This is a genomic window from Pseudomonas putida (genome assembly GCF_028682635.1).
GTDB lineage: Bacteria > Pseudomonadota > Gammaproteobacteria > Pseudomonadales > Pseudomonadaceae > Aquipseudomonas > Aquipseudomonas putida_AE.
In genome coordinates this window covers 111,749-224,732 of sequence record NZ_JANHLK010000002.1, presented here as the reverse complement: position 1 = coordinate 224,732, position 112,984 = coordinate 111,749, and the positions used below count along the sequence as shown (strand labels likewise).

The window sequence follows — 112,984 nt, the reverse complement described above, 5'->3', positions numbered from 1 at the left end:
GGCCCACGTCAGGCCATTGGCGGGGTCCGTGATGACAGCAACGGTTTCGGAGCTGGCGCCGATGTCCAGGCGTCGTCGATCGTTGCAGGACTTGAGCTCCCCGTAGGCGTGGCTGACCAGTCGCTCCGCCAGGTGCATCGGCACATCAATCCCTTGCAGGTGCTTCACGGCACGACAGAACAGCACCTGGTCATCAATTACCGCATCACTTTCGTGACGGGCCAGAAATGCCTGGGCGATGGCCAACAATTGCTCGTTCAAATCCTCGTTTTCAACAATGGCGGACATGTTCATGACTCCGTCGACTCAGGCGCCGTCGGTGCAAGCGGACGCGCGGCGTGCCGCAAATCGGGCCCGGCGCAAGGCAAACGCACGGCGGGGTTGGGCATGCCACTGGGTGAAAGTTCGTGGGTCATTTCGAACTCGGCCCGCACCGACCAGCCGCAGGCTTCCGACGTGCATTGCAAGTACGCCACCCGCAGGAAAATATGACGACCCTCGCTGGTGCGGATGCGCATCCGGCTCAAGCAGTGCGGGCACACCATTTTGTAAGTACTCATACCTGGATCCCGCTGTTCGACGGGTGGTAATCAACATAATCAAACGCAATACTGCTTGATGCGATGATCGCTGCAACCCGGCATTGCCAATAACGCCCACCCGAAAGAAGAAAGTGCAAGGAATAACGGCGTAATGGGCAGGAACCAAACATGTAGGAAATCACCCTGCTACCATTAGGAAGTTTCGACATCATATTCATCTCATTCATAGTTGAAGATTGATTCCTCACAATAAAAAAGTTACTCATTGCGCATACATTAAGCACTCAAAAAGCGTGTGTCAAAAGGAAGAGGCTCAAATTGCGTAGCAAAAAATCTCAGGCTGTTTTAGCGCGACTGAAGCAAATTACCGGCACAAAAAGCGATGCCTCTTTGTCTTCGGCGTTACAAGTCAGCCCGCAGACCCTTAGTAGCTGGAAGGGTCGCGACAGTACGCCATACTCATTATGCGTAGAAATTGCACAGTCGCGCGGCATTTCACTCGACTGGTTGTTGCTGGGCGAAGGTCCAATCCTGCGTCACAGCGCTGCGGCCAATGAACTCGAACACCACCAGGAAACAGCCAATCGGGAAAATACAATTCTCGCGATGTGGCGATTGCTCGGTGAAGAAGATCGCTGCGCCATACAAAATGCCCTGGAGGAAAAACGCCGCCTGCGTGAAATGGAACTCAAACTTTCAGAGATGGCGTCTATTCTGTCGACACTTCAACAGGCGAACGAAACATGAGTACATATGTAGTTCGCAATCGGTTTAATCATGACGAGTTGATACCCGTCAGCGTCGCCCTTTGAGGCGCTCAATGATTTCCCCAAGGCCAGCGCCGTCGACCCACTGCATGATCTTGACGCTGATGGGAATAATGATCAGCGCGCAAAGAAATGCCGTTACCCCTGCCGTCAGGAAAGGCGCCAACGGCAGTGCGACAGGGGTAAAAAGATAGCCGACGCCCGCCGACAGCAACCACGAGCCGATCCGCTGCCAGGCTTTGAATTCAACGCGCGTCGTGATAACCAGCCACGCCCCCAGCGATGCACCGAACAGCGCTTCGCCATCTATCGCGGGCAATGTCGCGATGCCCAATCCCAGCAGTAGCCCACTGATACTGTTATAGGCCGAGTCAGTCAGATTCATGCACACCTCGCTCATCGACCTCGTCGATGACAATGGCGCCCGACTCGATGGCTTTGAGCAAGGCGGCATGCCGGGACCTGACAGCAAACTTGCGGCGAATACTGGCAAAGTGGAAGTTGATCGTGGTGGGCGAGCAATTCTGAATCCTGGCGATTTCCCAAGAAGTCTTGCCTTTGTAGCACCAGATCAAGGCTTGTGTTTCTTTAGTTGTCAGATGGATCGGCGTTTCATTTCTCCCGCCGTCAGGCGCTGCACCGGCAAAAGAGTCGAGCGGTAGATGCGTTGACATAAGTACTCCCTCTACGTCAGGACGCCCGTCACAGAGCGTTCGCTATTGGAGGGAGATGTTGAAGACCGGGCAGGAGCCAGACAACCGGCCGCAGTTGTACCGCCAAGCGTTACAAAAATGTGCGACGGCCAGCCTAGCCGAGCACGACCAGGCGGTTTGGCAGCTCGTTGCGCACATGGGTCACTGGAACGTGCACCTTGAGCAACTCACCGCAGGCCTCGACGCAGGCGATAAAGCCCTGCAACGTCTGGCCCTGGCGCACCTGCTGGGTGAACTGCGCGACAATCGCGTCCCAATGGCTGTTGTCCAGCCGACTGGAGATACCCTCGTCCACCAGGATTTCCACATAGCGCTCGGCTTCAGAGACGAAAATCAGGATGCCGGTGCTGCCGACCGTATGGTGCAGGTTCTGTTCGAGGAATTGCCGGCGCGCCAGGTTCGAGGCACGCCAATGGCGCACCGACCGCGGAATCAGGTGCGTGGTGATTTTCGGAATTCGCAATACCAGGCACAGCACGATGAAGGTGCTCCATTGCACCATCAGCAGGCTGTGCAAGGTCAGCCAGCCCGTCAGGTAATGCACGATCCCCGGCAGCACCAGTGCCAGCAGACTGGCCCAGAGCAGCGGGATGTACACATAGTCGTCGGCGCGGGCCGCGAGCACGGTGACCAGCTCCGCGTCGGTGTCGCGCTCGACCCGGGCAATCGCCTCGGCGACCTTGCGTTGTTCGTGTTCAGTCAGTAATGCCATCTGTTGAATGCCTGCTCGCTAATGTATTTATTTCCGTGTCATCACCAGCCACCCGACGAACCGCCGCCACCGAAACTGCCCCCTCCGCCGCTGAACCCGCCCCCACCGCCACCGCCGAAACCACCGCCACCAAAACCGCCACCGGAACCACCGGAGCCGCCACGACCGGCAGGAAGGATACCGAGCATCTGGCAAACGAATACTGTCAGGATGAACAACAACACCAGAAACACGAACAACCCCGGATGCCGCGAGACGAAATCGTCACCCGGATCGCCGCTGGACTCATAGACCGTCGAGGGCTCGTCCAGGGGATTGCCACCCAGCACCACCAGCATCGCCGCCACTCCGTCGCTGATGCCCTTGCTGAAATTACCCGCCTTGAACGCCGGGGTGATGACCTGGTTGATGATCACCGAGCTCTGGGCGTCGGTCAGGCGATCTTCCAGGCCGTAGCCGACTTCGATGCGCAGTTTGCGCTCATCACGGGCAACAATCAGCAGCGCGCCGTTGTTCTTGTCTTTCTGGCCAATGCCCCAGTAGCGGCCCAGTTGATAGCCGAAATCGGCGATATCGGTGCCCTGCAAGTTTGCCAGCGTGACCACCACCAACTGCTCGCCGGTGGTCTTTTCATGGGCCTGCAACTGTTGAACCAGCTGCTCGCGCACCGCTGGCTCGATCATCTGGGCGTTATCCACCACCCGCCCGGTCAGCTCCGGGAACTTCAATTGGGCCTGGACGGCCAGGGCAAACAGCCACAGCAACAACACCAGACCGATCTTCAACGCTCGCATTGGCAACCTCGCACGTCCTTGCAGGAGCTGCCGAAGGCTGCGATCTTTTGATCTTGATCTTTTCGAAACCGCTGAAAAACAAAGTCAAAAGATCGCAGCCTTCGGCAGCTCCTACAGGGTATCTACCCGCCATCAGGATTCAGAATTTGACCTCGGGTGGTTTCTCCGACCCCGGCGTGGCCTCGAAGGTCGCGCGTTCCGGCAGATTGCTGTACATCACGCTGTGCCACAGGCGACCGGGGAAGGTGCGGATCTCGGTGTTGTATTTCTGCACCGCCAGGATGAAGTCGCGTCGGGCCACGCTGATCCGATTCTCGGTGCCTTCAAGCTGCGATTGCAGGGCCAGGAAGTTCTGGTTGGCCTTGAGGTCCGGATAACGCTCGGACACCACCATCAGGCGGCTCAAGGCACCGCTGAGCTGATCCTGGGCCTGCTGGTACTGCTTGAGCTTTTCCGGGTTGTCGAGCGTGGAGGCGTCGACCTGGATCGAGGTGGCCTTGGCCCTGGCTTCGATCACGGCCGTCAGGGTGTCCTTTTCATGCGCGGCATAGCCCTTGACGGTTTCCACCAGGTTGGGAATCAGGTCGGCACGGCGCTGATACTGGTTCTGCACCTGGCCCCAGGCAGCCTTGGCCTGTTCATCGAGGGTCGGGATGTTGTTGATGCCGCAGGCCGTCAGCAACGTGGCCAACACGAGCAACGTGGCCACTTGCAGGCTCGACCGGTAGGACTGTCGTACATTCATCGCGGTGATGCTCCGTTCACATTTCATGGAAAAAACAACCGGCGACCCTCTCGGCCGGCTCTTCGGGCATAATCGGCGCGGCACTGGATTGCGTCGGGGCAAATGGGCTAAAAGATGCCCTGCAGAAAAACCGCTTCCGGTGTTCGACTGCCGTTTTCGGCCGTCGCTTTTTGAGTCAGCACCCGAACAACAATAGTCGCTCCCTAAATTTTGGCTGGCCGGCGTGTACATCGCCGCTTGGGCCCTTGAGAAAACTATTCATGAAGAAGCTGTGTTTGCTGGGCCTGTTCGTCAGCCTGGCCAGTCAAAACGTACTGGCCGCCACGACGCCCGCACCCCTGGAAAACAAGGACGCCTTCGTCAGCAACCTGATGAAGCAAATGACCCTCGATGAAAAAATCGGCCAGTTGCGCCTGATCAGCATCGGCCCGGAAATGCCGCGCGAAATGATCCGCAAGGAAATCGCGGCGGGCAACATCGGCGGTACGTTCAACTCGATCACCCGCCCGGAAAACCGTCCGATGCAGGACGCGGCCATGCGCAGCCGCCTGAAGATCCCGATGTTCTTCGCCTACGACGTGATCCACGGCCACCGCACCATTTTCCCGATCCCGCTGGCGCTGGCGTCGAGCTGGGACATGGACGCCATCGGCCTGTCCGGGCGCATTGCCGCCAAGGAAGCCGCGGCTGACAGCCTCGATATCACCTTCGCGCCCATGGTCGACATCTCCCGCGATCCGCGCTGGGGTCGTACGTCCGAAGGCTTTGGCGAAGACACCTACCTGGTGTCACGCATTGCCGGCGTAATGGTCAAGGCGTTCCAGGGTACTGGCGCCAACGCCGCCGACAGCATCATGGCCAGCGTCAAGCATTTCGCCCTGTATGGCGCGGTCGAGGGCGGTCGCGACTACAACGTGGTCGACATGAGCCCGGTCAAGATGTACCAGGACTACCTGCCGCCGTACCGCGCCGCGATTGATGCCGGCGCGGGTGGGGTGATGGTCGCGCTGAACTCGATCAACGGCGTGCCGGCCACGGCCAACACCTGGCTGATGAACGACCTGTTGCGCAAGGAATGGGGCTTCAAGGGCCTGGCGGTCAGTGACCACGGAGCGATTTTCGAGCTGATCAAGCACGGTGTCGCCCGCGATGGCCGTGAAGCGGCGAAGCTGGCGATCAAGGCCGGCATCCACATGAGCATGAACGACACCCTGTACGGCAAGGAACTGCCAGGGCTGCTCAAAGCCGGCGAGATCCAGCAGAGCGACATCGACAACGCCGTGCGTGCGGTACTGGACGCCAAGTACGACATGGGCCTGTTCAAGGACCCGTACCTGCGCATCGGCAAGGCCGAGGATGACCCGGTCGACACCTACGCCGACAGCCGCCTGCACCGTGCCGAGGCCCGCGATGTGGCGCGCCGCAGCCTGGTGTTGCTGAAAAACCAGGGCGAAACCCTGCCGCTGAAGAAAACCGCGAAAATCGCCCTGGTTGGCCCGCTGGCCAAAGCGCCAATCGACATGATGGGCAGCTGGGCCGCCGCCGGTCGCCCGGCGCAATCGGTGACCCTGTTCGATGGCATGACCAACGCTCTGGGCGCACAGTCGACGCTGATCTACGCCCGTGGCGCCAACATCACCAGCGACCCGAAGATCCTCGGTTACCTGAACTTCCTCAACTTCGACGCCCCGGAAGTGGTGGATGACCCGCGTCCGGCGAACGTGCTGATCGACGAAGCGGTGAAAGCTGCCAAGGATGCCGACGTGGTGGTGGCCGCCGTGGGCGAGTCCCGCGGCATGTCCCACGAATCGTCCAGCCGTACCGACCTGAACATCCCGGAAAACCAGCGCGAGCTGATCCGTGCCCTTAAAGCCACCGGCAAACCGTTGGTACTGGTGCTGATGAACGGCCGTCCGTTGTCGATTCTCGAGGAGAAGGAACAGGCCGACGCGATCCTGGAAACCTGGTTCAGCGGCACCGAAGGTGGCAACGCCATTGCCGACGTGCTGTTCGGCGACTACAACCCGTCGGGCAAACTGCCGATCACCATCCCGCGCTCGGTGGGCCAGATTCCGACCTACTACAACCACCTGACCATCGGCCGGCCGTTCACCCCGGGCAAACCGGGCAACTACACCTCGCAGTACTTCGATGACACCACCGGCCCGCTGTACCCGTTTGGTTATGGCCTGAGCTACACCGATTTCAGCCTGGGCGACATGGCGCTGTCGTCGACCACACTGAACAAGACCGGCAAGCTCGACGCCAGCATCACGGTGAAAAACACCGGCAAGCGCGACGGCGAGACCGTGGTGCAGTTGTACATCCAGGACGAGACCGGCTCGATGATCCGCCCGATCAAGGAGCTGAAGAACTTCCAGAAGATCATGCTCAATGCCGGCGAACAGAAAGTCGTGCACTTCACCATCACCGAAGACGACCTGAAGTTCTACAACACACAGCTCAAGTACGTGGCGGAGCCGGGCAAGTTCAACGTGCAGATCGGCCTGGATTCCCAGGATGTGACGCAGCAGAGCTTTGAACTGCTGTAACTCCGCGATCCTCTGTAGGAGCTGGCTTGCCAGCGAAGAGGCCATAACATTCAACATCTTGGTTGGATGTTATACCGCCTTCGCTGGCAAGCCAGCTCCTACAGGGGTCTTTGGTGTAGCGACTAGCCCCGTCGATCCAGCAGATTGACCACCAACCGATCCACCCACCCCCACACTCGCTGCTTGACCCGCTTCCACAGCGGGCGGCGCTGCCATGCCTCCAGGCTGACTTCCTGGCTCAGAGAGAAGTCCTTTTCGAAACTCGCCACCACGTCACGGGTCAATCCAGCGTCCAATGCTTCAAGGTTGGCCTCCAGATTGAATCGCAAATTCCAGTGGTCGAAATTGCACGAACCAATGCTCACCCAGTCATCGATCAGGACCATTTTCAGGTGCAGGAAACACGGCTGGTATTCGAAAATCTTCACCCCTGACTTGAGCAGTCGCGGGTAGTAGCGATGCCCGGCGTAACGCACCGACGGGTGATCGGTGCGCGGGCCGGTCAACAGCAGCCGCACATCGACGCCGCGGGAGGCTGCGCGGCGCAGTGAGCGACGGACTTTCCAGGTCGGCAGGAAATACGGCGTGGCCAGCCAGATGCGTTTCTGGCCGCTGTTCAATGCACGAATCAGCGATTGCAGGATGTCCCGGTGCTGGCGGGCGTCGGCATAGGCGACGCGGCCCATGCCCTCACCCGTGGACGGCACGCGGGGCAGGCGCGGCAGGCCGAAGTGCGAAGCCGGGCGCCAGGCGCGGCGATGGCGGTTGGCGATCCATTGGCGGTCGAACAGCAACTGCCAGTCAAGCACCAGCGGGCCGGTGATTTCCACCATCACTTCGTGCCACTCGCTGACGTCTTCGTTGGGCGTCCAGAATTCATCGGTCACACCGGTGCCACCGACCACCGCCAGGCTCTGGTCCACCAGCAGCAGCTTGCGGTGATCGCGGTAGAAATTGCCGACCCAGCGCCGCCAGCTCAGGCGATTGTAGAAGCGCAGCTCGACGCCGGCGGCCGTGAGGCGCTGGCGCAGGGTCAGGGTAAAGGCGAGGCTGCCGTAATCATCGAACAGGCAACGCACCCGCACACCGCGCTCGGCGGCCTGGACCAGCGCCTGGACCATGGCCTCGGCGCAGGCGCCCGCCTCCACCAGATACAGTTCCAGCTCGACCTGTTCTTCGGCGCGGGCGATCGCCACCAGCATGCGCGGGAAGAATTGCGGGCCGTCGACCAGCAACTGGAAACTATTGCCTTCACGCCAGGGAAAGATCGGGCCGGCCATGTCAACGCGCCGTGAAGATCAGCACCGCACCCACCGGCACCGACAGGCTGATGGCCGACAGGCCGGCGACCTTGCGCAACGCTTCCAGGCCAGGCGCCAGGTCGAAATCTTCGGCATTGACCACCACCGGCTCCAGAGTCACCACCTGGAAACGCCGGTCATCGAGACGGGTGGCCAGCAGTTCGGCGTTGTAGGTGTGTTGCTTGCCGTGCAGGTCGACGGTCAGCGGCAGGCGCAATTCCAGTTGTGCGCCTGGCGCGAGGTCGTTGATCGGGCGCAGGTCGATTTGCGTGGTGATCAGGGCTTCGGGAAATTTCTCGATCTCGAACAGCTCCTTGCGCATGCGTTCATCGCGCAAGGGAATGCCGCTGTTGACCGATTCCAGCTCGACCTCCACTTCGGCTTTTCCGCCGGGATCGACTTTGCCGTGCAACACCAGGAAGCGCTGCACTTCGGACACATTGGCGTTTTTGGTGCTGACGAACGACAGCCGCGAGGATTCGCCGTCCAGGTACCAATTGGCCTGGGCCGACAACGAAGCGCCGGCCAACAACAGGCAGGCGAGGGTTTTGCAGACAGACCGCTGGAACATAAACACTCGGGGGGCAGATAAACCTGTGCTGAACCTTAACTGGCCCCGCCGCTATTGCAAACCCACGATCAAAAGATCGCAGCCTGCGGCAGCTCCTACAGGATCGCATTCGCACCCGGATCCTGTAGGAGCTGCCGCAGGCTGCGATCTTTTTGGGCCTTACGCCATTGCCTGCTGCACATTGCCAATGGTCGCGGCGAGGCTGTTCAGGTGCAGGCTCAGCACCCGTTCCACCGGCGCCTGATCCATCGGCCAGTGCAACGCCATGCTGCCGACCAGCCGGCCATCGGTGTGAATCGGCAAGGCCACCGCACGGATCAGGAAGGGTAACCGCACCGGGTATTCCCAGTAGCCCTCGGTGCGCTGACCGAAACCTTGATGCAACGCCTGTTCGGTGGCGCTGAACAGCGATTCGTCGCAGAGGCGCTCACGCTCGGCCAGGCGTTCCACTTCATGGCTTTGCAGCTCACCCAGGCAGGCCCGGCCCATGGCCGAATGGAACAGACTGGCGTGCTGGCCGACGATCTGGCAATTGTTCGGATAACGCTTGCGCAACACCTGCGGGATCGCACTTTCCATCACCTCCACCCGTTCGCCATCGAAGCACGACAGGTCCGCCACCAGCCCGGTGCGTTCGCTCAACTCCAGCAGCAGCGGCGCGGCGTTTTCCACCAGGCGCCGCTTGAAGCGCTGCCGGCTGTCACCAAACAGGCGCTTGGCGCACAGGCGGTAACGCCGGTCGCTCAAGCCGCGATAGATCCAGCCTTGCTCCTGCAAGGTCAGCAACATGCGCGACACCGTGGCCTTGGGCAGACAGGTGAGGTAGTGCAACTCCTCCAGGCCCAACGCCTGATGCTCACCCAGCAACTCGACGATCGCCAGGGCGCGCTCGACCGAACGTACGCTGCCGGTTTCTGCCTTGCTGTCCATGTGTCCGATCTCCTTGGGCGCTAATGGATGATCGATTCTTGCAGCAAGATGTGGGCCTGCCCACCGGTTTCACGCACTTTGCAGACAGCCGGGCGGCCGGCGCTTGACCCACTGGGTCAGTTGCTCGTGGGCATAAGCCAGTTGCAGCACCGCACGATCGGCCTGGGCCGGGCCAATGATTTGCAGGCCCATCGGCAGCCCGGCTGGATTGAAACCCACCGGCACGTTCATGCTCGGCAAACCGGCCAGGGTCGGTCCGATCACCACTTCCATCCAGCGGTGATAAGTGTCCATGCTTTGCCCGCCAACGACACGCGGCCAAGGGGTTTGTGCATCAAAAGGGAACACTTGGGCAGTGGGCAGCAGCAGGAAATCGTAACGTTCGAACAAATCGTTCAAGGCGCGATACCACTCGCTGCGACTGACCGAGGCCTGATAGACATCCGCCGCCGTCAGGCGCAGGCCACCCTCGATTTCCCATTGGGCTTCGGGTTTGAGCTGCTCGCGTTTGTGCGGATCGGCATACAGGCTACCGAGGCCGCCCTGCACCAGCCAGTGACGGTGCACCAGCCAGGCCTGCCACAGGCGCTCCATGGAAAAATCCGGCTGGCAGGCTTCGACCTTGCAACCCAGGGCCGTGAAGTCCTGCAGCGCCGCCTCGCACAGGCTCATCACGCCCGGGTCCATCGGCAGGTAGCCGTTGTAGTCGCCCAGCCAACCTACGCGCACCTCGCTGAAATCCTGGGCCAGCGACTGATGGAAAATCTCCGGATCCTGGGTCAGCGACAACGGCGCGCGCGAATCGTACCCGGCCTGGGTGCCAAGTAACCGCGCAACATCGGTGACGGTGCGACCCATCGGCCCTTCGGTGGCCAGTTGCTGGACAAACACCTCGGGCTGCGGGCCGTGGGGCACGCGGCCCTGGGACGGGCGAAAACCGAACACGTTGTTGAACGCCGCCGGGTTGCGCAGCGAGCCCATCATGTCACTGCCGTCGGCCACCGGCAGCATGCGTAACGCCAGCGCCACCGCCGCCCCGCCGCTGCTGCCGCCGGCGACCAGTGCCGGATCGTAGGCATTGGTGGTGGTGCCGAACACGCTGTTGTAGGTCTGCGAGCCGAGGCCGAATTCCGGCACGTTGCTCTTGCCGATGATGATCGCGCCGCAGTCACGCACCCGCGCCACGCTGATGGCGTCATGCTGCGGCACTTGCTCGGCGAACAGCGGCGAGCCCATGGTCGTGCGCAAACCGGCGGTGGCCGCCAGGTCCTTAACCGCTTGCGGCATGCCGTGCATCCAGCCCCGGGACTGGCCCTGGTCCAGTTGCCGGTCGCAGGTGTCGGCCTCTGCCAGCAGCTCCTCGGCCGGTCGCAGCGACACCAGCGCATTGACCTGCGGATTGAAACGTTCGATCTGCGCCAGATACGCCTGCATCACTTCACGGCAGGACACCTGCCGCCCGTGGATCGCCCGGGACAATGCATCGGCGTCCATTTCAACAATCGGATTCATGCTCAAGGTTTCACCCCAAGGTTAAGTGCTACGGATTTCTTCGCCCGTGGTGCTTCCTGCATGCAGTAAGTGCCCAATAGCGTCAGCACGCAAGCGAACAACACGTAGAAGGATGGCGCCACCGGCGTGGCCAGGACCTTGCTCAGCCAGGTCACGATCAGCGGGGCAAAACCGCCGAACACCATGACCGCGACGTTATAGGCCACCGACACCCCGGTGGAGCGCACTTCAATCGGAAACTGTTCGGCAAGCGCCGTCGGTGCCGGGCCGAAAAACCCGCCGATCGCCGTGCACAGCAACAGTTGCATCACCAGCAAGCGCTCCACCGAGGGCGCCGCCGCGACCCACACGTACAGCGGATAGACCATCAGGAAAAACGCGAGGGTGAAGGCCATCAGCACCGGGCGACGGCCGAGGCGATCCGACAAGGCGCCGGACAGCGGGATCACCACGGTCATCACCGCCACCGCGAGCATCTGCACCAGCAGCACCTGGTCCAGCGGCAGGCCGAGGTTCTTGTGGGCGAAAGTCGGCATGTTCACCAGCACCACGTAGAACGACACCGTCGCACCACAGGCCAGGCCCATCGACACCAGAATGGCGCGGCGATGTTCGCGGATCACTTGCAGCAAACCCGGGCTTTCGCCCTTGGCCTGCTTGCGCGCTTCGAGGAATTCTTCCGGTTCCTCCATGTGCTTGCGAATCCACAGGCCGACCGGGCCGATCAACAGGCCGATCATGAAGGGAATCCGCCATCCCCAGCTATCCAGGGCCTCGGGGGTCAACAGATGGGTGAACAGCGCCACCATGCCCGCCCCGGAAAACACCGCCAGGCATTGCCCGACCAATTGCCACGAGCCGTACAGACCCTTGCGGTGCGCCGGCGCGCTTTCCACCAGGAACGCCGTGGCGCTGGCGTATTCACCACCGGTGGCGAAGCCCTGGAGCATCCGCGCGACCACGATCAACAGCGGCGCACCCATGCCGATGGCGGCGTAGTTCGGCGCGAAGGCGATCAGTGCGATCGAAACGGTCATCAGGCGGATGATCATCTGCATCGCAGCCTTGCGGCCTTTGCGGTCCGAATACATGCCCAGCAGAATACCGCCCACCGGGCGCATGAAGAAACCGACGCCGAAGGTCGCCAGGGCCATCAGCAGTGAGGCGTACTCGTCTTCGGAAGGGAAAAATTGCCGGGCGATGATGCTCGCCAGAAAGCCGTAGACAATGAAGTCATACCATTCCAGCGCATTGCCGATAACGGCCGCGACCACTTGCCGGGTGCGCGAAACACCGGTGCTCGAAGTGTGCATGGGGAACTCTCCAGAAACCTGTTGGGTAATGCCGGGCGCGACATGACGCGCCCGGTCCAGCGGCAGTAGAAAGTGAAAGGCTCAGGCCGGCTTGAGCCAGCTCTCGGCCAGCGCGCCCCAATACGCCGCGCCGGTCAGCAGGATGTCGTCGTTGAAGTCGTAGGCGGGGTTGTGCACCATCGGCCGCGACACACCGTTGCCGATGAACAGGTAGGCGCCGGGGCAGCGTTGCAGCATCCAGGCGAAGTCTTCGCTGCCCATCAGCTTGGGCGTGTTGCCGTCCACCGCGTCGGCACCGATCAGCTCTACGCCGACTTGCCGGGCGAACTCGGTTTCGGCGGCGTGGTTGACCAGCACCGGGTAAGCCGGACGGTGTTCGATGGTCGAACTGCAACCAAAACTTTGGGCCTGGGATTCGATGATCGCGCGCACCCGCTCGAGGGTCTGCTCACGCACCTGGGCATTCAATGCACGCAGGCTCAGGCGCAGGATCGCCTGCTGAGGGATGACGTTGGCGGCCTCCCCGGCCTGCAATGCACCGACCGTCACCACCGCTGCCTGTTGCGCATCGATGTTGCGCGCAACCACCGTTTGCAGGGCCATCACTACGCTGGCCGCCGCCACCAATGGATCGACCGACAGGTGCGGCATCGAGCCGTGACCGCCGACACCTTCAATCGTGACGTTGAGCAAATCCTGGGAAGCCATCATCGGCCCTTCGCGAAAGCCCAGGTGCCCCGCCGGCAGGCCCGGCATGTTGTGCATGCCGAACAGTGCGTCGCAGGGAAAACGTTCGAGCAAGCCATCGGCGAGCATCGCTTCGGCGCCGCCCTGGCCTTCTTCGGCCGGCTGGAAAATCAGGGTCAGGGTGCCGTCGAACTGGCGAGTCGCCGCCAGGTAACGGGCCGCGCCCAACAACATTGTGGTGTGGCCATCGTGCCCGCAGGCGTGCATGCAGCCCTGATGCCGGCTGCTGTAAGCGGCGCCGGTATTCTCGATGATCGGCAGCGCGTCCATGTCCGCGCGCAAGCCAAGTTTGCGCGGGCTGTCGCCATTGCGCAGCACACCGACGACCCCGGTCTTGCCGATGCCCGTGTGCACCTCGTAGCCCCATTCCGAGAGGGATCTGGCCACCAGCGCCGAGGTGCGGTTTTCCTCGAAGCCGAGTTCCGGGTGGGCGTGGATGTCCTGGCGGGTGGCGTGCAGGTCGCTGGCGACGTCGTTGAGCCAGGCAAGAATGTGTTGATGTCGGGTCATGACGATTTCCTCGGGCCGGGTGTATTCCCGTTCTTTTTGTTCGTTATGATTTCGCGACGTTTAAAAAGGCAGGTCGCGCTCACCGCCAGATAACCGCGAGTCGCGCGCGAGGACAATCGAATGTGGTTCCACCAGATGGAACCTGCAGGTCAGGGGTTCAGGCGACAGCCCTGGTGCTCGCCGATCCACACGGCCATATTGCTGCGCCCCATCCCGCTGACCGTGATGCGCTTGCTGACCGCGTCATCGGTAAAGCCGCTGAATGGCAGCCATTGCTTGACGTAGCCACGGCAATACCCGGCGTCGTTGTTCATCACGTAGCGGCACGAACAGTATTCCTTGGCGGTGTAGGCGCTGATGATGTCCGGGAAGGCCCATAGCGCCACCCGCTCCTGCCAGACCCAGCCAAGCAAGGCGAGCAGCAGGATCAACAACAATGAACTGATCGGTCGGCGCCTCATGAAACCGCTCATGGTTTCACCGTCCCGGCAAACGCCTTCAGCGCGAGCTTGAGCAATTCGTTGTGCTGGTAGAGGCCATCGCGGTCATCGCCATAACGCACGATCACCAGGTTTTCCCCGGGAATCACATACAGCGCCTGCCCCCAATGGCCTAGGGCGGCGAAGGTGTCGGCGGGCGCATCGGGCCAGGGTCGGGCAACCCCGGCCGCGGCACGATTGAGCCACCAGTGGCCGCCGGGCACTGCATCATCCTGGTTGGCGCGATAGCCCGCGAAGGGTTCGCGATTGAATGCCACCCAGTCTTTGGGCAGCAGTTGTTTATCGCCCCAGCGACCGTCCCGCGCCATCAACAGTCCGATGCGGGCCAGGTCCCGAGCGGTGAGGTAGGCATAGGACGAGGCGACGAAGGTGCCCGCGGCGTCGGTTTCCCAGATCGCTCGGCGAATGCCCAGGGGTTCGAACAGCGCGGTCCACGGATAGTCCGCGTAGCGCTGCGCACCGACGATGGCTTTCAGCGCGGCGGACAGCAGGTTGGTGTCGCCACTGGAATAACGAAACGCCTGCCCCGGTGCGGCGTAGCTGCCGTGATCGGCGGTGAAGGCGGCCATATCGCGGTGACCTCGGGTGTAGAGCATGGCCACCACTGAGGAGTTGAGCGGTGCGTATTCGTAATCTTCCTGCCAGTCGAGACCCGAGGCCCAGTGCAGCAGGTCGGCCAGGGTCAGGTCCGGGTGTTTTTGCAGTGGCGGATAGAATTTGGCCACCTTGTCCTGCAGCTTGAACCGGCCTTCGCCATACGCCACGCCGAGGACGGTGGCCATCAGGCTTTTGCTGATGGACCAGGTTAGATGCGGTGTCTGGGCAGTGGTCGGGCCGGCGTAGCGCTCGTAGATCAACTGGCCGTCGCGGATGACGAGCAAGGCGTCGGTGCGGATGCCTTGATGGGTGGTGTCGTCGCGGGGTGGGAAGGCGTAGTTTTCCAGGGCCTGGAGTGCTGGCCCGGTGACGGTCGGGCCGGGCGACCATTGTTCGGCGGGCCAGTTTTCAGCGCGGGCCGTCAGGCTGAGCAGCAGCATGAAGATCAGGGACAAGCCTTTGAACATGGCATGGGCTCGTGGGGATGAACTGCTGAGCCTAGTAGAGGTTGATGACAGTTCCGGGATTGGTGTTGTTAATGCGGCCGCCTTCGCGAGCAAGCCCGCTCCCACAGGGGACGCATTTCAAAATGTGGGAGCGGGCTTGCTCGCGAAGGGGCCGGTCAATTCACTGAAAATTCACGAGTGCCTTAGCCAATCGCTTGCCCCGCGCTTCAGCCGCCAGTTCCATCACCCCCTGATCCCGCTGCCACATGGCCGCCCACTCCGGCGGCCCCTCGGCCAGCGCTTCATTGATCTCACCCTTGAGCCCCTCGAACTGCGCAAACAACCCACCGAGCAATACATGCCCCGCCGGACTGACGGGGGGATGTCGACTGACCTCCGCACACCCGGCCAGCAGCGCCAGCAAGCGCAATTGCAAGGCCTGCGGCCAGTCACAGTCCTGACCGACGCCGTACAGCCAGGCGGTCATGGCACTCAATACATAGATGTCTTCCAGGGTTCGGAACGGCTTGACGTAGGCATCCCAGCCATCCCCCGCCAGCAGTTCGCACAGTGCGTTATCGAGAATCAGGCGGCCATGGCTGATGTCCGGCATCAACGGGATCGGCGGCAGTTTCTCCACCCGCACGCCCGGCTCATCGGGGTAGGCCACCGCCAGGCTCAGGCGCGGCGTTTCGCCGGGCTGTTCGCTGCGCGCGGCAATCAGCAGCCAGTCGGCGGCATCGCCTGCGGTGACGAAATCCTTGCGCCCGCTCAAGCGCAAATCGTGCAGGCGGGTCTGCATGTCAGCCACCCGCAGGCTGCGTTGCTCGGTGGCGCACAACGCACCAAGGCTCGGCGGCGCGCTTGGCCAGAGCATGCGCAACGCCGCCTGATAACCCACCAGGAACGCCAGCCCCGGCGTCGCCATCATGCGTGCGCCGACCACGGCCAGTTCAAACGGAGTGACGTGGCCCAGCTGCTGCAACAACGTGGCGAACCCTTCGCCCAGATCCGGGTTGGCGGGCAGGCGAGCGTGGCGGTTCAACAGGGTTTGCCAGGGCATAAGAGGCTCCTTGTGGGCTGTCATACAAGCATCACCAAAGCTTAATGGCGATGACACCGGGGCTACATAGCCTGACTTTGCACAACACGGCTGGATAAAGAAAGTCGATTCGCTGTAACCCAAAGACGGGTGAGCAGCCCGCACGGAGATTCGTCATGACTCAGATCGCCCGCATCAGCGACACCGGCAACGAACGCCGCCTGCAAGCCGAACGCCTGGTGGGCGAAGAGGCTTTGCAGCAAGCCCAGGCCCTGCGCTTCAACGTGTTCAGCGGCGAATTCAACGCCAAGCTCAAAGGCGCGGAACTGGGTCTGGACATGGACGACTACGATGTTCACTGCACCCACATCGGCGTGCGCGACCTGAACACCGGGCGCCTGGTGGCGACCACCCGCCTGCTCGACCACACCGCCGCCAGCAGCCTGGGCAAGTTCTACAGCGAAGAAGAATTCAGCCTGCACGGCCTGGTCCATCTGCAAGGCCCGATCCTGGAAATCGGCCGCACCTGCGTCGACCCGGCCTACCGCAACGGCGGCACCATCGCCGTGCTCTGGGGTGAGCTGGCCGAAGTCTTGAACCAGGGTGGCTACAGCTACCTGATGGGTTGCGCGAGCATTCCAATGCAGGACGGCGGGATCCAGGCCCATGCGATCATGCAGCGCCTGCGCGAACGCTACCTGTGCACCGAACACCTGCGCGCCGAACCGAAAAAGCCGTTGCCGACCCTGGATATTCCCTCCAACGTGATCGCCGAAATGCCGCCGCTGCTCAAGGCCTACATGCGCCTGGGCGCGAAGATCTGCGGCGAGCCGTGCTGGGACGAAGATTTCCAGGTGGCCGATGTGTTCATCCTGCTCAAGCGCGACGAACTCTGCCCGCGTTACGCCAAACACTTCAAGGCGGCCGTGTAATGAGTCGCTTGCGCGTGTACGCGCGAATCGCACGGGTGTTGCTGGTGGTCGGGCTCGGCTTGAGCATGGCCAGCGTGTTCGGCGTGTTCGAGCGACTGGGGCTGGCCCACTCGATGGAACGCCGCCAGCGCTGGTCGCGGTTTTTCATGGCGCGCCTGGGCAACGCCCTGCCCTTCGATGTGACGGTTCACGGCAAGCTGCCGCAAGTGCCGATGCTGTGGGTCAGCAATCACGTGTCCTGGACCGATATACCGCTGCTGGGCATGCTCACGCCGCTGTCATTCCTGTCCAAGGCCGAAGTGCGCACCTGGCCCGTCGCCGGCTGGCTGGCAGCCAAGGCCGGCAGCCTGTTCATCCGCCGTGGTTCGGGCGACAGCCAGTTGATCCGCAAACAGATGACCCGCCACCTGGCGCACGCCCACCCGCTGCTGATGTTCCCCGAGGGCACCACCACGGACGGTCGCTCGCTGCGCACCTTCCACGGTCGCTTGCTGTCAGCCGCCATCGACTCCGAAGTGGCGCTGCAACCGGTGGCGATTCGTTATGTGCGCAACGGCGAGCCCGACACCCTGGCGCCGTTCATTGGCGACGATGATCTGTTGTCGCACTTGATGCGCCTGTTTGCCAATGACCGGGGCGGTGTGGAAATTCACCTGCTCAAGCCGATTGCCTGCGAAGGTCGCGAGCGTGCGGCACTGGCGTTCGAAGCCCAGCAGGCGGTGCAGAAGGCGTTGTTTGGGGCCATACCGGAGAAACAGCAAGCCCCAATACGCCCCGCTATCGCGGCCTGACCCATTTCCCCTGTGGGAGCGGGCTTGCTCGCGAATGCGGATTCTCCTTCACCATTGATGTTGACTGACATACCGCATTCGCGAGCAAGCCCGCTCCCACCCTAGATCTGCGTTGCCTGGGCGAAATCCTGAAGGTGCGGATAGAACAACCGGAAATCCTCGCTCAACGGCTCATACAGCACCCGCAGTTCCTGCATCGCAGCCGCCAGCTCTTCCGGCCGGGTCAGGCGCCGCGAAATCCCCCGCAACACCTGCTCCAACACTTCAAATTCCTGATACGAGCCCAACCAGTCGTTGGCCACCATGTGCGGTGCGATTTTCGCCAGGCGTTCCGGTAGTTGCGCTTGTGTGGACAGCACCCGGTACACGTCCGAAGTGAACAACTCCAGCGGCCGGTCGGCATACAGCGCCCAGTCCCGGGCCAGGCAATGGTCGAAAAACACGTCGAGCACGATGCCGGCATAGCGCCGACGCGTCAGGGAAAACCGCGACAACGCGGTATCCACCAGCGGATGGCGATCGGTGAAAACGTCGATGCTGCGATGCAGCTGGATGGCCGCTTCGATCTCCGGGTCGAACTGCCCTTGCAGCCGCCCTTTGACGAAATCGCCATACAGGCTGCCGAGCAATTGACCAGGACGCTGGCCACCGAGGTGAAGATGTGCGAGATAGTTCATGGGCGCAGCTTAACATTGCGCCTGTGTCTCTACACCCAACATATCGTTATAACCCGATATACCGATTTATTCGGTCGTCAGACCGAAATCATATTGGTATATCGCGAAATAACGATTTAAAGTTCGCTTCATCGCGATATAGCGTTTTACACATCACGAGCCCCCAACCATGAACCTTGAACTCGACGAAATAATAAAAGCCCTGGCGCACCCGGTACGGCGAGAAATCCTGCACTGGCTCAAAAATCCGGACGTCGAATTTCCAGACCAGTCCCACAGCAACGAGCACGGCGTTTGCGCCGGGCAGATCGATCAACGTTGCGGTTTGTCGCAGTCCACGGTGTCCGCGCACCTGGCCACCCTGCAACGCGCCGGCCTGATCAGCAGCCGCAAAGTCGGCCAGTGGCATTTCTTTAAACGCAATGAGGAAACCATTCAGGAGTTCCTCAAAGTCTTCAGCAAAGAGCTCTGACCCTTTACGTCAGCCAGCCGAAAAGGAATTATCCAATGCCCCTCTCGCTACTCATATTGGCCTTGAGCGCCTTCGCCATCGGCACCACCGAGTTCGTCATCATGGGCTTGCTGCCCGACGTGGCTGCCGACCTCGGTGTGTCGATCCCCGGCGCCGGCTGGCTGGTGACCGGGTACGCCCTGGGCGTGGCCATCGGTGCGCCGTTCATGGCACTGGCCACCGCCCGGCTGCCGCGCAAGGCCGCCCTGGTCGCGTTGATGGGCATCTTCATTATCGGCAACCTGCTCTGCGCAGTGGCCAGCGACTACAACGTGCTGATGTTTGCCCGCGTGGTCACCGCGCTGTGCCACGGTGCGTTCTTCGGTATCGGCTCGGTCGTGGCGGCGGGACTGGTGCCGGCCAACAAGCGCGCATCGGCCGTGGCCTTGATGTTCACCGGCCTGACCCTGGCCAACGTACTGGGCGTGCCGCTGGGCACCGCGCTCGGTCAGCAGGCCGGCTGGCGTTCGACCTTCTGGGCAGTGACCGTGATCGGCGTGATCGCGATGATCGGCCTGATCCGCTTCCTGCCGGCCAAGCGCGATGAAGAGAAACTCGACATGCGCGCCGAATTGCGCGCTCTCAAAGGCGCCGGCATCTGGCTGTCGCTGAGCATGACTGCACTGTTCGCCGCGTCGGTGTTCACCCTGTTTACCTACGTCGCGCCGCTGTTGGGCGAAGTCACCGGCGTCTCGCCCCGTGGCGTGACCTGGACCCTGATGCTGATCGGCCTGGGCCTGACGGTGGGCAACATCATCGGCGGCAAGCTGGCGGACAAAGGCCTGGCCGCGACGCTGATCGGCGTCTTCGTCGCCATGGCCGTGGTCTCCACCGTGCTGACCTGGACCAGCGTCGCGCTGATCCCCACCGAAATCACCCTGTTCCTCTGGGCCACCGCATGTTTTGCCGCCGTACCCGCCCTGCAAGTCAACGTGGTGGCCTACGGCAAGGCCGCGCCGAACCTGGTCTCGACCCTGAACATCGGCGCCTTCAACGTCGGCAACGCCCTCGGCGCCTGGGTCGGCGGCAGCGTCATCGCTCACGGGTTCGGCCTGACCAGCGTGCCCCTCGCGGCAGCCGTACTGGCGGTGCTCGCCCTGCTGGTCACCCTGATCACTTTCCGTCAGAGCGGTAATCCCGAACTGGCCCCCGCTACCAACTGATACCTCACGAGGGATGCAATAAATGACTACTATTTTCGATCCGATCAAACTGGGCGACCTCGAGTTGGCCAACCGCATCATCATGGCCCCGCTGACCCGTTGCCGCGCCGATGAAGGCCGCGTACCGAATGCCCTGATGGCCGAGTACTACGTACAACGCGCCTCCGCCGGCCTGATCCTCAGCGAGGCCACTTCGGTCACGCCGATGGGCGTCGGCTACCCGGACACCCCGGGTATCTGGTCCAACGACCAGGTGCGTGGCTGGGCCAACGTGACCAAGGCGATCCACGGCGCGGGCGGCAAGATCTTCCTGCAACTGTGGCACGTGGGTCGTGTATCGCACCCATCGTACCTGGGTGGTGAAGCACCGGTCGCTCCGAGCGCCATCCAGCCCAAGGGTCATGTCAGCCTGGTTCGTCCACTGGCCGACTACCCGACCCCGCGCGCCCTGGAAATCGAGGAAATCGCCGACATCGTCGACGCCTACCGCACCGGTGCCGAGAACGCCAAGGCCGCCGGTTTCGACGGCGTGGAAATCCACGGCGCCAACGGTTACCTGCTCGACCAGTTCCTGCAAAGCAGCACCAACCAGCGTACCGACAACTATGGTGGTTCCGTGGAAAACCGTGCTCGCCTGTTGCTGGAAGTGACCGACGCCGCGATCGAAGTCTGGGGCGCCGGCCGTGTCGGTGTGCACCTGGCACCGCGCGCCGACTCCCATGACATGGGCGATGACAACCTGGCAGAAACCTTCACCTACGTCGCTCGCGAACTGGGCAAGCGTGGCATCGCATTCATCTGCTCGCGCGAGAAAGAAGGCGCCGACAGCCTCGGCCCGCAGATCAAGGAAGCCTTTGGCGGCCCGTACATCATCAACGAACGCTTCACCAAGGACAGTGCCAACCAATGGTTGGCCAGCGGCAAAGCCGATGCCGTCGCCTTCGGCGTACCGTTCATTGCCAACCCGGACCTGCCGGCGCGCTTGAAAGCGGATGCGCCACTGAATGACGCGCGTCCTGAGCTGTTCTATGCCAAGGGCCCGGTCGGCTACATCGACTACCCAACACTGTAAGCGTTACCGTTAACACGCAATAGCCTCGACTTGAAAGAGCCGAGGTTTTTTTGTTTAGGCATTTGATTATCGCCACCGGCAATAAACCATTACACCAATACCAAACAGCTTAATCGCACCCCTGCTATTATCTACAACTACCAACTACCAAAAAGGGGTAATATCATGGACGATAAAGAAAACAATCAAGAAAACAGCAACGAAGACATTAAAGATGTAACCTTTGAACAGAACTTTCTTAAAGACATGACCCGCGCCATGCTGCCCGCCTATTTGCAGCACCTGGTCAGTTTTGCCGAAGATAGAGCAGACATAGATAACGCCATAGACAAACAGAAAACCGTGGAGGAATTCGACGAATTCATCCGCAAAGGTAAGCGGGACGAGGAACAGGCCTGGCGCTCCATCAGTAACGATGAGTCTCCCAACAGCGTGACTGTCTACATCTTCAATGCCACCGCAAAAACGTTCAGCCTCACCACAACAAGCTCGTATAACGGCGCTCCCCCCAGTGAGGCTTGTGTCCTCGAACCCTGGGACTGCGCGTCAATCATACTGCGCAGCGAGCCACCCACTAAAAAAAACCCTAACATCAAAGTCAATCATGACCTCTCTTTTGAAAGTGGCAAATTTGCATTCCAATTCAATACATCGCTGAGTTTGAAAGGTGATGGTCCTTTTGTCCTCAAGGTTACATTCACTCCCCACATTCAACATACTGTGCGATCTATTGGTAAGGAACAATTGAAGTGCACCTCCAGTATCACCAGAAGCCTGTCAAAGGAACCCTACAGCTACAGCGTCGTGATCAGGCTGGGTTAACAGCTTTAGGCATTTGATTTTCGCCACCAGCAACAATCCATTACACCAATAAAATACACCTTAATCGCACCCCTGTTATTATCTATAAATACCAACCACCGAAAATAGGTAATATCATGGACGATAAAGAAAACAATCAAGAAAACAGCAACGAAGACATTAAAGATGTAACCTTTGAACAGAACTTCCTTAAAGACATGACCCGCGCCATGCTGCCCGCCTATTTGCAGCACCTGGTCAGTTTTGCCGAAGATAGAGCAGACATAGATAACGCCATAGACAAACAGAAAACCGTGGAGGAATTCGACGAATTCATCCGCGAAGGTAAGCGTGACGAGGAACAGGCCTGGCGCTCCATCAGTAACGTTCAGTCTCCCAACAGCGTTATCTTCTACATCTTCAATGCCACCGCAAAAACGTTCAGCCTCACCACATCAAGCTGGGATAACGGCATTCACCCCAACGAGAAATATGACCTTGAACCCTGGGACTACTTGTCATTCATACTGCGCAGTGAGCCACCTAGAATAGGTACCAGAAAATTTCGTGAAATCAAAGTCAATCATGACTTCTCTTATGAAAGTGGCAAACTTGCATTCCAATTCACGACATCGCTGAGTGTGAGCCTTTCCACTACTGGACTCACTCCCCACCTTAAACATACTGTTCGATCTATTGGTAAGGAAAAATTGAAGTGCACCTCCAGCATCACCAGAAGAATACCAAAGAGCCCTTATAGCTACATCGTCGTGATCAGGGTGGGTTAACAGCACCTGAACAGAACACGCAAGCGCTTGATAGCAGGCGCTTGCCCTGTACTTCGTTGACGCAGTTCCCGCTTTCCATCGATCAGCCTGCGAATCAAGCTCCCTCCCGGCGACAACACAAATTTCCTACAAAATACGTAGTTCATTGACTGTGAACCGGTCGAGCATCCGTATATAAAAGCACCCCATACCGCAAGTCGCGTGAAGAAAGGTTCATCTGGCGCTGCATCGATTGACACGGCTGCAGTCAATTACGCATCTTGCTTCATTTGCGCAAGCTGGGGCTGAAGCGCAACAGGTCCAGCCCGGTATCGACCCAACGCTCAGCCTCGCTGTGCAATTGAAAGCTGTCGGGGGCCAGCAGCCACTGGTACAGGATGCCATCGATGTAGGCATGCAGGCTGATGGCCGCGCGAGCCGTGTCGAGGTTTTCCGGCAGTTGCCCGCGATTCACGGCGTTACTCAGGGCCAGGCCGATCCGTACATTGCAGTCCAGGCTGGCCGCCACACGCTGCTGGCGCAAGTCGCACATTTCATCGGTGAACTCGCACTTATGAAACAGAATTTCGTTGATGCGTCGGGTTTTCGGGTCCAGCGCAATTTGATGAAACAAATGAATCAACAGCTTGCGCATGCAGCCCAGGGGGTCGGGTTCGTCCGGGCTTTCGCTGGCCTTGGCCATTTCATCCAGGGGCTCATGCAGGGTGTCGAGCATGGCCTGTACCAGGTCCGCCTTGTTGCTGAAATGCCAGTAGATCGCCCCGCGGGTAACGCCGGCCAGGGTCGCGATGTCCGCCAGGGTCGTGCGCGCCACGCCCCGCTCGAAAAAGGCTTTCTCGGCCGCTTCGAGTATCTGGCTGCGGGTTTCTTGGGCTTCCTCTTTGGTACGACGGACCATGGCAGTACAACCTCAATCAGGATGCTTCAGCGATGTCTGGATATCAGCTGAATAAAAGCGGGGCGAGAGCTCTTGGGTATCGTCCCCGGGCTTACGATTTGAACCTTTCCAGGACGTTTGTAACGACCTGGATACACGGCCAGGGCCTTTACAAACAGCCGTGAATGTAAGTATATTCCTTAGCATGCTACTTATCCACCCGGACCCCACTTTTTAACCTTCCATCTTTTCTTGTGCGTTTTTTTTCGCGCCTGACCCGAGGATTTTCATGCAATTCAAGCCAGCTGTTACCGCTCTGGTCGCCGCCGTCGCCCTGGCATCGCTGCTCAGCGGATGCAAAAAGGAAGAAGCTCCACCGGCCGCACCACCGCCTCAGGTCGGCGTCGTTACCCTGCAAGCGCAAACGTTTACGCTCACCTCGGAATTGCCGGGGCGCACCAGCGCGTTCCGCATTGCCGAGGTTCGTCCACAGGTCAACGGCATCATTCTCAAGCGCCTGTTCAAGGAAGGCAGTGACGTCAAGGCCGGCCAGCAGCTCTATCAGATCGATCCATCGGTCTATGAGGCGACCCTGAAAAGCGCCGAAGCCAACCTGCGTTCGACCAAGTCGATTTCCGATCGCTACCAGCAACTGGTCAACGAACAGGCCGTAAGCCGCCAGGAATACGACACCGCCGTGGCCAACCGCCTGCAATCGGAAGCTTCGTTGCAATCGGCGCAGATCAACGTGCGCTACACCAAGGTCTACGCGCCGCTGACCGGCCGCATCGGTCGTTCCACGGTGACCGAGGGCGCGCTGGTCAGCAACGCGCAGACCGAAGCGATGGCCGTGATCCAGCAACTGGACCCGATCTACGTCGATGTGACGCAATCTTCGGTCGAACTGCTGCAACTTCGGCGCGAACTGGAAAGCGGTCGCCTGCAGAAGGCCGGTGACAACGCCGCCAAGGTCAAGCTGACCCTCGAGGACGGCAGCGAATACAAACTGGACGGTAAACTGGAGTTCTCCGAAGTCTCGGTCGACCAGACCACCGGTTCCGTGACCCTGCGTGCCGTGTTCCCGAACCCTGATCACACCCTGCTGCCGGGCATGTTCGTGCACGCACAGTTGCAGGCTGGTGTGAACAGCGCGGCGATCCTGGCCCCGCAACAAGGCGTGACCCGCGACCTCAAGGGCAGTCCGACCGCACTGGTCGTCGGCCCTGACAACAAGGTTGAACTGCGTCAGCTCAAGGCCAGCCGCACCGTCGGTAACCAATGGTTGATCGAAGACGGTCTGAAAGCCGGCGATCGCCTGATCACCGAAGGCCTGCAATTCGTCAAGCCAGGCATCGAAGTCAAGGCCACTGACGCCACTAACGTAGGCGCCAAGAACCCGGCCCCCGCCAAGCCAGCTGAGCAGGCTGCCAGCGGCAAAGGGGAGTAACTCATGTCCAGATTTTTCATCGACCGTCCGATTTTTGCCTGGGTAATAGCCCTGGTGATCATGCTGGTCGGGGCACTGTCGATCCTCAAGCTGCCGATCAACCAGTACCCGAGCATTGCACCGCCGGCCATCGCCATTTCCGTGACCTACCCGGGCGCTTCCGCGCAAACCGTGCAGGACACCGTGGTCCAGGTGATCGAGCAACAGCTCAACGGTATCGACAACCTGCGTTATGTGTCTTCGGAAAGTAACTCCGACGGCACCATGACCATTACCGCGACCTTCGAGCAAGGCACCAACTCCGATACCGCGCAGGTCCAGGTCCAGAACAAGCTGAACCTGGCCACCCCGCTGTTGCCGCAGGAAGTGCAGCAACAAGGTATCCGCGTGACCAAGGCAGTGAAGAACTTCCTGCTGGTGATCGGCGTGGTGTCCCGTGACGGCAGCATGACCAAGGACGACCTGTCCAACTACATCGTGTCGAACATGCAGGACCCGATCTCGCGGACCGCCGGCGTCGGCGACTTCCAGGTGTTCGGTTCGCAGTACGCCATGCGTATCTGGCTCGACCCGGCCAAGTTGAACAACTTCAATCTGACCCCGGTCGACGTCAAGACCGCCATCGCCGCGCAGAACGTCCAGGTGTCCTCCGGCCAGCTCGGCGGCCTGCCCGCCCTGCCCGGCACCCAGTTGAACGCGACGATCATCGGCAAGACGCGCCTGCAGACCGCCGAGCAATTCAACAAGATCCTGCTCAAGGTCAACAAGGACGGTTCCCAGGTTCGCCTGAAAGATGTCGCCGAAGTCGGCCTGGGTGGCGAGAACTACAGCATCAACGCCCAGTTCAACGGCGCCCCGGCGTCCGGTCTGGCCGTGAAGCTGGCCACTGGCGCCAACGCCCTGGATACCGCCAAGGCCCTGCGCACGACCATCGACAGCCTCAAGCCGTTCTTCCCTGAAGGGATGGAAGTGGTGTTCCCGTACGACACCACGCCGGTGGTGACCGAATCGATCAAGGGCGTGGTACACACCCTGGTCGAAGCGGTTGCGCTGGTGTTCCTGGTGATGTTCCTGTTCCTGCAGAACTTCCGTGCCACCATCATCACCACGATGACGGTTCCGGTGGTATTGCTCGGGACATTCGGCATCCTCGCGGCGGCCGGTTTCAGCATCAACACCCTGACCATGTTCGGCATGGTGCTGGCCATCGGCTTGCTGGTGGACGACGCCATCGTCGTGGTGGAAAACGTCGAACGGGTGATGAGCGAAGAAGGCCTGTCGCCCAAGGAAGCGACCAAGAAGTCCATGGGGCAGATCCAGGGAGCATTGGTCGGTATCGCCCTGGTGCTGTCGGCGGTATTGCTGCCGATGGCGTTCTTCAGCGGTTCCACCGGTGTGATCTACAAGCAGTTCTCGATCACCATCGTCTCGGCCATGGCCCTGTCGGTACTGGTTGCCCTGATCTTCACCCCGGCGCTCTGCGCCACCATGCTCAAGCCGATTTCGAAAGGCGAGCATCACACCCCGAAACGCGGCTTCTTCGGCTGGTTCAACCGCAACTTCGACCGTGGTGTCAGTAGCTACGAGCGTGGCGTGGGCAACATGCTCACGCACAAGGCGCCGTACCTGCTGGCCTACCTGATCATCGTCGTCGGCATGATCTGGCTGTTCACCCGCATTCCAACGGCGTTCCTGCCGGAAGAGGACCAGGGCGTACTGTTCGCCCAGGTACAGACCCCAGCCGGTTCGACCGCCCAGCGCACCCAGGTGGTCGTGGACGAAATGCGTGAATTCCTGCTGCGTCCGGGCAAGGATGGCGGTGAAGGCGATGCGGTTAACTCGGTGTTTACCGTGACCGGCTTCAACTTCGCCGGCCGCGGCCAGAGCTCGGGCATGGCGTTCATCATGCTGCGCCCATGGGAAGATCGAAACGCCGACAACAGCGTGTTCAAGGTCGCGGCCCGTGCCCAACAGCACTTCTTCACCTTCCGCGACGCCATGGTGTTTGCCTTCGCCCCGCCAGCGGTACTGGAGTTGGGTAACGCCACCGGTTTCGACGTGTTCCTGCAGGACCGCGCCGGTATCGGTCACGACAAGTTGATGGAAGCCCGTAACCAGTTCCTCGGCATGGCGGCGCAAAGCAAGATCCTGACCCAGGTGCGTCCTAACGGCCTGAACGACGAACCGCAATTCCAACTGGAAATCGACGACGAGAAGGCCAGCGCCCTGGGCATTACCATCGCCGACATCAACAACACCCTGTCGATCGCCCTGGGCAGTAGCTACGTCAACGACTTCATCGACCGTGGTCGGGTGAAGAAGGTTTACGTGCAAGGCCAGCCGGGTTCACGCATGAGCCCTGAAGACCTGAACAAGTGGTACGTGCGCAACAGCGTCGGCACCATGGTTCCGTTCTCGGCGTTCGCCAAGGGTGAGTGGATCTATGGTTCACCAAAACTGGCCCGCTACAACGGCGTAGAAGCGATGGAAATCCTCGGCGCCCCGGCTCCGGGTTATTCCACCGGTGAAGCCATGGCCGAAGTTGAAGCCCTTGCCGCCAAACTGCCGAAGGGTGTCGGTATTTCCTGGACCGGCCTGTCCTACGAGGAACGGCTGTCCGGCTCGCAAGCGCCGGCGCTGTACGCCCTGTCGTTGCTGATGGTGTTCCTGTGCCTGGCGGCGCTGTATGAGAGCTGGTCGATTCCGATCGCGGTGATGCTGGTCGTTCCGCTGGGGATCATCGGTGCGCTGATGGCCACCAGCCTGCGTGGTTTGTCCAACGACGTGTACTTCCAGGTGGGCCTGTTGACGACCATCGGCCTGGCGGCGAAAAACGCCATCCTGATCGTCGAATTCGCCAAGGAACTGCACGAACAAGGGCGCAGCCTGCGTGAGGCGGCCATCGAAGCCTGCCGCATGCGTCTGCGACCGATCATCATGACCTCCCTCGCCTTCGTGCTCGGCGTGGTACCCCTGGCGATCTCCACGGGCGCAGGTTCCGGTAGCCAGCATGCCATCGGCACCGGCGTGATTGGCGGTATGATCACGGCAACCGTTCTGGCGATCTTCTGGGTCCCACTGTTCTTCGTCACCGTGTCGGCCATGGGTCAGCGTAAAAACGTCGACCAGGAAGACGCTACTGAAACTCCTAAAGAGGCTGGCCAATGAGCAAGTCGCTACTCTCCCTGGCAGTCGCCGCCTTCGTGCTAAGTGGCTGCTCGCTGATACCTGACTATCAGCGGCCGGACGCTCCGGTGGCAGGTCAATACCCGCAGGGCCCGGCATACTCGCCGGCCCAGGCACCGGCGCAGGCCGCTGCCGAGCAGGGCTGGAGGCAGTTTTTCCATGACCCGGCGCTGCAGCAGCTGATTCAGGTATCCCTGGAAAACAACCGCGACCTGCGTGTCGCGGCCCTGAACATCGATGCCTTTGCGGCTCAATACCGCATCTCGCGCGCCGATCTGTTCCCGGCCGTTTCGGCCAACGGTAGCGGCAGCCGTCAGCGCCTGCCGGCTGACGCTTCTCAGACCGGTGAAGCGGGCATCAGCAGTTCCTACTCGGCCACGGTCGGCATCAGTGCCTACGAGCTCGACATGTTCGGGCGGATCCGCAGCCTGAACGAAGAAGCGCTGCAGCAGTACTTCGCCACCGAAGAAGGCCGCCGCAGCACGCAGATCAGCCTGGTGGCCAGTGTGGCCAACGCCTACCTGACCTGGCAGGCCGACAAGGAACTGCTCAAGCTGACCCAGGACACCCTGGCGGCGTTCGAGGAGAGCTACAAGCTCACCGCCCGCAGCAACGAAGTGGGGGTCGCTTCGGCACTGGACCTGGCGCAGTCGCGCACCTCGGTGGAAAACGCCCGGGCGCAACTGGCCAAGTACACCCGTCAGGTCGCCCAGGATGAAAACAGCCTGGTGCTGCTGCTCGGCACCGGCATCCCGGCCAACCTGCAGGCGGCCAAACCACTGGCGGACGATCTGTTGGCCGAAGTACCGCCTGGCCTGCCGTCGGACCTGCTGCAGCGTCGTCCGGACATCCTGCAGGCCGAGTACAACCTCAAGGCCGCCAACGCCAACATTGGCGCGGCGCGGGCGGCGTTCTTCCCGAGCATCAGCCTGACGGCCAACGCCGGCACCCTGAGCCCGGACCTGTCCGGCCTGTTCAAGGGTGGCTCGGGCACCTGGCTGTTCCAGCCGCAGATCAACCTGCCGATCTTCAACGCCGGCAGCCTGCGCGCCAGCCTGGATTACTCGAAAATCCAGAAAGACATTGGCGTGGCGAACTACGAGAAGTCTATCCAGACGGCCTTCCAGGAAGTCGCCGATGGCCTGGCCGCGCGCCAGACCTACGTCCAGCAGTTGCAGGCACAGCAGGACTTCGTCAATGCCAACCAGGACTACTACCGTCTGGCCGAGCGTCGTTACCGCATCGGTGTCGACAGCAACCTGACCTTCCTCGATGCCCAGCGTCAGCTGTTCAGTGCCCAACAGGCACTGATCACCGACCGCCTGGCGCAGCTGGTCAGCCAGGTCAACCTGTACAAGGCCCTGGGTGGTGGCTGGAACGAACAGACGGCGAAGAACGAGCCGTTGAAGGAAGAAGCGCCGAAGTTGAAGTTGTTCTGATGGTGCTGTGAAAAAACATGAAGCCCACCTTTTGGTGGGCTTTTTGTTGGTTGCAGGAAAGTATGCGTTGTCAGATCCGGCCCCTTCGCGAGCAAGCCCGCTCCCACATTCGATCGTATTCTTCCTGGAGGAACCCGGTTGAATGTGGGAGCGGGCTTGCTCGCGAAGGGGCCAGTATCGACAACACAAATCTCACCGCCAATCTTACGTTCGATAATCGCCCAAAACCTGCTTTCACAGATTGAACCACCTAGTACATTCACATCACCATTCGATCCACAAAACCAATAACAACAGGTTCGATACGATGCCCCCGCGCCCTACCCTCTCCGGCTGATCCGCCCCGCTTGTCCCGATCTCGCATGCACGTCTGCAACCCCAGGTTGCGGCATCACCCTGTTTCATCCCCAAGAATTAGAGAGACCCGAGCCCATGCCTTCTCCCGCGCATTACTTCGTTCCCAGCCTGATTGCCATCGCCCTGGCGAGCGCAGCCCTGCCCGCCCAGGCCGAAGAGTCGGGGTTTGTCGAAGGAGCCAAGGTCAACCTGAACCTGCGCAACTTCTACATCAACCGCAACTTCACCAACCCGACCAAGACCCAGGGCAAGGCCGAAGAGTGGACACAAAGCTTCATTCTCGACGCCAGGTCCGGGTATACCCAGGGCATCGTCGGCTTCGGCATGGATGTGCTGGGCCTGTATTCGGTGAAACTCGATGGCGGCAAAGGCACCGGCGGTACCCAACTGCTGCCGCTGGACAGTGACGGCCGCCCGGCCGACAACTTCGGGCGCACCAACGTGGCGTTCAAGGCCAAGCTGTCGCAGACCGAAGCGAAGGTGGGCGAATGGATGCCGGTGCTGCCGATCCTGCGTTCGGATGACGGCCGCTCGCTGCCGCAGACCTTCCGTGGCGGCCAGATCACCTCGAAGGAATTCGACGGCCTGACGCTGTACGGCGGCCAGTTCCGCCAGAACAGCCCGCGCGACGACAGCAGCATGAGCGACATGTCGATGACCGGCAAAGCCGCATTCACCTCCGACCGCTTCAACTTCCAGGGCGGCGAGTACCTGTTCAACGAGAAACGCACCCAGATCGCTGTGTGGAACGCCGAACTCAAGGACATCTACAGCCAGCAATTCATCAACCTGACCCACAGCCAACCGCTCGGCGCCTGGACCCTGGGTGCCAATCTCGGCTTCTTCTACGGCAAGGATGACGGCAGCGCCCGGGCCGGCGAGTTGGACAACAAGACGATGTACGGGCTGCTTTCGGCCAAGTACGGTGGCAACACCTTTTACGTCGGCCTGCAGAAACTCACCGGCGACAGCCCGTGGATGCGCGTCAACGGCACCAGCGGCGGAACCCTGGCCAACGACAGCTACAACTCCAGCTACGACAACGCCCGGGAAAAATCCTGGCAGGTGCGCCACGACTACAACTTCGTCGCCCTTGGCGTGCCGGGGTTGACCCTGATGAACCGCTACATCAGCGGCGACAACGTGCACACGGGGACGATCACCGATGGCAAGGAATGGGGGCGTGAAAGTGAACTGGGCTACACCGTGCAAAGCGGTGCGCTGAAAGACCTGAACGTGAAATGGCGCAACTCGACCATGCGCCGCGACTACAGCAACAATGAGTTCGATGAAAACCGTGTGATCGTCAGCTATCCAATCAGCCTGTTGTAAACACAAAACAAATGTGGGAGCGGGCTTGCTCGCGAAAGCGGGCGGTCAGCCAGAAATGATGTCGACTGAAACACCGCATTCGCGAGCAAGCCCGCTCCCACACTAGATCTTCGGTATGTTCAAAATCTACGGTACATTCACTCCCGCGATTCAGTCCCCAACTCATCCCACACCGACTCGGCCAGGTGGAACGTCGCGTTGGCGGCGGGAATGCCGCAGTAGATCGCGCTCTGCATGATCACTTCCTTGATCTCGCCACGGCTCACGCCGTTGTTGGCGGCGGCGCGCAGGTGCAGTTTGAGTTCACCCTCGCGGTTCATGCCGATCAGCATGGCGATGGTGATCAGGCTGCGGGTGTGGCGCGGCAGGCCCGGACGGGTCCAGATGTCACCCCAGGCGTGGCGGGTGATCATTTCCTGGAACTCCGAGTTGAACTCGGTCAGGGTGGTCAGGCTGCGGTCGACATGGGCGTCGCCCAGTACCGCGCGACGGACATTCATGCCCTCGTCGTAACGTTGCTTCTCGTCCACAACAATCCCCTTCAATGAGCCAACAAGAACGCCAGTACCCGCTCGCTGAACGCAGCGCCGGCCTGGACGTTGGACAAGTGCGCGGCGTAGAACTCGGCGTACTCGGCGCCCTGCACGTGCTCCTGGATGAAGTGTCCACCGGAGGGCGGCGTCACTGCATCTTCAGTCCCGGCAACCACCAACAGCGGTGCCTTGATCGAAGACAATTGATCGCGGAAGTCGGCATCACGCACCGCTGCGCAGTTGGCCGCGTAACCTTCAGGCGAAGTGGCCGCCAGCATGTCGGTGATCTGCTTGGCCGCGGCCGGATTGGCCGCTGAGAAATCCGGGGTGAACCAGCGCGCAATCGACGCATCGCGCAGGGCGACCATCGCGGCCTGGCCATCGCGCAGCACGGTTTCGATGCGTGGGTTCCACACCGACGGATCGCCGATTTTCGCCGCGGTGTTGCACACCACCAGTTTGTTCAGGCGCTCGCCGGCATTGATGCCCAGCCACTGGCCGATCAGCCCGCCCATGGACAGTCCACAGAAATGCGCGCGCTCGATGTGCAGCGCATCCAGCAGCGCCAGTACGTCGCGGCCCAGTTGCTCGATGCTGTACGGTCCCGGCGTCACCAAGGACTTGCCATGGCCGCGGGTGTCGAAACGCAGCACGCGAAAATGCTCGCTGAACGCCGCAATTTGCGCGTCCCACATGTGCAGGTCAGTACCCAGCGAGTTGGACAGCACCAGCACCGGCGCATCGACCGGTCCGTCGAGTTGCGGCCCTTGAATTTGGTAGTGCAGTTCGCCATCGGCGAGTTGTACGAAAGCCACAGCAGTCTCCTTCACGCAGTCAATGCAGAATGTTCAGCCACCGCTCGCTCGACCCAGGTACGGGCCTGACCGAGGTAGTGGCCGGGGTCCAGCAGATGATCGAGTTCAGCCGCAGACAGCTCGGCGGTAACTTGCGGTTCGTCGCCGAGTACCGCGCGCAGATGACGTTGCTCGGCCACGGCACGTTTGCAGCATTGCTCCAACAGGTGATGCGCAGTGTCGCGGCCGACCCGTTGCGCAAGGACGATGCTCACCGCTTCGGCGAGCACCAGGCCCTGGGTCAGGTCGAGGTTGCGCGCCATGCGGGCGGCGTCCACTTCCAGCCCACCGGTCACCAGCAGCGCCTGCTTGAGGCTGCCGGACACCAGGCAGCAAATCTCCGGCAGGGTTTCCCACTCGGCGTGCCACAGCCCCAGGCTGCGCTCGTGCTCCTGGGGCATCGCGCTGAACAAGGTCGACAGCAGGCCTGGTACGCGCGTCGCCGCGCCAATCAGCACGGCCGCGCCGACGGGATTGCGTTTGTGCGGCATGGTCGAGGAGCCGCCCTTGCCCGGCGCCGAAGGCTCGAACACCTCGGCGGCTTCGGTCTGCATCAACAGACTGATGTCGCGACCGAGTTTACCCAGGCTGCCGGCGATCAGTCCGAGCACCGAGCCAAACTCCACCAGGCGATCGCGCTGGGTGTGCCAGGGCTGGTCGGGCAGCGTCAGTTGCAGCTCTTCGGCCAACGCCTGGGCAATCGGCATCGCCTGCTCGCCGAGGGCCGCGAGGGTCCCGGAAGCGCCGCCGAATTGCAGCACCAGCAGACGTGGCTTGAGTTCCAGCAGACGCTGGCGACTGCGGGTCACCGCCCCCAGCCAACCGGCGATTTTCATGCCCAGGGTCACCGGCGTCGCGTGCTGCAACCAGGTGCGCCCGGCTAGTGGCGTGGCCACATGACGTTGGGCCTGGGTAGCGAGAGTCTGGCCCAGTTGCGCCAGATCGCTGTCGATCAATTCCAGCGCCCGGCGCAATTGCAGCACCAGGCCGCTGTCCATCACGTCCTGACTGGTAGCGCCCAGATGCACGTAGCGCTCGGCTTCGGCATCGCTCGCCGCGATCTGCTTGCCCAGCGCCTTGACCAACGGAATCGCAGAATTACCCGCCGTGGCAATCGCCTCGCCCAGGGCCGCAAAATCGTAATGCCCGGCCTGGCAGGCCGCTTCGATCGGCGCCACCGCCGTGTGCGGAATCAGGCCAACCCGCGCTTCGGCACGGGCCAGGGCCGCTTCGAAATCGAGCATGGCCTGGACCCGGCCCTGATCGCAGAACACTTCACGCATGTCGCGGGCAGTGAAATAGGCATCGAACAATTGATTGCCCGGTCGCTCGTTCATAAACAATCCCTGCAGGCGCGGGCCGCTCGGGCCCGCGGGAATGGATCAAAGGTCGTGATGCAGATACTTGGCTTGCTTGGGCAGGCGCAGGCTGAACAGGAAAGCGATTGCCATCATCACCGTCACGTACCAGTAGAAGGAGTTTTCCATCCCGACCGCTTTAAGGCTCAAGGCAACATACTCCGCCGAACCGCCGAAGATCGCATTCGCCACCGCGTACGCCAGGCCGACGCCCAGTGCGCGCACTTCGGGCGGGAACATTTCGGCCTTTACCAGGCCGCTGATCGAGGTGTAGAAACTGACGATCGCCAGTGCCACGGTAATCAGCACAAAGGCCAGGAACGGACTGGTGACGCTTTTCAGGCTCAGCAGGATCGGCACGGTGCACAAAGTACCCAAGGCGCCGAACCACAGCATCGAGTTACGTCGGCCGATCTTGTCGGCGAGCATGCCGAAGAACGGCTGCATGCACATATAAAGGAACAGTGCGCCGGTCATGATGTAACTGGCGGTCTTGGCGTGCATGCCGGCGGTGTTCACCAGGTATTTCTGCATGTACGTGGTGAAGGTGTAGAAAATCAGCGAGCCACCGGCGGTGTAGCCGAGCACCGTGATGAACGCGGCTTTATGGTCGCGGAACAGCGCGCGGATGCTGCCGGCGTCCTTGTTTTCGCGCATTTCCTTGCTAGTGGTTTCTTTCAGCGAACGGCGCAGATAAAGCGAAACCAGCGCCGCCATCGCACCGACCACGAACGGAATCCGCCAGCCGTAGGCACGCAATTCATCCTCACTGAGGAACTGCTGCAGGACCACCACCAGCGACACCGCCAGCAACTGCCCGCCGATCAGCGTGACGTACTGGAACGAGGCGAAAAAACCGCGCTGGCCCTTGAGGGCGACTTCGCTCATGTAGGTGGCGGTGGTGCCATATTCGCCACCCACCGACAGGCCCTGGAGCAAGCGCGCGAACAACAGCATGATCGGCGCCCAGACGCCGATGTCCTTGTAGGTCGGCAGGCAGGCGATGAGCAACGATCCGAAGCACATCATCAGAATCGAGATCAGCATCGAATTCTTGCGGCCGTGTTTGTCCGCGACACGGCCGAAGATCCAGCCGCCAATCGGGCGCATCAGGAACCCGGCGGCAAATACGCCCGCGGTGTTGACCAACTGCACGGTGGGGTTGTCGGAGGGGAAAAAGGCAGGCGCGAAGTAGATCGCACAGAAGGCATAGACGTAGAAGTCGAACCATTCGACGAGGTTGCCGGACGAAGCGCCGACAATGGCGAAGATCCGCTTGTTGCGTTCTTCGCCGGTGTACAGAGGTTCTGTAGCGGTGATCGATGTCATTGTTTTTTACTCAATGGGGACTGTGAGAGTCTAGACATACTTTGCAACAGCCCCGTTCCACAAATGCATCAACCCCCTGTAGGAGCTGGCTTGCCAGCGATGGACGCAAGAGCGACACGGTAAACCAATGGATACGCGTCATCGTTAACGACCATCGCTGGCAAGCCAGCTCCTACAGGGGATGCGGTGTTCACTTAATAATCGAAGAACACCGTCTCGGCGTCGGTGCCCTGCAGAACAACGTTCCACTGGTACACACCCGACGCATCCTGCTTCGCCAGCAAGGTGCCGCGACGTTCTGCCGGCACGCATTCGAGCAACGGATCCGCCACGTTAGCCGGCTCGCCATCGAAGTAGATCCGCGTCAGCAAGTGCTTCACCAGGCCACGGGCAAACACCAGCACCACCAGATGCGGTGCCTGGGTCGTGCCCTTGAGGCCTTCGACCGTGCCCGGCTTGATGGTGGTGAAACGGAAGCGCCCTTCGGCATCCACCGGCACCCGGCCAAAGCCTTCGAAGTTCGGGTCCAGGGGTTTGTCCTGCTCGTCTTCGGGGTGGTCGTATTTGCCGGCGGCGTTGGCCTGCCAGACTTCCAGCATCGCGTCGTTGACGACATCGCCGTTGCCATCGACCACCTGCCCGGTGATCGCCACGCGCTCGCCCAGGGTTTGCTCGACAGTCAGGTCTTCGCGGTTCAGCCAGGTCAGTCCGATGTGGTAGTACGGCCCGACGGTGTGGGACGTGGTCGCATTCAGCGTCATCTTATTTCTCCATCGGCGTGGCGTCGCGGCCGCGCAAGACGATGTCCCAGCGATAACCGAGGGCATAGGAAGGGATGGTTTTTTCCAGATCGAACGAGGCGATCAAACGCTCTTTGGCGCGGGTATCGGGCACGCAGTTGTAGATCGGGTCGTACGCCAGCAGCGGGTCGCCCGGGAAATACATCTGGGTGACCAGGCGCGTCAGGATGCTCGGCCCGAACAGCGAGAAATGGATGTGCGCCGGGCGCCAGGCGTTGTGGTGGTTACCCCACGGATACGCGCCGGGCTTGATGGTCTGGAACTGGTACCAGCCATCGGCGTCGGTCACGGTGCGGCCGGTGCCGGTGAAGTTCGGGTCCAACGGCGCGTCGTGCAGGTCACGGGCATGGTTGTAGCGACCGGCGGCGTTGGCCTGCCAGATCTCCACCAGGATCCCCGGCACCGGCAGACCGTTCTCATCCAGCACACGGCCGTGAATGATGATGCGTTCGCCCTGTGGTTCGCCTTCATGCTGGGCAGTCAGGTCGTTATCCTTCTCATTGACGCGCTCGGCACCAATGGTCGGACCGGTGATTTCCGACAACGAATGCGGCAAGAACACCAATGGCTTGGACGGCGAGCGCAGGTTGGTGGATTGGTAGGTCGGATGCAGGTACTCAGGCTGAGTGCCTTCCTGCGGGCGACGGTAACCAGGCTTGTCAGTCATGAAGCTTTCCTCGATTTCTTGTTAGTGGCAGAGCGCGTCAGACGCGCTCGATCGCCAAGGCCAGACCCTGGCCGACACCGACGCACATGGTCGCCAGGCCTTTCTTGCCACCGGTTTTTTCCAGCTGATGCAATGCGGTCAGTACCAGGCGCGCACCGCTCATGCCCAGCGGATGGCCCAAGGCAATGGCGCCACCATTGGGGTTGACCTGGGCCGCGTCGTCGGCGATTCCCAGTTCACGCAGTACCGCCAGGCCCTGGCTGGCGAAGGCTTCGTTGAGTTCGATCACGTCGAAATCGCTGACGGCCACACCCAGGCGTTCAATCAGTTTACGCACGGCGGGCACCGGGCCGATGCCCATCACCCGTGGCGCAACACCGGCGCTGGCCATGCCCAGCACTTTGGCGCGGGCGGTCAGGCCGTGTTTTTTCACCGCTTCGGCCGAAGCCAGGATCAAGGCGGCGGCACCGTCGTTGACGCCCGAAGCGTTGCCGGCGGTGACGGTTTTGTCCGGCCCGTTGACCGGCTTGAGTTTGGTCAGGGCTTCCAGGGTGGTGTCGGCGCGCGGATGTTCGTCCTGGCTGACCACGGTTTCACCCTTCTTGCGGGCAATGCGCACTTCGACGATTTCTTCGGCGAAGAAGCCCGCGGCTTGCGCGGCGGCGGTGCGTTGCTGGCTGCGCAAGGCGAACGCGTCCTGATCGGCGCGGGACACCTGGTAATCGTCGGCGACGTTGTCGGCGGTTTGCGGCATCGCATCCACACCGTACTGGGCTTTCATCAACGGGTTGATGAAGCGCCAGCCGATGGTGGTGTCTTCCAGCTTCATGTTGCGCGAGAACGCGGCATCAGCCTTGCCCATCACGAATGGCGCGCGGGACATCGACTCGACGCCACCGGCAATCGCCAGCTCCATTTCGCCACTGGCGATGGCGCGGAACGCGGTGCCGATGGCGTCCATGCCCGAAGCGCACAGGCGATTGAGGGTCACGCCCGGAATGGTTTCCGGCAGCCCCGCCAGCAGCAGCGCCATGCGCGCCACGTTGCGGTTGTCCTCACCGGCCTGGTTGGCGCAGCCGAGGAACACTTCGTCCACCGCCGTCCAGTCCACCGAAGGGTTGCGCTCCATCAGCGCCTTGATCGGCACCGCGGCCAGGTCGTCGGCGCGAACTGCCGACAGGCCGCCGCCGAAACGGCCGATGGGGGTGCGAATCGCGTCGCAGATATAAACTTCACGCATCATGCTTCTCCGGGCTTCGAGATCACGCAGAGCGAGCTCCCGTTTGTTATTTCGACGTAGTAAAAAAGGCGCCGATGCGCAGCGCCGCAATGGTTAAAGATTAAGCCCATGGCACAGGCCAAACAATTCGATAATCGACTGAGTGTTCGTTTATCGAACACATTGTTGTCTGGCTATCGTTTTGTCGCCTGCAAAAGATCGCAGCCTGCGGCAGCTCCTACAAAGGCATGATCAGGTGGCATCTGCATGACTGACCAACCCCTTGATCAGCACCGCCGCCGTTGCCAATGCCGCCGGAATCACCAATGCCGTCAGCACCTGCTCGAAATTCCAGCCCAGCCCCAACAGCGTCGCGCCCATCCATGCACCGAGGATCGCGCCGAAGCGGCCAATCCCGAGCATCCACGAAACCCCGGTGGCTCGCCCTTGAGTCGGATAAAACCGCGCGGCCAGCGACGGCATCGCCGATTGCGCGCCGTTGACACACATACCGGCCACCAGCACCAGGGTCGCCAGGATTGTGATGTTGCCCAGGCTCTGCCCTACCGCGTAGGCAAATACCCCGGCCAGCAGGTAGAAAATGCCGATGACCTTGTGCGGATTGAAGCGGTCCATAGCCCAGCCTACGCCCACCGCGCTCAACACCCCGCCGAACTGGAACAGCGCGCCGATGAACGCGGCCTGCTCCATGCTCGCGCCACTGTCGCGCATCAGCGTCGGCAGCCAACTGGTCAGCAGGTAGACGATCACCAGGCCCATGAAGTAGGTCAGCCACAACAGCAAGGTGCCGACGCTGTAGGTCCCGGAGAAGATCACCGCAAATACGTTGCGCGCCTTCACGGTTTTCTGTTCCGGCACGCTGAAGCTCGAGGCCTGGCCCACCACCGTCGGGTCGATGGGTGCCAGGGTCTTGCGTACCTTGTCGGTGCCGCGATTACGCACCACGAGGAAACGCGCCGACTCCGGCAGCCAGACCAGCAATACGACAGCGAGGATCAACGGCAGGATCCCGCCGATCAGCAGCAGACTGTGCCAGCCGAAGGCCGGAATCAGCTTCGCCGAAATGAATCCACCCCCGGCCATGCCCAGGTTGAAGCCGCAGAACATGCTGGTCACCAGCAGGGACTTCTTGCGCTCCGGGGTGTATTCCGACAGCAGCGTGGTTGCGTTCGGCATGCCCGCGCCCAAGCCGAGACCGGTCAGGAAACGCAACACCAGCAACTGGTCGACGTTGGTACTGTAAGCCGAAGCCAGGCTGAAGGCACCGAACAGCAGCACCGCCCCGACCAGAACGACCTTGCGCCCAAAGCGGTCAGCCAGCGGACCGGAACCCAGTGCGCCGAAGACCATGCCGATCAGCGCCGCACTCATCACCGGGCCGAGGCTGGCCCGGTCGATGCCCCAATCCTGGGACAGCGCGGGCGCGATGAAGCCCATGGCCGCGGTATCGAGGCCATCGAGGAAGACAATCAGGAAACACAGGATCACCACGCGCCACTGATAGCGCGAAATGGGTTGGGCATTGATGAAGGACTGCACGTCGAGGCAGTTACCTACAGCAGACTGGGGCTGGTTCATTATTTTTTTCCACGCAAAACGCAGTCGAACAGGTGCCAGCCTTTAACAGGGCTGTCACGGTAAAGGGGGGGTCAGGATCAGGCGATCGGGTTCCGGCACAAAAACCGGGGAGAACGGCGACAGTCGGGGAATGTGCGCATGGGGTGCCTCTTCTCATTATTATGGGGTCGTCGTCCGGTTCCGGATCGAGATCGACAGCGCCGGATGACGCTGCCGCGACATTAATGAGCCAAGGGAAAGAGCGTCAATTCGCCAGACGCGAGTCTGTGCGATTATCGAACAGCTTAGGTAAACAGCTGGGTGCTGAGGTCGCGGCTGGCACTCAACAAGCCGGGCAGGAAACGTTGTTCAAGCTCGCTGCGGCTGACCCGCCCGGCGTGGGTACTGACGTTGAGCGCCGCGACCACCTGGCCGGAAGCGTCGTACACCGGCACCGCGATCGAACGCAGCCCCTGCTCCAGTTCCTGGTCGACGATGCACCACCCTTGTTGTCGCACCTCCTGCAGGCATTCGAGCAATGCCTCGGGGGTATGGAGGGTTCGACTGGTCTTGGCTTGCAGGTCGGCGTGGTCGAGATACTCGTGCAATGACGTGTCATCGAGGGCGGCGAGCAGGATCCTGCCCATCGACGTGCAATAGGCCGGCAAGCGCCCACCCACCGACAGGTCGACCGATATCAGGCGCTGGGTGGTGGCCGAGCGGGCGATGTACAAGATGTCATCGCCTTCAAGCGTGGCCATGTTGCAGGCCTCGTGGAGTTGCTCGCTCATGCGGTCCAGGTACGGCTGTGCAGAAACCGCCAGCGGCGTCGAGGACACATAGGCGTGGCCCAGGGTCAGCACTTTGGGCAGCAGCGAATAGGTGCGGCCATCGGTGGTGGCGTAACCGAGCTTGATCAACGTATGCAGGCAACGGCGCACGGCGGCGCGGGGAATTTCCGTCCGGTGGCTGATCTGGGCAATGGTCAGGTGCCGCTTGCGCTCCTGGAACGCCTGCACCACGGCCAGTCCACGCGCCAGCGAGGTCATGAAGTCCGGGTCGCCGGTCAGGGCCTGGATCCGCTTGGCGGGGGAAGCAACGATCGGCGGTGCCACCGAAGCGAAGGAGTTGCGCAGTTGATCGTTCATACTAGGTCCTTTTCCCAGACGGATCGTCGATCCATTACAGGCGACTGGCTGTAGGGTACACAAGCCCGGCCCGACAAGATTGGGCGATTATCGAACCATCGATCGATAATCGCAATCCATGTTTTTTTGCGCGGGCGCATCTGCCGACTTCAAGGCGCAATGTAATGGTCTTAAGTTGTGCGACTTAATGGCGCCAAAAAGGCATCGCCGTACAATGGCATCATCCAGTGCCCAAGTTGCCACTAACGGGTTATGGGTAGAAAACAATCACACATCAAGATCCACTTTTAACTCTATCGTGATAGTGTTCTGTCAATCGCTCGCTATAATGTAATTCAGTAGCCAATCGGTTTTTTATTAGCCGATCCCGCTACCGGTGGCGCGATGTTCCATCGCCGCTCTCCTCAGCAAGCCCATGACGCCGACTGCATCCGCATCGCGCCAACGCGCTCGCTGAAACAGGAACTGATGCTACGTCAGCTATATATCTCTGGTGCCGTGGCCGCCTGCAACATGGAAGTAATGAGCACACTGTCGCAAAAATGATGCCTGTAAGGGCTTTTTGCTTTTGACGAGTGCGGTCAATACATCGAGTGCAGCGCGTTTCACCAGAATTCACCTCAACTCAATCAGGTAGCACCGTGACAAAAGACGAACTGCGCGCGGAACTTGAGCGCCAGGAACAACGTTACAAGGAAGTTTACGGCGGGGAAGTCACCACCTACGCCGCCCAGCCCGAACCGGAACGCAAGCCATGGCGCAAACGCGCCACCGTTCAGGATCAGGTTTTCAAGCAGGAACTGGAAAAAATGGAAAAGGAACTGAAAGCCGAGGAGCCGTGACGTCCTGGGCTTTTAATACCTGCCGGGGTCTGCATTGCATCCGTTAAAAGCGGGATGTACTGATGTTGCCTTTTTGCGCCCGCCACGAGCGGGCAGCGGCCGCCTTGCCGACCTGATAAGGCTGAAGGCTCGTATCTGACACTATTTTCAGAAATTTCATACAAGCGCGCGCAAGGTCCCTCCAGGCGTGGCGAACCCCTGTGCCTGCGGGCTTTCCAAAGAAATTCAAGTACTTGCAAGACCCGCAAAAGCGCAGGAAATTCAGGCCCCAAAGCAAAATAATTCGTTGAAGAATGTTACCGATGAGCAGCAAGTGCATCGATTTCCAGTCTTTTCTGGCATAATCGCGCCCCCTTATGACCGGGTCAGAAAACCTTCATGATCGATTTATTCAGCGGACTGGATGCTTGGGTGCTTGTGAGCCTCCTGCTCGCCCTGACTTTTGTCCTCGCCTTCGAGTTCATCAACGGATTTCATGACACCGCTAACGCGGTAGCCACTGTTATCTACACCAAAGCCATGCCGCCTCATCTGGCGGTGTTCTTTTCCGGTGTGTTCAACTTCCTCGGCGTTTTGCTGGGCGGCGTTGGCGTGGCGTATGCCATTGTCCACCTGCTGCCGGTGGAGCTGCTGATCAATGTGAACACCGGTCACGGACTGGCCATGGTGTTCTCGTTGCTCGCCGCAGCCATCGCCTGGAACCTGGGCACCTGGTACTTCGGTATCCCTGCCTCCAGCTCCCATACGCTGATCGGTTCGATCCTCGGCGTAGGCCTGGCCAACGCCCTGATCAACGATATTGCGTTGGCCGATGGCGTGAACTGGCAGAAGGCGATTGATATCGGTATGTCGCTGGTGTTCTCGCCAATGGCAGGCTTCCTGATCGCTGCGCTGATTCTGATCGGTCTGAAATGGTGGCGCCCGCTGTCGAAGATGCACAAGACGCCGGAGCAGCGTCGCAAGATCGACGACAAGAAACACCCGCCATTCTGGAACCGCCTGGTGCTGGTGATCTCGGCCATGGCCGTGAGCTTCGTGCACGGTTCCAACGATGGTCAGAAAGGTATCGGCCTGATCATGCTGGTGCTGATCGGCATCGTGCCGGCGCAGTTCGTACTTGATCTGAACAGCACCACCTACCAGATCGAACGTACCCGCGACGCCACCTTGCACCTGAACCAGTTCTACCAGCGCAACGCCGAAACCCTGGGCGAATTCCTGGCCCTGGGCAAAAGCGTCGAAGGCGATCTGCCGGAGAAATTCCGCTGCAACCCGCAACAGACCGAACCGACCATCAATGCCCTGCTTGGCACCCTCAAGGGTGTAGCCGACTACCACTCGCTGCCGCCGGAAAGCCGCATCGAAGTGCGTCGCTACCTGCTCTGCCTGGACGACACGGCGAAGAAAGTCAGCAAACTGCCAACCCTGGCCCCGCGGGAAAAGGCTGACCTGGACAAGCTGCGCAAGGACCTGACCACGACCACTGAATACGCTCCGTTCTGGGTGATCCTGGCGGTCGCCCTGGCCCTGGGCCTGGGCACCATGGTCGGCTGGAAACGCGTGGTACTGACCATCGGCGAGAAGATCGGCAAGCAAGGCATGACCTATTCCCAGGGCATGTCGGCGCAGATCACCACCGCGAGCCTGATCGGCATGGCCAACATCTTCAGCCTGCCGGTGTCCACCACCCACGTCCTGTCCTCGGGCGTTGCCGGTACCATGGTCGCCAACAAAAGCGGCCTGCAAGGCGGCACCGTCAAGACCATCCTGCTGGCCTGGGTCCTGACCCTGCCAGCCACCGTGGCGCTGTCGGCCGGCTTATTCTGGCTGGCGTCGAAGGCACTCGGCAGCTGACAGGCAACCGAACTGAGAAAGGCGCGCTCCGTGAGGACCGCGCCTTTTTTTATTACCTGAATATTCCAGACACCGTCATTCCCCCTGTGGGAGCGGGCTTGCTCGCGAATGCGGAATGTCAGGCGATATTTGTATCGACTGATACTACGCATTCGCGAGCAAGCCCGCTCCCACAGGGTTGTGTATGGTCAGACACGTTTGCGCAGGCAAAAAAAAGGGCAACCGAAGTTGCCCAAAATGCCTTGCGTGCTCATTGCATCCAGAAAGACCTACGGCTCTTTGCGCTTGTGCGAGTCTTTCCAGATAAAAAATCCGAACCCTGCAAAAAATACAACCATGAGGCTGACGGTCAGCACTCCGGCGATCACCACGTTATCGAAAAACATGACGCGTCTCCTGCAGTTGCCCTGTTGCGATGGGGCCAAGGTAACCAATCGGGCAGGAGAAAATATTGACCGGGATCAATGTTGCCCGGGACCGGGCCTGGAAGGCGGGGGAAAACTGACCTGCATCAATCGATGCAGGAAGACTCAACGCTTTTTCGGTTTGTTCTTCGGCTTTTTCTTCGCCTTGCCCAATGGCATGGCCTGCTCGAACGCCTGGCGCACTTCGTTCAGGCGCTTGTCGTTAAGGTCATGGACACGCTTGGCGCGTTCGGCATTCAGGTCGATCAGCTTGTCGTCTTGGCTCATGGTGTCAGTGCATCGCTTGGCAGGAATGTGCCAATAATGCGGTCTGGCGACGGCGCTGACCAGTCACGGGCTCAAATCTCGATATCGACCCACAGGCCCTGACGAGGCTGGTCTTCCATCAACGGAGCCACCGGCACGGTGTTGTCGGCATTGAGTTCGTCACCCGGGATCGCCAGGTGCGCTTCGGGGTCCTCGTCGGCTTCACGGCGGCGGCGTTGCTGCTCCTGCTTGCGCCGCTGTTCTTCGCGCAGCAGCAGCGCGGCCTCTTCCGGATCGCGGTTTTGCAGGTCGATGGTGCTGTCGCTGGCGCTTTCCTGCACCGGCACGACGGGCGCGATGTCCGGGCGCGGGCGAACCGGGTCGTGCTGGGAAGTGATCGGCACGGCACTCAAGGGGAGCATCGGTGGCAGCATATTTATCAGTCTCCTGTCAGCAGGCTGTCGGCCGCTGTGACGGCGACTTGAGCCATCGGTCGCAAACTGTGAGTCGATTGGCACGGTGGGAACGTTCGCAGGCTACGATTTCTTCAGCCTGGCAAGATCAAAAGATCGCAGCCCAAGGCAGTTCCCACACAGGTAATCCTTTGGTCTGGAGACCTGATTCCGTTAAGATAGCCCGCTTTTTCAAGGTGGGAGTCAGGCAGCATGGCGCAGCAGTATCAACCGGGGCAACGCTGGATCAGTGACAGCGAAGCGGAGCTGGGTTTGGGCACCGTTCTGGCACAGGACGGCCGCTTGCTGACCGTGCTCTACCCGGCCACTGGCGACACTCGCCAGTACGCGCTACGGAATGCGCCCCTCACCCGTGTGCGGTTTTCGCCGGGTGACACCATCACTCACTTCGAAGGCTGGAAACTGACCGTACGCGAAGTCGACGACGTCGATGGCCTGCTGGTCTATCACGGCCTCGACGCGCAGAACGAAGTGGTCACCCTGCCGGAAACCCAACTGTCGAACTTCATCCAGTTCCGTCTCGCCAGCGACCGTCTGTTCGCCGGGCAGATCGACCCCCTGGCCTGGTTCGCCCTGCGTTATCACACTCTCGAACACACCAGCCGCCAACTGCAGTCGTCGCTGTGGGGCCTGGGTGGCGTGCGTGCGCAACCGATCGCGCACCAGCTGCACATCGCCCGCGAAGTGGCCGACCGCATTGCGCCTCGGGTTCTGCTGGCCGACGAAGTGGGCCTGGGCAAAACCATCGAAGCCGGTCTGGTGATCCATCGCCAACTGCTTTCGGGCCGCGCCAATCGCGTGCTGATCCTGGTGCCGGAAAACCTCCAGCACCAGTGGCTGGTAGAAATGCGCCGACGCTTCAACCTGCAGGTCGCGCTGTTCGACGAAGAACGCTTCATCGAAAGCGATGCCTCCAACCCGTTCGAAGACACCCAGCTCGCGCTGGTGGCCTTGGAATGGCTGGTGGATGACGAGAAAGCCCAGGATGCGCTGTTCGCGGCCGGCTGGGACCTGCTGGTGGTCGACGAAGCCCACCACCTGGTGTGGCACGAAGACCAGGTCAGCCCGGAATACTCGCTGGTCGAGCAGCTGGCTGAAACCATCCCGGGCGTCTTGCTGTTGACCGCCACCCCGGAACAGCTGGGCCAGGACAGTCACTTCGCGCGTCTGCGCCTGCTCGACCCGAACCGCTTCCATGACCTGGCTGCCTTCCGCGCCGAGAGCGAAAACTATCGCCCGGTGGCCGAGGCCGTTCAGGAGCTGCTGGAAAAAGGTCGCCTGTCGCCGCAAGCCCATGAAACCATTCACGGCTTCCTCGGCAACGAAGGCGAAGCCTTGCTGACCGCCGTCAACGATGGCGACACCGAAGCCAGCGCCCGCCTGGTGCGCGAACTGCTGGACCGCCACGGCACCGGCCGCGTGCTGTTCCGTAATACCCGGGCCGCGGTCCAGGGGTTCCCGGAGCGCAAACTGCATCCTTACCCGCTACCGTGCCCGGACGAATACCTCGAACTGCCGCTGGGCGATCACGCCGAGCTGTACCCGGAAGTCAGCTTCCAGGCCCAGCCGGACGCCAATGAAGAAGAGCGCTGGTGGAAATTCGACCCGCGCGTCGAGTGGCTGATCGACCAGCTTAAAATGCTCAAGCGCACCAAGGTGCTGGTGATCTGCGCCCACGCCGAAACCGCCATGGACCTGGAAGACGCCCTGCGCGTGCGTTCCGGCATTCCGGCCACGGTGTTCCACGAGGGCATGAACATCCTCGAGCGTGACCGCGCCGCCGCCTACTTCGCCGACGAAGAGTTTGGCGCGCAAGTGCTGATCTGTTCGGAAATCGGCAGTGAAGGCCGCAACTTCCAGTTCTCCCACCACCTGGTGCTGTTCGACCTGCCGTCCCACCCGGACCTGCTGGAACAACGTATCGGTCGTCTGGACCGGATCGGCCAGAAGCACACCATCGAACTGCACGTGCCGTACCTGGAAACCAGCCCGCAAGAGCGCCTGTTCCAGTGGTACCACGAAGCCCTGAACGCTTTCCTCAACACCTGCCCGACCGGCAACGCCCTGCAACATCAGTTCGGCCCGCGCCTGCTGCCGTTGCTCGAAGAAGCCGACGATGGCGAATGGCAAGCGCTGATCGACGAAGCCCGCACCGAGCGCGAGCGCCTGGAAGCCGAGCTGCACACCGGCCGCGACCGCTTGCTGGAGCTCAATTCCGGCGGTGCCGGCGAAGGTGAAGCGCTGGTCGAGGCCATTCTCGAGCAGGACGACCAGTTCGCCCTGCCGATCTACATGGAAACCCTGTTCGATGCATTCGGCATCGACAGCGAAGACCATTCGGAAAACGCCCTGATCCTCAAGCCGAGCGAAAAAATGCTCGACGCCAGCTTCCCGCTGGGCGACGACGAAGGCGTGACCATCACCTACGACCGCAACCAGGCGCTGTCTCGCGAAGACATGCAGTTCATCACCTGGGAACACCCGATGGTCCAGGGCGGCATGGACCTGGTGTTGTCCGGCTCCATGGGCAACACCGCCGTGGCGCTGATCAAGAACAAGGCGCTGAAACCCGGCACCGTGTTGCTGGAACTGCTCTACGTCAGCGAAGTGGTTGCCCCGCGTTCGCTGCAACTGGGCCGCTACCTGCCGCCGGCCGCCCTGCGCTGCCTGCTCGACACCAATGGCAATGACCTGTCGGCCCGGGTGTCGTTCGAGACCTTGAACGATCAACTCGAAAGCGTACCGCGCGCCAGCGCCAACAAGTTCATCCAGGCCCAGCGCGATCAGCTGACGCCTCGCATCAACGCCGGCGAAGACAAGATCTACCCACGTCACGCCGAACGCGTGGCAGAGGCGCAACGTCGCCTGGCCGCCGACACCGACGAGGAACTGGCACGCCTGACCGCGTTGCAAGCGGTCAACCCGACCGTACGTGACAGCGAACTGGTTGCGCTGCGCAAGCAACGCGAACAAGGCCTGGCCATGCTCGACAAGGCTGCGCTGCGACTGGAAGCGATCCGGGTGTTGGTGGCGGGTTAAGTCCCCTGCTTCACCGCTTGAACAAAAAGGCCCGCAGCGATGCGGGCCTTTTTTGTTTGCTTGAGTTTTGTAGTGCTACTTATTACCTCTTCGCGAGCAAGCCCGCTCCCACATCTGGAATGCAATCCCCCTGTGGGAGCGGGCTTGCTCGCGAAAGCGATTAAGCAGTCGCCGCGGCCCCCTCAGGCTCGACTACGCTACCCAACCCATCCTTCATCCGCTTGGCATCGCGCACAAAACACCGCGAAGCCAACACCAGGAACACCATGGTGAAGAACAGCGCTACCGGGATCAGGTACATCGCGTCATGCAGGCCCACCGCCTTGAACGCCTCGGTCATCTGCCCGGCACCCGCCGCGAGCATCGCCGTGTGGGCAAAGTGATCGGACAAGGCGCCGACCACCACTGGCCCCAACCCACCGCCCAACAGGTACAGCCCGGCAAAGAACAAGGCCATGGCGGTGGCCCGCAGGCGCGGCTCGACCACGTCCTGGATCGCCGTGTAAACGCAGGTATAGAAGTTATAGGCAAACAACCAGCCCAGGCTGAAGACGGCCACGAACACGCCGATCTCGATCCGCCCCGAATGCAGCGCCCACGCCGTGCACAGGGTTGAAATGATCAGGCTGAACGCGGCGAACAGCAGACGACCGTTGGCAACCCGCTGATGGATCTTGTCCGCCACCCAGCCGCCCAATGTCAGGCCGAACAACCCGGTGACGCCGACGATCACCCCCGTCGCCACTGCGGCCTCCTGCAACGGCATCAGGAAATAACGTTGCAGCATCGGCACCATGAACGAGTTACAGGCATAGGTGGCGAAGTTGAAACAGAGTCCCGCCATCACCAGCCACAGGAAGGTCGGCACCGCCAGCACCCGGCGGATCGGCCGGTCGATCTTCTCCTGGGACACCTGCACGCTTTCGGCCGCGCCACGTTTCGGTTCCTTGATGAAAAACATGAAGATCGCCAGGATCAGCCCCGGTACCGCGGCAATGAAGAACGGGGCGCGCCAGCTGTCGAAGGCCTTGACCATCGCGCCGATAGTGAAGAACGCCAGTAGCAGACCCAACGGCAGCCCGAGCATGAATATGCCCATGGCCCGCGCCCGGCGATGCGCCGGAAACAGGTCGCCGATCAACGAATTGGCGGCTGGCGCGTAACTGGCTTCGCCGATGCCGACGCCCATGCGCACGATCAGGAAACTCCAGAAGCTGCCGACCATGCCGTTGACTGCGGTCAGGCCGCTCCATGCCGCCAGGCCCCAGCCCATCAACTTGCTGCGCGAGCCGGTATCGGCCATTCGCCCCAGCGGCAGGCCGGCGATCGCGTAGACGATGGTGAATGCCGTACCGATGATCCCCAGTTGAAAGTCGCTGAGGTGCCACTCCATGCGGATCGGTTCGATGATGATGGCGGGGATGGTGCGGTCGAAGAAGTTGAACAGGTTGGCCAGGAACAGCAGGAACAGAATGCGCCAGGCATTCGCCGCTTGGGTCGAGTTCTGCATGGGTCCGTCTCTTTTTTATTGTTATGGGGGCTTGCCTGCCACCCGGAACCTGCAATCTAGTCAGGCTGGCCGGCACTGTCTGTAATTATTCGTAAAGCTGATACCCGCCCATGGGCACCGACGCGGCCCATGCGACATTTTATTTCCAAACGCACTAAAGCCCATTCCAAAATCATTGGGAGACAATGTGCCACTATCCCTTGCGTTCGATGCACGGCTTCTATACTCCAACACATTCGCCAGCGTTGATTGCCGGCCGGGAGACAACCACGGGGCACGCTATGGAGTGGCTTGGTCTGCATTTCACCACAGAGCTGGCAGACAGCGGACAGGTCATACTCCATTGCGCACATGACCCTTTCCTGGTGCTGCTGGCTTTTCTGGTCGCCTGCGCTGGCAGTTTTGCCACACTGGATATGGCCGAACGGGTTGCCCAGGCGCAAAAACCAGCGTCCCAACGCCTTTGGCGCTGGATCGGCGCCGGATGCCTGGCCGGCGGAATCTGGGCCATGCATTTCATTGGCATGCTGGCGTTCCAGGTGCCGATCGACGTGCAATACCATTTGCCCATCACCCTTGTGTCCCTGTTGATCGCCCTGTGTGCGTCGTGGCTGGCGATGCACACCCTCAGCCTGCCCGCCCTGAATTTCCGCCAATGCTGCAAGGCGTCGATCATCATCGGCCTGGGCATCGCCACCATGCATTACGTGGGCATGGCCGCCATGCGTACACAAGCGACGGCTTATTACCATCCCGGGCTGTTCATCCTTTCGATCATGATCGCCATCGGCGCCAGTCTGGCGGCGTTGCTGCTGGCCAGCTATCTGCGCACGGGTGAGGGATTGTTCAATCAGTTACTCAAATGCGGCGGCAGCCTGGTGCTGGGAGCAGGCATCTTCACCCTGCATTTCACCGGCATGGCCGCCTTCTCCCTGGTACTGCCAAACGGCAGCCTGCTGACCCAGCCGGGTGAAAACAACCATCTGCAACTGGGGCTGACGGTCGCCGTCATGACCCTGCTGATCATCGGCAGTTGCATCAGCGCGGCGCTGGCGGACAAGAAGCTGCAGCACAAGGACCGTGACCTGCTGCGGGTCAACTCGCTGCTCAGCCAACTGGACCAGGCGCGCATGTCCCTGCAACAGGTGGCGCACTACGACGCCCTGACCAACCTGGTCAACCGTCGCGGGTTCAACCAGCTGTTCGCCGAGAAGCTCCTGGAGCGCACCCAGGCAGGCGGCATGCTCGCCGTCCTGTTCCTCGACATCGATCATTTCAAGCGCATCAACGACAGCCTCGGCCACGATGCCGGCGATGAACTGCTCAAGGTGCTCGCCCGGCACATCAAGAGCTCGGTGCGCACCCATGAAGATGTGGTGGCACGCTTTGGTGGCGACGAATTCTGCATCCTCATCGACCTGCATGACCGTGATGAAGCGCGCCAGATGGCCCAGCGCATCATGCAGAAACTGAAGGAACCCATCGAGCTGTCCGGGCGGCGCATGGTCATGACCACCAGCATCGGCATCAGCGTGTTCCCCGAGGACGGCAAGACCTGCGAAGAACTGCTGAAAAACGCCGACCTGGCGCTGTATCAATCCAAGGACAGTGGCCGCAATGGGCTGAATTTCTTCAGTGCCAACCTCAAGGCGCGCGCCATGCTGGAACTGCAACTGGAAGAAGAACTGCGCCACGCCCTGCGCGAAGACACCGGCCTGATGCTCTATTACCAACCGATCTATGACCTGAAAACCGGCCAGGTCAGCAAACTCGAAGCCTTGATCCGCTGGCAGCACCCGGTCCATGGATTTCTTGCGCCGGACCGCTTCATTGGCATCGCAGAGGCCAATGGCCTGATCACCGAACTGGACAACTGGGTGCTGCGCAAGGCCTGCGAGGACTTGGGCGAGCTGTCGCACCAGGGTTGCGCGAACCTGAAGATCGCCATCAATTGCTCGCCCCTGACCCTGGCGCGCGAAGAACTGAGCGACGAAATCTCACTCGCGTTGCGCAACGCCGGGGTCGAGCCCCACCGACTGGAACTGGAGGTCACCGAGAATGCGCTGATGGGCAGCATCGCCGATACGCTGGTGTCTCTGCGCCAGGTACGCGCCCTCGGCGTGTCGCTGTCGATCGATGACTTCGGCACCGGTTACTCATCCCTGGCTTACCTCAAGCGCTTGCCGCTGAACACGCTGAAGATCGACCGATCATTCATCCAGGACATTCCAATCGCCACCCAGGACATGGAGATCGTCCAGGCCATTATCGTCATGGCCCACACCCTGCATCTGGAGGTGGTCACCGAAGGCGTCGAAACCTTCGAGCAGTACCAGTTTCTCGAGCGCCACGGCTGCGACTTCGTCCAGGGTTACCTGCTCAGTCGCCCGGTACCGCTGGCGGAACTGCGGCCCGTGCTGAACGAAATCAACCAGCGCAAGCAATCGTACAGCGTCACGCCCCTGAGTCTTGTGCACGGTACATCTGCACTAATGTAGAGGGGTCTTTCTCGAGGAAACCCTGGGCCCCATGCAGGCGCATCAATTGCGCGGCCAGGCCGCTGATCGGCGTCGCCGAACCTTGTTCGCGGGAAAACTTCACCGCTGAATCCAGATCCTTGAGCAAGGTCCGCACGTGCCATTTGACCGGTTCGAAACGGCTCTGGGCCATTTGCGGTGCAAGGAACTGCAAGGGCCTCGAATCGGCAAACCCACCGGCCAGTGCCTCGGCGATCAGGCTGGCATCGACCCCGGAGCGCTCCGCCAGGGCCACCACTTCGGCGATGACCAGCGCATTGCAGGCAACGATCATCTGGTTGCAGGCCTTGGTCACCTGCCCTGCTCCCACCGCGCCCATGTGCGTCACCCGCTGGCCGAGCCTCTGCAAAACCGGTTTGACCCGCTCAAGGTCTGCCGCGCTGCCGCCGACCATGATCGCCAGGCTGCCGGCTTCGGCCCCCACCACGCCACCGGACACCGGCGCATCCAGCCAACCCATGCCGGTCTTGCCGAGTTCTGTCGCCATTTCCCGGGTCGCCGTGGGTTCAAGGCTGGAAAAATCCACCAGCAGCTGACCCTTTTTCGCCCCCTCGGCAATGCCCGACTCGCCGAAAACCACCTCCCGGACCACTGAGGTATCCGCCAGGCACAACATCACCACCTCGGCGTGCTGGCACAACTCGGCAGGTGTGGCGACCTGGCGTGCCCCGGCCTCGACCAGCGCTGCGCTCTTGGCCGGATTGCGGTTCCACACCGTCAGCGGGTAACCCGCGGCGAGCAAACGCTGGCACATCGGCAAGCCCATCAGGCCGATTCCGGCAAAACCCAGGGACGGTAGCGTTGACATCATTTTGCCTCCTTTTGATTAAAGAACAGCGAATACTGGCCGATTTATCAAGACTCAGGAAAGGATTCCGCCGGGCGACGCGCCAACTGGCTGCGCCGCCCGGGACAATTCGCGCTGATAAAAGACGCGAGTTCTCATTCCGTGATGGTCGACGACAACAGGTTGCCCGACCCACCAGCCCAGGTACATGGCGAACGATGACTTCTAAAAACAATCCAGCCCCTGCGCTTTCCGACCTGACGCTGAGCCCGGCGGCGAACAGCCCCGCACCGTCGAAGCCATTGACGCCGTCGCGCCCGCTGGCGACCCAGCAATACCTGTACTTCACCGAAACCAACACCGATCGCATCCTCGACAACCTCGACGGCCTGCGCGACATGGTGTTCCCGCGCCCAGCGCATCTGGAAGGTGACAACGAACAGCACAACGATCAGGAATTCCCGTCGGTGTGCCTGATTGGCCTGGGCCGCTGCGGTTCGAACATCGCGCTGGATGTCGCGGAACTGGTCTACAACGCCCGCAAGTTCTACCTCAACGAATTCAACAACGAAGATCGCCTGTCGCCAGACAAGCGCTATGCGGAAAAAGGCTATAGCCCGGCACAGTGGATTCGCAACAATTTGCGCCTGGGGTCGAACAAGGCCACCAAACCGGTGTTCCTGGTCGAACCGCTGGTGATGCTGGGCGACCTGGACAAGGATATCGCCGGGCGTATCCGCTTCTCGCGCAAAGGCGAAAAGAGCGGTTTCCTGCGCGACTACAGCAAAATGAAAATCATGGACCTGTCGGAAGTCCATGCCGGTGGTGCCGGTAACGCGCCGATTCTCGGCCAGTACCTGGCCAAGATCATCCTGAACAAGGACACCCAGCGTTTCTCCAGCCCCGACTGGAAGATGATCCACTCGTACCTGATCGACAGCTGTGGCATCAAGGCCAACCAGTCGCGCCTGTATTTCTCGATCTTCAGTGCCGGTGGCGGTACCGGTTCGGGCATGGCTTCGGAATTCGGCCTGGCCCAGCAACACTCGTACATGAACAAGACGTTCGACACCCGGCCGATGGACGAGCACGACAGCAAAAGCGGTCATTCCTTCGTCTTCGAACCGATCTTCACCAGCGGCATCTGCGTACTGCCAAACATATCCGATCACCGCAGTGAAATGTCCGAGGCGCTGCACATCAACGCCGGCCGCCTGCTGTGCAAATACCTGTCGGAAGAATGGGACTTCTCCTACAACTTCGCCAACGAAGACAGCAGTGAAGCCAGCGTCATGGGCCGTATCCGCCCATGGAACGCGATGATGCTGATCTCCAACGACATCATGCGTTATGCCGAAGAAAGCGATGACGGCAACATCCAGAACATCGACGTCAACGCGATGGAAAAGCATGCCAACCAGTACATCTCGCAGCAGATCTTCAACATTCTGACGGCTCAGGCGGTCACCACCGACTACGACCAGAACTATTTCCGCCGTGCCGGCATCGACATCGGCGAAACCATTCGCCTGGACGCCAACGACCTGTTCATGAGCCTCGCCGGCCCGGTGGCCATTGCCTATGCCGAATCCGTGGTGCCGGAAACCCCGCCGCCGAGCAGCGACAAGTTCAAGGTCTTCGACAAAGAACCGCAGCGCCTGAACATCGACGACCTGTTCTTCCGCTCCATCGACCTGCCGCACTTCAACAAGGTCACCCAGGCCATCGAAGGCATCAGCCTGCTGCCCATCGAGTCCAAGCGCTATCGCGCGGCGCTGGAGCAGTACAAGAATTCGGGGTATGACGCGGCCGCCCTGCACGATCTGCACTTCTTCAAGAACTGCTCATCGGTGGTGTCGATCGTTTCCCTGCCCAAGGACTACAAGCTGTCCTACATGGACCTGAACCGCTTGAAGACCCACCTCAACAGCCTGTTCCCCAACACCACGCTCAAGCGCTATGCGTTGGTGATCGGCGCCTCGGCCAACCTGTCGCTGACCACCCTGATCGCCAAGAGCCCGTGCCTGTCGGACGATTTCCTGACCTTGATCGTGGCGTTCATCAAGCGCTGCTTTGCCCGTACTCCGTACCGCTTCGATGACACCCTGGACAACTCGGTCCTGGACTTCATCATCAACGAACATTTCGATGAAGACCTGATCGACGACCTGCTCAACGAGTTCGAGAACCCGGCGAAAATCCTCGATACCAACTGGTACGCGATCAAGCCGATGTACGAGAAGAAGTATCGCGAGCTGATCAACGACAAGGACAAGTTCGTCTCGATCAACGACATCCGGCTGTCACGCGATTGCGTGAAGAAGGCGATCAAGTACCTGCGTGAGATCTATCGTCACCGGATTGGCAAGACGAAGGTGATTTCGTTGAATAACCACACAGGCAAGAGTTACTGATCGAGGCGTGATACCGAGTCGCTCCCATCGCTGGCAAGCCAGCTCCTACAGATTCGGTGTCGTTCACGAAATAGGTGTTCGACATCAATTCCTGCAGGAGCTGGCTCGCCAGCGAAAACGATCTCGAATTCAACGGCCTTTCAACATCCAGAAACAATTGCTCAGCCGTTCAGCTGTCCTACCAACTGTTCCCGTTACGTTTACGTCACCGTGAAGCGTGGCCTTTCTCTACGGCAACCTGCCATCACGCTACTCGGCTACACACTTTCCTTGGCTCTGCGATGGCACCACCATGGTGCACGCACTCAGGCCTGCGCTCTTTCCTGGATCAGGATCCACGGCGAAACCACCACAGCCCACAGCTGCGGATCCCGTTCGAAAAGATCCAGCGCCCGCGTTTCAGACAGCTTGGCGACCTTGTCTTCGGCCAGCCAGGCAGCCACTTTCTCGCCTTCATCAGTGGCTACAGCTTCGGCTGCGGCGATCAAATCGAGGCTCGGGTCGACCCACAATAGGGCACCCTTGGCGAAGAACGGCTCCAGTTCCTTCCAGGAAATAGATGCGGTTTCTCCGAGCAGTTTGGCATAGAGGGTGCTAGGTTCTTCAGTCATGGGTCCGGTCCGGAAAAGAAATCGACGCAATGATAACGTCGGTGGTCAGGCAGAAAAACCCAGATGCAATTTGAGTGACCGAATGAAAAGCGCAGGAAAGCCAAGGAATGCACGGAATCTGGCTATAAGCCCGTCAAAACCCCGCCGCAATTCTGACTTTTTCTTTCAAAAAAGCGACACCCCCAAGTTTTGCCCCCTGGCGCCAGCTTCCCAGGCTGACAATCGGCGCTCTACACTGTACCGGTACAGTTGCCGGGGGGCTTTTCCGGGGGATGTCGTAGATATCTGACCCGGTTCTGCTGCCAACGGCGCCAGGACTATAAAAATTACAACAGTAAGAGTGGAGCACTATGACTAAGGCTACTAAGCAGATTTCCAAACTGTTTGCCGCTATGGTTCTGGCCGGGGTTGCCAGCCATTCGTTCGCAGCTGACACCATCAAGATCGGCATCGCCGGCCCCAAGACCGGTCCTGTAGCCCAATACGGCGACATGCAGTTCAGCGGCGCCAAAATGGCCATTGAACAGATCAACGCCAAAGGCGGCGTAGACGGCAAGAAACTCGAAGCCGTCGAATACGATGACGCCTGTGATCCAAAACAAGCGGTAGCGGTCGCGAACAAAGTCGTCAACGACGGTGTCAAGTTCGTGGTCGGTCACCTGTGCTCCAGCTCCACCCAACCGGCTTCGGACATCTACGAAGACGAAGGCGTGATCATGATCACCCCGGCGGCCACCAGCCCGGACATCACCGCTCGTGGTTACAAAATGGTGTTCCGCACCATCGGCCTGGACAGCGCCCAAGGCCCTGCCGCCGGTAACTACATCGCCGATTTCGTCAAACCGAAAATCGTTGCCGTCCTGCACGACAAACAGCAATACGGTGAAGGCATCGCCACCGCCGTTAAACAGACCCTCGAGAAGAAAGGCACCAAGGTTGCCGTGTTCGAAGGCGTCAACGCCGGCGACAAGGACTTCTCCTCGATCATCGCCAAGCTCAAGCAAGCCAACGTCGACTTCGTCTACTACGGCGGCTACCACCCGGAGCTGGGCCTGATCCTGCGTCAAGCCCAGGAAAAAGGCCTGAAAGCCAAGTTCATGGGTCCGGAAGGCGTGGGTAACGACTCCATCTCGCAGATCGCCAAGGACGCTTCCGAAGGCCTGCTGGTGACCCTGCCGAAATCCTTCGACCAGGATCCGGCCAACGTTGCCCTGGCTGATGCGTTCAAGGCCAAGAAAGAAGACCCGAGCGGTCCGTTCGTGTTCCCGGCCTACTCGGCTGTGACCGTGATCGCCGACGGCATCAAGGCCGCCAAGTCCGAAGACGCGACCAAAGTGGCTGAAGCCATCCACGCGGGTACCTTCAAGACTCCAACTGGCGACCTGGCCTTCGACGAGAAAGGCGACCTGAAAGACTTCAAATTCGTGGTCTACGAGTGGCACTTCGGCAAACCAAAAACTGAAGCCAAGCCTCAGTAAGGTCTTGCCTGACTGACTGCCAATAAAGCCCACGGCGTGCCGTGGGCTTTGTTTTACGAACGTACCTGGGCCGCGCTGGCGTGATCCGCCAGTCTCCCCACCTGAAAATCTCAAAACCGTCATCAGCGGTTCGCTGGCAAACCCCGGATTCGAAGTGGATGCAGATCCACGGGGCCCGGGCGGGAAAATGACTCCACCAGTGAAATGCGTATCAGGTTTTTAGGAGCGCTGTAATGCCTGACATCTATCACTTCTTCCAACAGCTGGTTAATGGCCTGACCATTGGCAGCACGTATGCCCTGATCGCCATCGGCTATACGATGGTTTACGGCATCATTGGAATGATCAACTTCGCCCACGGCGAGGTGTACATGATCGGCTCCTACGTGGCGTTCATCGCCATCGCCGGGCTGGCCATGCTGGGACTCGACAGTGTTCCGCTGTTGATGACCGCCGCTTTCCTGGCGACCATCGTCGTCACCAGTGCCTACGGCTACAGCATCGAACGGATCGCCTACCGCCCGTTGCGCGGCAGCAACCGTCTGATCCCGCTGATTTCCGCCATCGGCATGTCGATCTTCCTGCAGAACACGGTTCTGCTGGCGCAAGACTCCAAGGACAAATCCATCCCCAACCTGATTCCGGGCAACTTCACCTTCGGGCCAGGTGGTGCACATGAAGTGCTGATTTCCTACATGCAAATCGTGGTGTTCGTGGTGACCCTGGTCGCCATGCTCGGCCTGACGCTGTTCATCTCCCGCTCTCGCCTGGGTCGCGCCTGCCGTGCCTGCGCCGAAGACATCAAGATGGCCAACCTGCTGGGTATCAACACCAACAACATCATCGCCCTGACCTTCGTCATCGGTGCTGCGCTGGCGGCCATCGCGGCCGTGCTGCTGAGCATGCAATACGGCGTGATCAACCCCAACGCCGGTTTCCTGGTCGGGCTCAAGGCCTTCACCGCGGCGGTACTGGGCGGTATCGGCAGCATTCCGGGCGCCATGCTCGGCGGGCTGGTACTGGGTGTGGCGGAAGCCTTCGGCGCCGATGTCTTCGGCGACCAGTACAAGGACGTCGTGGCTTTCGGTCTCTTGGTTTTGGTGTTGTTGTTCCGGCCAACCGGCCTGCTGGGCCGTCCGGAGGTTGAGAAGGTATGACTAGGAATCTTAAACAGGCACTGTTCAGTGCCTTGCTGGTATGGGCCGTGGCCTACCCGGTACTCGGCCTGAAGCTGACCATCGTCGGCATCAACCTCGAAGTTCATGGCACCAGCGACGCCACCTTGATCACCATCGCCGTGTGTTCGGTGCTGATGTTCCTGCGCGTGCTGTTCGACCAGCAGATCAGCTCGGCCTGGCGCTCCTCGCCAAGCATGCCGCTGATCCCGGCCAAGGCCAGTAACTTCCTGACCCTGCCGACCACCCAGCGCTGGATCATCATTGCCTTGATCGCCGGCGCCCTGGTCTGGCCGTTCTTCGGTTCTCGCGGCGCGGTGGATATCGCGACGCTGGTGCTGATCTACGTGATGCTGGGCCTGGGCCTGAACATCGTGGTCGGCCTGGCTGGCCTGCTCGACCTCGGTTACGTCGGCTTCTACGCCGTCGGCGCCTACAGCTATGCGCTGCTGTCGCACTACTACGGCCTGAGCTTCTGGATCTGCCTGCCGATTGCCGGCCTGATGGCCGCCACCTTCGGCTTCCTGCTCGGCTTCCCGGTACTGCGCCTGCGCGGTGACTACCTGGCAATCGTGACCCTGGGCTTCGGTGAAATCATCCGTCTGTTCCTGCGTAACCTGACCGGCCTCACGGGCGGTCCGAACGGCATCAGCAACATCGAGAAACCGACGTTCTTCGGCCTGACCTTCGAACGTAAAGCCGCGGAAGGCATGCAAACCTTCCACGAGTATTTCGGCCTGGCATACAACTCGATCAACAAGGTGATCTTCCTTTACCTGGTTGCGCTGTTGCTGGCCCTGGGTGCGCTGTTCGTCATCAACCGCTTGCTGCGCATGCCGCTTGGCCGCGCGTGGGAAGCATTGCGTGAAGACGAAATCGCCTGCCGTGCACTGGGTCTGAACCCGACCATCATCAAACTCTCGGCGTTCACCCTAGGTGCCAGCTTCGCCGGTTTCGCCGGTAGCTTCTTCGCTGCCCGCCAAGGCCTGGTGACGCCGGAGTCCTTCACCTTCATCGAGTCGGCGATCATCCTCGCCATCGTGGTGCTGGGTGGCATGGGCTCGCAGCTGGGTGTGATCCTGGCGGCGGTGGTGATGATCCTGCTGCCGGAAATGATGCGTGAGTTCAGTGAGTACCGCATGTTGATGTTCGGTGCCTTGATGGTACTGATGATGATCTGGCGCCCTCAGGGTCTGCTGCCCATGCAACGTCCTCACATGGAGCTGCGCAAATGAGCCGCGAGATCCTTAAAGTAGAAAACCTGAGCATGCGCTTCGGCGGCTTGCTGGCGGTCAACGGCGTTGCCTTGAGCGTGAAAGAGAAACAAGTGGTTGCCTTGATCGGCCCCAACGGCGCCGGCAAGACCACCGTGTTCAACTGCCTGACCGGCTTCTACAAGCCAAGCGGCGGCAGCATCCTGCTCGATGGCGAGCCGATCGAGGGCCTGCCGGGCCACAAGATCGCCCTCAAGGGCGTGGTGCGTACCTTCCAGAACGTGCGGTTGTTCAAGGACATGACCGCGGTCGAGAACCTCTTGATCGCCCAGCATCGTCACCTGAACACCAACTTCCTGTCCGGCTTGTTCAAGACCCCGGGGTTCCGCAAGAGCGAACGCGAGGCCATGGAGTTCGCCGAGTACTGGCTGGAAAAGGTCAACCTCAAGGAGTTCGCCAACCGTCCGGCCGGTACCCTGGCCTACGGTCAGCAACGGCGCCTGGAAATCGCCCGCTGCATGATGACCCGTCCGCGGATCCTCATGCTCGACGAACCGGCCGCCGGCCTGAACCCGAAGGAAACCGAAGACCTGAAGGCGCTGATAGGCATGTTGCGTGAGGAGCACAACGTCACTGTGCTGCTGATCGAACACGACATGAAACTGGTCATGAGCATTTCCGACCACATCGTCGTGATCAACCAGGGCACCCCCCTGGCCAACGGTACGCCGGAACAGATCCGCGACAATCCTGAAGTGATCAAAGCCTACCTGGGGGAAGCGTAAATGCTGCAGTTCGAAAACGTTTCCACCTTCTACGGCAAGATCCAGGCCCTGCACAGCGTCAACGTCGAAGTCCGCCAGGGCGAGATCGTGACCCTGATTGGCGCCAACGGTGCCGGCAAGTCCACACTCCTGATGACCCTGTGCGGTTCGCCTCGGGCCCACAGCGGCAGCATCCGCTACATGGGTGAGGAACTGGTCGGCCAGGATTCTTCGCAGATCATGCGCAAGAGCATTGCCGTGGTGCCGGAAGGTCGTCGGGTGTTTTCCCGCCTGACCGTGGAAGAAAACCTCTCCATGGGTGGTTTCTTCACCGCCAAGGGCGACTATCAGGAACAGATGGACAAGGTCCTCGGACTTTTCCCACGCCTGAAAGAGCGTTTCAGCCAGCGTGGCGGCACCATGTCCGGCGGCGAACAGCAAATGCTCGCCATCGGCCGCGCACTGATGAGCAAGCCCAAGCTGCTGCTGCTCGACGAGCCTTCGCTAGGCCTGGCCCCGATCATCATCCAGCAGATCTTCGACATCATCGAACAGCTGCGCAAGGACGGTGTGACGGTGTTCCTGGTCGAGCAGAACGCCAACCAGGCCCTGAAAATCGCTGACCGCGCCTACGTTCTGGAGAACGGCCGGGTAGTGATGACAGGCACCGGTGAAGCGCTGCTGACCGATCCGAAAGTGCGTGATGCGTACCTCGGTGGCTAAGCCTTCGGGGTAACCAGAAAACGGCCCTCGCGGGCCGTTTTTTTATGCCCGCCACAATCCCGCCAACAACACAGAACCCTGTAGGAGCTGGCTTGCCAGCGATAGCGGTGTATCAGTCAACATCGTCGTTGAATGTTATGCCCTTTCGCTGGCAAGCCAGCTCCTACAGGGTCCGTGTGAAGATTCAAAGCCTGTCCAGCGCCTCGCCGCTGCGCTTGAACCAGCCAATCAAATAATCCGCCAGCACCTGCGTGCGCCTGGGCAACCCACCCTGATACGGGTGCACCAGGTACATCGGCATGCTCCGGGTCTGAAAATCACGCAGGAGCCAGCGCAAGCGCCCGTCAGCCAATTCCTCGGGCAACGCGTAGGACGGTAAACGGGCAATGCCGGCGCCAGCCAGGGCGGCTTTTTTCAACAAGTTGTAATGGTTGCTGGCAAACGGCCCGGAAACCCGTACCCGCAACAGCTCGTGTTGCTGGTGATACAGCCACTCCTCCCGGCCACTGTAGTGGCTATTGAGCAGGCAGCGGTGCTCGGCCAGCGCCTGAGGCGTCTGCGGTTCACCGTATTGCTCCAGATAGGCCGGGCTGGCGCAGGTCAATTCCCGCCACGCCAATAACGGCCGCGCCACCAGGCGCTGATCGATCGCCACATCGGAGCGGATCGCCAGATCGAAGCCGTCCCGGGACAGGTCACGGTAATTGTTGTTGAGCTCCAGTTCGATCTGCACCTCGGGATACTGGGCGGAGAACTCCAGCAACAAGCCATCGAAGAAAGTTTCCCCAAGTGACACCGGAACCGTCATCCGCACCGGGCCCGCCATGTCGTCCTTCAGGCGTGCCAGGGCCTGGCGCGCGCGCTCGACTTGCACCACCAGCGCCTGGGCCTGGGGCAACAACGCCGCGCCCGCCGCTGTCAGGCTCAAGCGCCGCGTGGTGCGCTGCAGCAGGACCACGCAAAACTGCGCTTCCAACTGGCTGATGCGCTTGGACAACTGGCCCTTGCTGCAACCCAATTGCTGCGCCGCTAGGGTAAAACTGCCCGCTTCGATCAATACCGCGAAGGCGGCCAGGTCATCCATTTCGCTCATGGATTGTTTCCATTTGAAAACCAAAGGTTGCCCATTAGTCCGCTTATCGCCGGAAAAAAACCACTCTAAACTGAAGCCTTACTCAATCCAACGAGGATCAGCCAGTATGAAAATTCTTTTGATTGGCGCCAGCGGCACCATCGGTTCGGCCGTCGACAAGGAGCTGTCCCAGCGCCACGAGATCGTCCGCATTGGCCGCAGCAGCGGTGATTTTCAGGTGGACATCAGTGACAGCACGTCGATTCGCCGACTGTTCGAACAGACCGGCAAATTCGATGCACTGGTGTGCGCCGCCGGTAACGTGACCTTCGCACCGCTGGCCGAAATGAGCGAAGAGAGTTTTGCCCTGGGCCTCAAGGACAAGCTGATGGGCCAGGTCAACCTGGTGCTGATTGGCCGTGAGTTCGCCAATGAAGGTGCATCCTTCACACTCACCACCGGCGTACTCAGCCACGACCCGATCCGCAGTGGCGCATCCGCTGCGCTGGTCAACGGTGCGCTGGACAGTTTCGTCCGCGCTGCCGCCATCGAGTTGCCACGCGGCTTACGCGTGAACTCGATCAGCCCGACAGTCCTGGTCGAAGCCATGGGCAGCTATGCCCCGTATTTCCGTGGCTACAAGCCGGTTCCTGCCGAGGATGTGGCATTGGCCTACGCCAAAAGCGTCGAAGGCTTGCAGACGGGCCAGACCTTTCACGTGGGATAGGAGCTGCCGCAGGCTGCGATCTTTTGATCTGGCTTTTGATTTTCAATCACCTCAAACAACATCAAAAGATCGCAGGCTGCGCCAGCTCCTACAAAAAGCCCGGCGTAATGCAGGGTTGTGATGAACGGTCAGGCTGAGTAACGTGGCGGCACTTGTCAGGAGACCCCAAGATGCGTGCTGCCCGTTCCTTAGTCCTTGTTGCCCTGCTCCCCCTGTTCGCGGCCTGCCAGTTGTTCGACGGCCAGCGTGAAAGTGCCTCCCACGTCGGGCAGACCCGCCTGCAGGGCCAGTTGAGCGCCGCCGACGGCAAACTGCTGTTCCAGCCGTGCGGCGAGCAACGCCGTTACCTGGTCAATGACACGGGCAGCACCAGCGTCCTGCAACAGGCCGCGAGCCTCGCCGATGCCCAGGGCAAGCTGTTTGCCGACGTGCGTGGGCGCATCGTTCCCGGTAACGGCGAAGATCAGCTCGACGTGGAAACGCTGTACCGAGTCGAGCGCTCCGCCACCGCCTGCGCCGATCCAAATTTCAAGCCGCTGATCCTGCGCGCCGCCGGCCATGCCCCCGAGTGGAGCGTGAGCGTCACCGGCAAAGGCATGGTCGTGGAACGCGCCGGCCAGCCGCCGTTGGCCGTGCCCTACGTCGAAGAGCAATTGGGCGAAGGCCGCTTCAACCTCAGCACCGAAGCCAACAACCAGCACATCGAACTGTGGGTCGCGCCACAACGCTGCATCGACAACAGCACAGGCAGTCTGCAGCACATGACTGCCGAACTGCGCATCGATGGCAAGGTACAGCGCGGTTGCGGGTATTTCGGCGGTTCGCGCGACGACTGATCGTTTTAGCCTCACGGGCCTGCGCCTTTGGGGCTTATAATCGCCGGTTTCAAACGCCCTGGCGCAGTTGTGCGCCCCGCGAACCGGATCCTGCCATGTTACGAATCACCGAACTCAAGCTGCCGATCGACCATCCCGATGAAGACCTGCGCCCTGCCATCCTGCAGCGCCTGGGCATCTCCAGCGATGACCTGGTCGATTTCACCTTGTTCAAGCGCAGCTACGATGCGCGCAAAAAATCCTCCGAGCTGTGCTTCATCTACACCATCGACCTCGATGTTCGCGATGAGGCCTCGGTACTGAACAAGTTCGCCGATGACCGTAACGTCAACGTGGCACCGGATGTCAGCTACAAAATGGTTGGCCAGGCGCCGGCCGACCTGAGCGTGCGCCCTGTCGTCGTCGGCTTCGGGCCGTGCGGGATCTTCGCCGGGCTGCTGCTGGCGCAGATGGGCTTCAAGCCGATCATCCTCGAACGCGGCACCGAAGTGCGCCAGCGCACCAAGGACACCTGGGGCCTGTGGCGTAAAAGCGTGCTCAACCCCGAGTCCAACGTGCAATTCGGCGAGGGCGGCGCGGGGACCTTCTCCGACGGCAAGCTCTACAGCCAGATCAAGGACCCGAAGTTCATCGGCCGTAAAGTCCTCAATGAATTCGTCAAGGCCGGTGCCCCGGAAGAAATCCTCTACGTCAGCAAACCGCACATCGGTACGTTCCGTCTGACGGGCGTTGTGGAAAACATGCGTGAGCAGATTCGCGCCATGGGCGGCGAAGTGCGCTTCCAGCAACGGGTGACCGACGTGCTGATCGAAGACGGCCAACTGGTCGGCGTCGAACTCGATGGCGGCGAGCAGATCCACTCCAAACACGTGATCCTGGCCCTGGGCCACAGTGCCCGGGACACCTTCCGCATGCTCCACGGCCGCGGCGTGTACATGGAAGCCAAGCCGTTCTCGGTCGGTTTCCGTATCGAGCACCCGCAGTCGCTGATCGACCGCGCGCGCCTGGGCAAGTACGCCGGCCACCCGAAACTGGGCGCCGCCGACTACAAACTGGTGCACCACGCCAAGAACGGCCGTTCGGTCTACAGCTTCTGCATGTGCCCGGGCGGCACGGTGGTGGCGGCGACCTCCGAGCCGAACCGCGTGGTCACCAACGGCATGAGCCAGTACTCGCGCAACGAGCGCAACGCCAACTCCGGGATCGTTGTCGGGATTACCCCGGAAGTCGATTATCCGGGCGGCCCGCTGGCCGGTATCGAGCTGCAGGAACGCCTGGAATCCCACGCCTTTGTGCTCGGTGGCAGCAACTACGAAGCACCGGCGCAATTGGTCGGCGACTTCATCGCCGGCAAGCCGTCCACCGCGCTGGGCAGCGTCGAACCCTCCTACAAACCGGGCGTTGCCCTGGGCGACCTGGCGCTGGCCTTGCCGGCCTTCGCCATCGAAGCGATTCGTGAAGCCTTGCCGGCGTTCGAGAAACAGATTCGCGGTTACTCGCTGCATGACGCGGTGTTGACCGGGATCGAGACCCGTACTTCGTCGCCGCTGCGCATTACGCGTAACGAGTCGATGCAGAGCCTGAACGTGAAAGGCTTGTTCCCGGCGGGTGAAGGCGCGGGTTATGCGGGCGGGATTTTGTCGGCGGGTGTCGATGGCATTCGCATCGCCGAAGCGGTGGCGCGGGATATCCTCGGCCTCGAAGCCTGACGCCAACCCCCTGTGGGAGCGGGCTTGCTCGCGAAGGCGGTGGATCAGCCAACGTTTCTGTTGAATGACGAACCGCATTCGCTGGCAAGCCAGCTCCTACAGGTGCAGGGGGGTCAGATATTGGCGCGCAACACGCTCGCCGGTAGCGGCTCGCCGCGCTCGACCGTCGCGGCCACCGCATCGATCAACCCGCTCAACTCAAACCCCTCGGCCTTGAGCCACGCCTGATCGTAATAGGTCGTGGCATAGCGCTCGCCGCTGTCGCACAGAATCGCCACGATCGAACCCTGCTCCCCCGCCGCCGCCATCTGCTGCGCCGCCATCAACGCGCCAATCAGGTTGGTCCCGCTCGATCCACCGACATGCCGCCCCAGACGTTCAGCCAGGTAATGCATGGCTGCCAGTGACAATGCGTCCGGCACCTTGACCATCGCATCGATGACCTTGGGCAGGAATGACGCTTCCACCCGGGGCCGACCAATGCCTTCGACCCGCGAACCGTGATCCAGGCGCAGGCTGGCATCGCCGGTCTGGTAGTAATCGAAAAACACCGAGCGCTCGGCATCGGCACACAACACGCGGGTGGCGTGCTGCCGATAACGTACGTAACGCCCCAGGGTCGCCGTCGTCCCCCCAGTCCCGGGGCTGGACACCAGCCAGCTCGGCTCCGGGTGCTTTTCGAAACGCATCTGCTGGAAAATCGATTCGGCGATGTTGTTGTTCGCACGCCAGTCGGTCGCACGCTCGGCGTAGGTGAACTGGTCGATGAAGTGGCCGTCGTGCTCGCGCGCCAGGCGTTCGGACTCGGCGTAGATCTGCGTCGGATCCGCGACCAGATGCGTCTGCCCGCCATAGAACGCGATTTGTGCGATCTTTTCCCTCGACGTACTGGCCGGCACCACGGCAATGAACGGCACCCCCAGCAAACGCGCGAAGTATGCCTCGGAAATCGCCGTCGAGCCGCTGGACGCCTCGATCACCGGCGTACCGGGCTTGAGCCAGCCATTGCACAGCGCATACAGGAACAGCGACCGCGCCAGGCGGTGTTTCAGGCTGCCGGTGGGATGGCTCGACTCATCCTTGAAGTACAACTCGATGCCGGCAAAACCTGGCAGCGACAAGGGGATCAGGTGAGTGTCGGCGCTGCGCTGGAAGTCGGCTTCGATGATCCGGATGGCTTCGCGGGACCACTGTCGGTTGTCGCTCATGGTGGTTATCTCGATGGATCAGGCAATAGGCGGCCCCGTCACAAGCCTCAACCTGCAAGCTTAGGAAAAATCCTACATCAAACACAGGTACAGCTGAGTTCCAATACATCCGGCAACTGCTAGGCTCAGGTCCTTGCCCGAAGAATCGCGTTGTAACGACATATAACAAAAAAGAATATAACTTTTGTTTTAACAACTAACGGTACGGGTTAGGGTGTGCCACCTTTTGACTTTATCGATGGAGAGCGACATTGCCTCTGCGTAGCACGTTCACGCGTTTCTTTCAGCTGGAAGCTGCCAGCGGTCTGTTATTGATCGCCGCAGCTATCCTCGCGCTGATCATCAACAACTCCCCATTGTCGTGGCTCTACAACGGCCTGCTGGAAACCCCCGTGGTCGCCCAGGTCGGCGCGCTGAAAATCGCCAAGCCGCTGCTGCTGTGGATCAACGACGGGCTCATGGCGCTGTTCTTCCTGCTGATCGGGCTGGAGGTCAAGCGCGAGGTCCTCGACGGGCAGCTGTCCAAACCGTCGCAGATCGTCCTGCCCGGCGCGGCCGCCATTGGCGGCATGGTGGTCCCGGCGCTGATCTACTGGTTCCTCAACCGTGACAATCCACCGGCCCTGGACGGCTGGGCGATCCCGACCGCCACCGACATCGCCTTCGCGCTGGGCGTACTGGCGCTGCTGGGCAAACGCGTGCCGGTGTCGCTGAAGTTGTTCCTGATGACCCTGGCGATCATCGACGACCTCGGCGCGATCGTCATCATCGCGATTTTCTATTCCGGCGAACTGTCGACCCTGTCCCTGGCACTGGCCGCCGCCTGCATCGCGGCGCTGATCGGGATGAACCGCCTCGGCGTGGTCAAGCTCGGCCCCTACATGATCATTGGCCTGATCCTCTGGGTCTGCGTGCTCAAGAGTGGAGTGCATGCCACGCTGGCCGGCGTGACCCTGGCATTCTGCATCCCCTTGCGCACGAAAAACGCCGAACCCTCTCCCCTGCTTTCACTGGAGCACGCGCTGCACCCATGGGTGGCCTACGGCATCCTGCCGCTGTTCGCCTTCGCCAACGCCGGCCTGTCCCTCAGTGGCGTGACCGCCGAAAGCTTCACCCACGCCGTGCCAATGGGCATCGCGATCGGCCTGCTGCTGGGCAAGACCGTCGGCGTGTACGGCCTGACCTGGCTGGCGGTGAAAACCGGCATCGCCGCCCTGCCCCAGGGGGCCAATTGGGGCCAGGTGCTGGGCGTGGCGATTCTCTGCGGCATCGGCTTCACCATGAGCCTGTTCGTCGGTTCGCTGGCCTTTGAGCCGGGCGTCAGTGACTACGCAGGCATGGACCGCATGGGGATCCTGACCGGTTCGATCCTGGCGGCATTGATTGGCTATGCCGTAACGGCGGCGGCGAGTCGCAAGCCGGTGCTGCAAACCGCGTAGAGAACAATTCATGTGCTAAAGAAAAACCCCGATCCAGTCACCTGGTCGGGGTTTTCTTTTACCCGTATTCCCGCTTAGTGGGAAACGCGGCTGGTGCCATCCACCGTGGCAATGCGCACGCGCTCGCCAACGCGGAACACTTCGTTTTCCTGAACCTGTTGCACGTAGGCGCGCATGCTGCCGTCGTCTTCGCGCACGGTGATTTCCACGCCCTGGGTGCGGGTCAGGCCTTCTTCGGCTGCCGAGCCTACCAGGCCGCCTGCGACGGCACCGATAACTGCTGCGACAATGCTGCCGCGGCCACCACCGATGGCGCTACCACCGACACCGCCCACCACTGCACCTGCCGCGCCGCCGATTGGCGTCTTGGTACCTTCGATTTTCACCGGTCGCAGGGCTTCGATGGTACCCATGCGAATCGTCTGCACGCGACGCGCTTCGTCACGGGAATAGGAGTCACCGGTCAAGCTCGATTGGCAGCCAGTGAGCAACATCGCCATGGTGGAAAAGGAAGCAACCAGCAGAACAGACTTACGCATAGCATCAACTCCAAAGGACAAGTAACCATTAAACTCCGCAGCCAGACGCCTGTCACGGTCTTGCCCGGATAAAAATGTTTCGATTCAGGCTTCGTACAGGCCTGTCCGCGCACTCACCACTCAGTCGCGGTCTGTTCGCAGAACAGCGCCACTGACCAGGGATATGGATGGATTACTTTATCATTGTCGTCACTACCGTCGCCGGGCTGTACTTCCATGGGTGGCTGTACGTGCGCATCAGACGCTGGATGGACCGGGACCTGGCGTTGGCGCTGGCCGGCAAGGACGAGCAGAAAAAAGCGTTCATGCTCGAACGGTTGGCGAGCGCCCGGGCTCAGAAAATCAGGCGTCGAGACCTGCCGCAGTGGCTTGAGGCCGCAGCGGCAGCTTATCCCGAACGGTAGACTGCTTAAGGTGCCAGGCGTTCAAGAATCCAGTTGGCACCCTGCAGGCGATAGTTGAGCCGGTCGTGCAGACGGCTCGGACGGCCCTGCCAGAACTCGATGCGTTCTGGCAGCAGGCGATAACCGCCCCAGTGTTCAGGGCAGTGGGGTTGGCTATCGCTGAAACGTTGCTCGGTATCCTTGAGCAGCGACTCCAGCTCACCCCGATCGGCAATCACCCGGCTCTGCGGCGAAGCCCAGGCACCGAGGCGACTGCCCAGCGGGCGCACCTGATAGTACGCATCGGATTCTTCTGGGCTGACTTTCACCACCCGACCTTCAATCCGCACCTGACGCTCCAGGGTTGGCCAGAAAAACGTCATGGCCGCGAATGGATTCGCCACCAGTTGCTGGCCTTTGGCACTGTCGTAGTTGGTGAAGAAGGTGAAGCCCTGGGCATCCAGGCCCTTGAGCAGCAGGATGCGGCAATGCGGCCGCCCCTCCTGGTCGACAGTGGCCAAGGTCATGGCATTGGCCTCCACCGGTGCCTGCTCGGTTTTCACCGCGTCGGCAAACCATTGGTGGAACAGCGCGAACGGCTCGGCCGGGGCTTGCGCCTCGGTCAGGCCATCACGGGTGTAGTCGCGGCGCATATCAGCCAAGGCCTTGGTCATGGCGCATTCCTTATGGTTGACGAATTACTTCTTTGTAGTATCGGCGGCGGCGACTTTTTTAGTGTCGGCTGCGGCTTTGGCCGGTGCCGTCTTCTTCGCGGGCGTTGCCGTTTTAGCCGGGGTCTTCTTCGCGGCGGCTTTCTTGGCCGGCGCTTTTTTCGCCACCGGTGCAGCCGCTTTCTTCGCATCGGCAGGTGCTGGCGTCACAGGCTTGGCAACCGGCTTGATGTCCTGGGCCGCGACCATGCGCACAGGCGCCGGGGCCGGCATGTTGTACTTGCTCAGCAACGCGACCATGGTGTTTTGCGGCGTCACCAGCAGCTCCACGCGGCGGTTCAGGGCACGACCTTCATTGCTGTCGTTGGCAGCACGCGGGGCTTCACCACCCATGCCACGCAGCATCAGGCGATCGCGCTGCAGACCGCTGAGGCGGAAGATCGCAGCCACGGATTGCGCACGTTCCTGACTCAGCTTCACATTAGCGGGCGCTGCGCCCGAGGTGTCACTGTGGCCGAGTACCAGCACGGCAGTCTTCGGATCGGCTTCAAGGATTTTCGCAACGCGAGTGAACGGGCCGAGGGTTACCGGCAGCAGCATGGCCGGGCGGTCCGGGTTGAACGAGCCTTCTACCGGCGCGGTGACCACCAGGACGTTTTCACGGCGTTCGAGTTGCAGGTTGCTGTCCTTGATCGCTGTACGCAGACGCGGTTCGTAGTCGTCAAGCCAGGCTTGGGTGACTTTCGGATCAGGCATCGGCACGGCTTTGGCAGTGCTTTGATCCTTGCCGCCGAACGGCCACCACCACTTGCCGCCCGCCTCGGCCTCGGCCTTGGCGACTTCGACCGGCTTGGCCTCAGGTTTTACCTCTGGTTTCTTGTCGAGCACTTCCTCGGAGCCGAACGGCCAGTACCAAGGGCTGGAACTGTCAGTCTTGGTCACCGCAGCGGCTGCGGTGGGCTTCAAGGGAGCTGGGGCCGGTTCTTTGGCCGGCTCTTTGACAGGCTCTTTGGCCGCGACTTTGTCGGAAGACCCGAACGGCCACCAACTGCCGCCGTCTGCATCATTTTTAGGAGTCTGCGCGCAACCGGTAATAGCGAAGCACAGTGCCAAGGCGAGGGTGGGTTTGGTTGACATTGGATATCCACAAAAATGAAGTAATAAAATCAGGCCGGGTCAGCCCGCATAAACAGACGCTTGGAAACTGAAAAGGCCGTCGGGTTCCAGCTCCGGAACCCTTGAGCGTGATTTACAGACAAGTGGCCAGTACCCGCACAAGCTTTTGTGCGCGCGGATCCATCAAGACGTACGGCCCCAGGGTATTTGTCACAAAACCGAATGCCACATCATGTTCCGGGTCAGCGAAACCAACAGAGCCACCCGCGCCCGGATGCCCGAAGGCTCGCGCGCCCAGGCCAAAGGTCGCATTGGGCACATCCGGTTGGTCGAGCATGCAGCCCAGGCCGAAACGGGTTCGGGTCAACAGTGTCTTGTCTTCGCCGAGGCTGTGCTCGCGGGTCAGCTCGTCGAGCAATTCGCCTTCCAGCAGGCTGCCATCGAGCAAACCGGCGTAAAACCCGGCCAGGCTGCGAGCATTGCCGTGGCCATTGGCCGCCGGCTGTTGCATGCGCCGCCACTCAGGTTTGTTGGTACTGGTCAGCACCGAAGGTGGATTGGTAAAAGCACGGGTGGTCATGGCCGTTGGCTCGCGCAGGGTCACTTGCAGCAGGCGCTGGGCCGCGGCATCGCCGACATTGCCCTTGCCACGGGCAATGTGCGCCACGCGATGGAACTCTTCATCGGCCAGGCCGACGTGAAAATCCAGGCCCAAAGGCTTGGCAACCCGCGCCACGATGGATTCACCGGGGCCACGACCGTCAGCACGGCGCAGCAGCTCGCCGACCAGCCAGCCATAGGTGATGGCCGCATAACCGTGGCCCTCACCCGGCGTCCACCATGGCGCTTCGGCGGCCAGGGCGTCGACCATGGTTTGCCAGTCGTAAAGCGCTTCAGGGGCCAGTAACTCGCGCAACGCCGGCAGACCGGCCTGATGGCAAAGCAGCTGGCGCAGGGTCACCGATTCTTTGCCGGCGGCGGCGAATTCAGGCCAGTAGCGGGCCATCGGGGCGTCCAGTTGCAGCTTGCCTTCGGCCACCAGTTGCAAGGCGGTGACGGCGGTGAAGGTCTTGGTGCAGGAGAACAGGTTGGCGATGGTGTCACTGTGCCAGGCTTCGGCCCCGTCCTTGTCGGAGGTGCCGCACCACAAGTCGACGACGGTTTCGCCGCCGACCCGGATGCACAACGCGGCGCCACGTTCCTGAGGATCGTCGAACAGCGCCGCGAACGCTTCACGCACTGCCTCGAACTTAAGCTCGTAATGACCCTGAATCTGCACCCGCAACTCCCCGGAAACGTTCTATAAAGTGGGCCGCATTGTTCCAGCCCTTGAGGGTTTTGGGAACAGGGGCGGGCTGGGCGGTCAATTCAACCCCCAGGTTAAAATCAAAAGATCGCAGCCTTCGGCAGCTCCTACAGGGTTGCGATCCCGGTGTTTAATGACCTTGGCCGGAATGCCCACCAGCGCCCTTCCCCGGGCCTTTGCCGGCTTCGGCCTTGCGCCCGCCCTCGGCGTCGTGGTTCGCCTTGTCGACCTCGGCGGCGGCCTTCTGGGCCTCTTTAGCCAATTGATCGACCGTCGCCAGATTGCTCTTGCGCACGCTGTCGACAAAGCCCTGGAACGGCAGATCGGTTATCCCCACCAGGCCAAAGTGACCATTTTCGCCATCCAGCAGGCGCCCGGTCACGGGTTGGTCGAGGTACTGGAACCAGTGCACGCCGACAATCGACGGCTCGCCCAGCGCCTGTTTCAGGAAATTCGCGTAGGCCGGGCCACGGTCTTCTTCCTTCGCCAGTTGCGTCACGCCGCCCCAGAACGGGCCGCGATCGGTCGAGCCGAAGTTGAACTCGGTGACCAATACCGGTTTGTCCAGACTGCGCAGCCTGGCGAAGTCGTAACCGTCCTGGGGTTGCAAGGTGTACATGTTGAAACTCAATACGTCGCAGTACTGCGCACAGGCCTCAACGGCTTCCGGGGTGCTGATGGCAAACCGGCCACCAAGCAGGAGCTGGTTCGGCGCGTGCCACTCCAGCGAATCGGAAATGGTCTTGAAGTAGGTGTCGGCGAAGACCTTCTGGAAGTATTTGAAGTCGGCCTCGATTTCCGGGTGCTCGGCGCTTGGCAGCGGCGGCACGAAGCCCGGGTCCTCCATCAGTTCCCAGGCTGGCAGATCGATACCCCAGGCTTTCGACAAGCCCGCCTGGTTGCGGTATTTGTCGCGCAACTGCTTGAGGAACGCGCGCTTGGCCGGCACGTCGGTGGTCATTTTCAGGGTGCCATAGGCCAGCGCATAACGGGCTTTCGGGTCATCGCCGGGACCGGCCCAGGCCAGTTCGTTGTCGGCGAAGTAACCGATCAGCCATGGATCGTCGCGGTGGTCGCGGGCAGCAATGGCCACCGCGCGCTCGGTCGCCATGGCGAAACGCGGGTCGAATGGGTCGGGCATCCCGCCCCACCAGTCGTTGCCAGTGCTGATGCTCGCGTAATCGCCGACGATCGACAATGGCAAGGTGTACGGCATGCGTTGCGCGTCACCCAGTGCCGGTGCGCTCCAGTTGCCGAGGGTGTTGAACCCCCAGGCTTGCAGGCGCTCAAGGTTGTGGCCGGTCCAGCGCTGCTCATCAAAGGTCGTTTTGCAGGGTTCGGCAGGTGGTGGCTCAGCCGCTTTTGCCACCGTCGCATCGGCGGCGCCGGCCTTGGCCGCTTCGGCGACTCCGGATTCGGCCGTTGAGGGTGCGACGGCAGGCTCGGCAGCCTTCTCGGCCGTTGCTTCTACCGCGTCGGCCTTGGCCGCTTCAGCAACGCCGGCCTTGGTATTGCTGCCCAGTGCACAAGGGTCGCCGTACAGACGCTGCAGATTGGCGCCATAGAAGTCATACCATTTTCCAGAACTGAAACCCCGCCCCTTGTCGACACCATTACCACCGCGGTTGTCGCCTTCCCCGAAGTGATTGGCCAGCGGTTCATCAGCCTTGGGCAGGGATTCGAACATCCATTCCCGACCGGCGACATACGTCTGGTTGACGTCCGCCGCAACGGTGTTGACCCCCAGCGAATAGAACGGATGCCCCTGCGGCGTCACCAGGTACCAACGACCGTCGCGTTTCTCGGTGCGGAAAAAACCGCTGGCCTTGAACGTCGGCCCGTTGGTCCAGCCGCCGAACGTGTCCAGGGAGGACTTGTCGCGCTCACCCAGCCAGGTTTTCAGCTGCTGTTGTTCCTTGGCCGCGGCGCTTTTCAGTTGTTCGTCGCTGCTGATTTTTTCTGGCCATTTGGCCCGGGTCGATTGGCCATAGGCGTCCACCAGGCCGCCATAGACCGCCTGGGTCACACCTTCGCCGTCCTGCACGCCAAAGCGCTCCAGCAAGATGCTTTGGGCGACTTTCGGTTGATCCATGGACAGGCTGACCGACACCACCTGGCTGCGGTCCAGTTCACCGGCACTGCTGGCCAGCAAAATGCGCTGGCCGTCGACCGTCATCGGCATCGGCGGGCCCGCCTTCAGGCCCTGGCTCAGCGGCGAAGTCGGCTGCAATGGCACCAACAGGGTCTGCGCCGGGCCGGCTGGAAGATCGACGCGACTGACCAACGTCTTGCCGTCGTTGCTCTGAATGGTCACGTACAGGGTCACGGCCCAATTCATGGCGCTCTGGATCCGCAAGCTCATGACGCCCGACTGCGACCAGTCCCAGGCACCGGTCTGCGGCGACAGGCGCAGCGTTGGCCGCGCAACAGGGTTGAAGGTGACCCGGCGCAGCACTTCGCCTTCGGGCGTCTGTTCGGCGTTGGACTGCGGCAGGCTGGCGTCCTGGGTCGCCACCTGGACCACGTCGGCGGGGCGCACAAAATTGAACAGCGTCTGCTGCCCGGCGGGCGCCGCCAGCAAGGGCGTGGCGAACATCAGGGCAAGAACGGCAGGTAGCGAACAGCGAATCATGAGAACGGAATTCTCCCTAGCGACCCGGGCGGGCCAATGGAAAAGCGATGGTAGAGAGATAGACAACGCGGCGGGCAAAACTGCCCACCGGTTTATCAGGAAATTTCACGGCGGAAGGGAGGCAACGCATTGAGGATCGCCTTGCCATAACGCTGGGTGACCAAGCGCCGATCGAGCAAGGTGATGGTGCCGCGGTCTTCTTCGGTGCGCAGCAGGCGCCCGCAGGCCTGGACCAGTTTCAGCGAGGCGTCCGGCACGGAAATCTCCATGAACGGATTGCCGCCACGGGCCTCGATCCATTCGGCCAGCGCCGCTTCGACCGGATCATCCGGTACCGAGAACGGAATCTTGGCGATCACTACGTGCTCGCAGTAGGCACCGGGCAAGTCGACCCCTTCGGCAAAACTCGCCAGGCCGAACAGCACGCTGGAATCACCGCCATCGACCCGTGCCTTGTGCTTGTTCAGGGTTTCCTGTTTCGACAGGTTGCCTTGAATGAACACCTGCTTGCGCCAGTCGCGGTCCAGGCCGTCGAACACGTCCTGCATCTGCTTGCGCGAGGAAAACAGCACCAGCGTGCCCCGAGACCCTTCGACCAGGTCTGGCAGGTCACGGATGATCGCGGCGGTATGGGCCGCCGCATCCCGCGGATCGGCGTTCAGGTTCGGCACCCGCAATACACCGGCGTCGGCGTGATGGAACGGGCTCGGCACCACGGCGGTCACGGCCTTTTTCGGCAGGCCGGCGCGCATGCGGAAGCGGTCGAAGGTGCCCAGGGCGGTCAAGGTGGCCGACGTCACCAGCGCGCCATAGGCCACGTTCCACAGGTTGCGCCGGAGCATTTCCGCCGCCAGGATCGGGCTTGCGTTGACTTCGATATCGAAAAGCGAGCCGCTTTCCGCCAGGGTCAGCCAGCGGGCCATGGGCGGGTTGTCTTCCGGGTCTTCAGCGGTGAACGCGACCCACAATTCCCAGTTGCCGGATGAGCGCGACAACAGGCTGCCGAACAACGGATACCACTCCTCGGCCTGGTTGCTGGCGATGCCGATATTGACCTCGCCGTCCATACCTTCCTTGAGCAATTCAGTGAGGCGGGTAAACAGGTCGGTCAGGCGCGCGTAGCCCTTCTTCAGCTCGACGCCCATTTCGCGCATGTGCTCGGGAATCACCCCGCCGACGAAACGGTGGCGTGGGCGTTCGCGGCCCTCGACATCTTCGCCGGGCTTGAAATCGGCGATCTGCTCACAGGCGGTGAACATGAACTGTTGCTGGGTCTTGATCTCCCGCGCCAGCTCCGGCACCTGTTCGATCAGCTTGCCCAGATCACCGGGCAACGGGTGTTGGGCCAGCAGCTTGGTGAGGTTCTTCGCGGTGGTTTCCAGCCAGTCGGCGGTGGAGCGCAGGCGCGTGTAATGGGCAAAGTGGCCGATGGCCTTGTCCGGCAGGTGATGGCCTTCGTCGAACACGTAGATGGTGTCGCGCGGATCGGGCAGCACGGCACCGCCGCCCAGCGCCAGGTCGGCCAGGACCATGTCGTGGTTGGTGACGATCACATCGACCTTGCCCATGCCTTCGCGGGCCTTGTAGAAGGCGCACTGGCCGAAGTTCGGGCAATGGCGGTTGGTGCACTGGCTGTGATCGGTGGTCAGGCGCGCCCAGTCGGCGTCCTCCAGGGCGGTGGACCAGCTGTCGCGGTCACCGTCCCACTTATTGCCGGCAAGTTTCTCGATCATGCTGGTGAACAGCTTCTGGCTGGCCTCATCGACCTCGATCTTGAAGCCTTCTTCTTCGAACAGCTGGGCGGTGGCGGTTTGTGCGTGACCTTCCTGGAGCAACATGTCGAGCTTGGACAGGCACATGTAGCGTCCACGCCCCTTGGCCAGCGCAAAACTGAAATTCAGCCCGCTGTTGCGCATCAGGTCAGGCAGATCCTTGTAGACGATCTGCTCCTGCAAGGCGACGGTGGCCGTGGCGATCACCAGACGCTTGCCCGCCGCCTTGGCCGTGGGGATGGCCGCCAGGCTGTAGGCTACGGTCTTGCCGGTACCGGTGCCGGCTTCCACCGCGACAATCGCGGGGTCGCCACTGCGCCGGCCTTCGTCGTCGGTGTCGATGTCACCGAGGACCTTGGCGATTTCGGCGATCATCAGGCGTTGGCCGTAGCGCGGCTTGAGGCTCTTGGCTTCGAGAAAACGCGAATAGGCGCCCTGGATCGTGGTTTTGAGTTCGGTGCTGATCATGGATTGTCGGGCGCAAAAAACGCTGGATAAATTTTCAGTAGTTCGGTTCGGTCGCTATCATACCCCGCTAATGAATCCCGCGCAGAACGGAGTAACCCGATGACACCTTTTAGCCTCATTTATAGCCTGCATGTCCTCGCCGCACTGGTGTGGGTCGGCGGCATGTTTTTCGCCTGGATGGTCTTGCGCCCCGCGGCCTTGAAGGCACTGGAGGGCCCTGCCCGGCTGAAGCTGTGGGTGGAAGTGTTTCAAGGTTTCTTTCGCTGGGTCTGGGTCGCGGTGGTGCTATTGCCGATCAGCGGCGTCGGCATGATTCATCTGCAATACACAGGTTTTGAAAGCGCACCGCGTTACGTGCAGGTGATGATGGGCTTGTATGTGGTGATGACCGCGTTGTTCATCCGGATCCAGGCGTTGATGTTGCCGGAGTTGCGCACGGCGGTGACGGCCCAGGATTGGCCGGCGGGGGCTGCGGTACTGGGAAGGATTCGTCGGTTGGTGGGGATCAATCTGATTGTCGGGTTGGTGTTGGTGGCGATTGCGGCGGCACGACCGATGTTCTAGATAATTCCCCCTGTAGGAGCTGCCGCAGGCAGCGATCTTTTGATGTTGCTTTTAAAAACAAGATCAAAAGATCGCAGCCTGCGGCAGCTCCTACAGGAAAATCACCATTCAAAAAATGGTTTACAACCGCTGCACCGTCACAGACCCCGCAGCCCCCTCCATTCCTGGCTGTCCGTCAATACCAGGCTTGCCGCTCTTGCCGCCATCGGCCTTGTAGACAAGACAGCCTTTGGCCTTGCCGCCGGCACCCGGCTTGCCACCAGGCCCGGCCACGCCACCGGCACCGCCGGCCACTTGAACCTTGATCTTGTCTGCCGGGTAATCGCGCGGCACGGCCAGCTTGACCGCCGCGCCAGGCGCACCGGCCTGGCCATCACTGCCATCGCTGCCATCGGCACCGCGACCCGCCTGGCCCCAGGCGCAACCCGGTGCCTGACCGTTGGCCCCGTCGAGGCCGACGAACCCTGGCGCACCCGCGCCACCGCGAGCATCCACCCGTAACTGCGGGGCATTCAGGGCCTTGATCTGCAAGTCCAGATTGCGCCCGGAACGGGCGGCCTTCTGGTAAGTCCCCGGTGCACCCCGCGCGGTGATCTGGCTGCCTTCGGACAACTCGGCGCGATTGACCTTGAGCTCCAGCGCCTGTTCGCCGGGGACGATGGTGATTCGCGCATCGCGACCCAGGTGCAGTTCGCCGACGGTGACTTCGGTCACGTTCGAGGGAATCAGCAAGGTGCCGTAGTCGGCCACTTCCAGGCGTTCCAGTCGCAAGGTGCTGGCGGTGTTGGGCAGGCGCATCAACGAGTTGGTTTCAACGCTCACCACCTGGGCGCAAGCCAATGGACTGATGAGGGCAGCGAGCAGACAGAGTTTACGCATGGGAAGCCTTAGATACGGTGGGAGCCGGGATGGTTTGCAGGTGGAAAACGCCGAAAAAGAGGATCTTCAGGCGATCGAGCCAAGGATGGGCGCGGCCCCTGAGCGTGCGGAAGCAGAACACCGCTTCCAGCAGATGAAGCCCCGCCAGCAGGCAGCCGGCCAGGTCGACCAGCAGGTGCAGTGGATAGACGAACGGCGTGAGCTGATTGACCAGCACCACCAGCCAGAACATCAGGGTCAACAGCTTCCCCAGCCCCCATATCACCTTCATACGCGCCCCCGATGAGAATTATTATTTGCTCGCACAGTAACGGCTTCCATGCAGGATAAGCCAGAGGGCAAACGGAAATTCTCGAGGAAGATGGCAAATGGCCGACGGAACGACGAAAATCATCGCCCGACGGCTCTATTGCGCGGCTCAGCGATTGACGTGCAATTCCACGCGACGATTCTTCGCGCGCCCTTCTTCGGTTTCGTTATCGGCAACAGGCTCACTTTCGCCCTTGCCTTCGCTGGTGACCTTGTTCGGTGCAACGCCCTGGCTCAGCAGATAGCCGGCGACGCTGCTTGCACGTTGCTGCGACAGTTGCAGGTTGTACTCATCCGATCCGACGCTGTCGGTATGACCAATCACCTTGATGCTCGCGACGCTGGCGTCCTGCAGTTTGCCCATGATCGAATCGAGTTTGCTTTGCATGGAGGGGGTCAGGTCAGCGCTATTGAAGGCAAACAGCACATCGTCGGCATCGCTCAGGGTGATGACTTCGGCTTGCACAGGTTCAGGTTTCACGCTGGCCGGGTATTGCGGCAGCGGACAACCATGATGTTCCACAGGGGTATTGGCGGGCGTGTCAGGGCAGCGATCGCGACGGTCGAATACGCCATCGTCGTCTTCGTCGCCGTCCTGGGCATAACAGATCAAACCACCGGTCAAGACACCCAGCGCCGCTCCACCGGCCGCCCAACCGCTACTTCCGATAGCGCCCAGACCTCCGCCGACGAGTCCGCCAAGGAGGCTGCAGATCGGCCAGGTACGTTGATTGAGGGGGGCAGTGCCATCGCTGTGAGTAGCGCAACCGGTCAACAGGCTGCCCAGCAGCAGAACCGGCAAGACGGTCCGTGTGAGATTGCTCATTTTTGAAAGCTCCTGTGTCACCGGCCAATGCCGGTTACACAGGAGTAAAGACCCGCATCCACGACTGCACAAGCCGTGGATGCGAGGGGTTTAGCGGTTGATCTTGATTTCCGTGCGACGGTTCATCGCGCGGCCGTCAGCGGTTTTGTTATCGGCAACCGGCTGGCTTTCACCGGCCCCGGTGACCGACACGAAGCTGCTGCGAGGCACACCACTTTCGATCAGATATTCCACCACCGAGTGGGCGCGTTTGTCCGACAGTTTCTGGTTGTAGGCATCGCTGCCCACGCTGTCGGTGTGACCGGTCACGGTCAGTTGGGCGCTGGCTGCTTCCTGTTTCAGGCGAGTGGCAATGGTGTTGAGTTTGTCTTTATCGGCGGCTGTCAGCTTGGCCGAGTCGAACTGGAAGTTGACATCGCGAATGACGATGGTTTCTTCCTTGACCACCACGGCCTCTTCAACCACTGGAGCAGGTGCTGGTGGTGGGCAGCCATCGGCATCGACCCGTACGCCTTTTGGCGTGCCCGGGCACTTGTCGCGGCTGTCGAGTACACCATCACCGTCTTCGTCACCATCACCATGGACCCAGCAATAGGCTGCCGCCGTACCGCCGGCAATCAGCGCGCCGTAGCCGGCCCATGACGAGCTCTCGATTGCCCCGAGACCTGCGCCGACGACACCACCGACCGCCGCACAGATCGGCCAGTCGGTTTTTTGCAAACCTGCGCAACCAGTCAACACACTGGTTAGCAGAACCAGGGGTAATGCTGTCCGAACTATGCTCATCTAGTTTTCTCCTGAAGGATCGGCTTAGAACCGATTCAGGGAGTAAAGACCGGAGTTTTAATCTCCGCCAGCAATAGGCCATAGCAGTTTTGTCTCGTGTTCGCGGGGGATCGTGACTTTTGCCGCAAACCCGCTCTAGGATCGAACTGGCGGGCAGGCTAGTCTTGGTAAATCTGATTGAGGATCTTCGATGATTGCAGGTATTTCTTCGCGCACGCCGCAGCAGGCGCTGGCCGCTTTGCTCGACCGTTACGCCCCCGCGCGCCTGTTGTTGATTGGCGCCAGCGAGTTCCCCGCGCTTGAGGCTTTCAAGCTGGCGCATCCGGACAGCAGCGTGGCGCACGCAGCGCCCGGGCCATTGCCCGCAGAGTTGGCGGCGCTGCGCTTTGACCTGGCGCTGGTGGTCGATTGCCTCGAACATTTGCCCAAGCGTGATGGCCTGAACCTGCTTGGCGGCATCCGCAACCTCAACGCCAGCCGCATCGCGGTACTGGCCGACTTGCCGGCGAGCGGCTGGCAGGAAACGGATTTTTTCTCACTGGCACTGCAAGCCAGCGAACGTTTCCAGCGTGACGAGCAGGTACTGACCCTGTTCACCTATGATCTGCTTGAATACAAACAAGTACCCGACTGGCTCAACTCGCGGTTCTGGGCCAATCCGGAAAACTTCGGGAAATATTGGTGGTAACGCAATGAGTACATCCATTTGCCCTTGCGGCAGCGGCACCCTGCTCGACGCCTGCTGTGGCCATTACCATGCCGGACATCCGGCACCCTGCGCCGAAGCCCTGATGCGCTCGCGTTATAGCGCCTACGTGCTGGGCCTGATCGATTATCTGGTGGCGACCACCCTGCCCGCCCAGCAGGCCGGACTCGACCGTCAATCGATCACCGACTGGAGCGCCCAGAGCACCTGGCTGGGCCTTGAAGTCGAAAGCTCCGAAGTGCTCGGCGGCCAGCCGGAGCATGCCTTCGTCACGTTCACCGCGCGCTGGCACGACGGCAGCGGCGAACACAGCCACCGTGAACGCTCGTCCTTCGTACAGAATGCGGGGCGCTGGTACTTCATCGACCCGACCGTGCAACTGGACATCGGACGCAACGACGCCTGCCCTTGCGCCAGCGGGCACAAGTTCAAGAAGTGCTGTTCGGGGTATTTCGGTAGCTGATACAAGGTCAGGAGATCGACCCGATCTGCAGGAGCCGGCTTGCTGGCGATGCAGGCGACGCGGTCTGTAGGAGCCGGCTTGCTGGCGATGCATACGACACGGTGTGCCAGCCACTCCGCCTTCGCTGGCAAGCCAGCTCCTACAGGGTTCAAGGGAGAACAACGACAATGATCACCCAGAGACTCGAACGCTTTCTGCTCACGCTGGCTCTTTGTCTGGGGCTCGGCGGTTGTGCATCCTGGTTCAGCTCCGACGAGCCGGACCCCGAGGTCCATCTGGTCAGGGTCGAAGTCGTGCGGGCCAAGCTGATGGAGCAACGGTTCGTCCTGCATTTTCGCATCGACAACCGCAATGACAGCGAGTTGACCGTGCGTGGCCTGGAGTATCGCATCCACTTGGGCGACATCCTGCTGGCCGAAGGCGAGCATGAGCACTGGGTCACCGTGAACCCCAGGAGCAGCCGTTTCTACAAGGTGCCGATCCGCACCAACCTGTGGCCCAAGGTCAAGGACCTGGTCAAACAGCTGAAAAACCCCGAGCAGGCCGTTCCCTATCGTCTGGAAGGTGAGATGGAAACCGGTTTATTCATCGCCCACTACGTGCACCTGACGCGTAATGGCGTGATAATCCCCGCCGATCTAATTCCGGAGTAACCCCGATGACCCAGCAACCCCATGTCCATGGCCCAGACTGCAATCACGATCATGACCATCACCAGCATGATCACGACCATGGCCATGTCCACGGCCCGAACTGCGGCCACGCCCACCAGGAACCGGTGCGCAACGCCTTGAAAGACGTTGGCCGCAACGATCCTTGCCCATGCGGCAACGGCAAGAAGTTCAAGAAGTGCCACGGCGCCTGATTGACTGATCGGTAGGAGCTGCGACGCGGCTCCTACACAGCTTTATCCAGAATATGTGCGGTGCTGACGACAGTGGCGTACTCGCCATGCAAGTTGCCCAGCGACATCGCATGGACCTCTTCAGCGCTGTGGGCATTGCCGAAAAAGTCGGCCTTGTCGAAGGTAAAGCAGGCATCCTCCGCGACCCAGGTGTCAAACCCCAGATTGCCTGCGGTGCGCGCGGTGGACTCCACCGAGTTGTGAGTCGCTACGCCGACGATGACCAATTGCTCGATCCCCGCCTCACGCAAAAACGCCTCCAGCCCCGTCGAACAAAACGCATCCGGCACCTGTTTTTGAATGTGTCGTTCGCCGGCCGCTGGCTGAAACCGCGACTGAAATTCCACCCCGGATTGCTCGGGCCAGAACACTGAATCCTCTGACCTGGACAAATGCTGCACGTGGATCACCGGCCTGGCGCTGTGGCGCCAGTGGGCCAGCAGTTCCAGCATGCGTTCTTCGGCGTGGGGATTGTTCCGGCGACCGAGTTTCGGCTGCAGGATGCCTTTCTGTTGGTCGATGATGATCAGCGCCGCGTTTGTCTTGAGCTCCATGCCGGCCTTTCTCCCTCGGGTCATTGGCTGTACCGCTCCCATCTTGCATGGGAGCGGTCATCAGCACCAGATCAATGACCGAACACGCCCACCTTCTTGGCTTTCTTTTCCGTGCGCTTTTCGATCGCCGATTTCAGCGGTTTTTTCTTCGCTGCTTTCTTCGAATCCATACCTTTGGACATGATGCGTACTCCACTGACTGGGGATGTGAGATCAGGTATACACCTATCGCCGCCGGCGTGTTCTTTTATAATCGCAGGCTTTGTGCACCGACAGTCCCAGACCATGCCCGATACCCTGTACACCCGGCTCGACGAGCCGTTATGGCCATTGATGAACAAGTTTTATCGCGCCCACCAATCGTCGATGAAGGCGGTTCGCGACGCACAATTGTGGGTGGCGCGGCGCGACGGGATCGTCGGTGCGCTGTGTTTGCGGCCGGTGTCCGGCGGGTTTTGGCTGACCGGGCTGTTTGTCGATCCGGCCTGTCGCGGGCAGGGTGTCGCCGCTGCACTGATCGGTGTCGCGGTCAGCCAGGTTGAAAGCCCGGTATGGCTGTTCTGTCATCCGGACTTGCGGGAGTTCTATCAGCGTCGTGGCTTCGTCTTCGATCCGCCGATGCCTTACGCCCTGGTCGAGCGCCTGAGTCGATACGCGCGCAACAAGCCGATGATTGCCATGGGCCTTGCGCGGTAACGGATCAGTCGTCTGCGTTGGGATCCAGATCCGGGAACATCACCTCGGTAAACCCGAACTTGCTGAAATCGCTGATGCGCGACGGGTACAATCGACCGATCAGGTGATCGCACTCATGCTGCACCACCCGCGCATGAAAGCCCGAAGCGATGCGCACGATCGGCTCACCCTTGGGGTCGAAGCCTTCGTAGCGGATATGTTGATAGCGATCCACCGCACCGCGCAGCCCAGGCACCGACAGGCAACCTTCGAAACCTTCTTCCAAAGTCGGGCTCAGCGGCGTGATCAGCGGATTGATCAGGATGGTCTGCGGCACCGCTTCGGCGTCCGGGTACCGTTCGCTGTGCTCGAAGCCGAAGATCACCAGTTGCAGGTCGACGCCGATCTGTGGCGCGGCCAAGCCAACCCCGCCAACGCTTTCCATGGTCTGGAACATGTCGTCGATCAGTTGCCACAATTCGGGGCTGTCGAACATCTCGGCCGGCACTGGCGGGGCAATGCGCAACAGGCGTTCATCGCCCATTTTCAGAATTTCACGAATCATGGTCAGGTTTCGTCTATGGTCGGTTTCGGTTGTGAGTGATCGCGGCCCAGTCCCGATACGTGCTGTTTTTCCTCATGCACGGGGCCATGCTCGCCGGGGACCTTTTCGCCAGGGTCCTTGCCCTCTCGCGACATGTGCTCGATCACCGCATTCATCTCCGCACCCAGCAGCAACACCGCGGCGGAGATGTAGAAGTACAGCAACAGCACAATGATTGCGCCGATACTGCCATACATGGCGTTGTAGTTGGCGAACTCCTTGACGTACAGACCGAAGCCCAGCGACGCGATGATCCACACCACCACCGCCAGGACCGAGCCGGGCGTGATGAAGCGAAACTCCTGCTTGACGTCAGGCATGACGTAATAGATCAGCGCCACGGCGACCATCAGCAGGATCACGATCACCGGCCAGCGTGCAATGGTCCAGAGGGTAACGATGAAGTACTCGAGACCGACTTGCGCAGCGATCCAGCCCATCACTTGTGGGCCGAGCACCATCAGCGCGGCGGCGATCAAAAGCATGCCGGCGATGCCGACGGTGTAGATGATCGACAAGGGAAAACGCTTCCACGCCGGACGGCCTTCGACCACATCGTAGGCGGCGTTCATCGCGCTCATCATCAGCCGCACGCCGGCCGACGCGGTCCACAGGGCAATCACGATACCCACCGACAGCAGGCCACCCTTGGATTGCTGGAGCTGGTCGATCACCGGGTTGACCTGCTCCAGCGCCTGGGGCGGCAACACCAGTTCCGATTGCAGGCGCAGCCAGGAAAAGAAGTCCGGCAGGTGCAGGAAACCGATCAGGGCGATCAGGAACAGGATGAAGGGGAACAGCGAAAACAGCATCTGATACGCCAGCGCCGAGGCATAGGTCGACATTTCGTCGTCGACGAATTCAGTGACCGTGCGCATCATCACACGGTGCATGGGCAGACCTTTCATGTCCGGAAAAATCATTAGCGTCTCCATTCGCCGCAATCAGGATGGGTTGAAGTCATGGCGACTCAGGGGCTGTTTTCTACATCAAAAGTAGATTACCTGGCGACTTTGAAACAATTTCCCTGCTCAAGTTCAGGCTGACATAAAAACGGCCATCCGTGGATGGCCGCCGCTGTCACCAATCAAGGCCGAATCAGGCCTTGTCGACGCCTTTTTTAACAGCGTCCTTGGCTTTGCCCACCGCTTGTTGAGCTTCGCCTTTCTTTTCCTGCACCACGCCTTCGGCGCGCATCTTGTCATTACCGGTGGCCTTGCCAACGCCTTGCTTGACGTTGCCGGCTGCTTCGTTGGCCATGCCTTTTACTTTATCGCCTGTGCTGCTCATGGTGTTTCTCCCGAACAATATTGATGAATAAAGTGGTTACAGAAGGTTGACCGGAGGCGTTTGCACGGAGTTTCATTTATTTTTACTGCGACATTTCATCGATCCGGGCAGGTTGGGCTTTATGTTTACCGGCCAACCCCCGAGAATGCGCAACGTATTCAGGCCCTGGCGCTGAAGATCCAATTTTGTAGGAATGTTATGAAAATCGATAAAAAGCAGGCCATTGCCCGCAGAAACCTGGAACTGGGCGGTGCTGTGCTTGGCGTCAACAACTGCCATTTCACCGAACTGAACCGCAACCGCAACATCTGGTGGTTCGATATCCCGGTGACGCGCCTGGCCGTTGGTCAGTACGAGTGGATTCACCTGCTGATGCACACCCCGGACACCGACCAACTGTTGCACCTGAAAGTGCCGACCGTGTTCCTGCGCGAGAAGCTCGAAGGCCTGGTGGTGCGCAACGAAGGCAAGCGCAAGGCGGCGTTGAGCCTGGAACTGAGCGCCGACAAGGATTCCTTCCTGCAAGACATGCGCCCGGCGGGCACCAACGTCAATTTCGCGCCGTTCCGCCAATAATCGAAAAGACCGCAGCCCTGTAGGAGCTGCCGAAGGCTGCGATCTTTTGATCTTCAACAAAAAGCCCCGCATCTGCGGGGCTTTTTGTTTTACGCGGCGTTCTTCGCCTTGATCTTCTTCAACTCTTCATCGCGCAACTCACGACGCAGGATCTTGCCGACGTTGGTGGTTGGCAGCGCATCGCGGAACTCCACGGAGCGCGGAACCTTGTAGCCGGTGACATTGGCGCGCATGTGCTCCATCACCTGTTCCTTGGTCAGGGTCACGCCCGGTTTGGCGACGATGAAAATCTTGATCGCTTCCCCCGACTTCTCGTCCGGCACGCCGATGGCCGCGCATTGCAGAACGCCCGGCAGGGTGGCCAGCACGTCTTCCAGTTCGTTCGGGTACACGTTGAATCCGGAGACCAGAATCATGTCTTTCTTGCGATCGACAATGCGCATGTAGCCGTCAGGCTGGATCAGCGCGATGTCACCGGTCTTCAACCAGCCTTCGCTGTCGAGGATTTCATCGGTGGCTTCCTGGCGCTGCCAGTAACCCTTCATCACCTGCGGACCTTTCACACAGAGTTCGCCGATTTCGCCCATTGGCTGTTCGACACCGGCATCGTCGACAATTTTGCACAGGGTCGACGGCACCGGAATGCCAATGGTGCCGATCTGGATCTTCTGGATCGGGTTGACCGTGGCCACCGGGCTGGTTTCGGTCATGCCGTAACCTTCGCAGATGGCGCAACCGGTGACCGCTTTCCAGCGCTCCGCCGCGGCCAGTTGCAGGGCCATGCCGCCGGACAGGGTGACTTTCAACGCCGAGAAATCCAGCTTGCGGAAGCCTTCGTTGTTGCACAGGGCCACGAACAGGGTGTTGAGGCCGACGAAACCGCTGAACTTCCACTTCGACAGTTCCTTGACCATCGCCGGCAGGTCGCGCGGGTTGCTGATCAGGATGTTGTGGTTGCCGATCAGCATCATCGCCATGCAATGAAAGGTGAACGCATAGATGTGGTACAGCGGCAGCGGCGTGATCAGGATCTCGCAACCTTCATTGAGGTTGGAGCCCATCAGTGCCTTGCACTGCAGCATGTTCGCCACCAGGTTGCGGTGGGTCAGCATAGCGCCCTTGGCCACGCCAGTGGTGCCGCCGGTGTATTGCAGCACCGCGACATCGCTGCTGGCCGGGTTGGCTTCAGTCACGGGTTGGCCATGGCCCTTGCTCAACACGTCGTTGAACTTCACCGCTTTTGGCAAGTGATAGGCCGGCACCATCTTCTTCACGTACTTGATCACGCTGTTGATCAGCAGACGCTTGAGCGGTGGCAACAGGTCCGCCACTTCCGTGACGATGACGTGCTTGACCCCGGTTTTCGGCACCACGGTTTCAGCCAGGTGCGCCATGTTGGCCAGGCAAACCAGGGCTTTGGCACCGGAGTCATTGAACTGGTGTTCCATTTCCCGCGCGGTGTACAGCGGGTTGGTATTGACCACGATCAGCCCGGCGCGGATGGCACCGAAGACGGCAACCGGGTACTGCAGCACGTTCGGCAGCTGCACGGCGATTCGATCGCCCGGCTGCAAATCGGTATGCTGTTGCAGGTACGCGGCAAAGGCACCGGACAATTCGTACAGCTCACCGTAGGTGATAGTCCTGCCCAGGTTGCTGAATGCCGGTTTGTTGGCGAAGCGTTGGCAGGATTGCTTCAACACTGCCTGAATATTCGGGTACTCGTCTGGATTGATGTCGGCAGCAATTCCAGCTGGGTACTTATCCTTCCAAAAGTCTTCGATCATGGAAGCCCACTCCTCAGCAACGCGAATTCAGCACCGCATTTGATGCGATTATTATTGGTGTTTGGTTATTGGTGAATCTGGGCTTTCATACAGGCCGAGAAGCACAAAACGCGCCGAGAGTAGCAGCTTTGCCAAGGGTCGCCTAGAGCCAAAAGCGGCCTCTACAGTCACAATTGTGACTCAAGAATGACAAGCGGTCATTTTAGAGCAAAAAACCTATATTGCCTTGAAACCCCCGAAAATCGGGGGCTCAAAACAAAAGATCGCAGCCTTCGGCAGCTCCTACAGGGGAATGTGATTCCTGTAGGAGCTGCCGAAGGCTGCGATCTTTGGAGAGCGCCCCGCTCTACAACCTGTTACGCGATATCCCGCAACTCCCGCCGCAGAATCTTGCCCACCGGTGTCATCGGCAACGACTCACGCAGGACGATGTGCTTGGGCACCTTGTACGCCGTGAAGTTTTCCTTGCAGTAAGCCTTCAACTCCTCAAGGCTGACCCCCGCCTCACGCGCCACCACGAACAACTTCACCGCCTCGCCCGAACGCTCGTCCGGCACACCGATCACCGCGCAGTTGGCGACTTTCGGGTGAGCCATGACCACGTCTTCGATTTCGTTCGGGTACACGTTGAAACCCGAGACGATGATCATGTCCTTCTTGCGATCGACGATGCGCACGAAGCCGTCCGGGTCGATCACCGCGATGTCGCCGGATTTGAACCAGCCCTCGCTATCCAGCACTTCGTTGGTCGCCTCGGGTTTCTGCCAGTAGCCCTTCATGATCTGCGGGCCCTTGATGCACAGCTCGCCACGCTCGCCCAATGGTTGCTCGACGCCTTCGTCGTTGATCACCTTCAGCGTGGTGCCCGGCACCGGCAGGCCGACCGTGCCGATGCGCGACTGGTCGCCATAGGGGTTGGTGCAGGCCACCGGCGAAGTTTCGGTCAGGCCGTAGCCTTCGGTGATGCGGCAACCGGTCAGTTGCTCCCAGCGCTCGGCCGTGGCCTTGACCAGCGCGGTGCCGCCGGAGTTGGTGAGCTTGAGGCTGGAGAAGTCCAGGGTCTTGAAGTCCGGGTGGTCCATCAGCGCGACGAACAGCGTGTTGAGCCCCAGTAATGCCGAGAACCGCCAGTTCTTCAGCTCCTTGATGAAAGCGCCGATGTCCCGGGGATTGGTGATCAGCACGTTGTGATTGCCGGTCACCATCATGCACATGCAATTGGCCGTGAACGCATAGATGTGGTACAGCGGCAGCGGCGCGATCATCACCTCCTGGCCTTCGCGCAGCAGCGGCCGGCCGTCGGCCGCGAACTGGCCGAGACAGGCCCGGGCCTGCTGCATGTTGGCCACCAGGTTGCCGTGGGTCAGCATCGCGCCCTTGGCCAGGCCGGTGGTGCCGCCGGTGTATTGCAGCACGGCGATGTCGTTGAGGCCTGCCTTCAACCCCTTGATGCCCAGGCCGCGGCCCATGCGCAACGCACTCTTGAAGGAAATCGCCTGGGGCAAGGAATAGGCCGGGACCATTTTCTTCACCTTGCTCACCAGCGTGTTGACCAGCCAGCCCTTGGCGGCCGGCATCAGGTCGCCCATCTTCGCTTCGATCAGGTACTGGATGTCGGTGTCGGGCAGCACTTCCTGGACTTTCTGCCCGAACATGTTCAGGTACACCAGTGCCCGGGCGCCGGAATCCTTGAACTGGTGACGCATCTCCCGCGCGGTGTACAGCGGGTTGGTGTTGACCACGATCAGCCCGGCGCGCAAGGCGCCGAACACGGCGATGGGGTATTGCAGGACGTTGGGCATCTGCACCGCGATGCGATCCCCCGGCACCAGGTAGGTATGGGCTTGCAGGTAACCGGCGAACGCGGCGCTGTAGCGTTCCAGTTCGGCGTAGGTCAGGGTGACACCCATGTTGGTGAAGGCCGGGCGATCTGCGAACTTCTTGCAGGAACGTTCGAACACCTCGATGACCGACTTGTATTCAGCGACATCAATGTCCAGGGGTACGCCGGCCGGGCGTTTGTCATTCCAGAAATCAGGTTGCATTGTTCTTGTCCTCTTTACCTGAACCGATCCGGGGCCGCTGATCTGTCATTTCTCAAATACAGAACGCGGAGCTTCACGGACACTAGCAGCTATGGCGAATCAGGCAAATATGGGCAAGGGCGTCATAGACCGTGTGAATCTTCCCGCCGTAGCGTGGGCTGATGCCAGCGCCGTTATGCGCTATACAATGCAACCACCCCGCGCCCATGCATGGAAAGGAATCGCCATGATCCACGACACGTTCTGGCTGACCGCCAGTGACCGCAGCCGCCTCTTCGTCAACCAGTGGCTACCTGCTGGCAGCCCCAGGGCCGTGATCCTGCTGGCCCACGGCATGGCAGAACACAGCGGTCGCTACGGGCGCCTGGCGGAAAAACTCTGCGAACAGGGCTACGGCGTCTACGCGCCGGACCTGCGTGGACATGGCAAAACTGCCGAAAACGGGACGCTCGGCCATTTTGCCGACAGCGATGGCTGGGCCAAGGTGGTGGGCGACCTGGCGTGCCTCAACCAGCACCTCGGCCAGCAGCACCCCGGGACCCCGATTGTGTTGCTGGGGCACAGCATGGGCAGCTACATCGCCCAGGCCTATCTGCTGCATCACAGCGCCAGCCTGCACGGGGCCATTCTCAGCGGTTCGAACTTCCAGCCCGTGGCCCTTTATCGGGCGGCCCGCCAGATCGCGCGTATCGAACGTCTGCGCCAGGGCCCCAAGGGCCGCAGCGCCCTGATCGAATGGCTGTCGTTCGGCTCGTTCAACAAGAAATTCAAACCGGCGCGCACCCGCTTCGACTGGCTCAGCCGTGACCCGGTCGAGGTCGACCTGTACGCCAGCGATCCGCTGTGCGGCTTTCGCTGCACCAACCAACTGTGGATCGATTTACTCGGCGGCTTGCAGCAAATCAGCAAAGCGTCCAATCTCGCCCAGATCGATCCGGGCCTGCCGCTGCTGGTGATCGGCGGCGAATGTGATCCGGTGAGTGAGGGCAAGCGTCTGAATGATCTGGCCAACGCGCTGCGCGAGGCTGGCAGCCAGAGCCTGCAACTGACCGTTTACCCGCAGGCACGGCACGAACTGTTCAACGACATCAACCGCGATGAAGTGACGACCGACGTGTTGGCCTGGATCAACCAGGCGTTGAGCAATCCGCGACCACACCGAACCGAATAGTTTTTTGTGAATTTTTTAATTCGTCACAGGAATCCAGACACATGACCCAGGTTACCAACACCCCTTACGAAGCCCTCGAAATCGGCCAGACCGCCAGCTTCAGCAAAACCGTTGAAGAGCGCGACATCCAGCTGTTCGCCGCCATGTCCGGCGACCACAACCCGGTGCACCTGGACGCCGAATACGCCGCGACCACCATGTTCAAGGAACGTATCGCCCACGGCATGTTCAGCGGTGCGCTGATCAGTGCCGCGGTCGCCTGCGAGCTGCCTGGGCCGGGCACCATCTACATCGGCCAGCAGATGAGCTTCCAGAAGCCGGTGAAGATTGGCGACACCCTGACCGTGCGCCTGGAAATCCTCGAGAAACTGCCGAAATTTCGTGTGCGCATTGCCACTCGCGTGTTCAACCAGCGCGACGAGCTGGTGGTGGATGGCGAAGCGGAGATCCTGGCGCCGCGCAAGCAACAGTCCGTGACTTTGACCGAGTTGCCGGCGATCAGTATCGGTTGATTACGTTAAAAGATCGCAGCCTCGTTTCACTCGACAGCTCCTACAAGGCTGCGATCTTTTGATTTTTCAAGGCTCCTGCACCTGCACGCTCGCCGTCATCCCCGCACTCAGGTTGAGCCCTTCCGGCAACTTGTCCAGCTTGATCCGCACCGGAATCCGTTGCGCCAGCCGAACCCAGTTGAACGTCGGCTCGACTTCCGCCAGCAACTGCCCATCCGGCGTCGTATTGCGGTCGGTAATCCCCCGGCTGATGCTTTCCACCGTCCCCTGCAAGGCATCCCCGGCGCTCATCAACCAGACTTTCACCGGGTCGCCGACGCGAATCCGCGGCAGCTTGGTTTCTTCGAAATACGCCTGCACATAGAAGGTCGAGTCGTCGATCAAGGCCATGACTGACTGCCCGGCGTTCACATAGTTGCCCTGGGCCAGGCGCAGGTTGGTGATGTGCCCGTTGCGCGGGGCGTGGATCTGGCTGCGGTCGAGATTGATTTGTGCGGCCTTGGCTTCGGCCTGGGCCTCGCGCAATTCGCCCCGGGCGATGCCGGCGTTGATCTGCGCATTTTCCCGCAGCTCGGCACTGATCGCCTGCGGCCCGAGACTGGCGCGTCGGCTGGCTTCGCGCTCGCGCAGATTGAGTTGCTGCTGGCGGGTCTGCACCACCGCCTGGGCCTTCTCCAGCGCTGCCTCGAAACGATCGCGGTCGATGCTCAGCAACAGGTCGCCGGCCTTCACTTCCTGGTTGTCGTGGACCTTGAGCTCGCGCACCCAGCCCGACACATCCGGGGAAATCACCACCACATCGGCACGGATGCGCGCGTCGCGGGTCCAGGGGGTCAGCATGTAGTACTGCCACAGATGGACGCCGGCAAAAATCGCCACGGCCACCAGGCACAGGGTGACGGCTACACGTACGGGGGTACGCATGTTCAACTCCTTATAAAGGTCCGAGGACGACGGTGATCACGGTCAATACACAGACGTACAAGGCGCAATCGAATAATGCTTCATGCCAGATCCAGCGGCTCACCGGGGTCAGGCGCAATAACAGGCGCAAGGCGCCGGTGACCAGCAGTGCCAGCACCAGGTAAATCAGGAATGGACTGAGCAGCACGCCGCCCACCGACCACTCACGCAAGCCCATGAATTTCCTCCTGCTGGCGGCACCAGGCGCGCCAGCTGTTTTGCAATTGCAGCACCGCGCCCTGGGCCAGCTTCAGCGCATCGCTGGGAGGCAAGGCGTACAGGGTTTGCAGCAACGCTTCACTGGGTTCGGCCAAGGCCTCGGCGCGACTGCCGGCAGGGCCCTGGCGCAGGACATTTTCCAGGTCGTCGAGATAACGCCGCTGCGGCGCCGTGACCGGTACCTGCGCCACCGCCAGGCTCAAGCGCAGGTGCAGCAATTCGTCGCCGATGTCCAGGCCGAGCAGGCCGTCGTCCCAGCGACTGCGCGCCGGTTCCGGCAGTTCCGGATAGTGCCGCGCCAGTTGCAGCAAACGGTCGGCCATGCGCCCGCCGAACCAGCTTTCGGCACCGGCCAGGTTGCGCCGGGTCAGGCGCACCAGGTCGTCCAGGGTTGCCACCAGCAAACGTCGGCCATGCCAGGTCGGGTTGCGCAGGATCAGCAAATGGAACGCCAGCACCGCCGCACCGACGCCGATCACCATGGCCTGGGCACTGTTGAAGAAGGTCGCGACGCCGAACTGCATCTGGTTCAGCGGGGCCACCAGCACAATGAAATGCAGGCAGAACGAAGTGGCCGTGGCGCCGATCTGCGGCTTGGCCATGCCCAGCGCGCCGAAAAACAGCGGCACGCCCATGCCCAGGCAGAGCATGGCGAAACTGCTCCATTGCGGCAGCAAGATCTGCCCGACGACAAACGCCGCTGGAATGGCCAGGAAAATACCGCGCATGAAACTCATGCCGATCTGCGCGCCGTTCTCGCGGCTGGCGAACAGGCTGCAGACCACACAGGTCAACACCAGTGCACCAGCCGCGGCGGGCCAGGCGGTTGCCAGCCAGAAGCACGACACCACCAGGAAGGCCAGGGCGCTGCGGGCGCCGAAGACCAGGGCTAACGACAGGTCGCGGTGCGGCGTCAGGGTTCTCGGCGGAACCACTGCGTCACGGCCCTCCTCCACCGCTTTCAACGCCGCGTTCGCCGCCATGGCGGTGTCCATCAACAAAGTGAAACGGACCAGGCAATAACTCTGCGCAGAACTGATGTGCGGGTCATGGGAAGCATCGAGCAAACGCGGGCGCAAGGCTTGCAGGATCGCGGCATCGGCACTGCCCAGCGCCTCCTGGACCTCGTTCATCCACTGCAACAACTGCTCGGACTCCTGCGGTTCCAACTGCTTCCACTGCCGGCGCACCGAACGGGCAATGCGCAACAGCATCAACAGCTTCTGGCTCAAACCGCTGATGGCCCGCGCACGTTGGCGTCCCTGGCCGCCTTCGAACCAGGCGTGTTCGCGCTGGGCGTCCACCGCGACGATTCTTCCGAGGATTTCCAGCAGGCCCTTGCGCGCCTGGCCATCGCCAGCCAGGGTCGCCCGCGCGGCATTGATCCCGCTTTGCCAGGCGGCCCGGGCCTGGTCGGCCAATTGCCGTTCCACCCGCAGCGGCCAGATCAAGGCACTGCTGACCGTGGCGCAGATAATCCCCAGGCTGATTTCCGTGCAACGCGCCACGGCCTGATCGAACACCGTCAACGGATGGTTGATGGCCGGCAAGGCAATGATCGCCACCGTGTAACCGGCCAGCACGAATGAATAGGACCAGGCGCTGCGCAGCAGTGTTGAACTGGCGGTACACAGCCCGAGCCACAACGCCAGGGCCAGCAGGAACAGCCAGGGAGTCTGGGCAAAGACGCCCATGAACACCACCGACATGATCGTCCCGACCAATGTCCCCAACAGTCGCGCCAGGCCTTTTTGCAGGACCATCCCGGACAACGGCTGGGCCACGATGAAGGCCGTCATCAACGCCCAGGCCGGTTGCTCCAGGCCCCAGCGCAACGCGAGCCACAGCGCCACGCCCCCGCCGATCAGGGTCTTGATCGCGAATTGCACGGCGCGCAGGTCAGGCGCGAACAAAGCCTGCAGGGTGATAGGCACTAAATGGACTCTCGAGAGGACGATTTAACGATAGACGGCTTCTCCCACGACCTCTCATAAAACGCGGATTCTGTAGGAGCTGCCGAAGGCTGCGATCTTTTGATCTTGCTCTTCAGCGGGTTCAAAGCCGCCAAAAGATCGCAGCCTTCGGCAGCTCCTACAAGGGTTTTTGCGGTGTTATTCACAGGGCACAAAAAAACGCCAGGCTGGCTGGCGTTTTTGACAGCTAACGAACGCTTACGAGCGTGCGCGAGCCTGGTTACGCAGGGCTTTCACCTGATCGTGATTGCGCTGTACGCCATGGTACTGACGCTCAACCACATCACGAATGCTGACCAGGTTGTGCTTGTTGATTTTTTCGATGGCTTCCTTGTAAGCCTTCTTCGCATGGTCTTCACCACGCTCGGCTTCATTCAATACAGCCTCTTCGTCCTTGCCGGTGAACATCGACTTCACGTCGACCCAGCGACGGTGCAGATCACCGCTGACACTGGTGGAAGTTTCCGGATCGCCACCCATCGAGCGTACGAGGCTCTGCAGTTCAGCGGCAGCTTGTGCGCAATCGGCAGAACGTTGCACGAACAGGGTTTTGAGTTCAGGTTGTTTGATGTCTTCAGCGCAAGTCTTGAACCCTTCCTGACCGTCCTTGCAGGTTTCGATCAGGTCGTTGAGTACAGAAATCGCTTCTTTATTCATGTCGGTCATTTTCAATTCCTCGCGGGTTGATGAAAGATGCAATAGCTATTGCACTGGTCATGCCAGCCCGGAATTGATTGGTAATTCGTTATTTTTCAATTACTTATAATTTATCCGAAAATCTGTATCCGTTTTATTTGCATGATCTGTCATTTGGCCTGCATGCAGAATGCCTGTATTTTCCAGACTGATTGATTCAAGACGGCCGATTGATGAACCCTGAAAAGCTCGAACTATTGATTACCCGGCAAATGCCCTTCGGCAAATACAAGGGCCGCATCATCGCCGACCTGCCGGGCCCCTACCTCAACTGGTTCGCCCGGGAAGGTTTTCCCCACGGCGAATTGGGCGGGCTGCTGGCCCTGATGCAGGAAATCGATCACAACGGCTTGTCCGAGTTGCTCGAACCCTTGCGCGCCAAACATGGCAAACCCGCACCCCGTCATTGAACCGAGTAACCCCATGCCCGATAACACCCGCCGCGCCCGTGATGAAGCATTCTGGAAAACCTTTGCCGACCGCTACGCTGTGCAACCCGGCCCGATCAACCTGGAAAACGGTTACTTCGGCCGTATGTCGCGCACGGTGGTCGAGGAATATCAGCGCAACATCGAACTGATCAACCGCAGCAACTCGGTCTATGTGCGCCAGCGTTTCGAACAGGGCGAGAGCCAGAAGATCAGCGCGCAGGTAGCCGGGTTGATTGGCGTTGCCGCAGAAAGCGTCGCCCTCACCCGCAACGCGACGGACGGTTTGCAATCATTGATCCGCAACTACAACCTTCTTCAACCAGGCGACCAGGTACTGTTCAGCGATCTGGAGTACGACACTGTCAAGGGCGCCATGCGCTGGCTGGCGCGCCACCGCGGTGTTGAAGTGGTCGAGATCGAACACCGTCATCCCGCCAGTTTCGACAGCCTGCTGGGCACTTATCGCGAAGCCTTCGCGCGTTATCCGCGACTCAAGCTGATGGCCCTGACCCACGTCACCCACCGCACAGGCCTGGTGATGCCGGTCCAGGCGATTGCCGCCGCCGCCAAAGAACATGGCATCGACGTGATTCTCGACGGCGCCCATGCGCTGGGCCAGTTCGAGTTCGACCTCGCTGAGCTGGGCATCGACTTCGCCGCCTACAACCTGCACAAGTGGATCGGTGCGCCGCTGACCCTGGGCTTCGTCCATATCGCCCCCGAGCGCCTGGCCGACATCGACCCGGACATGGGCGAGATGCATTTCCCGGCCACCGACATCCGCGCCCGCACGCCGTATAGCACGCCCAACATTCCGGCCTTGCTCACCCTGCCGCTGGTCATCGAGGAGCATCATGCGATGGGCGGTGCCGCCGCCAAGGGTGCGCGGCTCAACTACTTGCGCAACCTGTGGGTGAGACCGGCACGGGAGCTGCCGGGCATCGAAGTGATGACGCCGGATGACCCACGGTTGTATTGCGGCATCACGTCGATGCGTTTTACTGCACATGCCGATCAACAGCCGATGGTCGAGCGCCTGCTCAAGGACTACAACCTGTTCACCGTGGTGCGCAGCGGGGCGGCGTGTGGGCCGTGTATTCGTATCACGCCGGGGCTGACGACTACGGCGGCGGATATGATGGTGTTGACTTCGGCGTTGACTGAGTTGCGCTGAGATTACTGTGGGAGCGGGCTTGCTCGCGATGGACGTTAACGATAACGCGGGTTGCCTGATGCCCCGCGTTGTTCACAGGTTTTTCGCGAGCAAGCTCGCTCCTACAAAGGTTTTTTTGCGGGCAAAAAAAACGGTGCACCGACCAAGCGCACCGTAAAGCCGTAAAGCACACAACGAAGTGTTGGGGTGAAGCTGATCAGTCCAGCAGCGCCAGGGCCTCGGCGGTGCATTCCTGAATGCGGGCCCAGTCGCCGTTCTTGATCCACTCCGGATCAAGCATCCAGCTACCGCCCACGCACATGACGTTTTTCAATGCCATGTAGCTCTTGATGTTGGCCGGACCCACGCCGCCGGTCGGGCAGAATTTCACTTCGCCGAACGGGCCGCCCAGGGCCTTGATGGCCGCGACGCCGCCGCTGACTTCGGCCGGGAACAGTTTGAAGCGGCGATAGCCCAGGCCGTAGCCTTCCATGATGCCCGAGGCATTGCTGATGCCTGGCAACAATGGAATCGGGCTGGCGACGCTGGCTTCGAGCAGGTCACGGGTGATGCCTGGCGTGACGATGAACTGCGAACCCGCAGCTTCGGCCGCGGCCAGCATGTGCCGATCCAGCACGGTGCCGGCACCGGTCACCAGCTCCGGACGCTGCTCACGCAGCACCTGGATGGCCTTGAGGCCGAACTGCGAGCGCAGGGTCACTTCCAGGGCGGTCAGGCCACCGGCCGCGAGGGCATCGGCCAGCGGCAGGATGTCCTGCTCGCGGGCAATGGTAATGACCGGCAGGATCCGCGCCTTGGCGCAGAGGCTGTCGATCAGGGCAACTTTGTCCGCCATGGAAACGGTCGGGGATGGGTTTGTCATAGCGGCTGTTCCTTGGCTCATGGGCACCAGTAAATCTCTAACGTGGGTTGCAAAAACGCGCGAATCGGCAGTTCGGCGACATCGTCACCGGCCAGTGCGGTATCCAGGGTGGTCAGCTTGGACTGACCGGAAATCGACAGAATCTTGTGTTTGGCCGAGGCCAGCAGCGCACGACTCATGGTCAGGCGCTGACGCGGCACGGTGGGTGCCAGCATCGGGTAACAACGACGGGTCCCGTCAGCCTTCAAGGCTTCGGCCAGGTTCGGGCTGCCGGGGAACAGCGACGCGGTGTGGCCGTCATCGCCCATGCCCAGCACCAGCACGTCGATCACCGGCAGCTCGGAAAGCAAACGGTCGGCGTGATCGGCGGCCTGTTCAAGGTTGGCGCTGGCGTTGTACAGGCTCAGGAACTGAGCCTTGGCCGCTGGCCCTTGCAACAGGTATTTCTTCAGCAGGCCGGCATTGCTGTCGGCGTGCTCGACCGGCACCCAGCGCTCATCGGCGAGGCTGACCACCACGTTCGACCAGTCCAGCGCCTGCTTGGCCAGGTGCTGGAAAAACGCCACCGGGCTGCGGCCGCCGGAGACCACCAGGGTCGCCGTGCCCTGGGCTTCAATGGCATCGCTCAGGTGCTTGGCCACATTCAGCGCCAGGCTTTCAGCCAGCAGCACCGGGCTCTTGAACGCATGGGCGCTGACGCCCTGCGGCAGTTTCAAATCAGATATCGCCATACCACGACCTCCCATCCCGCGTGATCAGAGCAATGGAGCTCATCGGCCCCCAGGACCCGGCCGCGTACGGCTTGGGCGCATCACCGGATTTTTTCCACCCGGCGATCAACTGGTCACACCACTTCCACGCGGCTTCGATTTCATCTTTACGGACAAACAGGTTCTGATTGCCGCGCATCACTTCCAGCAACAACCGCTCGTAGGCATCGGGAATCCGTGCGCTGCGCCAGGTGTCGGAAAAATTCAGCTGCAACGGACCGCTGCGCAGCTGCATGCCCTTGTCCAGGCCTTGTTCCTTGGTCATCACGCGCAAGGAAATGCCTTCGTCCGGTTGCAGGCGGATAATCAGCTTGTTGCTGATCTGCAGGCGCTGCTCGGGAGCGAAGATGTAGTGCGACGGTTCCTTGAAGTGGATGACGATCTGCGACAGCTTCTGCGGCATGCGTTTGCCGGTACGCAGGTAAAACGGCACGCCGGCCCAGCGCCAGTTGCGAATGTCGGCACGCAGGGCGACGAAGGTCTCGGTGTCGCTCTGGGTGTTGGAATTGGGTTCTTCCAGGTATCCGGGCACCGGTTTGCCTTCGCTGTAGCCGGCGATGTACTGGCCACGCACCACCTGGGTGGTCAGGCCTTCCGGGCTGATCGGTGCCAGCGCCTTGAGCACTTTGACCTTCTCGTCGCGGATGCTGTCGGCGGACAGGTCGGCCGGCGGGTCCATGGCGATCAGGCAGAGCAGTTGCAGCAGGTGGTTCTGGATCATGTCCCGCAGCTGGCCGGCCTTGTCGAAGTAGCCCCAGCGGCCCTCGATGCCGACCTTCTCGGCCACGGTGATTTCCACGTGGGAGATGTAGTTCTGGTTCCACTGGGTTTCGAACAGGCTGTTGGCGAAACGCAGGGCGATCAGGTTCTGGACAGTCTCTTTGCCCAGGTAGTGGTCGATGCGATAGGTGCGGTTCTCCGGGAAGAACTGCGCCACGGCGTCATTGACCTTGCGCGAGGACTCCAGGTCCGAACCGATGGGTTTTTCCAGTACCACGCGGGTGTTTTCCGCCAGGCCGACCTTGGCCAGGTTTTCGCAGATCGCCCCGTAGACGGCTGCCGGTGTGGCGAAATAGGCGATGACCCGTTGCGCGCTGCCGGCCACTTCAGCCAGGGCCACGTAGTCTTCGGACTTGAGGAAGTCGACGTGCAGGTAGCTCAGGCGCGCGAGGAAGCGCTCAAGCACGGCTTCGTCCAGCTCCTTGGCACCGACGTAGCGGCGCAGCTCGGACGTAATGAACGCCAGGTGCTCCTGTTCGCTGCCAGGCTCCCGGGCCAGCGCGATGACACGCGTGTCCTCGTGCAAGAGGCCTGCGCCATCGAGTTGATAAAGGGCAGGAAACAGCTTGCGCAGGGCCAGATCGCCCAGGGCGCCGAACAAGGCGAAGGTGCACGGTTCAACCGTAATCGAAGGCATGATGTTTGTTCTTTTATCAAGTTAAGCTACAAATACCTTTTTTCAAGGCATCACTCAAGGGAAAATGTAGTAATAACCACAACATTTTCGCAAAATACAGATTCCGTGTGGTGGTCGGTCGGAGCCATCAGTAGGATAGGCCACCGTTATGGGCCACACCAAAGGCCCTTTTTGCATTAGCCGCGCGCTTATCGGCGCAGGTGTAAAGGATACTTATATGGACCGCGTGCGAAATTTACTGGAGCAAATCCAGAGTCGCCTTGAAGAGCTGAACAAGGCCGAACGCAAAGTGGCCGAGGTGATCCTGCTCAACCCGCAGCAGGCCACCCGCTTCAGCATCGCCGCCCTCGCCCAGGCGGCGTCCGTCAGTGAACCGACGGTCAACCGTTTCTGCCGTTCGTTCGGCGTCAGCGGTTACCCCGAGCTCAAGCTTCAGTTGGCCCAGAGCCTGGCCAGTGGCGCGGCCTATGTCAGCCGTGCTGTCGAGGCGGATGACAACCCTGAAGCCTATACCAAGAAGATTTTCGGCAGCGCCATCGCCTCCCTGGACAGTGCCTTGCAGGCGCTGGACCCAAATCTGATCAGTCGCGCCGTCGACCTGTTGATCCAGGCCCGGCAGATCCACTTCTTCGGCCTCGGCGCCTCGGCCCCGGTGGCGCTGGATGCCCAGCACAAGTTCTTCCGCTTCAACCTGGCCGTGACCGCCCATGCCGATGTGCTGATGCAGCGCATGATTGCCTCGGTGGCGCACACCGGCGAGTTGTTCGTGATCATTTCCTACACCGGCCGCACCCGCGAACTGGTGGAAGTGGCGCGCATTGCCCGGGAGAATGGCGCCTCGGTGCTGGGCCTGACTGCAGAGAACTCGCCCTTGGCCAAGGCCAGCACCTTGAGCCTGAACATTCCGCTGCCGGAAGACACCGACATCTACATGCCGATGACTTCGCGGATCATCCAGCTGACCGTGCTCGATGTGCTCGCCACTGGCATGACCTTGAGGCGCGGGGTGGATTTCCAGCCGCATTTGCGCAAGATCAAGGAGAGCTTGAATGCCAGCCGGTATCCGGTGGGCGACGAGTTCAACTGATCCGAAATCCCGGCTGACCGGTCCGGCCTCATCGCTGGCAAGCCAGCTCCTACAGGTTAAGCGGCGGTCGCAGTTTTTGTGCTCGACGCGGACACTGTAGGAGCTGGCTTGCCAGCGATAGGGCCAGCCGAGACACCGCAATATCCAGAGCTAAACCCCCACCCGCGCCTGCAAACTCAAATGCGCTTGCTCCCCAGGCTTCAGGCACAGGCTGTCGGTGCCGCCACTCGCCGCCTCTACACAAACGAATTCGGATATCTCGCTCCAACTCACCCCCAGCAACGGCCGCGAACCCGGATGCCACACAACCGTGTCGGCGCTGGCGCCCGTATCGATGCACAACGCCCGCTCCCAGGCGTGATCGTTGAGCTGCAATTCACCGTCATGCTGGAACACCCGCTGGCAGCCGCCTTCGACGCGCAACTCGCCTTCCTGCTGGCAAATCTGCCGATTCAACTGGTCGTAACCCTGCGCGCCATCGAGCCCAGACAGCGCTACCTCACCGACATCACCAATACGCCAGTAAGCGTGCAAAGCCTGGCTCAACTGGCACGGCATGTCGTCCTGATGCTCGGTACTCAGGCGCAAATCCATGCGTTCCCCCAGGTGCGCATGCAGGTCTACCTGCCAGTCGCACAGCTCCAGCTGCCAGTGCAGGCGCACGCCATCGTCATCGTTGCTGCTGTCGATCAGTTTCCAGTCGAGTAAACGCGCCCAACCGTGGGACGGCCAGGCGTTTTCACTCGGATGACGGCCGTACCATGGCCAGCACACCGGCACACCACCGCGAATGGCCCCGACCTGCGGCCACTTCGCCGCGCACCACAGCCAGGGTTTCTGGCCCTTGGGCTGGAAGTGCAGCAACTGCGCACCCTGGCGACTGAACACCGCCTGACACAGCGGATGATCGATCACCAGCACGTCGCGCTTCTGATAGCGCTCCCAGGCAAACACCGGCCGTTCGCGCAAGGATTTGAAGAAGCGTTGTAGCGGATGCTCAAGCATGTGCCACGGTCCTGAAAATCGTCTGTTACCGGGGTGCGCCGCCGGCAAAAAAAAGCGGACAGCCTTGGCCGTCCGCAAAATGCGCACATGGAGAGGAGCTTATCGCAGTCGCGTTAGAACACCGACTGAATTTTCAGGCCGGCGACCAAAGCGTCATCGACTTCATCCACACCGCCCGGGTGAGTGATGTATTGCAGGTTGGGACGCACGGTCAGCCAGTTGGTCACGTGGAAGCCGTAGTTGAGCTCGTAGTTGTATTCGGTGTCGCGCAGCGGCGAGAACAGCGGATCGTTGTAATCGCTGACACCATTGGAGGCGTTGACCAGCTCGGCGTTTTTCTTCACGTCATCGTTGACATGGATGCGGGCGAAACCGATCCCCATGTCATCCTTCGGACGCGCATCGAACGGCCCTTTGTAGACGAACATCAGCGACTGGTAGTTGTCGACGATGTTGGTGTCCTTGTCGTGGAACGTCGCGTTGGCGGCGATGTTCAGACCGCGGGTCGCGTCACCGTTATGGCTGGTGAGTTGCTGTTGCGCCACGAACCAGTAGCCGTGCTTGCTGCTGTGGCTGCGATAGGCGTTGCCGCTGGTGGCCGCGTTGTTGCCGTTGTCGTCTTCAAGCACGTCATCGGCGCTGGCGGTGCTTTTGTAGTAACCAACACGGTATTCGCCCGGCAACTTGCCTGGGTTGGGCAACCACACCAGTTCCACCGGCAGGACGGTGCCTTCGGTACCGCTGCCGCTGAGCTTGAAGCCGTTGCCGTGCTCCAGTTGCGACGGGTTCTGGTTGTACGCGCCGATCTGCGCATACCACTCAGGCGAGAAGTTGTACTTCACGCGGATCGCCGCCTGGCTGACCGGCCAGTTGTACCAGATGTTGGTGGCCCAGTTGCCCACCTGGGAGCCGCAGAACGCCAGGTTCTGGAATTCGCAGGGGAAGGTGTTGAAGTCTTCACCTTCACCGAAGTAACCGGCCTTGATGTCGAGTTTGTTGTCGAAGAACTGATGCTTGATCCACAGTTGGGTCAGCCGGACCATGTGCCCACGGCCGTAGACTTCCTGGGAGGAACTCAAGGTGCCGGCACGCGGGTCGCCGATGCGATCGTTGGAGATGTTCTCACCGTTACGGTTGGTGAGCTGGATCTTGGCCTGGGTGTTGTCCCAGCCGAACAGTTTCTCCAGGTCCAGCGCCGCCCCCAGGCCGAACTGGTCACTGTAGCGTGCGGTCTTGTCATCGTTGAAACCGCCGTCGAGGTTGCCGCCCACTTCACCGACGTAGTCCATCTTGATGTCGATGCCCTGCTCGATCAGCCTGGTCCGCTCACCACCCCAGTCGCCCGTCATCCATTCGGAATCGGCACTGAACGCATCAGCCGCGTGCACGCTACCGGCCAGCATCATTGCCGCAATCGCCGATAACTGGCAGATAAGCTGAGCGTTGTTGTTCTTCTTCATCCCTACATCCTCGTCTTATTGTTATTAACTGTTTTTATCTAACGCGGTTACATCCCCTGTGGGAGCGGGCTTTTGTGGGAGCTGGCCTGCCGGCGATAGCGTCAACTCGGTTCGAGGTTAAACCGAGTCGTCCGCATCGCCGGCAGGGCCAGCTCCCACACGACCCCGCTCCCACATTTTTTGATCTTCAGCGGCCTTTGAATTGGGCCACGTTGGCGGCGTGAGCTTCGGTTTTCGGCAAGCCAGCCACCCCCAGCCGCTCACCTGTCTTGGCATCGAACAGCAGCACTTTCGCCGGATCGAATTGCAACGTCAGGGTCTCGCCAACCTGCGGCGCCACGTCCGGCGCCAGGCGGCAGCAGACCTTGGTGTCGTTGAGGTTGACGAACACCAGGGTGTCCGGCCCCGTCGGTTCGGTGACCTGGACTTCGGCGCGAATGCTCGGCAAGCCATTGGGCTCGCCGCTGGCCAGCACGATCTGCTCAGGGCGCATGCCAAGGATCACTTCGCGGTCTTCGAGCCCGGCGTCCTGCATGCCCAGCGGCAGCTCGCAACGGGCCTGGCCGCTGTCGAGCAGCGCCAGCAGGCGACCGTCCTTGCGCTGCAGGCGCAGGGGGATGAAGTTCATCGGCGGCGAACCGATGAAGCTCGCCACGAACAGGTTGGCCGGGTTGTTGTAGATGTCTTTCGGTGTACCGAACTGCTGGATGATCCCGTCTTTCATCACCGCCACCTTGTCGCCCAGGGTCATGGCCTCGATCTGGTCGTGGGTCACGTACACCGTGGTGGTTTTCAGGCGCTGGTGCATCAGTTTCATTTCGGTGCGCATCTCGACCCGCAGCTTGGCGTCGAGGTTGGACAGCGGTTCGTCGAACAGATAGATCTTCGGCCGCCGCGCCAGGGCACGGCCCATCGCCACGCGCTGTTGCTGACCACCGGAGAGCTGGCCGGGCTTGCGATTGAGCAGGTGTTCGATCTGCAACAGCTTGGCGACGCGAGTGACTTCCTCATCGATGGCCGACTGGCTCATCTTGCGGATTTTCAGGCCGAACTCGATGTTCTCGCGCACGCTCATGGTCGGGTACAGCGCGTAGGACTGGAACACCATGGCGATGTCGCGATCCTTGGGGCTCATGCCGCTGACGTCCTGGTCGCCGATCATGATTGCGCCGCCGGTGATGGTCTCGAGACCGGCGATGCAATTCATCAGGGTCGACTTGCCGCAGCCCGACGGACCGACAAGGATCAGGAACTCACCGTCCTTGATCGACAGTTCGATGTTCTTCAGGGTGTCCGGAAGGCCGGCGCCATAGGTCTTGTTTACATTGCGAAGTTCGAGCGTAGCCATGATTACCCCTTGACTGCGCCGGCCGTCAGCCCGCGCACGAAATACTTGCCTGCGACCACATAGACCAGCAGGGTCGGCAGCCCGGCGATCATCGCCGCTGCCATATCAACGTTGTATTCCTTGGCCCCGGTACTGGTGTTGACCAAGTTGTTCAGCGCCACCGTGATCGGTTGTGAATCCCCGCTGGAGAACACCACCCCGAACAGGAAGTCGTTCCAGATCTGAGTGAACTGCCAGATCAGGCAGACCATGATGATCGGCGTCGACATCGGCAGGATGATCCGGCGGAAGATGGTGAAGAAACCCGCGCCGTCGAGGCGCGCCGCTTTCACCAGCGCATCGGGAATGCTGATGTAGTAGTTACGGAAGAACAGCGTGGTGAACGCCAGGCCATAGACCACGTGCACGAACACCAGGCCCGTGGTGGTGCTCGCCAGGCCCATCTTGCCGAGGGTGAACGAGGCCGGCAGCAGGACGGTCTGGAACGGCAGGAAGCAACCGAACAGCAACAGGCCGAAAAACAGCTGCGAACCACGGAAACGCCACATCGACAGCACGTAGCCGTTCAGGGCACCGATGGCCGTGGAGATCAGCACCGCCGGAACGGTGATCTTGATCGAGTTCCAGAAATAACCGTCAACCGTGGCCCAGGCCTTGACCCAGCCGATGCCGCTGACCACGGTCGGCCAGCTCAGCAGGTTGCCGGTGCTGATGTCTTCCGGGGTCTTGAAACTGGTCAACAGCATGACCACCAGCGGAATCAGGTAGAGCATCACGGCGAGGATCAGCACGGCGTAGATCGCGATGCGACTCAAGCTGATGGCAGGTTTGGCAGCGAGACTAGTCATGACGCTTGGTCCTCAGCTCGGAGTACAGGTAAGGCACGATGATTGCGAGAATCGCACCGAGCATCAGAATCGCACTGGCCGAACCCATGCCCATCTGGCCGCGACTGAAGGTGAAGGAGTACATGAACATCGCTGGCAGGTCCGAGGAGTAGCCCGGGCCACCGGCGGTCATCGCCGCCACCAGGTCGAAACTCTTGATCGCGATGTGCGCCAGGATCATCACCGCGCTGAAGAACACCGGGCGCAGGCTTGGCAGCACCACTTTCCAGTAGATGCGCGGCATGCTCGCCCCATCGATCTGCGCGGCACGGATGATCGATTGATCAACGCCGCGCAGGCCGGCGAGGAACATCGCCATGATGAAGCCCGAGGCTTGCCAGACAGCGGCAATCACCAGGCAATAGACCACGCGATCCGGGTCGATCAGCCAGTCCAGGCGGAAGCCTTCCCAGCCCCAGTCACGCAACAATTTGTCCAGGCCCATGCCCGGGTTGAGCAGCCATTTCCATGCAGTACCGGTGACGATCATCGAGAGCGCCATCGGGTACAGGTAAATGGTGCGGATGAAGCCTTCTCGACGGATGCGCTGGTCGAGGAAAACCGCCAGCAGCACGCCGATCACCAGGGTGATGCCGATGAACATGCCACCGAACAGTGCCAGGTTCTTGCTCGCCACCCACCAGCGGTCGTTGTCGAACAGCCGCGCATATTGCGCCAGGCCCGCCCACTTGTAGTTGGGCAGGAAGGTCGATGTGGTGAACGACAGAACGAACGTCCACAGGATGTAGCCATAGAAGCCCACCAGCACGATGAACATGCTCGGCGCCAGCACCAGTTTTGGCAGCCAGCGTTGCAATGCATCGAACGGCGAGGCCTTGCTGAACACAGCAACAGAACTCATGGGGAAATCCACAATAAAGATTACAAGGGCATTCCCTTGTGGGAGCGGGCTTGCTCGCGAAAGCGGTGTGTCAGGCGAAACATGTATCAACTGATGCGACGCCTTCGCGAGCAAGCCCGCTCCCACAGGAGGGGCCTGCGGTGCTAAGGGTTACTTGGCCGACTGAACCGCCGCGCCGAGTTTTTTGGCCGCATCAGCCGGATCGGCTTTCGGGTCGTTGATGTAGTTGGTCACTACGTCGAAGAACGCACCCTGTACCGCCAGCGTGGTCGCCATGTTGTGCGCCATGCTCGGTTGCAGGCCGCCGGACTTGGCGTCAGTCAGGAAGTCCTTGGCCGCGGTCTGGGCGCACGCATCGAAACCGTACTTGCCCATGTCCGCCAGCATGTCGTTGCGCACCGGGATCGAGCCCTTGTTGATGCTGAAGACTTTCTGGAAGTTCTCACCCAATACGACTTTGGCGATGTCCTGCTGACCGGCTGCAGTGCCTTTGTCTTTTTGCTTGAACACTGCCAGCGAGTCGATGTTGTAGGTGAAGGCCTTGTCGGTACCCGGGAACGCTACGCACTCGTAGTCCTTGCCGGCGACCTTCTTGGCGGCGGTCCACTCGGACTTGGCCCAGTCACCCATGATCTGCATGCCGGCCTTGCCGTTGATGACCTTGGCCGCTTCCAGGTTCCAGTCCTGACCTTTGCCGTCGGCGTCCATGTAGGTCGCTACTTTCTTCAGTTCGGTCAGCGCCTTGACCATTTCCGGACCGGTCAGCGCGCCATTGTCGAGATCAACCAGGGCTTTCTTGTAACCATCGACACCCATGACCGAAAGCACAACGGCTTCGAATACGGTGCTGTCCTGCCAAGGCTGGCCGCCGTGGGCGAGCGCAATGAAGCCGGCAGCCTTGAGCTTGTCGCCTGCAGCGTAGAATTCTTCGAGGGTGGTCGGGTTCTTGGTGATACCGGCTTTCTTGAAGACTTCCGGGTTGATCCACAGCCAGTTCACCCGGTGGATGTTCACCGGCACGGCCACGTAATCACCTTCGTACTTCACGGTATCGGAGACTTTCTTGTCGAGCAGGCTGTCCCACTTCTCTTCTTTGGCAACGTCCTTGAGGACGTCGGTGTCGAGCAGACCGGTCGACGCCCACTCCTGAATGTCCGGGCCCTTGATCTGGGCAACGCCTGGCGGGTTACCCGCTACGGCACGGCTTTTCAGCACGGTCATGGCCGTCGCACCGCCACCACCGGCGACTGCGCCGTCCTTCCAGGTGAAGCCGTCTTTTTCGACTTGAGCCTTGAGCACATCGACCGCTGCCTTTTCACCACCCGAGGTCCACCAGTGAACGACTTCCACGGAACCTTTGGATTCGGCGGCAAGCACACTGAGCGGAAGCGCAGACAGGGAGACGAGGGAAATGACAGTAGCGAGGCGAGAAATCGCATTCATCGAGAAGTACCTTTCTTGTTGTTATGCATGCAAGTCTGGTGCTTGCGCTGCAGAGGATTTTAAACAGGGGACGGCCCTTCGCAGGTAACGAAGGGACGCGCGAATGTCACCGCATGGTTACACAGAACCGCTCTGGGACAATGCTGCCAGCGCACTGGCCATGCTCGGCGCCAACGGCAGGCGCGGGATCAGCACCGCTTGCCAGGCGTGATAGAGGTCGGGTTTTCCGGGCCAGATATCGGCACTTGGGCGGTTCAAGGGGTCGAGTTCGTGATGCCAACTGCCATCGCATCGGTCGATGAAATGACTGTCACAGAATTCCCAGAACAGGCGATACCAGCGTTCGTATTGCTCATCCCCAGTACGCTTGAGCAAGGCACTGGCGGCGGCGCTGGCTTCGCAATGGGTCCAGTGTAGGCGATGGCGAACCACCGCCTTGTTGTCCCAGTCGAGGGTGTAGACCAGGCCCGGCGCGCCGTCGATGTTCCAGCCGTGGCGACAGTTGTGCTCGAAGAGTTTTTGCGCGTCGGTGGCCAGCCAGCCTGGGGTGAGCATGCCGGCGCGTACTCGCGCAGCCTCGAGATGCAAGAGCAATCGAGCCCATTCGAAACCGTGTCCCGGCGTGGTGCCGTAGGGGCGAAAACCATCGGCCGGGTTGTCGCGGTTGTACTCGCGCAGCGGTTGCCAGTCGCGGTCGAAATGCTCGATCACCAGATAGTCATTGGCGGCGGCGTGACCATGAATCACTCGCTCGACGATGCGCTGGGCGCGGTTTAACCAGCGCTTGTCGTCGGTGACATCGGCCAGGGCGAGGAAAGCTTCGGTGGCGTGCATGTTGCTGTTGGCGCCGCGGTAGGCCTCCTCTTCGCTCCAGTCGCGATTGAAGGCTTCGCGCATGGCGCCTTCTTCTTCGCTCCAGAAACAGCTGTCGATGATGTCGATCGCGTCATCGAGCAAGGCCTGCGCACCGGGCCGTTGCGCGACCACCGCGGAACTCGCGGCCAGGGCCACGAAGGCATGCAGGTAGGCGTTCTTGCCGGTGTTACCGTCACGGTGTTGGGCGAGCGCGAACCAGCCACCGTGCACGGCATCGCGCAGCGGCCCGCGCAGGGCCTGGATGCCGTGATCCACCAGGTCGGCAAATCCTGGCAGGCCCTGGATATGCGCCATGGCGAAGCAGTGGGTCATGCGCGCGGTGTTCATGGTGTGGGCTTGGGCGTCGGCCGGCAGACGACCTTTTTCGTCGAGATTGCCGAAGCCTTCAGGCAGTCTTGATGCCTTGGCGAATGCCAGCAGGCGCAAGCCTTCGGCGGCGAGCCATTGCTGATGGGCCGGTGCGTTCAGCCAGCTGCTGAAGGCGGGTTGAGAGGAGTCCATGGGGTGCCTTTTTTGTTGTTATGACTGAGGGGCAGTCTAAACAACGGGCGGTGGTGGGCTTGTAACGAAGGGGGCGTGTTATGTCACCAAGCTGTGACATTTCCCTTTTGAAATTGCGTTGAATGCACTGACGCCTTCGCGAGCAAGCCCGCTCCCACAGTTGGAATGCATTCCAACTGTGGGAGCGGGCTTGCTCGCGAAGAACGATAACGCGGTATTACTAATCAACACTGCGGGGCAGTTGCAGGGTCACCCGCAACCCCCCCTCACGCAAATTCTGCAAACTCACTTCACCCCCATGACTATGGGCAATATTGCGCGCAATCCCCAACCCCAACCCATATCCCTGCTGCTGCCCGGCCAGACGAAAGTGCGGTTCGAACACCTGCTCCAGTCGCTGCTCGGGAACCCCTGGCCCTTCATCATCGACATGCAGGACAAACGCGCTGTCGTCGTCATCGATGTGCAGGTGGGCGTTCTGGCCGTACTTCAGGGCGTTGTCGATCAGGTTGCCGATGCAACGCTTGAGCGCCAGCGGTTTGCCCGGATAGGCCGCCAGGGCGTGGCCTTGCTGGGTCACGCGACCGTTACCGTTGGGTGACAGGTACGGCTCGACCAGACATTCAAGCACATGGTTGAGGTCGACCTGCTCGATGTTCTCGTGGATGTCAGTGTCTTTCACACATTGCAGTGCGCCCTTGACCAGCAGCTCCAGCTCATCCAGGTCACGCCCGAACTTGGCTTGCAGCTGTTCGTCTTCGAGCAATTCGACCCGCAGGCGCAAACGGGTGATCGGGGTGCGCAAGTCGTGGGAAATCGCGCTGAACAACTGGCTGCGTTCGGTCAGGTAACGGCTGATGCGCTCGCGCATGGTGTTGAAGGCGCGGCCGACTTCGACCACTTCACTGCCGCCGCCTTCGGCCACCGGCTCGACGTCGGCGCCCAGCGACAAATCCCGCGCCGCCCGCGCCAGGCGCTTGAGCGGCCGGCTTTGCCAGTGCACCAACAGGCCGATGAACAACAGCAGGAAGCCGCTGGTGAGGACGATGAACCACACCTGCTGCGCCGGCAGGCCTTGTTCTTCAAGACTGGTGTAGGGCTCTGGCAACAGCGAGGCGATGTACAGCCATTCGCCCGGCGCCATCTGGATCTGCGTGACCAATACGGGTGGGTTCACCGGCTCCAGGGTCAGCGCGTAGTGCGCCCAGGAACGTGGCAGTTCGTCGAGCTTGAGACCAGCGTTGAAGATGCGCAGGTCTTCGGGGCTGACAAAGGTTACCGAGATGTCGGTGTCCTGGCCGAGGGATTGGCGCAGCACCTGGTCCACCGCCTTGATCACCGCTTCCTTGCGGGGCGTGATCGGCAACACTTCCATGCCCAGGGGTTTGTCATTGAGCGTCACCACGAACCGCGTACCGCCCATGCTGCGCAGCTGGTCGAGCACCAGCGGGCGATAGGCCACCGGCAACGAGCGCAGGTAACTGACGCTGGCGTTCATCGAGTGAGCGAGGCTGCGCGCGCTGGTGACCAGGCCTTCCAGCTGGGTCGCACGTAACTGGGAAACCCAGATCACGCTCGACAAGGTCTGGGCAAACAACACCGCGAGTAACGTCAGCAACAACATGCGCCCGAGCAGCGAGCGTGGCACCGGCACGCGGCCGGCGAGCTTACGCAAAAAATCAGTGACCATTGGCGGCAACCACACTGGCTGCCAGCTGATAGCCGCTGCCCCGTACGGTGCGAATCAGCCGCGGCGGTTTTTCCGTATCGCGCAGACGCTGGCGCAGACGGCTGACCGCCATGTCGACGATGCGATCGAGGGGCATCAGGTCCCGGCCCCGGGTGGCGTTGCCGATGGTGTCGCGGTCGAGGATTTCCTGGGGGTGATCGAGGAACAGCTTCAACAGGGCGAAATCGGCACCGGACAGAATCACCTCTTCGCCATCGATGTGGAACAGGCGATGACTGACCATGTCCAGGCGCCAGTCATCGAAGGCCAGCACTTCGTTGCCGGAGCGCTCCTGGCCGAACTGGGCCCGGCGCAGCAAGGCCTTGATGCGTGCCTGCAATTCCCGGGGGCTGAAGGGCTTGCCCAGGTAGTCGTCGGCCCCCAGCTCCAGGCCGATGACCCGGTCGGCCTCGTCGGAGCTGGCGGTGAGCATGATGATCGGCACCTGTGACTGACGCGGGTGCTGGCGAATCCAGCGGCACAGGCTGAAACCGTCTTCGTCCGGCAGCATCACGTCGAGGATCACCAGGTCGCTGGGGGCGTCGTTGAGGGCCTGGCGAAAGCCGGCGCCATCGGGCGTGGTACGCACCTGGAAACCCGCGCGGGTCAGGTAGGTGTCCAGCAACTCGCGTATCTCTTGATCGTCATCGACCAACAAAATCGACTTGTTGACTGAGCTCACAGGAAGGCGTCCTTGTTATTTGAATTGGGCGGATTATGCCTTAAGCACCATTTTTACAAACACCACAGAAACAATTGTGGGGGCGGGCTTGCTCGCGAAAGCGGTGTGTCAGTCAACGAATGTGTTGAATGTAAAACCGTTTTCGCGAGCAAGCCCGCTCCCACATTTTTGATCGCATTTCACACTGGGACAGATTGTTCCAGTGCTACCCCTGCCCCCATCAACCCGGAATATGGCGCCGTCACCAGCCACACCGGAATCCCCTTGAAGTAATCGCTCATGCAACCCTTGTCGGCAAAGCATCGAGCGAAGCCGCTTTCGAGGAAGAAATCGGCGAAGCGCGGGATCACCCCGCCAACGATGAACACACCACCACGCGCACCGGTGGTCAGCACATTGTTGCCGGCCACGCGACCGAGCCAACTGCAGAATTGTTCGAGCACTTCCAGGGCAATCGGATCGCCCGCCAACCCGGCAGCCGTAATCGCCTCCGGTGTTTCGAGTACCGGCGTGTGCCCATCCACCGCACAGATCGCCCGATAAACTCGGGGTAAGCCGCCGCCACTCAACGCCGTTTCAGCGCTGACATGGCCGATCTCGTTGAAGATGTGCTGCCACAGTTGAGTCTCGCGCGGACTGCTCAGCGGCAGATCGACGTGACCGCCCTCCCCCGGCAACGCGGCAAAACGCCCGTCGCCCAGATCGAGCAACGTGCCAACGCCCAGCCCCGTACCCGGGCCAATCACCACCGCCGGGCGCAACGGCTCCGGCGTGCCTTCGCACACCACGCGAAATTCGCCGGGTTGCAGGCGGGTCATGCCCAGG

At 60.9% G+C, this 112,984-nt stretch carries 108 protein-coding genes (2 of these 108 cut by a window edge); 40 read left to right on the top strand and 68 right to left on the bottom strand.

Features of this window, described 5'->3' with window-relative positions; genetic code table 11:
• A protein-coding gene (locus NPS56_RS03445; RefSeq protein WP_274073471.1) for a hypothetical protein crosses the window boundary here: on the bottom strand, positions 1-288 show its 5' portion. The gene continues 75 nt to the left of window position 1, outside the view; 288 of the gene's 363 nt are visible here — the first part of the coding sequence; the start codon lies at positions 286-288; the stop codon falls past the left edge of the window.
• A 2-nt stretch (positions 289-290) separates the two neighbouring features.
• On the bottom strand, positions 291-560 hold the full coding sequence (locus NPS56_RS03440) for an ogr/Delta-like zinc finger family protein (RefSeq protein WP_274073470.1): 270 nt from the start codon (positions 558-560) through the stop codon (positions 291-293).
• Between the two features lie 300 nt (positions 561-860).
• On the opposite strand from NPS56_RS03440, the gene NPS56_RS03435 reads away from it, so the two are divergent.
• Positions 861-1,289, top strand: a complete 429-nt coding sequence (locus NPS56_RS03435) for a helix-turn-helix domain-containing protein (RefSeq protein ID WP_274073469.1) — start codon at positions 861-863, stop codon at positions 1,287-1,289.
• Positions 1,290-1,337: 48 nt separating this feature from the next.
• On the opposite strand, the gene NPS56_RS03430 is transcribed toward NPS56_RS03435, so the two are convergent.
• The 5 genes from NPS56_RS03430 to NPS56_RS03410 all read right to left on the bottom strand — a co-directional run bounded on the left by NPS56_RS03430 (position 1,338) and on the right by NPS56_RS03410 (position 4,273).
• Positions 1,338-1,694 (bottom strand): putative holin, encoded by a 357-nt coding sequence (locus tag NPS56_RS03430; RefSeq protein WP_274073468.1) that lies wholly within the window; start codon positions 1,692-1,694, stop codon positions 1,338-1,340.
• A complete protein-coding gene (locus NPS56_RS03425) occupies positions 1,681-1,983 on the bottom strand; it encodes a helix-turn-helix domain-containing protein (protein WP_274073467.1) in 303 nt (100 codons plus the stop codon). Before NPS56_RS03425 ends, NPS56_RS03430 begins: the two co-directional genes overlap by 14 nt.
• Before the next feature lie 133 nt (positions 1,984-2,116).
• Positions 2,117-2,734 (bottom strand): TPM domain-containing protein, encoded by a 618-nt coding sequence (locus NPS56_RS03420; protein ID WP_274073466.1) that lies wholly within the window; start codon positions 2,732-2,734, stop codon positions 2,117-2,119.
• 41 nt (positions 2,735-2,775) lie between these two features.
• Positions 2,776-3,528 (bottom strand): TPM domain-containing protein, encoded by a 753-nt coding sequence (locus NPS56_RS03415; RefSeq protein ID WP_274073465.1) that lies wholly within the window; start codon positions 3,526-3,528, stop codon positions 2,776-2,778.
• Positions 3,529-3,667: 139 nt separating this feature from the next.
• Positions 3,668-4,273 carry a LemA family protein gene (locus tag NPS56_RS03410; RefSeq protein ID WP_274073464.1) on the bottom strand — a complete coding sequence of 202 codons (606 nt, stop codon included), beginning with the start codon at positions 4,271-4,273 and terminating at the stop codon, positions 3,668-3,670.
• A gap of 260 nt (positions 4,274-4,533) precedes the next feature.
• Here NPS56_RS03410 and bglX point away from each other — a divergent pair, with 260 nt between their 5' ends.
• A complete protein-coding gene (bglX, locus tag NPS56_RS03405) occupies positions 4,534-6,825 on the top strand; it encodes a beta-glucosidase BglX (protein ID WP_274073463.1) in 2,292 nt (763 codons plus the stop codon).
• Positions 6,826-6,947: 122 nt separating this feature from the next.
• Here bglX and NPS56_RS03400 read toward each other — a convergent pair whose 3' ends face one another.
• The 9 genes from NPS56_RS03400 to NPS56_RS03360 form a co-directional block, all read right to left on the bottom strand.
• The gene (locus tag NPS56_RS03400) at positions 6,948-8,105 is read right to left on the bottom strand and encodes a phospholipase D-like domain-containing protein (RefSeq protein WP_274073462.1); all 1,158 of its coding nucleotides are present in this window, start codon (positions 8,103-8,105) and stop codon (positions 6,948-6,950) included.
• A gap of 1 nt (position 8,106) precedes the next feature.
• Entirely contained in the window at positions 8,107-8,697 is a 591-nt protein-coding gene (locus NPS56_RS03395; RefSeq protein ID WP_274073461.1) for a YceI family protein, read from the bottom strand.
• A gap of 159 nt (positions 8,698-8,856) precedes the next feature.
• Complete coding sequence (locus NPS56_RS03390) at positions 8,857-9,627, bottom strand: IclR family transcriptional regulator (protein WP_274073460.1); 771 nt, start codon at positions 9,625-9,627, stop codon at positions 8,857-8,859.
• A gap of 69 nt (positions 9,628-9,696) precedes the next feature.
• Positions 9,697-11,139 carry an amidase gene (locus NPS56_RS03385; RefSeq protein WP_274073459.1) on the bottom strand — a complete coding sequence of 481 codons (1,443 nt, stop codon included), beginning with the start codon at positions 11,137-11,139 and terminating at the stop codon, positions 9,697-9,699.
• A 2-nt stretch (positions 11,140-11,141) separates the two neighbouring features.
• Positions 11,142-12,452, bottom strand: a complete 1,311-nt coding sequence (locus NPS56_RS03380; protein ID WP_274073458.1) for a citrate-proton symporter — start codon at positions 12,450-12,452, stop codon at positions 11,142-11,144.
• An 81-nt stretch (positions 12,453-12,533) separates the two neighbouring features.
• Positions 12,534-13,709 carry a M20 aminoacylase family protein gene (locus NPS56_RS03375; RefSeq protein WP_274073457.1) on the bottom strand — a complete coding sequence of 392 codons (1,176 nt, stop codon included), beginning with the start codon at positions 13,707-13,709 and terminating at the stop codon, positions 12,534-12,536.
• A 149-nt stretch (positions 13,710-13,858) separates the two neighbouring features.
• Entirely contained in the window at positions 13,859-14,182 is a 324-nt protein-coding gene (locus NPS56_RS03370) for an amidase (protein WP_274073456.1), read from the bottom strand.
• Positions 14,179-15,273, bottom strand: a complete 1,095-nt coding sequence (locus NPS56_RS03365) for a serine hydrolase domain-containing protein (protein ID WP_274073455.1) — start codon at positions 15,271-15,273, stop codon at positions 14,179-14,181. The genes NPS56_RS03370 and NPS56_RS03365 overlap by 4 nt, the downstream gene beginning before the upstream one ends.
• A gap of 160 nt (positions 15,274-15,433) precedes the next feature.
• Entirely contained in the window at positions 15,434-16,315 is an 882-nt protein-coding gene (locus NPS56_RS03360) for an acyl-CoA dehydrogenase family protein (RefSeq protein WP_274073454.1), read from the bottom strand.
• A 155-nt stretch (positions 16,316-16,470) separates the two neighbouring features.
• Between NPS56_RS03360 and olsB the strand changes: the two genes are divergently transcribed.
• Together olsB and NPS56_RS03350 are read left to right on the top strand one after the other, a co-directional pair.
• Complete coding sequence (gene olsB / locus NPS56_RS03355) at positions 16,471-17,226, top strand: L-ornithine N(alpha)-acyltransferase (protein ID WP_274073453.1); 756 nt, start codon at positions 16,471-16,473, stop codon at positions 17,224-17,226.
• Positions 17,226-18,017: a lysophospholipid acyltransferase family protein gene (locus tag NPS56_RS03350; protein ID WP_274073452.1), complete on the top strand. Its 792-nt coding sequence runs from the start codon at positions 17,226-17,228 to the stop codon at positions 18,015-18,017. Before olsB ends, NPS56_RS03350 begins: the two co-directional genes overlap by 1 nt.
• 101 nt (positions 18,018-18,118) lie before the next feature.
• Here NPS56_RS03350 and NPS56_RS03345 read toward each other — a convergent pair whose 3' ends face one another.
• On the bottom strand, positions 18,119-18,694 hold the full coding sequence (locus NPS56_RS03345) for an ACP phosphodiesterase (RefSeq protein WP_274073451.1): 576 nt from the start codon (positions 18,692-18,694) through the stop codon (positions 18,119-18,121).
• A 169-nt stretch (positions 18,695-18,863) separates the two neighbouring features.
• Here NPS56_RS03345 and NPS56_RS03340 point away from each other — a divergent pair, with 169 nt between their 5' ends.
• The 5 genes from NPS56_RS03340 to NPS56_RS03320 all read left to right on the top strand — a co-directional run bounded on the left by NPS56_RS03340 (position 18,864) and on the right by NPS56_RS03320 (position 23,029).
• Positions 18,864-19,166 (top strand): ArsR/SmtB family transcription factor, encoded by a 303-nt coding sequence (locus tag NPS56_RS03340; RefSeq protein ID WP_046816689.1) that lies wholly within the window; start codon positions 18,864-18,866, stop codon positions 19,164-19,166.
• A gap of 35 nt (positions 19,167-19,201) precedes the next feature.
• Positions 19,202-20,368: an MFS transporter gene (locus tag NPS56_RS03335; RefSeq protein WP_274073450.1), complete on the top strand. Its 1,167-nt coding sequence runs from the start codon at positions 19,202-19,204 to the stop codon at positions 20,366-20,368.
• Positions 20,369-20,390: 22 nt separating this feature from the next.
• Complete coding sequence (locus tag NPS56_RS03330) at positions 20,391-21,440, top strand: alkene reductase (protein WP_274073449.1); 1,050 nt, start codon at positions 20,391-20,393, stop codon at positions 21,438-21,440.
• Between the two features lie 165 nt (positions 21,441-21,605).
• Positions 21,606-22,262, top strand: a complete 657-nt coding sequence (locus NPS56_RS03325) for a hypothetical protein (RefSeq protein WP_274073448.1) — start codon at positions 21,606-21,608, stop codon at positions 22,260-22,262.
• A 116-nt stretch (positions 22,263-22,378) separates the two neighbouring features.
• Positions 22,379-23,029: a hypothetical protein gene (locus NPS56_RS03320; RefSeq protein ID WP_274073447.1), complete on the top strand. Its 651-nt coding sequence runs from the start codon at positions 22,379-22,381 to the stop codon at positions 23,027-23,029.
• A gap of 265 nt (positions 23,030-23,294) precedes the next feature.
• On the opposite strand, the gene emhR is transcribed toward NPS56_RS03320, so the two are convergent.
• Positions 23,295-23,927, bottom strand: coding sequence for an efflux system transcriptional repressor EmhR (gene emhR, locus NPS56_RS03315; RefSeq protein WP_274073446.1), 633 nt, complete (start codon positions 23,925-23,927; stop codon positions 23,295-23,297).
• Positions 23,928-24,195: 268 nt separating this feature from the next.
• On the opposite strand from emhR, the gene emhA reads away from it, so the two are divergent.
• The 4 genes from emhA to NPS56_RS03295 all read left to right on the top strand — a co-directional run bounded on the left by emhA (position 24,196) and on the right by NPS56_RS03295 (position 31,667).
• Complete coding sequence (gene emhA, locus NPS56_RS03310) at positions 24,196-25,353, top strand: efflux RND transporter periplasmic adaptor subunit EmhA (protein WP_274073445.1); 1,158 nt, start codon at positions 24,196-24,198, stop codon at positions 25,351-25,353.
• A gap of 3 nt (positions 25,354-25,356) precedes the next feature.
• Positions 25,357-28,521: an efflux RND transporter permease subunit EmhB gene (gene emhB, locus NPS56_RS03305; protein WP_274073444.1), complete on the top strand. Its 3,165-nt coding sequence runs from the start codon at positions 25,357-25,359 to the stop codon at positions 28,519-28,521.
• Entirely contained in the window at positions 28,518-29,978 is a 1,461-nt protein-coding gene (gene emhC / locus NPS56_RS03300; protein ID WP_274073443.1) for an efflux RND transporter outer membrane subunit EmhC, read from the top strand. The genes emhB and emhC overlap by 4 nt, the downstream gene beginning before the upstream one ends.
• A 432-nt stretch (positions 29,979-30,410) precedes the next feature.
• The gene (locus NPS56_RS03295) at positions 30,411-31,667 is read left to right on the top strand and encodes an OprD family porin (protein ID WP_274073442.1); all 1,257 of its coding nucleotides are present in this window, start codon (positions 30,411-30,413) and stop codon (positions 31,665-31,667) included.
• A 137-nt stretch (positions 31,668-31,804) separates the two neighbouring features.
• Here the strand turns inward: NPS56_RS03295 and pcaC are convergent, their stop codons facing one another.
• From pcaC to pcaR, 9 genes are all read right to left on the bottom strand, one after another.
• A complete protein-coding gene (pcaC, locus tag NPS56_RS03290; protein ID WP_274073441.1) occupies positions 31,805-32,197 on the bottom strand; it encodes a 4-carboxymuconolactone decarboxylase in 393 nt (130 codons plus the stop codon).
• Positions 32,198-32,208: 11 nt separating this feature from the next.
• Entirely contained in the window at positions 32,209-33,015 is an 807-nt protein-coding gene (gene pcaD / locus NPS56_RS03285; RefSeq protein WP_274073440.1) for a 3-oxoadipate enol-lactonase, read from the bottom strand.
• Positions 33,016-33,026: 11 nt separating this feature from the next.
• Entirely contained in the window at positions 33,027-34,391 is a 1,365-nt protein-coding gene (locus NPS56_RS03280; protein ID WP_274073439.1) for a 3-carboxy-cis,cis-muconate cycloisomerase, read from the bottom strand.
• Between the two features lie 45 nt (positions 34,392-34,436).
• Entirely contained in the window at positions 34,437-35,741 is a 1,305-nt protein-coding gene (locus NPS56_RS03275; protein WP_274073438.1) for an MFS family transporter, read from the bottom strand.
• Positions 35,742-35,935: 194 nt separating this feature from the next.
• Complete coding sequence (gene pcaG, locus NPS56_RS03270; protein ID WP_274073437.1) at positions 35,936-36,502, bottom strand: protocatechuate 3,4-dioxygenase subunit alpha; 567 nt, start codon at positions 36,500-36,502, stop codon at positions 35,936-35,938.
• Position 36,503: 1 nt separating this feature from the next.
• On the bottom strand, positions 36,504-37,208 hold the full coding sequence (gene pcaH, locus NPS56_RS03265; protein ID WP_274073436.1) for a protocatechuate 3,4-dioxygenase subunit beta: 705 nt from the start codon (positions 37,206-37,208) through the stop codon (positions 36,504-36,506).
• A gap of 37 nt (positions 37,209-37,245) precedes the next feature.
• On the bottom strand, positions 37,246-38,451 hold the full coding sequence (pcaF, locus tag NPS56_RS03260; protein WP_274073435.1) for a 3-oxoadipyl-CoA thiolase: 1,206 nt from the start codon (positions 38,449-38,451) through the stop codon (positions 37,246-37,248).
• Between the two features lie 228 nt (positions 38,452-38,679).
• Positions 38,680-40,026 carry an MFS transporter gene (locus NPS56_RS03255; protein ID WP_274073434.1) on the bottom strand — a complete coding sequence of 449 codons (1,347 nt, stop codon included), beginning with the start codon at positions 40,024-40,026 and terminating at the stop codon, positions 38,680-38,682.
• Positions 40,027-40,310: 284 nt separating this feature from the next.
• On the bottom strand, positions 40,311-41,153 hold the full coding sequence (gene pcaR, locus NPS56_RS03250; protein ID WP_274073433.1) for a pca regulon transcriptional regulator PcaR: 843 nt from the start codon (positions 41,151-41,153) through the stop codon (positions 40,311-40,313).
• Between the two features lie 641 nt (positions 41,154-41,794).
• Between pcaR and NPS56_RS03245 the strand changes: the two genes are divergently transcribed.
• Both NPS56_RS03245 and NPS56_RS03240 read left to right on the top strand, forming a co-directional pair.
• Positions 41,795-41,995 carry a hypothetical protein gene (locus NPS56_RS03245; protein WP_008056863.1) on the top strand — a complete coding sequence of 67 codons (201 nt, stop codon included), beginning with the start codon at positions 41,795-41,797 and terminating at the stop codon, positions 41,993-41,995.
• Positions 41,996-42,373: 378 nt separating this feature from the next.
• A complete protein-coding gene (locus NPS56_RS03240; protein ID WP_274073432.1) occupies positions 42,374-43,849 on the top strand; it encodes an inorganic phosphate transporter in 1,476 nt (491 codons plus the stop codon).
• A gap of 269 nt (positions 43,850-44,118) precedes the next feature.
• Here the strand turns inward: NPS56_RS03240 and ccoM are convergent, their stop codons facing one another.
• The 3 genes from ccoM to NPS56_RS03230 all read right to left on the bottom strand — a co-directional run bounded on the left by ccoM (position 44,119) and on the right by NPS56_RS03230 (position 44,954).
• Positions 44,119-44,235: a cytochrome c oxidase subunit CcoM gene (gene ccoM, locus NPS56_RS31170; RefSeq protein WP_323608795.1), complete on the bottom strand. Its 117-nt coding sequence runs from the start codon at positions 44,233-44,235 to the stop codon at positions 44,119-44,121.
• A 144-nt stretch (positions 44,236-44,379) separates the two neighbouring features.
• Positions 44,380-44,541, bottom strand: coding sequence for a hypothetical protein (locus tag NPS56_RS03235; RefSeq protein ID WP_008016476.1), 162 nt, complete (start codon positions 44,539-44,541; stop codon positions 44,380-44,382).
• A gap of 71 nt (positions 44,542-44,612) precedes the next feature.
• Entirely contained in the window at positions 44,613-44,954 is a 342-nt protein-coding gene (locus tag NPS56_RS03230; RefSeq protein WP_274073431.1) for an aspartate-semialdehyde dehydrogenase, read from the bottom strand.
• 231 nt (positions 44,955-45,185) lie between these two features.
• Between NPS56_RS03230 and rapA the strand changes: the two genes are divergently transcribed.
• Positions 45,186-48,032: an RNA polymerase-associated protein RapA gene (gene rapA, locus NPS56_RS03225; RefSeq protein ID WP_274073430.1), complete on the top strand. Its 2,847-nt coding sequence runs from the start codon at positions 45,186-45,188 to the stop codon at positions 48,030-48,032.
• 160 nt (positions 48,033-48,192) lie between these two features.
• Here rapA and NPS56_RS03220 read toward each other — a convergent pair whose 3' ends face one another.
• Entirely contained in the window at positions 48,193-49,542 is a 1,350-nt protein-coding gene (locus NPS56_RS03220) for a spinster family MFS transporter (protein WP_274073429.1), read from the bottom strand.
• A 365-nt stretch (positions 49,543-49,907) separates the two neighbouring features.
• On the opposite strand from NPS56_RS03220, the gene NPS56_RS03215 reads away from it, so the two are divergent.
• On the top strand, positions 49,908-52,040 hold the full coding sequence (locus NPS56_RS03215; protein ID WP_274073428.1) for a putative bifunctional diguanylate cyclase/phosphodiesterase: 2,133 nt from the start codon (positions 49,908-49,910) through the stop codon (positions 52,038-52,040).
• Here NPS56_RS03215 and NPS56_RS03210 read toward each other — a convergent pair.
• Complete coding sequence (locus NPS56_RS03210; RefSeq protein WP_274073427.1) at positions 51,997-52,890, bottom strand: NAD(P)-dependent oxidoreductase; 894 nt, start codon at positions 52,888-52,890, stop codon at positions 51,997-51,999. The genes NPS56_RS03215 and NPS56_RS03210 overlap by 44 nt on opposite strands.
• A 194-nt stretch (positions 52,891-53,084) precedes the next feature.
• Between NPS56_RS03210 and NPS56_RS03205 the strand changes: the two genes are divergently transcribed.
• Positions 53,085-55,280: a hypothetical protein gene (locus tag NPS56_RS03205; RefSeq protein ID WP_274073426.1), complete on the top strand. Its 2,196-nt coding sequence runs from the start codon at positions 53,085-53,087 to the stop codon at positions 55,278-55,280.
• 305 nt (positions 55,281-55,585) lie between these two features.
• Here NPS56_RS03205 and NPS56_RS03200 read toward each other — a convergent pair whose 3' ends face one another.
• Positions 55,586-55,891: a DUF2288 domain-containing protein gene (locus tag NPS56_RS03200; protein WP_274073425.1), complete on the bottom strand. Its 306-nt coding sequence runs from the start codon at positions 55,889-55,891 to the stop codon at positions 55,586-55,588.
• Positions 55,892-56,241: 350 nt separating this feature from the next.
• Here NPS56_RS03200 and NPS56_RS03195 point away from each other — a divergent pair, with 350 nt between their 5' ends.
• The 5 genes from NPS56_RS03195 (at position 56,242) to NPS56_RS03175 (ending at position 61,245) form a co-directional block, all read left to right on the top strand.
• Positions 56,242-57,369: a branched-chain amino acid ABC transporter substrate-binding protein gene (locus NPS56_RS03195; protein WP_274073424.1), complete on the top strand. Its 1,128-nt coding sequence runs from the start codon at positions 56,242-56,244 to the stop codon at positions 57,367-57,369.
• A gap of 233 nt (positions 57,370-57,602) precedes the next feature.
• Entirely contained in the window at positions 57,603-58,526 is a 924-nt protein-coding gene (livH, locus tag NPS56_RS03190) for a high-affinity branched-chain amino acid ABC transporter permease LivH (protein ID WP_274073423.1), read from the top strand.
• Positions 58,523-59,779 (top strand): high-affinity branched-chain amino acid ABC transporter permease LivM, encoded by a 1,257-nt coding sequence (locus tag NPS56_RS03185; RefSeq protein ID WP_274073422.1) that lies wholly within the window; start codon positions 58,523-58,525, stop codon positions 59,777-59,779. Before livH ends, NPS56_RS03185 begins: the two co-directional genes overlap by 4 nt.
• Positions 59,776-60,543: a high-affinity branched-chain amino acid ABC transporter ATP-binding protein LivG gene (gene livG / locus NPS56_RS03180; RefSeq protein WP_274073421.1), complete on the top strand. Its 768-nt coding sequence runs from the start codon at positions 59,776-59,778 to the stop codon at positions 60,541-60,543. The genes NPS56_RS03185 and livG overlap by 4 nt, the downstream gene beginning before the upstream one ends.
• Positions 60,544-61,245, top strand: coding sequence for an ABC transporter ATP-binding protein (locus tag NPS56_RS03175; protein ID WP_020798122.1), 702 nt, complete (start codon positions 60,544-60,546; stop codon positions 61,243-61,245). It abuts the gene before it with no gap.
• A gap of 184 nt (positions 61,246-61,429) precedes the next feature.
• Here the strand turns inward: NPS56_RS03175 and NPS56_RS03170 are convergent, their stop codons facing one another.
• On the bottom strand, positions 61,430-62,338 hold the full coding sequence (locus tag NPS56_RS03170; protein WP_274073420.1) for a LysR family transcriptional regulator: 909 nt from the start codon (positions 62,336-62,338) through the stop codon (positions 61,430-61,432).
• Positions 62,339-62,444: 106 nt separating this feature from the next.
• On the opposite strand from NPS56_RS03170, the gene NPS56_RS03165 reads away from it, so the two are divergent.
• The 3 genes from NPS56_RS03165 to NPS56_RS03155 all read left to right on the top strand — a co-directional run bounded on the left by NPS56_RS03165 (position 62,445) and on the right by NPS56_RS03155 (position 65,589).
• Complete coding sequence (locus NPS56_RS03165; protein WP_274073419.1) at positions 62,445-63,044, top strand: short chain dehydrogenase; 600 nt, start codon at positions 62,445-62,447, stop codon at positions 63,042-63,044.
• Positions 63,045-63,214: 170 nt separating this feature from the next.
• On the top strand, positions 63,215-63,880 hold the full coding sequence (locus NPS56_RS03160) for a COG3650 family protein (protein WP_274073418.1): 666 nt from the start codon (positions 63,215-63,217) through the stop codon (positions 63,878-63,880).
• Between the two features lie 95 nt (positions 63,881-63,975).
• Positions 63,976-65,589: an NAD(P)/FAD-dependent oxidoreductase gene (locus NPS56_RS03155; protein WP_274073417.1), complete on the top strand. Its 1,614-nt coding sequence runs from the start codon at positions 63,976-63,978 to the stop codon at positions 65,587-65,589.
• Between the two features lie 113 nt (positions 65,590-65,702).
• Here NPS56_RS03155 and NPS56_RS03150 read toward each other — a convergent pair whose 3' ends face one another.
• Entirely contained in the window at positions 65,703-66,797 is a 1,095-nt protein-coding gene (locus tag NPS56_RS03150; protein ID WP_274073416.1) for a PLP-dependent cysteine synthase family protein, read from the bottom strand.
• A 251-nt stretch (positions 66,798-67,048) separates the two neighbouring features.
• Here NPS56_RS03150 and nhaA point away from each other — a divergent pair, with 251 nt between their 5' ends.
• The gene (gene nhaA, locus NPS56_RS03145) at positions 67,049-68,236 is read left to right on the top strand and encodes a Na+/H+ antiporter NhaA (protein WP_274073415.1); all 1,188 of its coding nucleotides are present in this window, start codon (positions 67,049-67,051) and stop codon (positions 68,234-68,236) included.
• A gap of 74 nt (positions 68,237-68,310) precedes the next feature.
• On the opposite strand, the gene NPS56_RS03140 is transcribed toward nhaA, so the two are convergent.
• Positions 68,311-68,775 carry a glycine zipper 2TM domain-containing protein gene (locus NPS56_RS03140; protein ID WP_274073414.1) on the bottom strand — a complete coding sequence of 155 codons (465 nt, stop codon included), beginning with the start codon at positions 68,773-68,775 and terminating at the stop codon, positions 68,311-68,313.
• A gap of 167 nt (positions 68,776-68,942) precedes the next feature.
• Between NPS56_RS03140 and NPS56_RS03135 the strand changes: the two genes are divergently transcribed.
• Positions 68,943-69,179 (top strand): hypothetical protein, encoded by a 237-nt coding sequence (locus tag NPS56_RS03135; RefSeq protein ID WP_274073413.1) that lies wholly within the window; start codon positions 68,943-68,945, stop codon positions 69,177-69,179.
• 5 nt (positions 69,180-69,184) lie between these two features.
• On the opposite strand, the gene pdxH is transcribed toward NPS56_RS03135, so the two are convergent.
• The 5 genes from pdxH to dinG form a co-directional block, all read right to left on the bottom strand.
• Entirely contained in the window at positions 69,185-69,832 is a 648-nt protein-coding gene (gene pdxH, locus NPS56_RS03130; RefSeq protein WP_274073412.1) for a pyridoxamine 5'-phosphate oxidase, read from the bottom strand.
• 24 nt (positions 69,833-69,856) lie between these two features.
• The gene (locus tag NPS56_RS03125) at positions 69,857-70,966 is read right to left on the bottom strand and encodes an OmpA family protein (RefSeq protein ID WP_274073411.1); all 1,110 of its coding nucleotides are present in this window, start codon (positions 70,964-70,966) and stop codon (positions 69,857-69,859) included.
• 112 nt (positions 70,967-71,078) lie between these two features.
• Entirely contained in the window at positions 71,079-72,224 is a 1,146-nt protein-coding gene (locus tag NPS56_RS03120) for a serine hydrolase domain-containing protein (RefSeq protein WP_274073410.1), read from the bottom strand.
• Positions 72,225-72,381: 157 nt separating this feature from the next.
• A complete protein-coding gene (locus NPS56_RS03115; RefSeq protein ID WP_274073409.1) occupies positions 72,382-74,883 on the bottom strand; it encodes a beta-agarase in 2,502 nt (833 codons plus the stop codon).
• 95 nt (positions 74,884-74,978) lie between these two features.
• Positions 74,979-77,123, bottom strand: coding sequence for an ATP-dependent DNA helicase DinG (dinG, locus tag NPS56_RS03110; protein WP_274073408.1), 2,145 nt, complete (start codon positions 77,121-77,123; stop codon positions 74,979-74,981).
• 99 nt (positions 77,124-77,222) lie between these two features.
• Here dinG and NPS56_RS03105 point away from each other — a divergent pair, with 99 nt between their 5' ends.
• A complete protein-coding gene (locus tag NPS56_RS03105) occupies positions 77,223-77,687 on the top strand; it encodes a CopD family protein (protein WP_274073407.1) in 465 nt (154 codons plus the stop codon).
• 120 nt (positions 77,688-77,807) lie between these two features.
• Here the strand turns inward: NPS56_RS03105 and NPS56_RS03100 are convergent, their stop codons facing one another.
• The 4 genes from NPS56_RS03100 to NPS56_RS03085 form a co-directional block, all read right to left on the bottom strand.
• Positions 77,808-78,566 carry a collagen-like triple helix repeat-containing protein gene (locus NPS56_RS03100; protein WP_274073406.1) on the bottom strand — a complete coding sequence of 253 codons (759 nt, stop codon included), beginning with the start codon at positions 78,564-78,566 and terminating at the stop codon, positions 77,808-77,810.
• Positions 78,559-78,837 (bottom strand): DUF1145 domain-containing protein, encoded by a 279-nt coding sequence (locus NPS56_RS03095; protein WP_274073405.1) that lies wholly within the window; start codon positions 78,835-78,837, stop codon positions 78,559-78,561. The genes NPS56_RS03100 and NPS56_RS03095 overlap by 8 nt, the downstream gene beginning before the upstream one ends.
• Before the next feature lie 147 nt (positions 78,838-78,984).
• A complete protein-coding gene (locus NPS56_RS03090) occupies positions 78,985-79,701 on the bottom strand; it encodes an OmpA family protein (RefSeq protein WP_274073404.1) in 717 nt (238 codons plus the stop codon).
• A 90-nt stretch (positions 79,702-79,791) separates the two neighbouring features.
• Positions 79,792-80,487: an OmpA family protein gene (locus tag NPS56_RS03085; RefSeq protein ID WP_274073403.1), complete on the bottom strand. Its 696-nt coding sequence runs from the start codon at positions 80,485-80,487 to the stop codon at positions 79,792-79,794.
• A 190-nt stretch (positions 80,488-80,677) separates the two neighbouring features.
• Between NPS56_RS03085 and NPS56_RS03080 the strand changes: the two genes are divergently transcribed.
• The 4 genes from NPS56_RS03080 to NPS56_RS03065 all read left to right on the top strand — a co-directional run bounded on the left by NPS56_RS03080 (position 80,678) and on the right by NPS56_RS03065 (position 82,521).
• On the top strand, positions 80,678-81,175 hold the full coding sequence (locus NPS56_RS03080; RefSeq protein WP_274073402.1) for a DUF6231 family protein: 498 nt from the start codon (positions 80,678-80,680) through the stop codon (positions 81,173-81,175).
• Positions 81,176-81,179: 4 nt separating this feature from the next.
• A complete protein-coding gene (locus tag NPS56_RS03075) occupies positions 81,180-81,656 on the top strand; it encodes a YchJ family protein (RefSeq protein WP_046816639.1) in 477 nt (158 codons plus the stop codon).
• Positions 81,657-81,823: 167 nt separating this feature from the next.
• On the top strand, positions 81,824-82,309 hold the full coding sequence (locus NPS56_RS03070; protein ID WP_274073401.1) for an LEA type 2 family protein: 486 nt from the start codon (positions 81,824-81,826) through the stop codon (positions 82,307-82,309).
• A gap of 5 nt (positions 82,310-82,314) precedes the next feature.
• Positions 82,315-82,521, top strand: a complete 207-nt coding sequence (locus NPS56_RS03065; RefSeq protein ID WP_008056806.1) for an SEC-C metal-binding domain-containing protein — start codon at positions 82,315-82,317, stop codon at positions 82,519-82,521.
• A gap of 32 nt (positions 82,522-82,553) precedes the next feature.
• Here NPS56_RS03065 and NPS56_RS03060 read toward each other — a convergent pair whose 3' ends face one another.
• Entirely contained in the window at positions 82,554-83,114 is a 561-nt protein-coding gene (locus NPS56_RS03060; protein ID WP_274073400.1) for a cysteine hydrolase family protein, read from the bottom strand.
• A 285-nt stretch (positions 83,115-83,399) separates the two neighbouring features.
• Between NPS56_RS03060 and NPS56_RS03055 the strand changes: the two genes are divergently transcribed.
• Positions 83,400-83,810, top strand: coding sequence for a GNAT family N-acetyltransferase (locus tag NPS56_RS03055; RefSeq protein ID WP_274073399.1), 411 nt, complete (start codon positions 83,400-83,402; stop codon positions 83,808-83,810).
• A gap of 4 nt (positions 83,811-83,814) precedes the next feature.
• Here the strand turns inward: NPS56_RS03055 and def are convergent, their stop codons facing one another.
• The 3 genes from def to NPS56_RS03040 form a co-directional block, all read right to left on the bottom strand.
• Positions 83,815-84,354: a peptide deformylase gene (gene def, locus NPS56_RS03050; RefSeq protein ID WP_130210077.1), complete on the bottom strand. Its 540-nt coding sequence runs from the start codon at positions 84,352-84,354 to the stop codon at positions 83,815-83,817.
• 2 nt (positions 84,355-84,356) lie between these two features.
• Positions 84,357-85,316, bottom strand: a complete 960-nt coding sequence (locus NPS56_RS03045; protein WP_274073398.1) for a YihY/virulence factor BrkB family protein — start codon at positions 85,314-85,316, stop codon at positions 84,357-84,359.
• A gap of 175 nt (positions 85,317-85,491) precedes the next feature.
• Positions 85,492-85,683 (bottom strand): CsbD family protein, encoded by a 192-nt coding sequence (locus NPS56_RS03040; RefSeq protein WP_020798093.1) that lies wholly within the window; start codon positions 85,681-85,683, stop codon positions 85,492-85,494.
• 198 nt (positions 85,684-85,881) lie between these two features.
• Here NPS56_RS03040 and NPS56_RS03035 point away from each other — a divergent pair, with 198 nt between their 5' ends.
• Positions 85,882-86,259 (top strand): hypothetical protein, encoded by a 378-nt coding sequence (locus NPS56_RS03035; protein WP_274073397.1) that lies wholly within the window; start codon positions 85,882-85,884, stop codon positions 86,257-86,259.
• Positions 86,260-86,348: 89 nt separating this feature from the next.
• On the opposite strand, the gene fadD1 is transcribed toward NPS56_RS03035, so the two are convergent.
• Both fadD1 and fadD2 read right to left on the bottom strand, forming a co-directional pair.
• Positions 86,349-88,046, bottom strand: a complete 1,698-nt coding sequence (gene fadD1 / locus NPS56_RS03030) for a long-chain-fatty-acid--CoA ligase FadD1 (RefSeq protein WP_274073396.1) — start codon at positions 88,044-88,046, stop codon at positions 86,349-86,351.
• 356 nt (positions 88,047-88,402) lie between these two features.
• Positions 88,403-90,091 carry a long-chain-fatty-acid--CoA ligase FadD2 gene (gene fadD2 / locus NPS56_RS03025; RefSeq protein WP_274073395.1) on the bottom strand — a complete coding sequence of 563 codons (1,689 nt, stop codon included), beginning with the start codon at positions 90,089-90,091 and terminating at the stop codon, positions 88,403-88,405.
• Between the two features lie 226 nt (positions 90,092-90,317).
• Between fadD2 and NPS56_RS03020 the strand changes: the two genes are divergently transcribed.
• Both NPS56_RS03020 and NPS56_RS03015 read left to right on the top strand, forming a co-directional pair.
• Positions 90,318-91,262: an alpha/beta hydrolase gene (locus NPS56_RS03020; protein WP_274073394.1), complete on the top strand. Its 945-nt coding sequence runs from the start codon at positions 90,318-90,320 to the stop codon at positions 91,260-91,262.
• A gap of 41 nt (positions 91,263-91,303) precedes the next feature.
• On the top strand, positions 91,304-91,774 hold the full coding sequence (locus NPS56_RS03015) for a MaoC family dehydratase (protein ID WP_274073393.1): 471 nt from the start codon (positions 91,304-91,306) through the stop codon (positions 91,772-91,774).
• Positions 91,775-91,840: 66 nt separating this feature from the next.
• Here the strand turns inward: NPS56_RS03015 and NPS56_RS03010 are convergent, their stop codons facing one another.
• The 4 genes from NPS56_RS03010 to NPS56_RS02995 form a co-directional block, all read right to left on the bottom strand.
• Positions 91,841-92,698: an efflux RND transporter periplasmic adaptor subunit gene (locus NPS56_RS03010; RefSeq protein ID WP_274073392.1), complete on the bottom strand. Its 858-nt coding sequence runs from the start codon at positions 92,696-92,698 to the stop codon at positions 91,841-91,843.
• A gap of 10 nt (positions 92,699-92,708) precedes the next feature.
• Positions 92,709-92,915, bottom strand: coding sequence for a DUF1656 domain-containing protein (locus NPS56_RS03005; RefSeq protein ID WP_046816627.1), 207 nt, complete (start codon positions 92,913-92,915; stop codon positions 92,709-92,711).
• Positions 92,902-94,890, bottom strand: a complete 1,989-nt coding sequence (locus NPS56_RS03000; RefSeq protein ID WP_274073391.1) for an FUSC family protein — start codon at positions 94,888-94,890, stop codon at positions 92,902-92,904. The genes NPS56_RS03005 and NPS56_RS03000 overlap by 14 nt, the downstream gene beginning before the upstream one ends.
• Before the next feature lie 237 nt (positions 94,891-95,127).
• Positions 95,128-95,595: a ferritin-like domain-containing protein gene (locus tag NPS56_RS02995; protein WP_274073390.1), complete on the bottom strand. Its 468-nt coding sequence runs from the start codon at positions 95,593-95,595 to the stop codon at positions 95,128-95,130.
• 203 nt (positions 95,596-95,798) lie between these two features.
• On the opposite strand from NPS56_RS02995, the gene NPS56_RS02990 reads away from it, so the two are divergent.
• Both NPS56_RS02990 and NPS56_RS02985 read left to right on the top strand, forming a co-directional pair.
• The gene (locus NPS56_RS02990) at positions 95,799-96,035 is read left to right on the top strand and encodes a DUF3820 family protein (protein WP_008056784.1); all 237 of its coding nucleotides are present in this window, start codon (positions 95,799-95,801) and stop codon (positions 96,033-96,035) included.
• Between the two features lie 13 nt (positions 96,036-96,048).
• Positions 96,049-97,230 (top strand): aminotransferase class V-fold PLP-dependent enzyme, encoded by a 1,182-nt coding sequence (locus tag NPS56_RS02985; RefSeq protein ID WP_274073389.1) that lies wholly within the window; start codon positions 96,049-96,051, stop codon positions 97,228-97,230.
• A 196-nt stretch (positions 97,231-97,426) separates the two neighbouring features.
• On the opposite strand, the gene NPS56_RS02980 is transcribed toward NPS56_RS02985, so the two are convergent.
• The 3 genes from NPS56_RS02980 to zwf are packed head-to-tail and all read right to left on the bottom strand — an operon-like array spanning position 97,427 to position 100,279.
• Positions 97,427-98,092, bottom strand: coding sequence for a bifunctional 4-hydroxy-2-oxoglutarate aldolase/2-dehydro-3-deoxy-phosphogluconate aldolase (locus NPS56_RS02980; protein WP_020797030.1), 666 nt, complete (start codon positions 98,090-98,092; stop codon positions 97,427-97,429).
• 17 nt (positions 98,093-98,109) lie between these two features.
• Positions 98,110-98,823: a 6-phosphogluconolactonase gene (gene pgl, locus NPS56_RS02975; RefSeq protein ID WP_274073388.1), complete on the bottom strand. Its 714-nt coding sequence runs from the start codon at positions 98,821-98,823 to the stop codon at positions 98,110-98,112.
• Positions 98,810-100,279 carry a glucose-6-phosphate dehydrogenase gene (gene zwf / locus NPS56_RS02970; protein WP_274073387.1) on the bottom strand — a complete coding sequence of 490 codons (1,470 nt, stop codon included), beginning with the start codon at positions 100,277-100,279 and terminating at the stop codon, positions 98,810-98,812. The genes pgl and zwf overlap by 14 nt, the downstream gene beginning before the upstream one ends.
• A gap of 226 nt (positions 100,280-100,505) precedes the next feature.
• Between zwf and NPS56_RS02965 the strand changes: the two genes are divergently transcribed.
• Positions 100,506-101,366 (top strand): MurR/RpiR family transcriptional regulator, encoded by an 861-nt coding sequence (locus NPS56_RS02965; RefSeq protein WP_173668879.1) that lies wholly within the window; start codon positions 100,506-100,508, stop codon positions 101,364-101,366.
• A 150-nt stretch (positions 101,367-101,516) separates the two neighbouring features.
• Here the strand turns inward: NPS56_RS02965 and NPS56_RS02960 are convergent, their stop codons facing one another.
• The 10 genes from NPS56_RS02960 to NPS56_RS02915 form a co-directional block, all read right to left on the bottom strand.
• Positions 101,517-102,371 (bottom strand): D-hexose-6-phosphate mutarotase, encoded by an 855-nt coding sequence (locus NPS56_RS02960; RefSeq protein WP_274073386.1) that lies wholly within the window; start codon positions 102,369-102,371, stop codon positions 101,517-101,519.
• A gap of 113 nt (positions 102,372-102,484) precedes the next feature.
• Complete coding sequence (locus tag NPS56_RS02955; protein WP_274073385.1) at positions 102,485-103,831, bottom strand: carbohydrate porin; 1,347 nt, start codon at positions 103,829-103,831, stop codon at positions 102,485-102,487.
• 187 nt (positions 103,832-104,018) lie between these two features.
• Positions 104,019-105,179, bottom strand: a complete 1,161-nt coding sequence (locus NPS56_RS02950; protein WP_274073384.1) for an ABC transporter ATP-binding protein — start codon at positions 105,177-105,179, stop codon at positions 104,019-104,021.
• 2 nt (positions 105,180-105,181) lie between these two features.
• The gene (locus NPS56_RS02945) at positions 105,182-106,027 is read right to left on the bottom strand and encodes a carbohydrate ABC transporter permease (protein ID WP_047532453.1); all 846 of its coding nucleotides are present in this window, start codon (positions 106,025-106,027) and stop codon (positions 105,182-105,184) included.
• Entirely contained in the window at positions 106,020-106,928 is a 909-nt protein-coding gene (locus tag NPS56_RS02940; RefSeq protein WP_034149180.1) for a carbohydrate ABC transporter permease, read from the bottom strand. Before NPS56_RS02940 ends, NPS56_RS02945 begins: the two co-directional genes overlap by 8 nt.
• A gap of 150 nt (positions 106,929-107,078) precedes the next feature.
• The gene (locus NPS56_RS02935; protein ID WP_274073383.1) at positions 107,079-108,371 is read right to left on the bottom strand and encodes an ABC transporter substrate-binding protein; all 1,293 of its coding nucleotides are present in this window, start codon (positions 108,369-108,371) and stop codon (positions 107,079-107,081) included.
• A gap of 117 nt (positions 108,372-108,488) precedes the next feature.
• Entirely contained in the window at positions 108,489-109,748 is a 1,260-nt protein-coding gene (locus NPS56_RS02930; RefSeq protein WP_274073382.1) for an AGE family epimerase/isomerase, read from the bottom strand.
• A 220-nt stretch (positions 109,749-109,968) separates the two neighbouring features.
• Positions 109,969-111,438, bottom strand: a complete 1,470-nt coding sequence (locus tag NPS56_RS02925; protein WP_274073381.1) for an ATP-binding protein — start codon at positions 111,436-111,438, stop codon at positions 109,969-109,971.
• A complete protein-coding gene (locus NPS56_RS02920; RefSeq protein ID WP_274073380.1) occupies positions 111,428-112,159 on the bottom strand; it encodes a response regulator in 732 nt (243 codons plus the stop codon). Before NPS56_RS02920 ends, NPS56_RS02925 begins: the two co-directional genes overlap by 11 nt.
• Positions 112,160-112,338: 179 nt before the next feature.
• On the bottom strand, positions 112,339-112,984 hold the 3' portion of the coding sequence (locus NPS56_RS02915; RefSeq protein ID WP_274073379.1) for a glucokinase. The gene runs 314 nt beyond the window's last position; only the last 646 of its 960 coding nucleotides appear in the window; its start codon lies off the right edge, out of view; it ends in the stop codon at positions 112,339-112,341.

Excerpts from the sequence above, each read along its gene's own strand:
- pdxH (WP_274073412.1), bottom strand. The coding sequence starts at position 69,832 with ATGACCAAGGCCTTGGCTGATATGCGCCGCGACTACACCCGTGATGGC.
- NPS56_RS02935 (WP_274073383.1), bottom strand. The coding sequence starts at position 108,371 with ATGAATGCGATTTCTCGCCTCGCTACTGTCATTTCCCTCGTCTCCCTG.
- NPS56_RS02945 (WP_047532453.1), bottom strand. The coding sequence starts at position 106,027 with ATGACTAGTCTCGCTGCCAAACCTGCCATCAGCTTGAGTCGCATCGCG.
- NPS56_RS03170 (WP_274073420.1), bottom strand. The coding sequence starts at position 62,338 with ATGAGCGAAATGGATGACCTGGCCGCCTTCGCGGTATTGATCGAAGCG.
- NPS56_RS02995 (WP_274073390.1), bottom strand. The coding sequence starts at position 95,595 with ATGACCGACATGAATAAAGAAGCGATTTCTGTACTCAACGACCTGATC.
- fadD2 (WP_274073395.1), bottom strand. The coding sequence starts at position 90,091 with ATGCAACCTGATTTCTGGAATGACAAACGCCCGGCCGGCGTACCCCTG.
- dinG (WP_274073408.1), bottom strand. The coding sequence starts at position 77,123 with ATGATCAGCACCGAACTCAAAACCACGATCCAGGGCGCCTATTCGCGT.
- NPS56_RS03165 (WP_274073419.1), top strand. The coding sequence starts at position 62,445 with ATGAAAATTCTTTTGATTGGCGCCAGCGGCACCATCGGTTCGGCCGTC.
- NPS56_RS03340 (WP_046816689.1), top strand. The coding sequence starts at position 18,864 with ATGAACCTTGAACTCGACGAAATAATAAAAGCCCTGGCGCACCCGGTA.
- NPS56_RS03105 (WP_274073407.1), top strand. The coding sequence starts at position 77,223 with ATGACACCTTTTAGCCTCATTTATAGCCTGCATGTCCTCGCCGCACTG.
- livH (WP_274073423.1), top strand. The coding sequence starts at position 57,603 with ATGCCTGACATCTATCACTTCTTCCAACAGCTGGTTAATGGCCTGACC.
- pcaF (WP_274073435.1), bottom strand. The coding sequence starts at position 38,451 with ATGATGCGTGAAGTTTATATCTGCGACGCGATTCGCACCCCCATCGGC.
- NPS56_RS02925 (WP_274073381.1), bottom strand. The coding sequence starts at position 111,438 with ATGGTCACTGATTTTTTGCGTAAGCTCGCCGGCCGCGTGCCGGTGCCA.
- NPS56_RS03360 (WP_274073454.1), bottom strand. The coding sequence starts at position 16,315 with ATGCCCTGGCAAACCCTGTTGAACCGCCACGCTCGCCTGCCCGCCAAC.
- NPS56_RS02990 (WP_008056784.1), top strand. The coding sequence starts at position 95,799 with ATGAACCCTGAAAAGCTCGAACTATTGATTACCCGGCAAATGCCCTTC.
- livG (WP_274073421.1), top strand. The coding sequence starts at position 59,776 with ATGAGCCGCGAGATCCTTAAAGTAGAAAACCTGAGCATGCGCTTCGGC.
- NPS56_RS02940 (WP_034149180.1), bottom strand. The coding sequence starts at position 106,928 with ATGAGTTCTGTTGCTGTGTTCAGCAAGGCCTCGCCGTTCGATGCATTG.
- NPS56_RS03010 (WP_274073392.1), bottom strand. The coding sequence starts at position 92,698 with ATGCGTACCCCCGTACGTGTAGCCGTCACCCTGTGCCTGGTGGCCGTG.
- NPS56_RS03125 (WP_274073411.1), bottom strand. The coding sequence starts at position 70,966 with ATGTCAACCAAACCCACCCTCGCCTTGGCACTGTGCTTCGCTATTACC.
- NPS56_RS03220 (WP_274073429.1), bottom strand. The coding sequence starts at position 49,542 with ATGCAGAACTCGACCCAAGCGGCGAATGCCTGGCGCATTCTGTTCCTG.
- NPS56_RS03415 (WP_274073465.1), bottom strand. The coding sequence starts at position 3,528 with ATGCGAGCGTTGAAGATCGGTCTGGTGTTGTTGCTGTGGCTGTTTGCC.
- olsB (WP_274073453.1), top strand. The coding sequence starts at position 16,471 with ATGACTCAGATCGCCCGCATCAGCGACACCGGCAACGAACGCCGCCTG.
- NPS56_RS03115 (WP_274073409.1), bottom strand. The coding sequence starts at position 74,883 with ATGATTCGCTGTTCGCTACCTGCCGTTCTTGCCCTGATGTTCGCCACG.
- NPS56_RS03235 (WP_008016476.1), bottom strand. The coding sequence starts at position 44,541 with ATGAGCCAAGACGACAAGCTGATCGACCTGAATGCCGAACGCGCCAAG.
- NPS56_RS03090 (WP_274073404.1), bottom strand. The coding sequence starts at position 79,701 with ATGAGCAATCTCACACGGACCGTCTTGCCGGTTCTGCTGCTGGGCAGC.
- NPS56_RS02985 (WP_274073389.1), top strand. The coding sequence starts at position 96,049 with ATGCCCGATAACACCCGCCGCGCCCGTGATGAAGCATTCTGGAAAACC.
- NPS56_RS03135 (WP_274073413.1), top strand. The coding sequence starts at position 68,943 with ATGGATTACTTTATCATTGTCGTCACTACCGTCGCCGGGCTGTACTTC.
- NPS56_RS03175 (WP_020798122.1), top strand. The coding sequence starts at position 60,544 with ATGCTGCAGTTCGAAAACGTTTCCACCTTCTACGGCAAGATCCAGGCC.
- NPS56_RS02955 (WP_274073385.1), bottom strand. The coding sequence starts at position 103,831 with ATGAAGAAGAACAACAACGCTCAGCTTATCTGCCAGTTATCGGCGATT.
- NPS56_RS03350 (WP_274073452.1), top strand. The coding sequence starts at position 17,226 with ATGAGTCGCTTGCGCGTGTACGCGCGAATCGCACGGGTGTTGCTGGTG.
- NPS56_RS03160 (WP_274073418.1), top strand. The coding sequence starts at position 63,215 with ATGCGTGCTGCCCGTTCCTTAGTCCTTGTTGCCCTGCTCCCCCTGTTC.
- NPS56_RS03070 (WP_274073401.1), top strand. The coding sequence starts at position 81,824 with ATGATCACCCAGAGACTCGAACGCTTTCTGCTCACGCTGGCTCTTTGT.
- NPS56_RS03295 (WP_274073442.1), top strand. The coding sequence starts at position 30,411 with ATGCCTTCTCCCGCGCATTACTTCGTTCCCAGCCTGATTGCCATCGCC.
- NPS56_RS03400 (WP_274073462.1), bottom strand. The coding sequence starts at position 8,105 with ATGGCCGGCCCGATCTTTCCCTGGCGTGAAGGCAATAGTTTCCAGTTG.
- fadD1 (WP_274073396.1), bottom strand. The coding sequence starts at position 88,046 with ATGATCGAAGACTTTTGGAAGGATAAGTACCCAGCTGGAATTGCTGCC.
- NPS56_RS03420 (WP_274073466.1), bottom strand. The coding sequence starts at position 2,734 with ATGGCATTACTGACTGAACACGAACAACGCAAGGTCGCCGAGGCGATT.
- NPS56_RS03080 (WP_274073402.1), top strand. The coding sequence starts at position 80,678 with ATGATTGCAGGTATTTCTTCGCGCACGCCGCAGCAGGCGCTGGCCGCT.
- NPS56_RS03375 (WP_274073457.1), bottom strand. The coding sequence starts at position 13,709 with ATGACCCGACATCAACACATTCTTGCCTGGCTCAACGACGTCGCCAGC.
- pcaR (WP_274073433.1), bottom strand. The coding sequence starts at position 41,153 with ATGAACGATCAACTGCGCAACTCCTTCGCTTCGGTGGCACCGCCGATC.
- NPS56_RS03320 (WP_274073447.1), top strand. The coding sequence starts at position 22,379 with ATGGACGATAAAGAAAACAATCAAGAAAACAGCAACGAAGACATTAAA.
- NPS56_RS03255 (WP_274073434.1), bottom strand. The coding sequence starts at position 40,026 with ATGAACCAGCCCCAGTCTGCTGTAGGTAACTGCCTCGACGTGCAGTCC.
- NPS56_RS03390 (WP_274073460.1), bottom strand. The coding sequence starts at position 9,627 with ATGGACAGCAAGGCAGAAACCGGCAGCGTACGTTCGGTCGAGCGCGCC.
- pcaH (WP_274073436.1), bottom strand. The coding sequence starts at position 37,208 with ATGACTGACAAGCCTGGTTACCGTCGCCCGCAGGAAGGCACTCAGCCT.
- NPS56_RS03440 (WP_274073470.1), bottom strand. The coding sequence starts at position 560 with ATGAGTACTTACAAAATGGTGTGCCCGCACTGCTTGAGCCGGATGCGC.
- emhR (WP_274073446.1), bottom strand. The coding sequence starts at position 23,927 with ATGGTCCGTCGTACCAAAGAGGAAGCCCAAGAAACCCGCAGCCAGATA.
- NPS56_RS03005 (WP_046816627.1), bottom strand. The coding sequence starts at position 92,915 with ATGGGCTTGCGTGAGTGGTCGGTGGGCGGCGTGCTGCTCAGTCCATTC.
- NPS56_RS03280 (WP_274073439.1), bottom strand. The coding sequence starts at position 34,391 with ATGAACGAGCGACCGGGCAATCAATTGTTCGATGCCTATTTCACTGCC.
- NPS56_RS03150 (WP_274073416.1), bottom strand. The coding sequence starts at position 66,797 with ATGAGCGACAACCGACAGTGGTCCCGCGAAGCCATCCGGATCATCGAA.
- NPS56_RS03275 (WP_274073438.1), bottom strand. The coding sequence starts at position 35,741 with ATGACATCGATCACCGCTACAGAACCTCTGTACACCGGCGAAGAACGC.
- NPS56_RS03335 (WP_274073450.1), top strand. The coding sequence starts at position 19,202 with ATGCCCCTCTCGCTACTCATATTGGCCTTGAGCGCCTTCGCCATCGGC.
- NPS56_RS03325 (WP_274073448.1), top strand. The coding sequence starts at position 21,606 with ATGGACGATAAAGAAAACAATCAAGAAAACAGCAACGAAGACATTAAA.
- pgl (WP_274073388.1), bottom strand. The coding sequence starts at position 98,823 with ATGGCGATATCTGATTTGAAACTGCCGCAGGGCGTCAGCGCCCATGCG.
- NPS56_RS03200 (WP_274073425.1), bottom strand. The coding sequence starts at position 55,891 with ATGACTGAAGAACCTAGCACCCTCTATGCCAAACTGCTCGGAGAAACC.
- emhC (WP_274073443.1), top strand. The coding sequence starts at position 28,518 with ATGAGCAAGTCGCTACTCTCCCTGGCAGTCGCCGCCTTCGTGCTAAGT.
- NPS56_RS03040 (WP_020798093.1), bottom strand. The coding sequence starts at position 85,683 with ATGAGCAGCACAGGCGATAAAGTAAAAGGCATGGCCAACGAAGCAGCC.
- bglX (WP_274073463.1), top strand. The coding sequence starts at position 4,534 with ATGAAGAAGCTGTGTTTGCTGGGCCTGTTCGTCAGCCTGGCCAGTCAA.
- NPS56_RS03330 (WP_274073449.1), top strand. The coding sequence starts at position 20,391 with ATGACTACTATTTTCGATCCGATCAAACTGGGCGACCTCGAGTTGGCC.
- zwf (WP_274073387.1), bottom strand. The coding sequence starts at position 100,279 with ATGCCTTCGATTACGGTTGAACCGTGCACCTTCGCCTTGTTCGGCGCC.
- NPS56_RS03425 (WP_274073467.1), bottom strand. The coding sequence starts at position 1,983 with ATGTCAACGCATCTACCGCTCGACTCTTTTGCCGGTGCAGCGCCTGAC.
- rapA (WP_274073430.1), top strand. The coding sequence starts at position 45,186 with ATGGCGCAGCAGTATCAACCGGGGCAACGCTGGATCAGTGACAGCGAA.
- NPS56_RS03240 (WP_274073432.1), top strand. The coding sequence starts at position 42,374 with ATGATCGATTTATTCAGCGGACTGGATGCTTGGGTGCTTGTGAGCCTC.
- NPS56_RS03100 (WP_274073406.1), bottom strand. The coding sequence starts at position 78,566 with ATGCGTAAACTCTGTCTGCTCGCTGCCCTCATCAGTCCATTGGCTTGC.
- NPS56_RS03045 (WP_274073398.1), bottom strand. The coding sequence starts at position 85,316 with ATGATTTTTCCGGACATGAAAGGTCTGCCCATGCACCGTGTGATGATG.
- def (WP_130210077.1), bottom strand. The coding sequence starts at position 84,354 with ATGATTCGTGAAATTCTGAAAATGGGCGATGAACGCCTGTTGCGCATT.
- NPS56_RS03185 (WP_274073422.1), top strand. The coding sequence starts at position 58,523 with ATGACTAGGAATCTTAAACAGGCACTGTTCAGTGCCTTGCTGGTATGG.
- NPS56_RS03015 (WP_274073393.1), top strand. The coding sequence starts at position 91,304 with ATGACCCAGGTTACCAACACCCCTTACGAAGCCCTCGAAATCGGCCAG.
- NPS56_RS02930 (WP_274073382.1), bottom strand. The coding sequence starts at position 109,748 with ATGGACTCCTCTCAACCCGCCTTCAGCAGCTGGCTGAACGCACCGGCC.
- NPS56_RS03075 (WP_046816639.1), top strand. The coding sequence starts at position 81,180 with ATGAGTACATCCATTTGCCCTTGCGGCAGCGGCACCCTGCTCGACGCC.
- NPS56_RS03055 (WP_274073399.1), top strand. The coding sequence starts at position 83,400 with ATGCCCGATACCCTGTACACCCGGCTCGACGAGCCGTTATGGCCATTG.
- NPS56_RS03065 (WP_008056806.1), top strand. The coding sequence starts at position 82,315 with ATGACCCAGCAACCCCATGTCCATGGCCCAGACTGCAATCACGATCAT.
- NPS56_RS03060 (WP_274073400.1), bottom strand. The coding sequence starts at position 83,114 with ATGGAGCTCAAGACAAACGCGGCGCTGATCATCATCGACCAACAGAAA.
- NPS56_RS03410 (WP_274073464.1), bottom strand. The coding sequence starts at position 4,273 with ATGAATGTACGACAGTCCTACCGGTCGAGCCTGCAAGTGGCCACGTTG.
- NPS56_RS03345 (WP_274073451.1), bottom strand. The coding sequence starts at position 18,694 with ATGAACTATCTCGCACATCTTCACCTCGGTGGCCAGCGTCCTGGTCAA.
- ccoM (WP_323608795.1), bottom strand. The coding sequence starts at position 44,235 with ATGTTTTTCGATAACGTGGTGATCGCCGGAGTGCTGACCGTCAGCCTC.
- NPS56_RS03395 (WP_274073461.1), bottom strand. The coding sequence starts at position 8,697 with ATGTTCCAGCGGTCTGTCTGCAAAACCCTCGCCTGCCTGTTGTTGGCC.
- emhA (WP_274073445.1), top strand. The coding sequence starts at position 24,196 with ATGCAATTCAAGCCAGCTGTTACCGCTCTGGTCGCCGCCGTCGCCCTG.
- NPS56_RS02960 (WP_274073386.1), bottom strand. The coding sequence starts at position 102,371 with ATGCTTGAGCATCCGCTACAACGCTTCTTCAAATCCTTGCGCGAACGG.
- emhB (WP_274073444.1), top strand. The coding sequence starts at position 25,357 with ATGTCCAGATTTTTCATCGACCGTCCGATTTTTGCCTGGGTAATAGCC.
- NPS56_RS03095 (WP_274073405.1), bottom strand. The coding sequence starts at position 78,837 with ATGAAGGTGATATGGGGGCTGGGGAAGCTGTTGACCCTGATGTTCTGG.
- NPS56_RS03205 (WP_274073426.1), top strand. The coding sequence starts at position 53,085 with ATGACTTCTAAAAACAATCCAGCCCCTGCGCTTTCCGACCTGACGCTG.
- NPS56_RS03085 (WP_274073403.1), bottom strand. The coding sequence starts at position 80,487 with ATGAGCATAGTTCGGACAGCATTACCCCTGGTTCTGCTAACCAGTGTG.
- NPS56_RS03380 (WP_274073458.1), bottom strand. The coding sequence starts at position 12,452 with ATGCACACTTCGAGCACCGGTGTTTCGCGCACCCGGCAAGTGGTCGCG.
- pcaG (WP_274073437.1), bottom strand. The coding sequence starts at position 36,502 with ATGACGCTGAATGCGACCACGTCCCACACCGTCGGGCCGTACTACCAC.
- NPS56_RS03195 (WP_274073424.1), top strand. The coding sequence starts at position 56,242 with ATGACTAAGGCTACTAAGCAGATTTCCAAACTGTTTGCCGCTATGGTT.
- NPS56_RS03230 (WP_274073431.1), bottom strand. The coding sequence starts at position 44,954 with ATGCTGCCACCGATGCTCCCCTTGAGTGCCGTGCCGATCACTTCCCAG.
- NPS56_RS03035 (WP_274073397.1), top strand. The coding sequence starts at position 85,882 with ATGAAAATCGATAAAAAGCAGGCCATTGCCCGCAGAAACCTGGAACTG.
- NPS56_RS03385 (WP_274073459.1), bottom strand. The coding sequence starts at position 11,139 with ATGAATCCGATTGTTGAAATGGACGCCGATGCATTGTCCCGGGCGATC.
- NPS56_RS02950 (WP_274073384.1), bottom strand. The coding sequence starts at position 105,179 with ATGGCTACGCTCGAACTTCGCAATGTAAACAAGACCTATGGCGCCGGC.
- NPS56_RS03430 (WP_274073468.1), bottom strand. The coding sequence starts at position 1,694 with ATGAATCTGACTGACTCGGCCTATAACAGTATCAGTGGGCTACTGCTG.
- NPS56_RS03020 (WP_274073394.1), top strand. The coding sequence starts at position 90,318 with ATGATCCACGACACGTTCTGGCTGACCGCCAGTGACCGCAGCCGCCTC.
- NPS56_RS03370 (WP_274073456.1), bottom strand. The coding sequence starts at position 14,182 with ATGAGCGGTTTCATGAGGCGCCGACCGATCAGTTCATTGTTGTTGATC.
- NPS56_RS03140 (WP_274073414.1), bottom strand. The coding sequence starts at position 68,775 with ATGCGTAAGTCTGTTCTGCTGGTTGCTTCCTTTTCCACCATGGCGATG.
- NPS56_RS03155 (WP_274073417.1), top strand. The coding sequence starts at position 63,976 with ATGTTACGAATCACCGAACTCAAGCTGCCGATCGACCATCCCGATGAA.
- NPS56_RS03210 (WP_274073427.1), bottom strand. The coding sequence starts at position 52,890 with ATGATGTCAACGCTACCGTCCCTGGGTTTTGCCGGAATCGGCCTGATG.
- NPS56_RS03365 (WP_274073455.1), bottom strand. The coding sequence starts at position 15,273 with ATGTTCAAAGGCTTGTCCCTGATCTTCATGCTGCTGCTCAGCCTGACG.
- NPS56_RS02980 (WP_020797030.1), bottom strand. The coding sequence starts at position 98,092 with ATGACAAACCCATCCCCGACCGTTTCCATGGCGGACAAAGTTGCCCTG.